Source organism: Spiroplasma poulsonii (assembly GCF_009866525.1).
Classification (GTDB): domain Bacteria; phylum Bacillota_I; class Bacilli_A; order Mycoplasmatales; family Mycoplasmataceae; genus Spiroplasma; species Spiroplasma poulsonii.
This window is the reverse complement of the sequence record NZ_CM020866.1, coordinates 68,438-156,485: the sequence shown is the minus strand read 5'-3', so window position 1 is coordinate 156,485 and position 88,048 is coordinate 68,438. Positions and strand designations below refer to the sequence as shown.

Genomic DNA, 88,048 nt, shown 5'->3' with positions numbered 1-88,048 from the left:
AGTATCATTTACTTTTATATTCTCTGTATACAAAGTTTTTGTACTTTCAAAATTAACATTATCTTTTTGTGGCAATCCTTTTTTGTGTAAAGTTGCATCAGATAGTGGTCCAAAATTATATTCACAAGTAGAATAACCTCCTAAAAATATTAACATTTCTATCACGAATAAAATGTTTTATATCAGGTTCAATACAACTAACTTGTAAATTGTCAAGATTACTTATTTCAATTGTTTTATAAGAATCTTGAAATTTACTTATACTTTGAATTGTTGGGTCAATTTGTCTTAAATCAATTTCTATTTCATAATATCCTTTATATTCTGTTGTATTATCAAATAAATTAATAAAACTTTTAGGATTATTTGAGTGTTTACATTGTGGTGGTGCTGTAATTTTAGTTTTTAATGCTTGTCCTGTTTTAGCATCTCAGATATCTTTTGTATAAGGTTTATAGTTATATGGTACTGGTGGCAAGACATATTCTGGGTAATTAAATGTTGGTATTTCATAGTCATGTGGTAATAAGAAACTAGTTTTATAATTAGTTGTCATATCGCGTAAATAATTATTTAATGTACTTTTTGTTTTTCCACGAAAACTTCATACTGATAATTTTAAGTAATCTTCTTCATTGTTAGTATATGGGTTATCAGCATAAAAGATAATTTCAAAATTACCTTTATATAATGCTTGGATTGAAAACATATCAATAATATAGCTACAATTTGTTCCATCAGGTGTTTGTAAAAATTCGCAATTATTATCTTTTTCACTATCACTAACTGGTGTTTGTAAATCTACTGCTCTTACTAATTCATTAATTAAATAAACTTGGTTAGTTTTTTGATTTAATTGTTTTAAATTATAAGTTGAATAAATTAATTCACTTGTTGGTTTACCATCTTTAGTTAAAACAGGACCTTTTAATTTATCAGTTAATAAAGTAGTAAAACTAAAACTAGTAGCATTTGCACCAAATATAGCACCAACTTTGTCGTTTCCTTGTTCTCTAAATATTTCAAAGGGTAAATAACCCTTACCTTTTGAATTTTCAGATCAAAATGCATCATTATAAAAACTATAAATATTAGCACTCATAAAGCCATTTAATCATTGAAAATTAGGTCATGATTTTTCATTTTTGTTAATTACTCATCCTCATGGAATACCAAAGGAAATAAAGTTTAAGAATTTACCAACACCGCCCGGTATCGTAAAAGGATTAAATACTAATTTTTGAGTATAGTTTAAAGGTAATACGGTAACTTGGCGATTAATAAAATTATTCATATTTAAAATATCTCAAACATTACATGAACCCATTTTGCTATATTCAATTTGAACTTGACCTACTGTATTACCAAATTCATCTTTTCTTCTAAAATATGATGATGCTTGAGTACTAATAATATTATCAACATTACCGCCATTTACTTTTATTTTGTTTGGTGGTGTTATTTTTCAATCTTTAGATCAATAAAATTTAGAGTTTTTATCTTCTTTATGAATATTTCTACCAACACTAGAATTAGTTGCTGATGTAGTAGTGGGGTCGGTTATAACAATGCCCTCACTATTTTTCTGTTTTCAAAAATCATATCTACTTTCCATATCTTTTTTTCAATCTTCATAACCAGTTATCATTGTTGGTTGAATACCTTGAATGTTATATCAGCTTACTTCTGGTGATGCATAATTATTAACTTTGTCGGGTGGACAAGGATACATGTTATACATTAATAAATCTCTTGAATTCATAACTTTTTTATTAAATTGACCTTTAATAATTGGCCGACCAATTACAGGCATATCAAAAAAGATAGGATTACCATAAAATTTAACTGCCATTGCTCTAACCCCCGGGTCTTTTAATAAAACTTCATCTAATTCAACAATACCTTTATTTAGTTTTTCATCATAAGTTATTTTAGGAAAACAATAACCTTCACCTGGGGCACTTGTTTGTATAAATTGTCTTACTGATAAACCACTATTACTAATTTTGTCATTAATACTTGAAAATGTAATTTCTTGTCATAAAAAACTACCATCATAAGGTGAATAATAATTAATAACATTAGATGGATATAATCATTGTCTATCTTGTGGTGCAGAATTAATATTACCCCCACCAATATTTAAACCACGGTCATTAAATACAGTATAAAAATTATAATAATCATTAATATTTAATTTATTGACATCTTCATCTAAAATTAATAAAGTATATTGTCTTTCAGTTGATTGTTGAGTAAATACTTGTTCAAATTTAGCTTCACCAAATTGAATTGAACTTCTATCATCAATCATATAAGCATCTCAATATTTCCCAACCTTAACTTCTTTAGTATAAAAATTATCTGCTTTATTATCATTATTCATAAAATAACTTAATTTATATTGCTTTAAGTATTCTAGCATTCTATTAATATCATAAATATTTTCACCATCAATTAATTTTCAATAAACATTATTATTTTCATCTTTTAATTTTATAGCAAATGGTGTTTCATTATTGGCTCATATAGTTGAATTAATTGGCTGTTTATTAAAATCATCAATCGTTAATATATTAATTTCTTCACCTTTATATTTTTGTACTATTTTTAAACTATTTTGTCATTGAGCAATAGTACTTTCCATATTATCAAATATGCGTGAATAACTACCATAATCACTTGGTTTTGCATTATTAGGTTTTCATCCTGTTTCAGTATCAGGGATATATGAACTATAAACATTAAAAGGAAATACCATTCAATGACGATTGTCTTTTATGTTTTCTCTGATATCTATTAAAGTATCGTGGGCTTGTCTTCTTAATTCTTCGATAACTCCGGGATTAATTCTACTCATTTGTTAATTCTCCTTAATTTCTGTTCTACCTTGTAAGGCATTTTGATTATTACCAGTTTCATCATATTCTAGTAATTTATTATTATGTTCAATTTCTTTGGTTTGCATTTTATCTTGTCATTTTTCTATTTTTTCAAAATATTTGTTTGCTTCTAATTCATCAATATTATCATATTCAGTAATTGCTCTTATTGGTTCCATTGTGCCATTATCTAATCTAGCAGTAATTAATTCATTTTGTCGCATTTGGTCAACTAAACTAGCACTAACAAAATCAAAACCATAAGGTCGTTCACCAACACCATCTCATAAACCATAATATTTTAAAACAGTATCAAACATCTTTGTATAATATTGTTTACGATATGCTTGTAAATATGCTTGTTTTTCTAAATCTTTGGTTTTAGTTAATAAAGATTGTGTTTTATTTTGGTCATTATCTGATTTATCACCAAAAGGACTAGAAAAATGACATGCTAAGTATACTTGTTCAATAATTGATTTTTGGTCTTCGGTATATGTTTCTAAGGTTGGTGTACCTTGTACCACTTGTAAAGATTGTGATAATTGACCATCTACGGCTGATTGACCTGATTGAATAAAAATATCATCAAATACATCTTGCAATACTTTTTTATTGCCTTTGTTATAAGCAGTCATTAAATCATCATCTAATATTCCATATCAATGCGTACGATTTGCTCATCTTTCTTTTGATTTAATATTAAAACTATCTTCTAAATCAAATTGTAATTTATAACAATTTGTCATAGTAGGTCAAGGGTTTAATGTTGTTGAAGTTGATAAAAATAATGGATTAGGTTCATTAATCATTTCTCAAAAAGGGACAATACCTAATTTGTTTTTAAATTCTTGTACTAAAACAGGTCTAACATCATCTTTAATTTGTGTTTTACTTTGTCCAACAACTACTTCATTATTTTTTGGTCAACCTTTAATAACTATTTTATCTTTGGTACAAATTAAATTTAATATAAATCCACTATCACTTTGATGATAATTTAATCAAATATCAGCACCTTGTTCAATTTCATTTATTTTACTTACTCGTGATGTAAAGTTAAAAGGGTTAATTCATAAATCAATATTGCCGTCATTAGTCTCTAATAAACCAAAGATTGTTTTACCCATTAAACTTGCTGTTAATTCATTTTTATCTAATTTTTCTTTTATTTTATAAGTTTCATATCATCAGTTTAATTTTTCTAAAATGTCTTTACGATGAGATTTAAATAAAATATCTTTACCATTTACTAATCGCATTTGATGACGAGCAATAATATTTGCTAAATTAATAGTTCAATCATAATTATAAAATTTTAAAACACTATTAATATCATTTAAATTTGGTAAACTAGGGAAAGTATTATTCATTATTATTTTTCTCCTTTAATTTTAAAATAAGTGCATAATTAATAATATTTACTGTTAATAAATTTGGTTCATTTGCTAAAACTTGTACACATACTTTAACTTTTTGATATTTCTTAATATATTCGTTATATAAATTTAATTTACATATTGCGATATTATCTTTTTTTAATTCTTTACAAAGTCTTTTTTTAACTTGTCCACAAACAGACATATAAGGTCTTTTTGCATTTATTACACGCTCATCATGTATTACATAAATATCTTTTTTCATTAAGTTAATCACTCCCTTTGTTGTCATAATTTATAATCTGCTGAACTATTATGTTTAACCATTGGTACTAATTCAAAGTGTAAAGCATAAAAATCACTATCAAATGTATCATCATATAAATCTAACATTCGTTCTTCTCTGGCATCTGGTTTATCTTCTCATTGAATTAATTCATATTGGGTTTTACTTACAGGACATTTTTCTCATAATCATTTTAATTGATTAGTATTAATTAACATTGTAATTGCCTCAATACGATGCTTTATTTTAAACTTCTGCTTTTGTGCTGGTTTAAAATTCATGTATTGACCAAAAGTATAATTATATTTTTCTCTATTTAAACTTTCTAATGTTGCATAGGCACTATCATCAACATTAATTGATATACCTTGCTGAATTAAATGAAAATATTGATTTAATTGATTGTTGTAAAATTCTAAAATATCTTTTACTTGTTCTAATGGTCCTTTAAATTGTTGAGTAGCATTTGAGTGTGTATATTCTGCTACTTTATATGCTTTTTTATCAAATGAATTATATATTCAAAAACTCGCTGCTGTTGTATGTCCTTTGGGACTAGTAGAGTTTGCTAAATCAACACCACCTAATAATTTCGTTGGTTGAATAATATCTGTTGCTTGCATAATATCAATATATCTTGCAAAGATTGAACCACTAGTATTACCGGGCAATCCTCAACTTCATACTCTTGCTCTTTCAATATCTAATTGTTCTAATCTTAATTGTTCATTAACTTTATCTTGTGGTAATTCGTAATTAAGTCTTCAACTAGAATAATGAATAATAATCTTCATATTTCATTTTTCAATATATTTAATTTGTTCATATTTACTACGCATTATTTGTTCATCAAAAGGCATTAATTCATTACAATAACCAACAATATATCTTTTTAAACTCTCAGGATTACATGTATTAATTGTTATTTTATTTTGATAACCACGAATAGCAAACTCTAAATCACTTAAATCTTTTTGTTGAAATTGGTCACATTCTTCTCTTCAATCAATAACTAATTTATATTTATTCAAATCAGCAAAAGCTTTTAATTTTTCTTTCCGACTTGGTGAATGTAAACCTTTACAATATATTTTGCTCCCATTTGATAAAGTAAAAGTAAAATTAGATAAATTAATAGTATAAGGAATATTATTTTCATCTAACATATTTCATATATTTTGAAATACACTATCTTTTAAATCTTTACTCCAATACATACTAGCAATGATACAAATTGGTTCTTTAATCAATAAACTAATTTTTAATAATTCACCAAACATTTTAATATTTGAAATAGTCTTACCACTATATCGTGTCCCAATTTGATTAATTTCATTAACTAACTCATATTTCTTTGCAAAGGGATATTTATTACCAACATTACTATTTTGTAATAACCAATAAGGTGTTTCTAACAAATAAGTAAAATGATTAAGCATTATTATCACTTTCTTTTTTAATATCTCTAATATCCGTTTGTAAATTAACAATTATTGGCTGTTGATTATTTAAGTTTAATTCTTGTTCTAACTGTTTTTCTTGCAGTGAATATTTATAATTAAATGCTCGTTGTCAATATAATTTAGCACCATCAGGTGATTTCATCATAAAATTAATTATTTCACTTTCAATTCTATCAACTTGTTTTTCAAGCAAAGGAACTATCTTTTCGCTCGCATAAGTATCATATCTTCACTTGCGAGAAAGATTGAATTCATTGGTTAAATCATTCAAAGTATATGGTTTATTAGGTGATTTATTTTCTCAAAATTGCTCTATTTTACGATAAAAAGTCGCCAAACTTGCTGTTTTTGGATTAAATTCTTTCATTTTTACTCCTTTTATATGGTTAAATATAAGTAGAGAAAAACATGTACAGAAGAACTTAACAGGGTTCTTTTTTTTTATTATCTATATTTTACATCAAAATAAAAAAAAGTAAATTACTTTACTTTTTTCAGTTAAATTAATTTGCTAATAATTAACACTTAAATTATAACATAATAAATAAAAAATAATATCTTTTTTTGCATTTTTATTATTTTTGTGTTAATGTGTAGAACTAAGGAAAGAGGGTAAAAAATGATGAATGTTGATAACAATTTTTTTAATAATTTTATTAATTTATTATATATACAGAGTATTGAAATTATTCAACAAAGTTCAGAAGATTATGATGAATGAATTTTTAAAAATTACAAAATTGATAAAACTTTAAAAGAATTTAAATATTATAAAGTAAAAGATAAAATTGAAAGAACATTAGTAATTTTAAATGGAAAAATAACTTTTAAAAGAAGAAGATATTATAAAATTAATCCAGAAACAGGTAAAGAAGAATATATTTTTCCTTTGGATAAACTTTTAGGAATTGAAAAATGACAAAGAATAGATAATTCTGTTAAAGAAAAAATATTATCATTTATTACTGAGAACAAAAGATATAAAGATATTTTAGATACTATGGAGCATGTAAAAATTAGTTTAATGACAGTATCTAATATTATGAAAAATGCAAAAACTGACGAAGAATATTACTTTAATAAAAGTAATAAAAAAATAGATATTCCACACACTTTATATATTCAAATGGATGGGACTTATTTGAAAATGTTAGATTCAACAAAGCAAGGAAGAAAAAAGATAAAAAAACATACGATAGCATGTACTGTACATACTGGGTATGATGAAGAAAAATATACTGTAAAAAGACCTGTAATCGCAAATAAATTAGGTGTTTTTGAAATGGATAATATTCCAGATTATCTTAAAAAAGAAGCAAATTTAAAACCAGTTCTTATAAAATTATTTACTTTAATTGAAACTCATTTCAAATTGACACCTAATATTGAAATTATGATTTTAGGTGATGGTGCATTATGGATTAAAAATACTAAAAATTTTATGCGTCAATATTTTCCTAAAAATAAAATTCACTATACAATAGATAAATTTCATCTTACAAGTAGATTTAAAAAACTATATCCACATCAAAGTAAAAACAAAGAAAATAGAGAAATATATCATAAAGCAGTTGATAATTTTTATAATGGTAAATATGAGGGATTATTACAGTGTTTAGAAGATAGTAAATCTTTTATAAGCGATGCTAAATTAATTTTTTTGAATAAAACTATTAGATTAATTAAAAATAATAAAGAAGGAATTGAAAACCAAACACTATGGAATAATATTGGTTGTGATATTGAAGGTGATATTTCTCATTATTGAAAAGGCACTATAATTAAAAAAGCTATTTATAGTGAAAAAACTATTAGAAATAAATTAAATGCTAGTATGATGGGATTAAAAAATAAAATTAATTTATTTAATACTAATGAACAATTGTTAGAAGAAAATAAATTTAATTATTCAGTTAATAATTTTGTAAATAATAATTTACAAAAAAACTTATATTTTTATTAGTTTTATCTAAGAAATTAAATAACTTTAATAAAAATGTATTTTTTTTGTGGAAAAATTTAAAAAAATAGAAAAATATATTGACAATAAAATTAAAAGTAATACAATCTAAATAAGTAAGTGGTATATTATTCCACAATTTCTAAGATATTAATTTAAGACCCCAAAATAATTTATACGACCGTAGTCAAAGAATAATATTTGATTTTAAAATTATTAATAATATGGAAAAATTAGATTGAAAACCTGATGTTATTTTAACTAGAAAATCAATTTATCGGATGATTTTAACAATTGATGAAAATAAAAATATTGTTGCAGGTAGTTTAGAATTAACACATTTTAAACAATATTGGGATGGTAATAATGCAAATAGTTATCGGTATACTGATGATTTAGGTTTTTTATTTTCTTTCATAAAAGAAAAAGAAGATACTTTTAATTTTAGTGCTGAAACTTATAATTATTATCGAGGTAATACTCCCAATACTGGTAAAATTGTTTTTGAGCATATGAAAGGTCAAATTGATATTAATAAATTTTTAAAATCCTTTTTTGCCCATGCTTTGGTACCTGTTTTTCAAAATCGTAGTAATTTTATTGAAAGTGGATATATTGATAATTTAGAATATGATACTGTTTTAATTAACTTTTTTGGTTTAAAATTAGTTAATTTTAGAGATGTTTTAATTGATGAAACTAATACTAATAAAAGTCAATTTGAAAAGTTATTAAATAGTATGTTCACGGTTTCGCAAAACTTTTATAAAGATTATTTACGTACCATTTTTGATTTAGAAAATAATACTTATGTGCAAGGTTATAATAAAAAATATGGTTTATTAGCAAATAATGGTTTTAAAATTTACCCACGATATTTTTATTTTTCAGATAAATATAATCAGTTAGATATTAAATTATATTCAGCATTTAAAAATCGATTTTATAACACCAATTATGGTAATGTGTTTAATTATGATTTTTCAGTTGCAAATAATTATAATATTAATCAAAATGAGGGTTATGTTTTTGAAGGCGCTTTAAAAGATAAATATGGTTTAAAATACAAAAAAATTGAAGAACAAAAAATTGGTTATAATGTTTTTGAATTACAAGCGCAAAAAGAAAATGATATGTATCGTTATTATGATTTTAATTTTGGGATTTACAACTGACAAGAAATAAACAACGGTGGATTATTCCCCGATGGACAATGATGACAAGCACAATATGAAAGTTGTAGTTGATATAATTTAGCGTGTCATATAAAAAATGCCGCAATTTGAGTTGTAAATAATATTCCTGGTGTAAAACAAGTAAATGAATTAGCAAGTGGAGTTGGTAAGATTTTTCAAACAATATATAGTTTTTTTAGTCAAACATTTGAGGTATGAAAATTTAGTCCAGCATTATATAACACAATAACAAATATATTCTTATTAATTATATTTATGAAATTTGTAAGATTAATATAAAAAGGACTTGTTAGTCCTTTTATTCTTTTCAATCTGTAATTTTACCGGTATTTGTATCAATTTCAGGTGTTTGAGGTTCATTTAAACCATCTCAACAATAATATGATTTAAAAAGATATCATACACCATTAATAATATGATAAGGTACTCCACTATTATCTCAAATTGATTTATTTGAAAAATTAAATTTTATAATAGAAAAATTATCATTTTGTTTCTTTTTTACAATTCCAATATATCATTTATTATCTGGATTCCTATTTAATTTATCTAATGGGATTAACTTTCAACTACTATTTTCTGGTGGTTGTTGCGGATTATATGGTGGTTCTGGTTTATTACCTTCTCCCCCGTTTTCATTGTTATTTGGTTTTTCACAACTAATTAATGATGTTGTACTTGTTGTAGTTAATCCGATTGCTCCTAAAATACTTAGTCATTTTTTCATATACTTATCTCCTTATTTAGAATGTTATAATTACTCTATGTAAATCATAACATATTTTAGGGGGTAAAATATGAAAAAATATGAAAGATTAGATATTAATGAAAGAGTAAATTTAGAAAAATTAAAAGATAATGACTTGTTTAAAAAGAAAAATGGAACAATTAATATTCGGAAAATTGCTAAACAAATGAATAGAGATTATAAAACTATTTGGCAAGAGTTAAATGTGTTTGATAATATTAATGATTATAATGCTACAAAAGCACAAAAAATACACGATAAAAATAAAAGACAATGTCGTAAATATTCAATGTTAAATTCACAAGAATTAAGTTATTTTTCTAATGAATATAATAATTTTGGTCGTTCTCCACAAAATATTATTATGTCTTATGAATTACAATATAATGTAAAATTTGGTGTGTGTTTTAAAACAATGTATAAATATATTAGATTAGGTTATTTTAATTTATCAAAAGATAATTTGTATTTTAAAAATAAAAAACGAAAAACAAAAAATGGTGAAAAAAATGATAATCGTGGTGTATTGCTTAATATTAGAGATTATAAGCAATTTTTAAATGATTATGGTGATGATTTTAGTTTTAGTGGAATTTGAGAAATGGATACTCTTGATTGTGGTAATTTTCATTTATTAGTTTTAGTAAATAGGAAATCTAAAATAGTTTTTTATGATATTTTATTTACTAAAAAAGCAAGTATTGTTTTAATGGTTTTAATGAAAATGATTAGACAAATTGGCAGTAATAAATTTAGTTGTATTTTGACAGATAGAGGAAAAGAATTTTATAAATGAAAACCAATAGAAAAATCTTTTAAAATAAGAGTTTATTTTTGTGACCCTGGTAAACCAAAACAAAAAGCATTAGTTGAACGAATAAATAGAGATATAAGGCGATGATTTGGATCAAATGAACCTTTGATTAATATTCGTAGTAGATTAAAAAATGTTTTAAATATATTAAATACTACAATAAGACCTTGTTTAGAAAATTTTACATCAAAACAATATTTTAAAAAAATATTTGTTCATTAATTAGTTAATGTATATAATAAAAATAATAAAATTTATTAATTATTTTTGTGTTTAACAAATTATTTTCATCATTTTAATAATATAATTTGGAATGGCAAGGGTTTTTTGGACAAATTTTATGTAGAGTAAAGATTTTTATATTCAATTGGTGTTAAATAATTTAATTTGCTGTGAATTCGTACATTATTGTATCAATTAACATAGTCAAATAATTCTAATTTAAATTGTTCAATATTTTTAAATTTTCTGTTTTTAATTAATTCTGTTTTTAAAATTTTATAGGTTGATTCATAAACAGCATTATCATAAGGACAGCCTGGTTTACTATAAGATTTTGCAACATTGTTTTTAGCTAAAAGATTGTAAATGATATTGTTATTAAATTCGCTGCCTTGATCAGTATGAAATATTTTAATATTATCTAAAGAAAAACTAAGCTTTTTAAAAGTATTTTCAACTAATTTGGCATCTTTATGAGAACTAACATCATAACCAATAACTTCACGATTAAATAAATCAATTAGAAAGCACACATAATATCATTTGCTATTGATAGCAACTTGTGTTAAATCACTGACAACAACTTCATGTAGTTTATAATTATTAAATTCTTGATTTAACAAATTATGATATTTGTATATAGCGTTTTTGTTACTTTGATGTTTATATTTAAGTTTTGTATAATTGGAAATTAAGTTATATCTTTGCATTATTTTACTAATTTTTATTCGTGATAATAAAATATTTTGTTGTGCTAACATAACTTTAATTTTTCTTGTGCCATAATTTTTACGACTTTTTAAGAAAATACTGATAACAGCATTATCAATAGTATGGTTTGATTTAGGATTATTTGATTTCAATTGATAATAAAACGTTGATCTAGGAACTTTTAGTGTTTTGCATAAATTAGTAATTGCATATTTTTCTTTGTTGTTTTTAATAATTACTATTTTTTGCCTATTATCAGTGTGGCTTGCTTTAAAATATCATTTTCCATTCGTAATTGTTTAATTTCTTTTCTTAGATGAATTAGTTCATTTTCTTCTGGGCTTCGATTATCTTTTGCTTTAAATGAACCAGAATTATTGAATTCATAAATTCATTTTCAAACTGTTGATTTACCGACCTGATAGTCACTGGACAATTGTTTTGCTGTTTTACCTGTTTTATAAAGACTAACAATTTGTTGTTTAAATTCATCGGTATAATGATTCTTTGCCATAATTACACCTCCATTTATTAATTTAATTATAATCCTTACTCCACATTATTGTTGTCCAATTTATCTTAACCCATCCAATTAGATTTTAGTAAAGGAGAAAAAATATATGTATGATAAAAATAACAAAATTATTGTAAAAATAACAAATATTACTCCCTATGGTGCTTTTTGTAAAGCAGAAAGAGCTGATGGTTTAATCCATATTAGTGAAGTTTCAGATTATTTTGTTAAAGATATTAAAGATTTTTTTGATATTGGTGATGAAATTGAAGTTGATGTGCTTGATTTTAATATAGTTAGAAAACATCTTAAATTAAGTTATAAAAATTGTCACCCTGAATTATTAAAAAATGATGATAAAGAAATTCAGGAAATAAAAACAGCATTCCAAAACTTAAATAAAAAACAAAATAAAACAGACAATATTGAAAATATTAATAAAATAAATGAAAATGAATAAATTAGTAAAATACAATAAAAAAGTAAAAAATAGTTTTTATACTACTTTTTACTTTTTTATTGTATTTTATTTTTAATTTGTTATAATACTTTTAACTTTTTATGGTTTAGTTTTACAGTATACACATTTTTACCAGTATTTTTAATATCATATTTATTACGAAGATTATTATTAATTAATTCTAGTGGTAAAATAATATTTTTAACATAATTACCATAAAATACCTTTTTTAAATAATATTCTTTTTTAACATAATTTAAATCATTCATAAATACATTATTACCTTTATTTATTAAATTATCTTGAATAAAAACATTATTCATTTTTATAAACTCCTTTCAAATAAAAAAACACTAAATTACATTTAAAAGTTCCGAGCAAGGAAACTATAAATAGTTTGAAACTTTCAATATAATTAAGTGTTTATATTTGAAAGTTATTTTTATTATAAATTATCTTGTTGAAAAGTCAAATTTTAATTATTTTTTTAAAATGCTAATTAGTTAACTTTCTGTTGAGTTAGTTAATTTAATAAATTATGCATCATATAACTATGATGTACCTATATAATACCATAAGTTAATATTTGCTTTTAAAAACAAGACATTTATTTAAATAATTAAAAAGCAAAAAATGCTACTTTTTATTTAAAAAATAGCATAATTTACCGTTTTTATATATTTATAAGAAAAAAGCAAAAAATATTGCATTATTCTTAGAATTTATATATAATTAATCTGTGGTTAAAAAAATGACTTTACCAGTCAAATAAACTACTCTTCTCAGTCAGGTTTCCAAAGTGACTGATTTTTTTATTAGGTTAATTTAGTTAATATTCATATTAATACAAACATTAACAACATGATTTTGTAATTCAACTGGTAAAGTCACTAATGAAGGGAAGGTCATACATAACACCTCCATTAATGTAGATATCCTGATTATCTACTACAGTAAGTATAACAGAAAAAAATAAAATTGTCAAATTTGCTATTTTTTATGGTATAATACTTTTTCAAAAAATTATAATGGCTTGAATTACTTTAATAAAAAAATACCTTAGATTTACCTAAGGTATTTTTTTATTTACTATTTTTTTTACAGAATGGACAATTACTTTCATAAGGAATGTCTTGCTTTGTATATTTTGAAATATTATGTAAATTAAGATGGTTATAATCAACCTGCGGATTATTGTTTATCATCATTTCGTCTTGTCCTGAAGAAAGATTTTTTGCCCGATAATAACTTCCCGAACCATATGGAACATCACTAGCACTAGTTGCACCATATGTATTTGAATATCCTTTTTTATTGTATAAATTATAACGTGTTGAAGCTAAGTTAAGATCATCAATTTGTGGATAAAACTGATCAATCGGTACTACCCCATAATAATTAACATATTTTTTTGTTTCAACATCTGCAATTTTTTTTGCAAAATCAGTTGATTTTGTTTCTAATGTTTCTACTTTTAAAGTTAAACTAGTTAAATGTTCTTGTACTTCACCCAATGTTTTTGTATGAACTGATTGCAAATCAATTGAATTTTTAATTAGATCTTCTAACTTTTCAAATCGGCAATCAAAATTGTTATCACCTTCTGGTTGAAGTGCAATTGACCCCTGCTCTGGTTCTAATTTTTGTTTCACTGGGGTAGTTTCTACCACTGGTGGATCTTTTTGTTCAATTTCATATCCAATTACTTCGTAATCAAGATTTGAAAAATCCCCATTCATAATTTTATTATCTAGTTCATCCAAACTATATGATATTTCATCATCTAAAGCTGGTTTAATTTCTGATTGTGTTGATTTAATTTCCGATGGTACTGATTTAATTGGTTCACTTACAATAACATCGTCTAATAGTTCCCCATCATTATTATCATGATCATCAACTAATTCATCGTTAATATTTTCTAAGTTATTTACTAATGGTCTTTCTGATGGTGAAGCTGTCATTTTGTTTTCTTCAATTGGCGCATTAAAACTTGCTATTTTTTCAGCAGTTGCTAAAACAGATTCTGAAGGTTTATCTAAAATTGAATTATTATCAATTGCTGCCAATTCTTCTGGCATTGTTTCAACATACTCATTATTTTCAAATGTTATTATTTCAGCATCAGGGCCTTTATCTTCAATTCCGGTTGGAGATCCTTCACTATGAAGATCATCCAATCCTTCTAATTCTGCAAATGTATATCCGTGACTATCATCAATATAATTAATAGTTTCTTGGGTCTGACTATCTGATGATTGAATTTCGGATAATAATTCACCATCTAATTTATCAATATTATAATTTTTTGGAATAAAAGTAAGATCTTCTTGCGGACTATCTTGCACAATTTCTGTTGCAACAGTTGTCCCAAAAATAACCGTACCATCATCAGTACCAATATTCAAATCATTGGTAATTAAATCATCTGTTTTTGTCAAACTATCAAGAATATCATTATCTTCTTTACTACTACTTGTTTCATTTGAAATGTTGTCTAAAATATCATTATTTGAAACAATAGCATTTTCATTCAGAAAATCACTTGTTGCTTGTGAAATATCTCCAAAAATTTCAGCAATATGCATCATTTTCAAATGCTGATCAGCATCTAATTTTAATTTTGTTACTAGACTGTTTGCTTCTTTAGCAATTAAATTATAAATCTTAGCTTTCTTTTTAATTGATTTAGTTGGTGCATTAGTATTTTGAACTTCCTCTTCAATCAAGTTTTTGATATTAAGAGCTTGCTGATACATCTCATTTCATTTATTGTAAAGTTTCTTTTCTTTTTTTGTTAATACTCTTGCATCAGAAGATGAAGAATTTAATATCCCATCATTTAAAAAATCAAAATCAATTTCTTTATCTCTTGTTGGTTCTTCTTGTTCTTCATCATTTAAATTATCATTTTCTTCTAAAACTGCTGTTTTATCAACAAAAAGTTCAACATCAGCATTAACTGCATGATCAGAATTAAGATTAGTTTCTGTAATAGGAACATTAACAGTTTTACCTTCTAATGCACTTGTTTCGGGCTCAACATTTACTGTTGTTGCAACTAATGGTTCTTCCACCTTTACTGGTTCTACTGGTGTATCTTTAATAAGCTCTGTTGGCAATGGTGGTTTTGTTAAATCATTCAGCTTACTTACTTCTGAATTAGAAGGATTTGACACTACATGTGTCATATCACTAATTAAATTTGCTAATTCATTTTCATCAACATCACTCTTACCAGAATTAAATAAATTATTTAATTCATTTGATGTAAACATTGCATTTGATTTTTGGGCCGATGATTTTTTATTATCATCCGCGCTTACATAATCATTGTCTCTGAAATTTTTTCCGGTATTTTCGATCCCTGCGGTAGTCAAGCCAACTCCCATAGTTGCGTTTCCATAATACTTTCCCTCTTTATTTACCTCTCTTTCAAGTTTTTTATCTTGATGGTAAATAACAATCATATTTCGTTCTTCAACAAAATTTTGTAAAGCTTCTACATCAAATAATGACGATTCAATAAATAATAAAGCAACAAAAATGAATGCAGCAAAGATTAAAACAGCTACTTTTCCATATACTAATGAAGCAATAATTAATGTGACAAAAATCATTTTGATATATGGTCTTGCAATTCGTTTTCCTTTCTTAACACGGTTAATTTGAAATGATACTAACGTAATTGCTGCTAAAGCAACAAAGATTGATAATGCGTTAATGGTATATGCCCATGCATCACCAGTTAAACCATTTAAAATTTCTTCTTGTTTAAAAATTGATGTTTGAAAAATATCATTTATTGAATTAAAAATTATTGGAAGCGCAACTTGTTGAATCACCAAGAGATTTAATATTGCCGCAAAAATTTGAACTATTGCACCAATTATGATTAGGACTCATCCTAAGGTTACTAAAAATGTAAACATATCAACTTATCCTCCTCTAATTTACTTTCCGCCACGCATAGCTCAATAATCAAACCCAATTGTTTCATCATCTTCTTCCTCTTCAACTGGGGCAAAATTTTGCATTGGTTGGAGTGCTTCTTCTTCTACTTTTGGTGCTGCTTGTTCAACAGAATTATCGTCTTGGTCATCTCTAATAATGTAGCATTTATCAAAAACACTAATTTCATGTTTTATTAATTGTTCTGTTAAATTATTACCATAAACTTGGGTAACATAAGTCTCAATTAAAACCGGATTTAATGCAACAATAAATTTAAATTTAATAATTCCTTTAAAAATTGCATGTACTAAACTAAAAACTGTTTTAAACTTTGCATATCCAACTAAATCAATGTTGTTGAAAATTATTACAATATTATCTTTAATCTCATATGCCCGTAAAATGTCTTCGAATTCTTTCTTAATATATTCTAGCGGATCATCAAATTCTAATTCATTAATAATTACCACTGAATTTGAATCGTTAGTTTGTTCTGATAATTCATTGTTTCGTAACGTTCTTGCAAACAATTTAACACGATCTCATAAAACTTTTTTATCTTCTAAACTAACTTTTGGTAACCCTTTAATAATTCTCTTAAGTAGGAATAAGAACGGTGAAGCATATAACTCAATACGTAACAGATCAATATTAACAAGTGGCATTGAAAAAAATGAACTAACAATTTCCGACATTGAATCCTGGTGTTGATTATCAACGATTGTTAAGAAAGACTGCATCTCATTATTTTTTTCTTTAAATGTTTTTATTAAATCACGAACAATTTCATAATTTGATAATACCATACCATCAATCTTACCTAATTCTTCTTTGTTTATATTTTTTTTAATTTCATGCCCACTATTTTTAAATAAACCCACTGCCATCCCTGCATCCTCATTAACAACTTGTGTTGAATTCATTTTTTGTTCATTGCTCTTTGAATTATTTGGCTTTGTCTCTTCTGTATTTAATTTTAAATTTTTCATTCGTTCGAATGGATTGATGTACATGTTTAGCCCTCCTGCATCATTTCTCCATATTTAAATTATATCATATTTACTAAAAAAATTATAAAAAAAAATTGCAATTTAAATTGCAATTTGGTATGATATTATTCTTTTTATAAAATTAATCTTCTTCCTCTTCTTTTAAATCCGCTAGTTCTTTTTCTAAACGTTTAATTTTCTCTGCTTTCGATTCTTTATTTTTATTCTTATCCTTTTTGCGATAATCATCAAATAATTTTCTTGTCCCATCTTTAATGTTTTCTCGATTCATAAATAAAAAATGGCCCATGAAATAACCCGTTACTCAAATTCCTAACAATAAAACACTCATTAAAAAGACAACGGTATATGCTTTTTGATCAATAACAAACATCACTGTAAAAGCAATCGTTAAAATAATTAAAATAATTAAAATAACAAGATTAACAATTTTATATCATGATCATTTTTTGGTTTTATTTTTTTCTACCATTGTTTACCTCTTATCTAATAAATTCTTTTGTTAAAGAATTATAAATTTTTGAAGGACGATTATCTAAATATCCATCATTAACAATAATATCAACATCAAATTTTTTTAGCTCATTAAATTCTTTTGCATAATTTTGGCCGCTAATATTAACACTTGTCCCATAAATTGGTCCCACTTTTTTAATAATTTTTTGCAATCATTTTGACTTCGTAATTCGAAGCCCAATTGTATTATCACTAGTGATATTATACCGACTATTAATATCACTTTTTATGTTACCTATTATAGTAATAGTTTCATTTTTTTTAAAAAGTTTTATATCTTCATGTGTTAAATCAATAAATTTTTTTGCCATTTGAATCGAACTAACAATTACTGATAAATACATTCTTTCTGAACGGCCTTTAACTTTAAAAATTCTTGCTTTTGCTGTTTGTGAACTAATAATACATGTCATACCATAAATTGTGTCGGTCGGAATAATAATAACATTCTCCGCCAAATAACCCGCAATAATTTCTTTGCGTTCTTTTACTGTATATACTTTCATTTTTTACCTAACCCCCTTCCTTATCTTATAAATTTTTAGAATTTACTCTTACTCTTACTTGTTCTTCATGATTATTATTACTTTTAATTTTTGAAATATGAGAAATGGCAATGATTGATAACACACCAATAAAAGAAGATAATAAAATTCCACTTGCAATAATTTCGCTTCCTTGTAATCAAAAATAATTTAGTTTTGTTGTTCCAAAAAGTGGTTTCATAACTGTTTCTTTAAAATGATCATTTTGGCTATTTCAATAGTTAACCGCTTGTGTCATTTGATACTGTGAAATTAAAAACATTACTAGCGATGTTCCCGTTACAATTAAAAAACTAAAATAAAAACTAATAAATCCTTTTTGGGTTAAATTTGGTTTTTTAATCATTACGAAACTAAATGTAAATAGCATTGAAATAATTAAAGAGGAAAAAATAATTGGTGCAATACTAATAAAGAACGGTGATCCTGGCATTTTACTTGTCATATTGAAATAATCAAGATTTGGTTGATCTAAAATACTACTTGTTCCAGTAATAATAACATTAATTGTTAACTCTGAATATAAATAAGAATACAAAATAAATCGATTTGCATCGGTAAAACTACTTCCTATAGTAATTGTATAAATTAGTTGCGGAATAAAAGCAATACTCGAAAAGAAAATGACTCATAATGAAATGTTAAATTCATTTGGAATTAAAAATAAACTAATAATTTTCTTAGCAACACTCTGATTAAAAGTGTCTTTTAAAACAACTAATTCCTCCTTTTTATTTAAGTTGACATTAGTATTTAATAACCATTCTAATTTAAAACCAACTTTTAGCATAATAAAAATAATAAAAATCATCTGTAAACCTGTAATTCATCAAATCACATTAATTCCAATTCATGCCAACGGATAAGGATTTTGAGTTCCTGATCCTGTTGCTAAATTAATTAATACTTCAATAATTGCATCACGATTAGGAGCTCCTGGTTTAATCATATTATTAATATTTTCAATATAGTCAGGACCAGTATACCCTCATTTTAAAGATCGACATCATTCGGTAAATAAATCATAATAATACTCTGCAAATGAAAATAGTAAACACGTAATAAAAATAAAAGAAGTAATAGTAATTGTTCCAATTAACAACATACGATTATTAAAATTAATTGTTCGTTTTTGATAGTAAATATAAAAAACAGTACTAATAATTGCACCAGCTAACGTTCCTAAAGCAATATATGGCAAACCAAAAATTAAAAAGCGATTTGGCAAATTAGAAGTTGTAAAAGTTTCTAACACTTCTTTCGGTGTTGTTTCAGTAAATGCAAAGAAATTCTTTAAAATATCATCATTGTGCGAAACAACAATAAAAACAAAATATGGCATCATAATAAATAAAACTACTAAAAATGCAATACTAATAATGCGAATTCTTTTGATTTTTTTAATCTTATCATCCATACTTTCACCTCACACCTGAGCTCTTATTATTTTACTACAAAATATTAACAAATAACATTCGTCATTTTTTATTTATATCTTTTCTAAAATAATATTTTTGGTTTGGGAAATATTCTTTAACTAATTTTTCTAATGCTTTTTTTTGATCATAGCCATGTTCAAAACATAAAAAACCATTTTTATTAACAATTTTTTGTCAATTCTTAAAAATATGATGATAAAAAAATAATCCATCATCATCACCAAATAGAGCGACATGCGGTTCATAATCTTTAACACGATGACTAATCTGTTGGTTGCTTGGAATATAGGGCGGGTTACATACTAAAATATCGGCTTTAATCTTATTTTTAATAAACGGTTCTAACATATCACCCTTTAATAATTGAACATTTTGACAATTTAATTGTTTAATATTTCTTTTTGCAACATTCAAGGCTAATGGTGAAATATCACTAGCATAAATTGTTAAATTTGGATTTTCTAACCCCAAGCTAATTGCAATTGCTCCACTACCGGTTCCAACATCAATTAACGTTAATGGTTTTTTACCTTCAACAAAATTATCATCAATTAAAACATTAATATTATCCACCAACTCTTCTGTTTCATAACGTGGAATAAGAACGTTGTCATCAACATAAAAATCATAACCATAAAAACTCTGTAAATTAGTAATATGTTGAATTGGTTTTCCATTTTGATATTCAACTAACTTTTGCCAATAATCATCAACCTTAAAATTAATTTTTTCATTTTGAACGGCATATAATTTAGCTAATGATATTTTCATAAAAAATGCTATCAAAGTTTTAACATCAGCAAGATAATTATCAATTTTAGACGCTTTAAGATACTCTTCTGACTTTTCAATTAATTCGTTAACTGTCATTAGTTTCCTTCCATTTTCAATCTTTGTTCTTCATTAATTAAAGCTGTAATAATTTCATCAAGATTACCTTCCATAATTTGATCTAACTTTTGTAAAGTTAAATTAATACGATGATCAGTAACTCGATTTTGTGGATAATTATATGTTCGAATCTTCTCACTACGATCACCAGTTCTGACTGCATCTTTTCGCAACGTTCCTCGTTCTTCATTAATTTTACGTTGTTGTTCTTCATACAATTTACTACGTAAATGTTGCATTGCTAATGCTTTATTATCATGTTGACTACGACCATCTTGTGATGTAACTACAACACCGGTTGGTAAATGGGTAATTCGTACCGCTGAATCGGTGGTATTAACATGCTGTCCTCCAGCCCCCGAAGCACGATATGTATCAATTTTTAAATCAACTGTTTTAATTTCAAAATCAACCTCTTCAATTTCTGGTAAAACGGCAACTGTCGCAGTTGAAGTATGAACTCGTCCTTTGCTCTCTGTCTTTGGAATTCGTTGTACCCGATGTGCACCTGATTCAAACTTCATTTTTGAATAAACACGATCACCTTTCACCATAAATGAAATTGTGGAAAACCCACCTGCTTCTGATTCATTTTCTTCAATCACTTCAATTTTTCACTTTTGTTGCTCAGCATATCTTAAATACATTCGATATAAATCACCAGCAAAAATATTTCCCTCATCACCACCAGCAGCACCGCGGATTTCAAAAATAACATTTTTTTCATCATTAGAGTCTTTTGGTAATAACATCACTTTTAACTCCGCTGTAATTTGTTCTTTTCGAATTTCTGAAGTCTTAATTTCTTCTTTAGCTAACTCAATTAATTCTTCATCTTTTTCATTTTCTAAAATTGCTTTTGCCTCATTAATATTATTTAAAACATTTTTATAAGTTAAATATAATGCAACAGTATCTTCTAATTGTGCTTGTTCTTTTGCCAAACTAGTTAATTTTTTTACATCATTAACTATTTCTGGTTTTGTTAGTTCTTCATTAATTAAATTTGACCGCTTCAACATTGCTTCTAATCGTTCAACTGTTTTTTGATTCATTCTATCCACCTCTATTTATTCAGATACCTAACAATTATTATAATATATTTTAAATTATAATGCCTAATTTAATCTATTATAATAAAAATAAATCATAATAATTAATGATTTATTTACTGATTGGCAATAATTTCTTGAAATTTTGGTAATTTTCTTAATTGATCAAGGAGGGTTAAACGATACTCACAACTCTCAAAGGTTTTTTAACGGGATGTTTAGTAATAATCTTTTGAATAATTTTAAAAACATTGCCATTAACAACAACATTATCATTTTCCTTCGCCATTAAATTTTCCATAATTGTAATTTTAGAATTAATTGGTAAATTTTCAACAAAGTGTGCTTTAAGTTTGATAACTGTTCTTGGTTTACTATTTATAATAAAATATGCTTCTGCATTTAATCCTGCTTTTGTTAACATTTTTTTCCTTTCCAACTTAATATGTTACTTCATGGCAATGTCGACAACGAGCTTCATATTTATCCTTTTCGCCAATTAAAACAATGGGATCATAATAATTAGCTGGCTTACCATTAATCAACCGTTGCGTACGATTTGCTAAATTTCCACATTTAACACAAATTGCATGCAATTTTTTGACTTCTTCTGCGCGTGTCATTAATTGCTCAACATTAAGAAATGATTCGCCACGAAAATCTTTATCTAAACCATTTACAATAACAATGATTCCTTTATCTGCTAACGAATCAGCAGCTTTAACAATATTGTTATCAAAAAACTGAACTTCATCAATTCCAACCACATTTGTTGTTAGCTCAATTCGACTTAATAATTCTGCTGAATCTTTTACTGGCATTGCTTCAACTGAATTTTGACTATGACTAACAACTTTATTCTCACTATATCGGTTGTCAATTTCTGGCTTAAAAACTTGAATTTTAAATTTAGCATAACTTAACCGTACTAAACGACGAATAAACTCTTCTGTTTTTCCAGCAAACATACAACCCGTGATTACCTCAATTCATCCCATTTGTTCTTTACTATTTAAAAAATACATTATTCACCTTCCACATATTTAACATTATTTTTAATTAAAAGACTTAAGTCAGCTAAAATTTTCTCAGTATCTTCTCACTGATAAATTCTAGCACCACTAGCTAATTCGTGGCCTCCACCATTATATTTTTGAGCAACACCATTAATAATATAAGTATTACTACGAATACTTATATTAATATAACCTTCTGCTTTGTTTTCAATTAATAACATTCAAATTTTAAATTCTTTAATATTGCTCATAATATTAACTCATGGTTTAACAGTTTCATAATCCATTTGATGTTCTTTTAACATTTTGTCTGTTATTTTAACATAACTAATTTGATCATCATAAACCATTACTTGTGATAACAAATAATTTTTAAAACACGCATTTGTTCATGATTCTTCATATAAATTGTGATAAATGTTTTGCAAATCAAAACCTTTTGCAAGTAATTGCCCTGCTAACGTCAAAGTCTCAAGAGAAGTTTTGTTATACATAAAACGATTAGAATCAGTGATAATCCCCGTAAAGATTAATCTTGCCGCTGCTGCTGAAACTTTTAATTTTGATGTTAAAACTAAATCAGCAATCATTTCACTAGCTGCAATTTTATTTGCATCAACTCATTGTAAATCTCCATATGGTGTTACATTGGGATGATGGTCAATTTTAATAATTTCTTTTGCTTCTTGTCAATATTTACTATCAATTCGTTCAACATTACCTGTATCTGTCACAATTACTAAAGCTCCACGATAATCTTCTTGTTTAACAAGATCAGGTGTTGCTAAAAAAGCCAAATACTTACTTGGTTCACCATCAACCAAAACTTTTTTAATAGGAAAATTATCCTTAATAAATTGTGCTAGTCCAAACGCTGAACCATAAGCATCACCATCTGGTGAAATATGACGCAAACAAATAATAGTATTATAATCTTTAATTTTTTGTAAAATTGTTTTTTTTAAATTTTTCATTTTAAAATTCCTCACTTTAAATGTCAATAACTAAGTTATTACTACTTTTATTATAAATTAATAACGCATGTTTATCAAAATATATTGTAGTCATTCTCTTTAAATTTAATTCTTTTTCAGGAACTAAGACTTTTAAAATCATTTTATTATCAGTTTCAAAAAAACAAACAATTGATTTCCCAATTTTTTTAATTGTTTTAACTTGGCCTTTACACATTAAATGTAAATCCTTATTAAAAAATTTTGTTTTTTCAAAGGAAATTAAATTTGGGTTAATCGCTAATCAACATTCTTTTTGGTCAACTAACTTAATTTCTTTTGGTAGCTTAATTTTAACTTTTTCATTCATGAGGATATGATCTTTTTCAAAATACTGCATTGAAAAAATATTTTCAGAACTATTGTACATTGTTTGATATAAATGCATTGTTTCGGGGAAAAACTCAGCCTGTTCTTTTGTCATTAATTTACAATTATTATTTTCATCAAAGAACAATAACTTAGTAACATAGTTTTTAATATTTTCAATGTTTCTTGTCAAAACTAAAAACGTCATTTGCGGATTATAGTTTTTTAACGTTAATAAAATATCATTTAATTCAATTGCTTCATTATGTGTTAAATTATCAAAAGTATTATGCAAAATAATCAATTCTTTATTTGTTAAAATCGCATTAATTAATCTAATCTTTGTATGATCAAAACTACTTAGATTTTTGGTAATTTTAAATCAGTTCATTTTAATATTTAAATTACTCATTAGTTCTTTTACTTGTTCAAATGCTTGATTATAAACTGTAACAATTTTTTCATTTGCCGCAGCAATCACAAGGGAATTATCTTCTTCACGTTGGATTAATTTATCATTTAATAACGCTAAATGGTACTTATGAAAATATTCAAGAACTTTTCCTTTAACAATTGTTGCTTCATCTGGCAACAAATTTGAAATTAGTTGTTCTTGTTTTTGATTATAATTAAACCACTGATCTTCTGCTAGTTTCAATCAAGTAACAACATTAATTGAATTACTTTTATGTAAAATCCCTTTAATAATATTTTTTCGTTCACTATCACGCATAACAGTATTAAGAACGTTCAGACGATATTTTTTTAAAGCTTTTCTTGCTTTAATTAGCTTATATCGTTCATAAAGAATTTCAGTTTGTAAAGTTTTTAAATACTTTTCACAAACAAGTTTAGCCCCAATAAATCCAAATTTTTTATTTTTAATCTTTCTTTTTTTGGCAATTTCATAACAATCACATAAATAATCCAATTCAGAAATATAATAAATCTTATCTCATAAGGCTTGTAAAAACGCAAGAAAACCTTCGTAAACACGAATCTCTTCTTTTTTATAAGTGTAGGTATGTAAACTTTGAATTAGAATTGAATCCTTATCATCTTCTAAAATTTTGGCAATTTCCTTTTTATGAAATTCACTAATTTGTGTTAAATATGTTTCAATTCATTCTTCCTTAATCCTAATTGAATTATGAAAATATTCATTAATGATTTTATCTGTTTTCAATATTAAATCTTTTTTATTTAAGTCATTACCTATAAAAACTAAATTTTTATAACGATATTTATTTTTAATGTATTTTAAAGAACTATCATGCAAAAATTTTGGTGTTTTTAGAATATGATAAGCTAATCGTAATTTCGTTGGCAAAAAACCTAACCGTAATGTCCCTGGTGAAACATAACCAATTTTTCGTTCCTTTGGCAGTAAAGCAGTAATGTTTTGATTATTTAAATAAATTTTCCCACTACGTGGTTTTTTCTTTCCTAATAGAAGTTTTAAAAAATATAACTGTGAAAATTTATTTTCAAAATAAGTTCCTAGAACTTCTTGACTGTTAACATCAAAGTTTAAATCAGTAAAAATATTTTTTTTATAGAGTTTATATTTTAAATTACTAATTTTTAGTCCCATTCAAACACCACTCTTCTAATCATTTTTATTATACCCAAATAAAAATAATAAAAAACACTTATTCTTAAGTTAATAATTTTATTAACCCCCATAGTGTTTTATATAAATTACATGATTTTATATCTAATTGGCATCCCCAAATTTAATCGTGGATGATAATCTAACCTCTCAATATTTAACGTAAAATTAAATGTTGTACTAATTTTTACTAAACTATTTGCAGGTTCATCTAAACTCTTAATTTGATTACCCTTTGGTGGAATAATTTTTTTAAGATTAAGTTTTTTGTTAAGACCCGGATTTTCACTAATAAAACTAGCAATAAAAGTAGCTGCTTTTTCTTGTAAATAATTTATATTTGCAACATTAGACTTCTTACATTACTTGTTAAAAAATTGCAAATATTTGTAAAAAAGATACTAATAGAAAAATATAATTTTAATTAATTATGTTTTTTATTTAAAAATTTAATATTTTTCCACAACGAAAAATTAATTTATTATTTAAATTATTTAATTTTAAATAAATATTTTATGTTAAATATAATAATTGTAAATTATAAATTGAGGCAATTAAATTAAATCTTAAACCGAATCTTTTTCTTCGATTACGATATTTTTCTGTAATAATTTTAAATTTTTTAAGAATAGCAAAAATATTTTCAATAATAATTCTCATTTTTGAAACTATTCTATTATATTGCTTTTGTTCTTTGTTTAAAGGATTTTTCTTTGTTTTCTTTGTAGGTATTAGAACATTATTGTGATTTTTTTGTATTCCTTGATAACCACTATCAACTATTAATTTGGTATTTTTTAAAATTGGGATTTTTGATTCTTTAAATAAAGCATAATCATGTTTTTTTCCGAGCGAAAAACTTGTTGCAATAATTTTTTTGGTTTCTTGTTCGATAATTACTTGTGTTTTGATCGTGTGTTTTTTCTTTTTACCAGAATAAGATTGTTTTTGTCTTTTTTTGGGCGTTGGATTAGAGTTTCGGTAGCATCAATAATAATAGTTTTATCATTAAAATAATCATTTATTAGTGCTTTTTTACCAGCAAGTTGTTGAAAATCAGAGTTTTTAATTAAAATATCTTCAATTCACTTAATATTACGATAACAATTAGCCTCACTAATATCAAAACTTTTACCAAGATGAAAATAAGTCTGATATTCTCGTCAATATAATAAAGTCATCAATAATCTATTTTCTAATGATAATTTATTAGTTTTACCACCTTTTTTAAATTTTTCTATTTCAGCAACTTTTAAAATATCTAACATTTTATTAAAAGTGGATTTTTTTATTCCTGTTAATCTTAACCATTCTCTATCATTAAGAGTATTAAATTTATTATTGTTCATATTTTTATGTCCTCATAAATTATATTTTATAATAATATTTTAATAAAAAAGGGTATCGCAAGAAGTCTATTATTTACATCATTAAAATCTAACTTACTCTTATTAATTTCAATATCATTTTGCGCAATATATGCATTATATTTTTTTAAAACAAATCGATTTAATTCATCAGTTTCATTTGGAATAATTGGAATTTTAAAAGTTATTTTTTGTTCAACATTCATATCAGTAAAACGCATTTTTCAAGCACCACTCTCTAACCATTTTTCCGCTACTTTTAAGCATTTCACAGCCAAGGTAACATTAACCATTTGATTTTCGTCAAGTGTCAATTCTTGACCACTAAGAATTGTAAAAGTTGCCGCAAATGGATATGCTAAATAAAATCGAAAATCAGGAATATTTGATACATCCTTTGCAAACCCTAATGGAGCAATTTTGCGTTGTGGCAAATTTAAAAAAAGTGTACTCAATTGATAACTTGTGGGTTTAAACAAGTATTTTTGGTTTCCCTCTTGTTTGCTAATACCGAAGGATGGATAAATATCACCTTGCATAATTGTAAAATTATTTGGTAAGGTTGGCAAATCTTCTTCACTCTTATTATTTTGACTTAAATTTTGACAACTAATTAAACTTGTTGTTGATGTTACGGTCAACGATAAAACTAGCAAATTAGCTAATATTTTTTCATAATTATAGAAACTCCTTTCTCAAAAAAGGATAAATAGGATTATTACTTAACTTAAATCTTAGTTAAGACAAAATCAAATAATTGGTCTTGTTCTCAAATGTCACGAAAAACTAAACCATCAATTCCAACTGAACAATAATTTGCTGGACTAGTACTAAACTTGTAGAATGGATGTGTGCTTGAAAAAACTGCTCAATAATTTTTATTAAAATCTGTTATTATATCATCAACTCTGATCAATAAACGGCCAAATGATGTTTCGTTAAGCCCAAAAGAATCGGAATCCGATGCTAACATATCACCTAAACTTACTAATGAATTATAAAACGTAATTGTATTGATAACTCTTCCACTTTCATTTTTTACTGTGATTTTAACACTATTAACATGATATCCATCAATACTATTTTGTGATACTTTTTCGCTGTTTGATGAAGTTAATTATTGCAATGCAACATTTGCAATAGTTGTTGTACCAACTGTTAAACTTGTTACTAACGTCAAGATATTTTTAACCATTTTTCTTCTCCTTTTGTTTTTTATATTTATATTTTTATCTTATTTACAAAATAAATTAATCCTATTTACCTAGTAGGACTCTTATTAAATTTATCAGGCCGGTCTACTGGCTTAACTTCATCCTACTAGTTAATCCTTCCCAAATATGTTATTCAGTGGTGCTCATTAACATTCGTCAGTTTTACAGTTGCTAGGACAGCTTAAGACTTGCACTTAATTCCCTTTTATCCTTTATAAACTTTTAAAGTAGTCTATTTTCATTATAACGAAAAAAACAAAATGACCTAGAATTATTATTAAAAAAACTTTTATCTTAATAAGATAAAAGTTTTCTACCATTATTCTGCTTTTTAATTATCAGATTTTGGTTTTGCTGTTTTTTTATTAAGTTCTTTTTGTACTTTTGATGCTTCTTCTGTTTGTTTTACTAATTCTTCTTTTTTATTAAATTTAGATTTAAAGCGTTCAACACGTCCTGCTGCATTAGCAAATTGCTGATTACCTGTATAGAAGGGATGGCATGAAGAACAAGTATCAACTTTTAATTCTTCCCCCTTAGTAGAACCAGTCATGCGCTCTGTTCCACAAGTTGTGCACATGATTTTAGTATCAAAATATTTTGGATGGATTCCTTCTCTTGCCATATAATTCACCTCTCTTTTAATAATATGGATGCATATTATTTACACGTAAATAATGATAACACATATTATCAATAAAAACAAAAATTATTTAATAATCTTTGCAAATTCATTAAAATCAATGCGTACCCGTGGTAAACTTGTTTTTTCATCTGTTTCATCATAATATCCTAAAGCTAAGACTAATATCGAATATAATTTATCTTGGTTAAAAAAACAATGTTCTGATAATAAATCATTACATTTTTTAACATCAAAACCCCCCATAATTGTTGACCCAATTTTTAAATCAGCAGCTTGCAGGGTAATAAAACTAGTTACAATATGTGCTTGTTCGGACACAAAGGTAAACAAATCTTTTTTTTGCGTTAAAAAAGTTTGATATTTATCAATTGTCTTTTTTAACACATCAGGTTGTGCAATATTTCGTTCTAACCGTGTTGTCAAAAATTCCGTTGAGACTAAATATTCTGGATTAATCCCAGCGATAATCATAATACAATTTGCATTCTGAACTTTTTCCTGATTCGAACCACTCATTACCTCTTCTGCAAATTTAGTTTTTAATTCTTTATTAGTAATAGTCAAAACATTAGTAACTTCTAGCCCTAATGAGCATGGTGCTAAACGCCCCGCTTCAATAATTGTTAATAAATCATTATCGTTAATAGTTTTGCTACTATCATATTTTTTAATTGTTTTTCGTCAATTAATAGCATTTTTTACTGTCATTTAATAATTTTTTCTCCTTTATTTTTAGTCTTCATTAATCTTCGTTAAAACAACATTTAACACATCAACACTTTTTGCAAATGGTGGTGAATATGGTAAATCCAAATATTCAATCTCATTAATTTTAGTTTTTGTCCAAATTAATGGGATTAAAGCATTAATTCTTAAACTAGCTTTATTATAACCAAATATTTGTGCCCCTACAATAACTTTTGTGTTTTGATCATAAATAACCTTAACGGTAACTGGTTTAGCATCGGCGACATAATGAGTATGATCAGTTCCCGTAATAACCACTTCTTTAGTATTAAAACCATTTGCAATTGCTTGCTCTTTCGTATACCCTGTTCGAGCAATTTCACTATCAAAAACTTGGATAATAGCGGTTCCAATCGCCCCTGGAAAATGATCTTTTTTCCCTGCTAAAATATTACCTAAAACCTTTCCGTTTTTTGCCGCAACAGTTGCTAATGAAATATATTGTAACCTATTATCAATCATATTTTTTGTCATAACACAATCACCAACAGCATAAACATTTTTAATATTAGTTTCAAACTGATCATTAACTAAAATCACCCCAAATTCATTCATTTTTAGCTCTGTTTCTTTTAAAAAATCAGTGCTTGGGATAACTCCAATTCCCACTAAAACTAAATCTGTTGGAATCTCTTCTTCTGATGATAATCTAATTTTTGTTACTTTATTGTTTTTAACAATAAACTCTGCTACTTTCTCATTTGTCTTAATTTTAATTCCTTTATGTTCTAAATCTGCCACTAATAATTGGACAATATCTTCATCAATTAATTTTCGTAAAACCCATTTGTCGGCTTCAATTAATGTAATATTTTTTCCTGTTAAACCAAAACTTTCACAAAATTCTAAACCAATGAAACCGCCACCAATAATGGCAACATTTTTAATTGTTGCTAAACTATCGCGAAGAACTACTGCCGATTCTAAAGTTGTTCCTGTAAAAACATTTGATGCTTCTTCTCCCGCCAAATTTAATTTGCGTGGTGTTGCTCCAACACTAATAATCAACTTATCATAAGTATCATTAAATTTTTCGTTTGTTGCAAGATTAATTCCATAAACTGTTTTTGCCTTAAAATCAACTTTTGTTACTTCACACGAAGTTTTTACAATAATTCCATTATCTTTAAATTGTTCAACAGTTCGTGCAATCATACTTTCTGGTTTATCAAAATGTTTTCCAACATAATAAGGAATTCCACAACTACCTAACGATGGATATTTTAATTTTTGATAAGCAACTATTTCAACATCATCTTTTAAAATACGTTTTAACTTACTAGCTGCTGTCATTCCAGCAGTTGACCCACCAATTACAATTACCTTCATCTTTTCCCCTTCTTTCTGTCTTCTTAGTAATATTATAACCTTTCCAATTTAAAATAAGAATAAAGGTGTTACCTTTATTCTTATTTTGACGCTTTTTCTCTCTTTCGTTTTCGCCGTAGGCGTGATCATTTGAAAAGCATAAGATCTTCGTTTTCTAAACAATTTGTTAACCGGGCAGCAATTGTTGTTGCTTGTAATCCTCCTGCAACATTTACTGCTGTTCGACCCATATCAAATAAGCCATCTAACGCTCCAATAATTGCATAAACAGGAACATATAAAGTCCCTAAACAAAGCCCCCCCAGCACTCCGGCTGTGACAACACTAGCTGTTCCTGGAACACCAGCAATTCCTAATGACGCAACAACAACAACTATTAAAGCAATAAAGAAATTAGCGGCTGTCAAATCAAATAATCCTGCTGTTACAATAAATGAAACAATAATTCCCGCTTGTACCCCAGCACAAGCAGTTAATCCCATTGTTGTTGTTAATGGTGCTGAAATACCAACTAAATTTTCTTTTACTTTTATATCATCTTTCAAGACTTCCATTGTTAAAGGTAAGGTTGCATTTGAAGATTGGGTTGTAAATCCTTGAATTACTGGCTTAATAGCAAATTTTCATCATTTAAATGGATTAATTCCTGATAATGTTAATAATAACGAATGTCAAATCAAGGCAATTACTAGACATAAGTAACCAACCCCAATTACAATTCCAATTTGTACTAAATATCCAATTGGACGCGAAACAATGGCATAAGTAACCATTGACATTACGGCATAAGGCATTAACTTAATAATAAACATTAAACATGACATAATAACTGTCCATCAACGATCAAATCCAGCACGGATTTTTTGCATATATTCGGGATGTCTTTTTGATGATTTTTTAACCGCAAGGCCAATTAATCCTGCAATAACCATCACTGGAATAATTGCTCCCAAAAAGAATGGAGCAACAAAATTTGAAGGAACATAATCTCAAATAATTTGTGGTAATGGTTTCGATGCTGCTTTATCATAACTACCACTTCCCGAAATTGTAAAACCATTGCCAATATTAAAAGCAATACCAATAAATAAGGTAATAATAAACATCACTGCAACATTTAACAATAAAATGGCAATTGTAATAATTGTTCCTTTTTTTGATGCTGCATCTTTTCCTGGTTTTGATACGGATCGTGCAATTGCTAAGAAAACAACAGGAACAGTCATTAATAAAATCGCATTTAAAAAGACCATTCTAAAGAAGTTAACTCAAATTGAAAACTCATGAACTCACAAGACATAAATATCATTTGGAATGTTCTTATTGGGGTCATTTGGATCTGGAATTATTGGATTAATCATTGAACCTGACGGATCAGCTGTGTTATATGGGAAATTATTAATTGCTTGAACAACAATTCCAATAACTAAACCAAAAGCTAGTCCTAATAAAACACGAAAAATAAAACGCATCTTTGTTTTTTTAATTCAAAATCATAATAAAAGCATAATTCCAAAGAAAATAAAAATACTAACAAATGATTGCCAAGTTGAAATTGACAAGAAGTCATGTAAAGGATTACTATTATCTGTACTATTTAATAAGTTTAAATACATTTGTCCTCCTCGCTTTCATAGAATAAATTAGTATTTAAATAATACCATAAAATAGATGGTAATTCATTTTAAAAAGAAGGCAAAAAATATTACTATTATATCTATGATTATTTAGGCTGCTTTTTTAGTTTCTTTTTTGTCTGTTTTGCTAATAATTGCCCTGATACTTCTGCTTTTATTAACGCTTGTTCTTCTACTGTTAAATAATTCAATGCACTAATACTTTTTTCATATGTTTTAATATTTTCAATGTTATTCATTGCTTGATAAATTAATTTTATTCTAATTGTTCCATATTTCATTTTTAAAAAACGATAGTAGGTTCCTGCTAGTCCAATCATAACAAAAACAATAACCCAAATAAATAAAATCCCCATATTTTTGACAATCTCAGTTTGATATTCACCAATACCGATACTTGTTGGTGAAGATAAACCATATATTATTGTTCCAATATTATGTAAGCCATAACGGAATGGTGAGATATATGATAAAACATCAAAAAATTTATTTTGCATAAATGATGGGAATGTTCCTCATCCAGCTGATAAATTAATAATCAGATAAATAACAGCAATAAAACGCCCCAGCATTTCATCGGGAATCGCTAACCAAAGAGAACAAATAATAATATTGAAAACTGATCCTAAAAAGAGCATTCATAATCATAGCAAAGCATACGATGGACCAATTTGCCCAAAACCTAAAATTAATAGTGAAAGCATCATTACTGTGACCTGAATTCAGGATGTACACAACATTAATAGTAACTTACTAAAATAATGTTGATAAGATAATGTGTTTTTGGTTCTACCTTTACGATCATAAACAAATGTTTGTGTTAAAGCCCCAACTCAAACACCAATTAACATAAATAATTCTCCCAATCCAATACCATATTTATTGTATTGATAACCTTGCACGTTATATGAAATATCAATAATGCTGCCAACATCTTTTAAATGTTTACCCAATTCATTACTATTAGTAAAATATTGATCTTTGCTAACAACATTTTCTGATCCAAAAATAAATTGTACCAAGGGTCCTTTTACTAAGCCAAATACCTTTAGTAACGAAGTAATAATCTTTCCTTGTGCTGAAGTTAATTTACCTTGACTAACTAAATTATTTGTTTCATTAATTAAATTGCTTGTATTAATACTTTTAACATAGTCATCATAAGTAGTACGATTTACGGTCCCATCAGGATTAGACAGAATGGTATAAAGCATTGGTAAAATTAATTGCGGTACTGCTTCACGAACAAAACTTTCTCGTAAATTAGCGAAAGTTGTTGCAAAATAACCAATTAAAAAATTTTGTTTATACGTTGCTCACAAGTTAACCGGATTATTGCTCATTCAAGTAACATCCGTTAAAAACTGATCATGGTCAAATGATGAATTTGCAATGTTTTTTAAAATGTTAATTAAATGAACAGAATAATTTTCAGGAATTCGTAGTTGAACTCAATATTTATCATTTGGTTCAAAATTAGTATCTTTATTTTTTAGATAATTTAATTTCAAGGTAATAGTACTAACATCGATTTTAACATTATTATGTTCTTTATCATAATAATTTTGTCCAGTAACAATATTATCACTAACACTTGTAAAACGTGCAATTTCATTTGGTTTAACTGCTGCATTACAACTTGTTGCATCGTTTGCATTAACATAATGAATATCAGTCCCATTTGCAATTGATTTGTCAGTATCACTTTTAGGTTTATAAATCACACATAAATTTGCATCATGATTAACAATCGCCATTGGAATCTGGTCTGTTTTAAGGAATGGATTTCAAAAAGCTCAAACACAAAAGAAACCATACAAAAATGGCACAATACAGATTGCGATAAATTTTATAATTCGTTTCTTATTTTTAACGGTTTGCTCTTGTCATTCTTTTTTAAAGATTTCTTTAAAAGTTGGCAAGTTATTTTTGTTATCCATAACTTTCCTCCTTAATCATAATTACACTATGCTATCACGGTCTTCCTCTTCTGTCTCAATTGAATAACCTTTTGCTTTAATTTTTTTAATTTTATATAAATATTTCGGATTTTTTGTAATATCAAATTTTGTTTCCATCCGCTTTATCTTCTGACTTTTTTGTTCTTCAAATATTTGATATTGATTAATTAGAATTTGTCTTTTTACTATTTCAACTTCCTGATTACTTAAACCATTTAAAGTACGATAAACATTTTTATTAATATTAATATTTTCTTCCGGTAATACTTTCTTTAATGCTTTTAAATTAAAAGTTCCATATTGTTCTTTTTGTCGTCATAAATAAGTTAATCCTAAACTAATTATTAATAAAATTGGAATTCAAATTAATAATATTCCCATATTTTGTAAGATTTCAGTTTGGTATTGAACTAATGAACCTTCACCCGTTCCAATCCCGTAAATGATATTTCCCATCCCGTGAATTGCGTATTTGAAAGGTGTTAAAACTGAAATAACATTGAAAAACCCTGCTTGCATAAATGATGGGAATGTTCCTCAACCTGCTGTTAAATTTAAAATTAAATAAATAACAATTAGATATTTTCCAACATCACCATCAGCAGGCGCAAACCAGATTGCATGTTCAATAATAGTAAAAATAAGACTACATAACAATAGCCACACATACAATAGTCCAAAACTAGGTCCCATCTTACTATATCCTAATATTGCTAACGAAATAGCTAAAATTGTTGTTTGAATTGCTGTTGTAATTAACATTAATAATAATTTTGAAAAATAATGTTGGTATCATTTTGCCCGTTTTGTCCGGCAAGTACGATCAAAAATAAATGTTTGCATTAAAACACCAACCCACATTGCGATGGCAATGAAAAATTCTCCTAGTCCAATCCCATATTCACCATACTGATAACCTTGGATGTGGACGGGAATTTGAAAAATTAATGAATTTAAATTTGCTCAATCGCGAATTATCTGCTGTGCTTTTTCGCTATATTCAGGCCAAGTAACATGGCGATCTAAATCAGGAAAAATTTCACAAACAAACTCATCAAGAAATTGTTTTCCTGTTGTTTGTACTAATTCTAAAACCTTTTTTGCAATATCATAATATTGTGGATAATTATCTTGGACATAATTTAAAATTGCTTTTCCAATCGGGGTATTTGGACCAATAATTAATAAAATATTTTCTAAATAATTACTAAAGTCACGACCGGTTAAATAGTGGACATTAGCTGTTTCATCTCATTTTGCAAAAGCTCAAAACATTGAAGTACCTAAAACTTCAGGTAAAGCAGAATGTACCAACGCGGTTTTAATTTGCGTAAAAGTATATAAAACTTGACCTGCTAAAAAATTTTGTTTATACGTTGACCAAAACTGTGGCATGTTACCAATTAAATATTCTAAACTTTTAACAACTTCTGTTGGGCTATGATTGCCAGCTGCTCGCATTAGTTTAAAAATATTCTCTGTAAAACCAGGACCAACTTGTAATTGTGCCCAATATTTGTCGGCTGGCTTAAAACTAGTTTGACGACCATACAAATAGTTTAGCTTAATTGTCATTCCATTTTGTTTTAGTTCTAATGCTTTTGCATTAGCATTATAAAATTCATTATTAATTACTGATAAATTAACCATACTATCAAAACGATATTAGACTTCTTGCATTACTTGTTAAAAAATTGCAAATATTTGTAAAAAAGATACTAATAGAAAAATATAATTTTAATTAATTATGTTTTTTATTTAAAAATTTAATATTTTTCCACAACGAAAAATTAATTTATTATTTAAATTATTTAATTTTAAATAAATATTTTATGTTAAATATAATAATTGTAAATTATAAATTGAGGCAATTAAATTAAATCTTAAACCAAATCTTTTTCTTCGATTACGATATTTTTCTGTAATAATTTTAAATTTTTTAAGAATAGCAAAAATATTTTCAATAATAATTCTCATTTTTGAAACTAGTCTATTATATTGCTTTTGTTCTTTGTTTAAAGGGTTTTTCTTTGTTTTCTTTGTAGGTATTAGAACATTATTGTGATTTTTTTGTATTCCTTGATAACCACTATCAACTATTAATTTGGTATTTTTTAAAATTGGGATTTTTGATTCTTTAAATAAAGCATAATCATGTTTTTTTCCGAGCGAAAAACTTGTTGCAATAATTTTTTTGGTTTCTTGTTCGATAATTACTTGTGTTTTGATCGTGTGTTTTTTCTTTTTACCAGAATAAGATTGTTTTTGTCTTTTTTTGGGCGTTGGATTGGAGTTTCGGTAGCATCAATAATAATAGTTTTATCATTAAAATAATCATTTATTAGTGCTTTTTTACCAGCAAGTTGTTGAAAATCAGAGTTTTTAATTAAAATATCTTCAATTCACTTAATATTACGATAACAATTAGCCTCACTAATATCAAAACTTTTACCAAGATGAAAATAAGTCTGATATTCTCGTCAATATAATAAAGTCATCAATAATCTATTTTCTAATGATAATTTATTAGTTTTACCACCTTTTTTAAATTTTTCTATTTCAGCAACTTTTAAAATATCTAACATTTTATTAAAAGTGGATTTTTTTATTCCTGTTAATCTTAACCATTCTCTATCATTAAGAGTATTAAATTTATTATTGTTCATATTTTTATGTCCTCATAAATTATATTTTATAATAATATTTTAATAAAAAAGGGTATCGCAAGAGGTCTACTAAAAAAGCAAGTATTGTATTAATGGTTTTAATGAAAATGATTAAACAAATTGGTATTAGTAAATTTAGTTGTATTTTAACAGATAGAGGAAAAGAATTTTATAAATGAAAAACAATAGAAAAACATTTTAAAATAAGAGTCTATTTTTGTGACCCTGGTAAACCAAAACAAAAAGCATTAGTTGAACGGATAAAATAGGGATTTAAGGCGTTGATTTGACCAAACTGAACCGTTAATTAATATTCGTAGTAAATTAAAATCTGTTTTAGATATATTAAATACTACAATTAGACCGTGTTTGCGATATTTTACATCAAAGCAATATTTTAAAAAAGTTTTTGTAAATTAAACTAATATTTTAATAGACTTCTTGCATTACTTGTTAAAAAATTGCAAATATTTGTAAAAAAGATACTAATAGAAAAATATAATTTTAATTAATTATGTTTTTTATTTAAAAATTTAATATTTTTCCACAACGAAAAATTAATTTATTATTTAAATTATTTAATTTTAAATAAATATTTTATGTTAAATATAATAATTGTAAATTATAAATTGAGGCAATTAAATTAAATCTTAAACCAAATCTTTTTCTTCGATTACGATATTTTTCTGTAATAATTTTAAATTTTTTAAGAATAGCAAAAATATTTTCAATAATAATTCTCATTTTTGAAACTAGTCTATTATATTGCTTTTGTTCTTTGTTTAAAGGGTTTTTCTTTGTTTTCTTTGTAGGTATTAGAACATTATTGTGATTTTTTTGTATTCCTTGATAACCACTATCAACTATTAATTTGGTATTTTTTAAAATTGGGATTTTTGATTCTTTAAATAAAGCATAATCATGTTTTTTTCCGAGCGAAAAACTTGTTGCAATAATTTTTTTGGTTTCTTGTTCGATAATTACTTGTGTTTTGATCGTGTGTTTTTTCTTTTTACCAGAATAAGATTGTTTTTGTCTTTTTTTGGGCGTTGGATTGGAGTTTCGGTAGCATCAATAATAATAGTTTTATCATTAAAATAATCATTTATTAGTGCTTTTTTACCAGCAAGTTGTTGAAAATCAGAGTTTTTAATTAAAATATCTTCAATTCACTTAATATTACGATAACAATTAGCCTCACTAATATCAAAACTTTTACCAAGATGAAAATAAGTCTGATATTCTCGTCAATATAATAAAGTCATCAATAATCTATTTTCTAATGATAATTTATTAGTTTTACCACCTTTTTTAAATTTTTCTATTTCAGCAACTTTTAAAATATCTAACATTTTATTAAAAGTGGATTTTTTTATTCCTGTTAATCTTAACCATTCTCTATCATTAAGAGTATTAAATTTATTATTGTTCATATTTTTATGTCCTCATAAATTATATTTTATAATAATATTTTAATAAAAAAGGGTATCGCAAGAAGTCTAATGTATAAGATTAATAAAGTTTATTTTTTGTTGTGCTTATTTTTATAATTTTGAAAATAAATATTAAAAATAATATTTTGTTTTAATATTTTTTGTAATTATTGATTTTTATTTTTAATTTGTTATAATTTTATTAACTTTTTATGACTTAGTTTTACAGTATATAATGTTATTATTTTTAGTATTACAACAGTATTTTACTTGTTAATAACATCATGACCACATACTTTAATTTTTTTAAAACTCTATGGTGTTGGAATCTTGATTTCTTTTATCTCATTACCATTATTTTGATTTATTATCATCATTGCTAGTCATTTTTTAAAAGAAAGTGTTATAACTTTAATAACATTATTTTTAACAATCATTGTTTTAATAACACCTTGACTTATGACGGCAAAAAATATCAAGCATTATTTTTCAGCAGCAGACTATAATGTTACCAACATAATTAAGGCAAACAAGCACACAGAAATTAATCTTTTTAAATCTAATGATATATATACTAAAATTTACGATGCCATTAATAAAAATGATGGCAATCAATTTCATCAAATTATAAATAATTATTTAGAAAAAAATAATTATCAAAAAATATTACAAGGTGGTTTTCTTTCAGAGGCAGTCCACTTTAATGATTTAAAAAGGGAACTACTTTTTGATGTTAATCAAGATGTTAAAATAATTCACCCGCAAAGTCATTTGGAAAATCCTCAAATTATTCTTTCAAAGGAATTTTCTATAAAAATTGAGATTTATCAAATGTTTTACCAACAAAATACATTTGGAATAAACCCCAATATTACGACAAATCCGATTCTATGAGGGTATCGCTATAGCTGGCAATTTCAAAAAAATATGTTTATGGAAATTGAAAAAAAATATGCTCTCAATACTCAAACAATAATAACTAGTATTTTACAACAACCTCAAAATGTGCCTGGGTACACACTATTCATTAATTTTTCAAAATATATTGAGGACTATAAAAAAGTTGCTGAAAGTAATGAATATAAAACAGGAATTCTTGCCCTTAACTTATTTAGTCAATATACTTTAACTGCTGCTAAATTAATTAACGACGATAATTTCTATCATAGTTGAGGTTATTCTAATTTTTTTAATAATGAATTTAATTGGCATAAACTAAACGGAATTATATATAATTTGGACTGAGATAATATCATATATACCCGTCCAACTTGGCCATTAGTTTTTCCAATGACAATTATATTTATCTTACCAACAATTGGGTTATATTATTTTTTAAAACACTTTAAATATAAATAAAGATGGTACTTATCTAAATAAAAAATAATTGAAAAATGTATTAAAAGGAGTAATATAAATTGGTCCTTTTAATACATTTTTACTTTGCCTACTAATACTTGAATAAATGTCATAATTATTATCTTATTTCTTTTTTGTTTTACTATCGATTTGTATTTTAGCTTGGTTCATAATCTTATCTGGATTTAAATATGTCTTTTTCATTTCTTTTGATAATGATACATCATACATTGATAAATCATTAACAAATGGTTGTTCATCAACATTATGGGCGTGACCTTCATAACCTTCAAATTTGTAAGTAAAACGACCATCAAGATATACTTTAAAGATTGCTTCTTCTCCTGTCACTTTTTTAGCATAGACAATAACAAGACTATCGTCATTTTCCTTTGTAATTCGAATATCATTATTATCAACAATAAAACCACGTTTTTGAATTGCTTGCAAGATTGCAGCAATTGCATGTTTTCGTGCTGATTCATCTAATTGTTGACTAATAATTTTATTTTGTAAATCCAATGCTTTTTGATTTAAAGAATTAGTATCATTAACACTAGTTTGACTGAATTCCTCTAACACCGGTCCTAATTCAGCATTAATAAATTTATCATCGCCAATTTGGGCTTTAAAACTATTAAGATATTGATTTTTCATAAAGTCTATTGAAGCACGATAGTTATTAATCTTATCTTGAACAAGCTCTGAAATTGTATTTGGATCTAGATTAACAAGCTGATTTTTATTTGATTTAAAAAAATTCATAATAAAAGCTTTTGAAGCATTATCATCAAACATTCCTAGTAGTTTTTGCTCTAATGTTTGATAATTTAAATTAACACGATTTTTTAAATTCACTAAGCGTTGTTTTGTTTCGTCTTCAACAACTTTTACTTTTAGCACTTCAATTTTTTGTTGAATTTCTGCTAAACGTAATGTTTTTTGTTCTAAGAAAAAGTTAACTCGTTTTGCTAATTCTAAATCAACATGTTTAACCTTTTGAAATTCATCAACCAATGGATTAGTTTCTAAATCAACTAAAATTTGATTTAGCTCTTGTAAATACTGTTCAATTGCTTGGCAGTTTAATCCACTAGCATCAATATTTTTTAATTGTTGTAATAATAATTGTAAGTTTTCTTTAACAAAATTAATATTTAAACTTAATCTTTCGATTTTTTTTTGGTAATTATACATTACCTGTTCAACACTCATACTCATTAATTTAACACCTCTTCTATTTCTTTTTGTAGTTTTTTTAATGCATCGCGGTTTTTATTATCATTTCGCTCATCGCGCGCTTTTTCACAATATAAGTACAATCGTAATTCATAATATATTGTCATAATTTGTTTTTGTTTACTTTTATCCAAAAGATCCTTGCAAACAAATAATTTTTCATTAATTGCTTTTAAACGATGGTCTTTTGCCTTTAGCATAGCAGTAATTTTTTCTTCTAAGATATTTATTAAATATAATGCTGCTTTATCAAAGTAGAAAAAATCAAGGTATTCTTGAAATTTTGGTTCAGAATTAAACATATCTTTAAACTTAATAGCTTTGTATCTCGTTTCTAATTGTGATAATGATCCTAATAATTCAATTGTTAAATCATCACCATGATTAATATTTTTAAAGCGTTCGCTAATGATTGCAACCTTAGTTCAAATTTCCTCTCAATGACGCTGTAGATTACTTGTCTCTCTTTTTTTCATTTCAGTAAAATATTTTATATATTCTTCCGCATAACCATACAAATTAACTAATAAAGTAATATTTTTACTTAAATTTGTTGTACTAATTTCTTCAAATAACTCATGGTGCAAATTATCATTATTAATCGCAAAAAGGAATTTAGTTAAAATAGCAAATAAATTTTGATTTCAAATTTTTTCAATAGTTGTTGAACTTGCAACATTAGTTAGTTCTAATAGTTGTTTTAACGTAACATTATCTTGATGGTAAAGTTCTTGTAGCATATTTAAAGCTTCTTTACTTGCTAACAAATCATTGTTTGTTAAAACTTGATACGCTTTAACAATATTTTGCTGGTCTTTGGCTTCTTGTTTTATCGCCGTAATTAAAAGGGTATGCATCTTTGTAAAATAATTTGGTCTTAAAGTAAAATTAGTTAAAATTTGCTCACATTTGGATAAAATTGAAATCTTATTTTGAAAATTATTTGTACTAATATTTTTTAAAATATCATCAAAAGCATTGTCATTTTGATTTAATAGATCAATTAAATAACAATAAATAAAGAGGTCATTAACTTTATTACCGTGAATTGTTTCATAAATATTTCCTTGTTCATTTTTCAACACAGTTTGTAAATTTTGTAAAATTTTTTTAAATAAGAGGTTGCTATAATTTGATAAAAATTTTTGGGCAGTGATAATTTTACGATTTAACATTATTAACTCTGTTGGTTGTAAGGCATAACATTCTGTCTCGTTTTTATCATTAATAAATAATGTCAAAAAATGATCATGTATTGGTAAAATGGTTTTATCTAAATAAAAAATTGGAATTGAAGCGGTTAAATCACTTATCTTAGTACTATGATCAGCATTAACAAAAATAACACAACGAATATCATTATCAAAATAATATTTATGATTTAAAACTGCTTTTGGATTAACATTTGCTTCATTAATAATCAAAATTCGAGGATTTATCAATGTTGAAGTAATATGACGAGGGTCTTGTTGATAATCACTTTCTAGCGTATTTGCTGCAATCTTTTGAATATTTAAATTAAAATCAGTTGTTAAATCTTCTGTCATTGTTGTTAAAAAATAATCTAAAATTTTTGTTCGTAAATTAATATTATTATCAATAATTTCTTGCAAATTTTTATCATTCATAACTTGCATTTTAATATCTTTAAAAGTTGTTAAAGTTAGCACAACTTCCTTTGTTTCATAAACATCAGATAATAATTTATTAACTTCTTTATTATCATGTTTAATTGTTTGTTGTTGCTTTCGAATTGAAGTAAATGTTGTATCATTATTAAACATATTATATTTATTAGGACTAGTTTTATATTTTTCTAAGAATTTAAATAAATCATCACCCGTAATTGTTACTTCATATTCTGAAAAAATTGTTAAAGCATTATTATTAATTTTTTCTATTAAGAGTAAATGTTCATTATTAATATATCGTTCATTTGTAAAAATATCAAAAATAAAATCAATTGTTGCTTCACGGTTATTGTTTTTACTTAACAAATAACCTTTTTCTAAGGCTTGTAGTGCTTCTTTTGAAATATAAAAAATTCCAATTGCACGATCAATTCATTCTTGTTCAGCATAAGTATTAGCCAAATAATTTAATGACCCTTGTGAATTAATTTCAATTGTGTTTTCTTTTTCAATTAAATCCTTTAAACATTCAGCGTAAATTTTATGATTAAAAATTTGTAATTCATCTCGTAAAATATTAGCTAACGACTTTTCTTTATCTGGATAATTAGCAATAGCATTTAAAATGACATACTGAAAAAAGGATGGTCTTTTTGGTGTTTGATAACTAACAATTGTTGTTAATTTTTTTCAGTTTTTATAGATTTTAACTACTCCTAATTTCATTTTCTACCTCTAACTTCTATAATAAATCTTTTGCATGTCAAATAAGACCATAATTATCAATAATTCGTAAAATTTCATAATATGCTTTAATTGTGGTTGTTACATTTGGATTAATAATCGTTGGAATCTCAACATCAATATTAGCAAAGAAATTAATTGCTCCAATAATAATTAACATATTTTTTGTCCTAGAAAAGGCAACATTTAACCGTTCATACTTTTTAACAAATTCTTTATTAGCATTAAGTTGCCGTTGTGGATGACGAACAGTATTAACAATAACTATTTCTGTTTCTCGTCCTTGATAATCATCAACAGTTGAGACTTCAACTTTAATATTTTTAAACTTTAAATTACTAATAGTTTTCCGTAATTTTTTTACATGCAATCCATAAAAACTAATCACCGCTACTTTTGGTTGTTTTTTTAACTTCGCAGTTAAATCATTATATCCTGTATCAATTAACATAAGAGTTTTAATCGTTAAATTAATTTCTAATCAATTAAAAAGACTGGTACTACCACTTTCACCTTGTTCATAAACAAAGTTTTGGTTTTCATCTTTTGTTGAATCAATTCAATAAATTGCTTTTTTACTATCAAAAATTTTTAAACCCTTCTCATTTTCAGCGGTAACATAATGTTGTTTTTCGTTATTTTGATTTTCTTGATCTCCTAATTGTAATTGGTTTTCATAAAACACATTAACAATTCGCATAATATCTTTATGACTACGATACTGATTAACTAAAATTTCTTTAACAGAATCGTCACATTTTGAAATAATCTTTTTAAACATTGAATTAGTTACTAACTCTAAGAAATCATGATAACTATAATTTTCATTATAATTATCATTAATCAAAGCAACATCTTCTTCACGATACGGCATAATTGGTGGTAACTGACGATAATCACCAACTAGAACCACCGCTTTACCATATACTAGCGGCATAAAAATTTCCATTGGTGTTAATTTACTTACTTCATCAATGACAACAACATCGAACCCAAATTTTTTAATATCAATATCAGCAATATTATAATCTTGTAAAACCTTATTTTTACTTTGGGCATATGATTGATTTGAAGTTGCGGTCATTGCAACAACATTAACACTGTCTTGCAAAAACTGATTAGCATAGTTAACAGTGTCGCGTTCCATTGCTGGAGTAAAACGATCATTTTGAATTCCTTCTTGGTTTAAAAAAGCGGCAATATTATAATTTCTATCTAAGAAAGTAATCATATTATTAACAAAATTACCTTTTGTTGCTTTTTCATTAATAATAGTATTCATATCATGATCAATGCCATTAATGACCTTATCAATTTCATTAATTGTCGCAGTAATATCTTTTACAACTAAATTTAAATTAAAAATATGATTAATACTATTAACAATATTTTCAATTTCGATTTTCAAAGCATCAATGCGATTACGTAATGCTGCAATGTCTACTTCTAAATATGATATTTCTTGAGCATTTTTACTAACATCAATTTGATTCATTAATTTTTCATTATTATTAATTTGTTCTTCATAATGTGTTTTTAATTTTAACAGATCGTTTTTAAATTTTTGTTGTAAGTTTTGATAAATAACATTCTCTTGTTTTAACTCCGTAATTTCATTTTGCGCCGCTTGAAGTTTCTCAATTCATGCATCATCGCGGAATTCTTGCCTAACGTTATTTAATTCTGTTAATTCTTGTTCTTTTTTTACCAATAATGGATCAACAGTTCCTGATTTTGTTAATAATTGTTGATAAGTACTTGTTAATGAATATGATTCGTCAAATTGAAAACCTAACTTTTCTTGAATTAAAGTTCCAAAATATTTATTAAATAATTCAACTAAGTCCGCCGTTGCGGTAATAATTCCTTCTCAACTTAAGTTGCCTAAAAACTCTATCATATTATCAATATTATTAATTTCAACTTTTAATTTTCGATTATTAGTTTGATATTCTAATTTTTGATTGCCTAATCTTTCTTGTTCAGCAACTAATTCATTTACCTTTTGTGTTCAAGTGTTATAATCTTTAATTTCTTTTTCAAGCATCTTTGCCCGAGCTTTAAGACTTTGTAATTCCTTCTTCTGATTTTCATAATCATAATCAATCCCATTTCATTTTGTTAAATATTGGCGCATTAAATGCGAATAAATAAAACGATAATTATTAAAAATTAATTTATCCGGATTAAAATCATTAAAACGATTTTTTTTACGAACTTCTTCTCCGGTTAAACGTAATGGCACTAACATTGGTGTTTTATATAATCTTGCTAAAACATTATCAATTGCAGTATGATTTTGAGAAGATATTAAAACCTTTTTCCCAAGTTTAGCATACTGATAAACTAATTCAGCAATAAACTCAGTTTTCCCTGTTCCCGGAGGTCCTTGCAATAAGAAAATGTCTTGAGAATTAAGTGCTTTTACTAATGCTTTTTTTTGATTTAAATTCAAATTAGTCGAAGCAAAATGTAATTGTTCTAACGCAATTAAATGATGCTGTGATTTTAATTTAACATCTTCAATATTAAAAATATAATTAATTAAATAAGGGTTAGCAACATCATTTTTACTAATTTTATCTAAAATGATATTACTACGGCGAATTAAAGTTAAATCTCCTTTTCCAATATAAGTTAAATAACCATACTGAGGAATAATGTTTGTTAATTCTTTTGTTGAAATATCATCATCATTTTTTATTTCATAAAAGCAATTAATAATTTGATATTTACTTAAATGCTCAGCAACTAATTTAATTGTTGCTGGATCAATTTCTTTCTCTTTTGTAATATTATTTTCAATCATATAAAGTTTCATTATTTCCTTAATTACATTAAGATCAGGTTTTTGTTGTTCTTTTGTTGTTGCAATATTAAAACCTAAATCATAAATATCGGTGCCATCTTGCGCATAACTATCACTAAAATTAAAAGTAAACAATGTTAAGGGGTTTTCTTTTTGATATGTTCGATTAATTTGCAATCCCGTCATACTTAAATTATTTAATCCTTCTAAAACACGATACTTATTAAAATCATCTAAAATTAATTCTAACTCAATAACAATTACTTCTTCATAAGAAGGATTAATCTTGATACTTTTATTAATAAAATGCTTTTTATTAACATACCAAAAATTAGGTGTTAAAAAACGAGCATCATGAAAAGTTTCCACTGCTGCAACTGTTTTTGGGATTTTCACATATTCTGTTAATTTCCGTGTTAAATATAAGCATGAATTATTACGCTTATATTCTAAATTCTGGCTTTGAAATTGAAGATATTGTAATCAGCGTTCTTTTTCTTCAGAAAAAGATGAAATTAAGAACTTCATATTAGCAAAAACATTTGAATCAAAAATAGTTCGTAATCTTGCTTCATCAATTCGAAAATTATCCGCTATTTCTAAGACAACAGTCGTTGCCGTTGTCTCAAATTCTTGTTTCTCTTTTTCCATTGCTGTTAAAAAGATGTTTTTAACATTAACAATTCCAATTTGTGGGTCAATATCACCAAGAATTGTTAACGATAAGTTTGGATCTAAAATATCATCAAAACCCGAAATTGATTTAAAGCGAATTAAAATATCATACAGTTCTTTTGTTTCGCCTTTTTTATCTTTTTTAATCTTTGCTTGATCATTAATTAAACTAACAAAAAAATCAGCGATATAGATCTCCTTTTTTAAAAAAAGATCTAATCCATTCACTGTTGTAATATTTTTTAAACGGAGGTTCTTAACATCATCATCAGTAAATTTACTCTTCGCATTTGTTAAAAAGTATAAATTTAATAATAAATTCTTACCATTAAATTTATCCCCTTGAATTGTAAATTTTGTTAATGCCATTAGTCCACCCCTCTTATCCATATATAATTATACTAAACTTATATTAGATAACAATCAAAGCGATTAAAAACAATGAAAATAAAAAAGAGAATATTTTTGAAATATTCTCTTGATAAAAATACCTATCTTTTTGAGTATTGTGGTGCTCTTCTCGCTCCGTGTAACCCATATTTTTTACGTTCTTTAATACGAGCATCACGAGTTAGCATTCCCGCATGTCTTAATAAGGTTTTATAATCTTGTGAAGCTTCAACTAGTGCTCTTGCGATTCCTAGTCTTGTTGCTCCCGCTTGTCCGGTAAAACCACCACCAGATACTTTAACACGAATATCAAATTCTGATTTTACACCAGTAATTTCTAAAGGTTGTTCCAAATCCTGCACTAATGTTGCATATGGGAAAAATTCTAACGCTGGTTTCCCATTTACAACCACATTTCCTTTACCAGGAGTCAATACAACTTGGGCAATAGAAGATTTTCTTCTTCCTGTCCCACGATAAATAACTTCTTGTTTTTTTGCCATACCCGCTCCTTTTATTTATCAGTTAATTCTAACTTAATTGGTTGTTGTGCTTCATGGAGATGTTCGTTACCAGCATAAACGAATAAATTACGAAATAATTTACTTCCTAATTTATTTTTTGGTAACATTCCTTTAATTGCGTGTTCAACTGGATAAATTGGTTTTTTAACTAGCATATCTTTTGCTGTTGTTCGTTTTAACCCACCCGGGTGTTGTGAATGATGATAATAAATTTTACCCTTTAATTTATTTCCTGAAAAATTAACTTTATCAGCATTAAGAATAATAACATTATCACCACAATCAACGTGCGGCGTATACGCTGGTTTATTTTTTCCTTTTAAGATCATTGCGACTTTGCTTGCTAAACGTCCCAAAACTAGACCTTGAGCATCAATAACATATCATTTCTTTTCAACTTTTGCTGAATTCAAGATAGTAGTTTGTCTCATGCCACTGCCTCCTAACATTATTCCGTACCAGGGTCCAATGTATAAAGCAGTAATATTATAACTAAAAAAGCAAGGATAAGCAACAATTTAAACTGATATTTCCAAATTAATTATGTTGTTAAATGTCAATTTGAATAAATTGGAAAATCATGCAAAAGTTTTTTAACTTCGTTTTGATATTTTGCAATATTTTCATCAGTGGGTTCTTTAAACACATAATAAATTATTTCCCCAATTTGTTGGAATTCTTTGCTCCCAAAACCACGTGTTGTCATTGCTGCTGTTCCTAAACGAATCCCGCTTGTAACAACAGGTGATTCTTGGTCAAAAGGAATCATATTTTTATTACAGATAATACCAATTTTTTGTAAAATCTCTTTTGCTTGTTGTCCTGATATTCCCAAACTGCTTTTTACATCAACCATTAATAAATGATTATCTGTCCCATCAGCAACTAAACGAAGATTTTTTCCTTTTAAAGTTGTTGCTAAAACCTTTGCATTATTTACAATTTCAGCTTGATATTGATTAAATGAGGGCTCTAATGCTTCTAAAAAACATTGCGCTTTTGCCGCAATTACATGTTCTAACGGTCCTCCTTGATTACCAGGAAAAACAGCACCATCAATTTTCTTTGCTCATTTTTGTTTTGATAAAATTAAACCACCACGTGGGCCACGTAATGTTTTATGTGTTGTTGAAGTAACAACATCAGCATATGGGATTGGTGACTGGTGTAATCCAGCAGCAACTAAACCAGCAATATGAGCCATATCAACCATTAATAAAGCACCAACTTTATCAGCAATAACGCGAAACTTTTTAAAATCAATTTCACGCGAATAAGCGCTTGCTCCAGCAACAATTAATTTTGGTTTAACTTCCACCGCATTTTTTTCAATTGCATCATAATCTAACATTTCTGTTTTTGGATCAACACCATAACTGCAAAAATTATATAAGCGACCAGAAAAATTAACTTTATGTCCATGCGTTAAATGTCCTCCAGCAGCTAAATCCATTGCTAAAATCGTATCGTGTGGTTGTAATAATGCATAATAGGCTGATGCATTTGCTTGACTACCAGAATGGGCTTGAACATTAGCGTGTTCTGATTGAAATAGTTCTTTTACTTTATCAATTGCTAATTGCTCAATTTGGTCAATATATTCACACCCTCCATAATAACGATGAAACGGATATCCTTCAGCATACTTGTTTGTTAAAATTGAACCTGTAACAGCTAAAACTGCTTCACTAACATAATTTTCTGAAGCAATTAATTCAATATGGTCTTGTTGCCGCTTTAATTCTAAGTTAATTAATTCTTTAATTTGCGGATTTACTTTCATTATTTTCATCTCCATTCTATTTTTTCTATTATCATTATATAGTTATAAATAAAAAAAATAACTTAAATAAAGTTATTTTTTCATCATCTTTTAATATTGTAAACTGGCATTGGTATCTTTATGAATCAATGGTGAAACAGCCCGATAAGTAATATAAATAATTGCTGAATTAAATAAAACTTTTAATGGGGCCATTGCCAATCGCGAAATCATTGTCACTCCATAACCATCCGTTCCACTTGTTTTATTTTGTGAAACTGTTAAGAACGCAATATCCCCCCAGGCGGATATTAGCGTGGTGACTCAATATTCATTAATAACAGCCAACATAATAATGGCTACTAAATCTCAGTAGCGTTTTTTGGTTTTATCAAAGTAGCGATAAACAAACATTATTATTCAAATAATAACAATTGTTCCTGCTGTTCCAAACCCAATAATATAAATTAAGACAACCTTACTAACCTCTAAACCAGCAAATAAGGTAATTGTTTCTACTGGTGAATATCAAGTCATTACCCCAGCAAAAGTTCCAAAAATTATAATAAAAATATTTGTTAACATAAATAGAACTCATTTATGTTTTCCAACAGCGCGATTAATTGATGATGCACATCCCGACAAAAACCCATATGAAACAATAACAATAATGTAAGCAACATGGACATAGGAAGGAACAAATAACATAACAATTAAATCTGTTATTACCCCCGACAATAAACCGACAATTGGGCCAAAGATAAAACCACTAATTTTTACCATTAATCCTTCAAAAGCAATCCGAACGGGTGGAAAAACAGTAATTGGTACTGTTACGGAAATAATAATTGTAACCGTTGCTGATACTGCAGCTAACATTGTAATATATGCGATATTTTTTGTTGTAAAACGAATCCCATGATAACGTTTAGGATTGATTAAATAATACAAACCATTATAAACACAATATATGACAAAAAGTGCGCCTATTACCCCACTAGCAATATATGCCATTTTATTACTATACAAGATTTTCGATATATCGCTAAATGTTGTTAATAAACTCATAATATCCCCGCAATCTACATATTGATAAAATAAAGCTTTTGTGGAGTCAATATTTTACATAATACAATTATACATTACATTTTTCATTCAATTATGTTTTTTTTATTTTTTAAAAGTAAATTATTAATTTTTATAAAAAATTGTTGATCTTTAAACAAGTTATAGCTAAAAGGTGACGGGTGTGATCCCTTAATAATATTACTTTTGTTAGTAATATACTCACTATATTGTTTTGCATAATTGCCCCATAAAACATAAATAATGTCATCGTGAATTTGATTTAAATAAATAATTAAATTTTGGCTAAAAGTTGTTCAACCAATATCTTTATGACTCAGTGGCGTTTTGGTAACAACACTACCAATTGTATTATATAAAAAAACACCTTCTTTAACTCAATGTTCTAAATTACCACTAGTATGATGGTCAACCCCTAAATCCTTTTTTAATTCATGAAAAATATTAACTAAACTTGGTGGGTTTTTAATACCACTACTAACACTGAAAGCTAATCCATTAGCTTGGCCAGGGCCATGGTATGGGTCTTGACCAATAATTACAACTTTAATATCTTTTGGTTCAATTAAAGTAAATAATCGAAAAATATCGGTTTTTTGGGGATAACAAATATTTTTTTCATATTCATTATCAATATTTTTTAACAATTGTTGAAAATATGGTTTTTTAATTTCATTATCAAAAAACTCTCTCCAACCAACTGCATACTTTATTCACATTATTTTATCTCCTATTACTTGTCTGAAATATTGTAATTATTAGTATTTATTTTTTGCAAATTAATTATATCAAAAACTTTTTTAAATCCAATGATTCTTGAACTAAAACCTTTGATGTTTTAAAAACATTAAATATTTTAATATTATTAATTCTTTAAATGCTATTGGATTTAAAAACTAACTTATAATTATAATTTTTTGAATTATATTTTAATAATAAATCTACGTCAAGATTAAATTTTTGGGTTTTACAATAAAGCACGAATTTACTTTTTCCATTCTCTTTATTATCAATTATCTGTACATTGGTAAAATTTCAAATGTTATTTTCTAATTTAATATTTAAACCATTTGATATTTTTTCATATTCTTGAATTAAATAACTAATTACACCATCTTTGTTTGAGAAATCATCGGTTTTTATTATATTTTTCATATTATCTTTATTAATTTTAACTCCTATACTAGGTTTTAAATCTACACTATATTAGCTAATCTCCGCCCCGCTACATTTTGCCATTTTAGTAGAATATACGTTAAAAAATAAACTGCTCATAAAAAATGAATTAATATAGGCTTGATAGCTTTCTGAAAATTGATTTTTACAAGCAACACTATTTGCTGTTCCAAGTCCAGTTAAAGATATTGTATCTAATATACTTAATATTTTCTTCATATTTTTTATTTTTCCTCCCACTGTTTATTTAATATTTTTATTATATTTGTTTTTCTTTTGTTGTTAAATTTTTTATTTCCAATAGCGTATAACCAAGTTATCAAATAAATTATGGTTAAAAGAAACTTTGCCTAAAATGAAAACAAACATTAAGATTATCTATCAAATAAATAGTAAGAAAAACAACAAAGAATGCTAACATTTATTTTAAATTATTATAAAATAATTTTATAAAAAATATGAAAATCTTTATCAAAAATTAAGAAAGCAAAATAAAGTGGTGAAGAAATGCAAGAACTAAAAGAAAACAAAATAATTATTGGAGAAATGACCATTAAAAAGTCACGTTTTATTTGTTTGCTACAAAAAGTTACTTCTGAACAAGCAGCCCTTGCTTTTATTAAAACAAACCAGCAATTAAATGCAAATCATAATTGTTATGCATATATTATCGGAAAAAATCAAAATATTATGCGAAAATACGATGATGGCGAACCAAGCAATACTTCTGGCAAACCAATTTTAGATATTTTATTACATCATCATCTTACCAATGTTGTCTGTTTAGTTATTCGCTATTTTGGAGGTATTAAATTAGGGGCCGGCGGGTTAATTCGTGCTTATGCAAATAGTGTTAAAATGAATTTAAAAAATAGTGAATTAATCCCTTTTTTAGAAACAAAAGAAATTATTATTCAATTTCCTATTAGTAAAATTAAACTTGTTGATGAGTATTTAACTTATCATTATTCAAACATTAAAATTAAAAAAACTTTTAACGAATCAATTAGTTATACATTTAGTCTTGCAACCACAGAAATCCCTCGTTTAACTTTATGAACAAACAATAATGCGATTAATCTAATTCTTTCTGAACATAAAGATAGTTAATATTTTTTCCAAGTTGTACAAAACGACGTTCATATTCGGTTGGAATATTATTTTCAAGATACTTACTATCATATAAATCAGTCGTGTAATCAATAACTTTTCAGTTATTTGTTTGAAAGGATTCTAACGAATAAGCAAATAACTGATCATTATCTGTTTTAAAATGAATTTCACCATTTGTTTGTAAAATTAATTGGTAGAATTCTAAAAATTTTATGTTAGTTAAACGCCGCTTTTCGTGGCGTACTTTTGGCCATGGGTCAGAAAAATTTAAATAAATTCTATTAACTTCCTGGGGCGCAAAAATGTCTAATAACATGGTGACATCAAAAGCAATAATTTTTAAATTTGGTAAATTTTCAGCAACAATTTTCTTTAACGCTAAAACCATAACTGAAGGATACCGTTCAATTGCTAAAAAATTTTGTTCTGGATATTTTTTTGCTAAAGTAACAATAAATTCACCCTTTCCTGTTCCAATTTCAATGTTTAAGGGATGGTTATTTTTGAAAACAGTTTTTGCTCATTGTCCTTGATAATTTTCTGGATTCTGTAATGCAACCGTTGGATTGCTTTCAATATATTCTTCTGCTCAAGGCTTATATCTTAGTCTCATCTTGTGACCCTTTCATTTTATTTTTTAATAATGCTAATTTTATCTCACGACTAACTTCCAATTGTGGTTCATCATAAGTACCAAACAATGAACCAAACATATAATCAATTTTTAGTTCTTTTAATTTACTATATCCTAAGTAACTATTAACTTGTGGCGCAATTAAAATAACATCAATTTTTTTTGCTAAAATAATATATTCCTTAATTAAGTTTTGATAATGTAAATGAATAAACATTTCTCGAATAATGGTTGGGGCAAAAATAGCATAATTAGGCTCATAATAATACAAACTATTTAATTCAGTATCAATTCCACCAAAGTTTTTAACTGCCACCTCAATTCCAATGTTTTTAATTGCCGTTAAATTTTGTTTAAATTGTTCTGGGTCAAAACCAGTTTCCATTAAATCAAACGTTAAAATTAAATTCGAAGGTTTAATTTTTAATTCAATTAATTTTGTTGCAAATTTTTTTAAGTTAAACTGCTCACCAGCAATAAAACTAGCTGGATAAGTAATAAATAATTTTTGTTCTAAATAATTATCTAACTTTTGAAAATTTTTAATGTTTAAAGCAGCATTAAAACGTGCTAACATTGTTTCATGAACAAGTCCTCTAAAATTACTAATATTCTTGGTAAACATTAGATCGCTATCAACACCATTAACCAAGTTATTACTATAATGGTATACTAATTTAAAATCATCAGTGACATTAACAATTGGCAAATATAAACTAACAATCTTTTCTAATTGCGTATGTTCATTTAAAGCTAAAATACTGCGTTTTTGATTTGATAACTCCTTAATATGTCCCGGATCAACAAAAATAATTTGATTTAAATATTCAATGTTTAAACGATTATCAGCAGTAGCAATATTATATTCTTTTAACTTATTTAAATCATTCGATTGCAAACCATATAATGAAGCATAACCTTGTAATTTAACAATTATTTTGTATTTTTTAAAAATAAAACTACTATTAACTTGTCCTAATAAAATTTCAAATTCTTTTAATAAATCAGTTTCTGGTCGTAATTTGCTTTTGTTATGTAGCAAAATATTACCAATATTAATTTTTTCATCCTGACTAAGGGGCACAAAAATTCCAAAGTGATTTAAGCTTGCCTTAAAAAATAAAACATTTTGGTCTTTTCATAAGGTAAAAACTTGGTTTGAAATTAAGTCAATAATTTTATTTTTAATATTGCTGCTTAAAAAACGATCTAGTTTTTCAACATTATTAATCATAAAAGTAAAATAAATTCCATGTCGAATTTTATTTTTATGAATGACATTATAAATAGCATCGTGTGCTAATGCTTCACGAACATAACTGTTTCGATCATATTCAATAATATTTTGTAATTTTAAAGCATGAATATAAATTAATTCAATAATTGCACAAATACTATAAGCAAAATAACTCATTGTAATCCACACTAAAACATATAATTCATTTACTAAGTTTGCTGAAACAGCCATAATTCTAGATTGAACTAAAATAATAATTGATGTTGTAATAAACGACGCTAATGCTAATAATGACCAACTTGTTCATTTTGTTCATTTAAAGTATCAACTAATAAAAATAATAATTAAACTTAGTCCATAAAGGGCTGTAACCATAACAATATTAAATTTTCCAGTTAAAGATAAAAAATAGCTATTAGTTAGATGTGGTAACACCCCAAATAAGAAAGTAAACATAATAATCGTATATAAAATTGTTGATAAATAAGAAATAAAAACCCCAATCATTCAGCAAACTATTATTGGCAAAAAGATATTAATAACAATCATCGTATTTGCTTCCCCTGTTTTTGGTGGGACAAAAACTAGAATCAAACCTTGCGCAATAATAACTAAAATGGCAAAAACACCACCAATAACTGCTTGGTAATAAATCATAAACCGAGTAAAATAATTTCGAACTAAACCTCAGGTAAAAACATAAATAAAAGTAAAAATAAGTATAAAGAATAAATATACAAAAATAATACTTAAAATATTACCCACTTATTTTCACCTCATTTAAAAATATATGCATTGTTTTTATTATATCATTCCTTTTAAATACTTTTTAAAATTTACACCCTTAAAAATAAGTTTTAAAAAGGACTTAAAATAAAAAATGGTGGAGATGGCGGGAATTGAACCCGCGTCCACAAACAACTTTCTAATATCTTCTACAGTTTAGTCTAATCATCTTTCTTTCATTATTTAATAGTAGGACTAGACAACTAATTAAATAACTAGATAATAAGTTGTTTTCAAAACCCTAACATTATCAATTAGAATTTCTATTAGATTAAGTATTTAGATACGATAATGGTTAATAACCTACAATTAACTATTATTACGGCTAGCTATTCTCTAACAACGAGAAATTAAACTGCTAACGCTTGAAATTGACCAGCAAATTGATTGTTCATCATGAATGCTGGAATTTCAACTTTGTCTTCGTTTTGTTTTTTGTTTGCGTTTCTTCAAACCCAGAAGCATTATAGTCTGCCAAACTACTGCCGATACTAGTAGATCATTCCTGTCGAAACCAGAACATCCCCATACTTTAATTATACTATCAAATTACCCAACAGTAAATAAAAATCTTTTTATGCATCGGATTTGATCTGACATAACTGTTTAAAATGATACTCTCGTTTAATTCCTTTCCCAGTTTTAAGAGCGAAACTATTACGAGTTAGGGCATAACAATCAAGAATAAAATCAAAACCACTAAAAACCAAAGGAAATAATAGGAAAAAGCCCATTCCTCGTAAATAATCTTTTTGTAATCAAAATAATAATCGTTCAACAATTAAGCTAGGTTTAACTGTTGGATTATCATTTTTTAAATTCAAGTATTGAACATAGGCATTTAAACTACTAAAAAAGTAACTAAACAACACAAGTGTAACAATTAAAATAACAAATTTAAATAAATTTATCGTAATTTCATAGTAATTTTTACTAATTAAATTTATTATACATAACAAACTTTGGAATAATAGACTTCTTGCATTACTTGTTAAAAAATTGCAAATATTTGTAAAAAAGATACTAATAGAAAAATATAATTTTAATTAATTATGTTTTTTATTTAAAAATTTAATATTTTTCCACAACGAAAAATTAATTTATTATTTAAATTATTTAATTTTAAATAAATATTTTATGTTAAATATAATAATTGTAAATTATAAATTGAGGCAATTAAATTAAATCTTAAACCAAATCTTTTTCTTCGATTACGATATTTTTCTGTAATAATTTTAAATTTTTTAAGAATAGCAAAAATATTTTCAATAATAATTCTCATTTTTGAAACTAGTCTATTATATTGCTTTTGTTCTTTGTTTAAAGGGTTTTTCTTTGTTTTCTTTGTAGGTATTAGAACATTATTGTGATTTTTTTGTATTCCTTGATAACCACTATCAACTATTAATTTGGTATTTTTTAAAATTGGGATTTTTGATTCTTTAAATAAAGCATAATCATGTTTTTTCCGAGCGAAAAACTTGTTGCAATAATTTTTTTGGTTTCTTGTTCGATAATTACTTGTGTTTTGATCGTGTGTTTTTTCTTTTTACCAGAATAAGATTGTTTTTGTCTTTTTTTGGGCGTTGGATTGGAGTTTCGGTAACATCAATAATAATAGTTTTATCATTAAAATAATCATTTATTAGTGCTTTTTTACCAGCAAGTTGTTGAAAATCAGAGTTTTTAATTAAAATATCTTCAATTCACTTAATATTACGATAACAATTAGCCTCACTAATATCAAAACTTTTACCAAGATGAAAATAAGTCTGATATTCTCGTCAATATAATAAAGTCATCAATAATCTATTTTCTAATGATAATTTATTAGTTTTACCACCTTTTTTAAATTTTTCTATTTCAGCAACTTTTAAAATATCTAACATTTTATTAAAAGTGGATTTTTTTATTCCTGTTAATCTTAACCATTCTCTATCATTAAGAGTATTAAATTTATTATTGTTCATATTTTTATGTCCTCATAAATTATATTTTATAATAATATTTTAATAAAAAGGGTATCGCAAGAAGTCTAATAATTCAACAACAAGAAGAAGAATTACAATAATACTTAAAACATAAATGATATTACCTTTGTTTAAAAGATATTGTGTTCCATCATAGTGATAAAATAATCACGCCCTAGCATCTCATTGTAAAACACCCAACAAAAAAATATAACAAATTAAAAGAATTCTTGTTACTTTTAAAATAATCAACACAAAATTAATAACTCTTTCAAAATATAACCATCCTCAAATTTGTTGAAAAATAGAGTTTTTTGTTAAAAGAAAGTCAATTTTTCCTGCTGAATAATGTTTTAAGCGTAAGATTTTTACTGCCGATATTTGAAACTTATCATTATTTTCCTTAAAATCACATTTAAAAAAGATGTAATTTGCTGATAAAATATCCCATTCGTTTTATAAATAAAATATTTTTCCGCAAAGTGTAATAAACTCACTTGATTAAAATTAACAACTCGAACGACACCACCTGCTAAATCATATTCATTAAAAAGACTTTTAATTTCTTGTTTATTGAAATAAATAACAGTTTTTTATTGATAAAAATATGTTATTGCAAAGAAAAAAACAAAAGGAAAAATACTATGTGCCGTTGTAATTGCATAAAAAATTTGTCGTGAAAATAAACTTCATTTTGGAAAATAATTAGTGGTAAAAGTAAAATTTGATGTCAAAAATAAACAAAATAATTGAATAACATTACAAAGTAAACCAAGATTGATTATAATTAAGAAAAGATAAAACAATTTACCAACAATATACTTATCACTAGCTTTTTTGTTTTTAAAATGTTTACCTAAATAAATTCCTTCTCAACTACTAGCAAAAAGGAAAAATAAAACATTAGACTTCTTGCGATACTCTTTTTTATTAAAATATTATTATAAAATATAATTTATGAGGACATAAAAATATGAACAATAATAAATTTAATACTCTTAATGATAGAGAATGGTTAAGATTAACAGGAATAAAAAAATCCACTTTTAATAAAATGTTAGATATTTTAAAAGTTGCTGAAATAGAAAAATTTAAAAAAGGTGGTAAAACTAATAAATTATCATTAGAAAATAGATTATTGATGACTTTATTATATTGACGAGAATATCAGACTTATTTTCATCTTGGTAAAAGTTTTGATATTAGTGAGGCTAATTGTTATCGTAATATTAAGTGAATTGAAGATATTTTAATTAAAAACTCTGATTTTCAACAACTTGCTGGTAAAAAAGCACTAATAAATGATTATTTTAATGATAAAACTATTATTATTGATGCTACCGAAACTCCAATCCAACGCCCAAAAAAAGACAAAAACAATCTTATTCTGGTAAAAAGAAAAAACACACGATCAAAACACAAGTAATTATCGAACAAGAAACCAAAAAAATTATTGCAACAAGTTTTTCGCTCAGAAAAAAACATAATTATGCTTTATTTAAAGAATCAAAAATCCCAATTTTAAAAAATACCAAATTAATAGTTGATAGTGGTTATCAAGGAATACAAAAAAATCACAATAATGTTCTAATACCTACAAAGAAAACAAAGAAAAACCCTTTAAACAAAGAACAAAAGCAATATAATAGACTAGTTTCAAAAATGAGAATTATTATTGAAAATATTTTTGCTATTCTTAAAAAATTTAAAATTATTACAGAAAAATATCGTAATCGAAGAAAAAGATTTGGTTTAAGATTTAATTTAATTGCCTCAATTTATAATTTACAATTATTATATTTAACATAAAATATTTATTTAAAATTAAATAATTTAAATAATAAATTAATTTTTCGTTGTGGAAAAATATTAAATTTTTAAATAAAAAACATAATTAATTAAAATTATATTTTTCTATTAGTATCTTTTTTACAAATATTTGCAATTTTTTAACAAGTAATGCAAGAAGTATATTGAATGCTAATAAATTAGTGTCTTTTAAGGCATTATATTCATCTTCTTCTAAATTTAAATAAATTAATAATGTTTCTTTTGTAGCTAATTCATAGTTTTTTTCTTTGCAAAAGTCATCAAATTTTATTAATTTATCTTTAATTTGCCGTTCTTTTACACTATTTCATCATTCTTTTGATACCTTTTTTACCTGTAATTTACGCTTTTTTACCTCTTTTTGCATATTTTTACCTCGTTAAAATCATCACCATCTTACCATCAACTTTACAAAAATAAAAAAAAGACTTTTTCAAGTCTCTATTTTTAGTAATTTTTAAACAAGTGATTAAGGGCTATTAAATCCTACTTGTATTAAATTACATCACCATCTTAACATCTTTTAATAAATTGTCAACAAAATTTTATTTTTTTAGTGTATAAATTAGAACACAGAAAGGGTTAGAAAAATGAAAAAGAAAAAATATAAACACACAGGTCTTGATGAAAGATATAATTTAAAAGAACATTTGGTAGCAGAAACATTTAAGAAAAAAATGGTACACCTAATTTATCAAAAATAGCAAAAGTATTGGATAAAAGTCCTAACACAATCAGATTAGAGGTTAATAGACTTAAAGAAGAATATGATCCTGAAAAAGCAAATGATGATTATAAAAATAAAAGAAAAAAATCTATAAAATATACTAAAATTAGAAAAAAGGTTGTAAATTATGTAAGAAAAATTTTAAGTAAAAAAAGTTATTCACCGATGTTAATTATCTTTGAATATGAAAAAAAGTATAATGAAAAGTTTCCATTTTCGCATGTGACACTTTATAAGTATATTGATCATGGGGTTTTTGATGAAGAAGATAATGAAATTAAGAAAAAATTACCATTTAAAGGTAAAAAGTTTAAAACAAAAAAGAGAAAAGATGATCGTGGTCAATTGACTAATATTAGATTTATTGAAGAAGCAGAACATGAAAAAGGAACTTTTGGTTGATTTCAAATGGATTGTATTGTTGGAAAAGAGCATCAATCTGTTTGCTTGACTTTTACAGAAAAAAAAGTTTATATACGATTTGTTTTAAATTAGACTATCATAATTCAGAAGAGGTTAATAAAGCAATTAAAAGTATTTTTAAAAATAAACTTTATAAAGTAAATATAAAAGGAATTATTACAGATCAAGGTAAAGAATTTAGTAAATGAAAAGAAATTGAAAAAATTACTGAATCTAATGTTTATTTTTGTGACGCTGGAACTCCTACACAAAAACCTAAAGTTGAAAGAATGAATAGAGATATTAGAGAATATCTTCTTAAGGGAACTGATTTTAATCAAATTACTCAAAAAGAAATTAATAAAGTTATGAAAATTATTAATGAAAAACCACGACCGAGTTTAGGTTGATTGTCCTCCAAAGAGGCATTTTTACAAAATATTCAGTAATTAAATTATTAATTTTAGATTTTTAACAAAAATCATTTTTTGTGATGCTGAAATAACTATATAATTTAAAAAAATATATTTTTTAAAAAAATAGTTGCAATTTTTAATAAAAAATATATTATTGACTTAATAAGGGTTAAAAATCCTACTTGCATCTTTACTTTACATTTCAAAATAAAAAAATTACCTTGCTTTAAAAAGTTTATGGTAATTTTTATTTTATTCGTTGTCATCATTAAAATTTTCGTCAAAATTAAGATGTTCATTTTTTTTTGTTACGGCATTGATCACAAATTCCATGTCCTTCAATTTTAAAGTGAACTGGCTCTCAATTAATATTTTGCATCACTTCTTTTAAGTTATCTAACTTAATTTCTTGTAAAATTTTTGAATCCTTAATATGAACAACATTTTTACAGATATCACAAACCATATGGAATGATGGATTTTCAGCTAAATCATATCAAATTTGCTTACCATCAAACGAATTGGTAAAAACAACATGCTCACTAATTAAGAGGTCGATTGTGTTGTAAACTGACATTAGATTAACATTTTTAAATTCTTGTTCTAACAACTCAACAATTTCTGATAAAGTTAAGTGTTGTTTTTCTGTTAAAATTTTAATAACTGCCAATCTAATTTCGGTAATTCGATAATTTTTGTTTTTTAATAACTGCACAATGTTTTCATATGATAATGCCATCTTTGCCAGCTCCTTTATTTTTTAATTTCTTCAATAATTTTAACTAAATCTGCTACTGTTTTAATATCCATTAATTTATCATCTGGTATTTGTATTCCAATTTTTTTTTCAGCTTCAATTACTAAATCCATCAAATCTAATGAATCTAACCCTATTGATTTAAATTCTGTGTTTAAATCAACTTGTTTTGAAACACCGTGTTCTTTTAAAACTTTTTTAACTTCATTTAACACGTCCATTTAAAATCTCTCACCTTCTCTTTTTGTCTGTATTATTATATCAAGTTTAACAATAAAATAATAGACTCTCTGTTAACCCCTTCTAAAGAGTTATTTTTCAAACTTGATATAATTGTTGCTCATTATAATAATGGTAAATTAAAATTAATTTCGAATAAGCAAGTTGTTCATTACTATAATAAAAACTAAGATAACTAGTAGGTGGTTGAAATAAAACCATTTGGGAAATTCACCGTTTTAAAAAATAATGATGAAATTGTTCATTATTGAAATAATATTCACCATAGACATAATTAATTTTTAATCGTAAGCGTTTAGAATCTAATATCTTATTAAAACTTGGTTCTAATATTGCTTCACCCTTTTTATTAAAAACTTGTAATTTAGGATTAGGTTTATTATTACTAATTAAAACATTTTTATAAATAAAAACAAAAATAACACTTAAAAAAATAACAATTGGTAATAAAAAACCAAGAATAATAATAGCTCTCCTAGTAAAAACTTTTTTCATTGTTAACGATCTTTTCGATCAATAAAAAATTAAATTCAAATTGAGCAAATAATTCTTGGTTAAATTCTTTATTATAATAGTTTGCTAATTTCTGGGTACAAATATAATATGTTATTGCTAAATTATCAAATCAATTAACTGCTGGAATAAAATTAGTGTTAACATTTGGACTAGTAATAATTGGTTTGAAAATAAGCTGTTGGGTAAAATTAATATTAAATCCTTTTAATTGCGTAATGAAAGTTACTTTTGTTTGTTGCAAAAACGGATGGACCAAAAATTTTTTAGCAGAAAAATTATCATTTACTGCAATTTCAATTTGATTTTTAGTTTGACTATAAATTGTATTATCACCAAAAAAATGTTCATATAATTTTTGCTCTGAATTATATTTTAAATAACAATTTGATGATTTAAAATTATATTTTGTTTCTTTACTAATTATTGTTGCTACTGTTGGAATCAACAAATAACGATTATTAAAGAATGTTCATAACTTTGTTATTTTTGTATAAAAATCAATTGGAAAATTTAATACATAATTAGAATAAAAAGAACTAAAACTACGTAAAGAAAATAATGAACTTATTTGTTCATCACGAGGTAAAGTTGTAATAAATTCAAAGTAATGCTCAAAAACATTTTGTAAAGTTTGAAACTGTTTCTTTTTTTCATCATAATTTTTATACTGAATAACTCCTATTGTTTTGGCTGTCTGGTTATAAGTTAATTTTTTATTGTTAAAATTTAAATAAAGTTCCTGATAAGAATTTTTTGTTATTAAAACATCACTTCTTAGATTGGGAACACTAATAACAAGACTAACTTTATTAATTTTATCTTCATCAAGACATTGTCCTGGCACAATAACTTTTCCTCAATTTGAATATTCAACTTTAGTTCCAGAAATTGCAAGACTGCTTGACTATACCCCGCTTGTAATTGGATGGTTATTTTACAATTTTTTTTATTATTAAAATTTCAATATATTTCTAACATTGAAAAACTATAATTGAATTGAAAAAAATGCTTTTGAAGAATATTAGCAATATTACTTGGTTGCTTACGATCAACTTGATAAGCTATTGTTGTTTGACCATTCTCAGTAAACCAAGGTTTAATATTACCAATATTTGGACGAATATAAAAAGCATAGGCTTGATTATTATCACCGTTATCAAAACTAAATAAAGGAATAGTTAAATCTAATGCTAAACTAATTTTATTGTTAGGAGCAAATTGAAATAAATTAAAGACTGCCAATGGTTGATTAAGAAAATTTTCACCAAACAAATTAAAAACCTCCTTAATTAGCATTTACCAAAAATTAAAGAGGTTTCCTTGAAATTAATAAGCACGCGCAAAATAAACTAAATTAGTTGCTGTTTGACCACAGTGAAAGCAAACTGTTTTTTGTGGTTTTACATCAAAAGGAATACAACGTGATGTTGTTTGTGTTTCCGCTTTAATAACATCTTCACATTCAATGCGTCCACAGAAAGGTACTAAAAATAAACCGTTTCCCTTTGCTAATGCTTTTAAATAATCATTATAAGTTGTAATTTTTTGTGTCCGTTGTTGGCGATTATCTAATGCTCTTTGATATAAGTTTGCTGCAATCTCAGATAATAACTTTGCAACAGTTTCTTTTACCGCCATTAATGGCACTGAAATTTTTTCAAAAGTATCACGACGAGCAATCATAACTTGGTTTTGTTCTAAATCACGAGGTCCTACCTCAATTCGCAATGGAATCCCTTTAATTTCAGTATTTGCAACACGAAAACCAAAACTTTTATCTGATTCGTCAATTTCACAACGATATTCTTGTAATTCAACTTGTAACTTTTGAACAGCTTGTAATTGTTGCTGTTCATTGCTAATTGGCAAAATCATAATTTGTGTTGGGGCAATGGCTGGTGGCAAAACAAGACCATTATCATCACTATGTGTCATAATGATTCCCCCTATTAAACGGGTCGAAACCCCCCATGATGTTGAATAAGCATTTTCTAATTCATTTTGTTGATTTGCAAATTTAATATCAAAAGCTTTTGAAAAATTTTGACCAAAATAATGACTAGTTCCACATTGTAGGGCTTGACCATCATACATTAATGATTCAATTGTATATGTCTCTTCTGCCCCGGCAAATTTTTCGCGCGCTGTTTTTTGTCCTTTAATAACTGGTAATAATAATTTTTTCTGTGCAAATTCAGCATAAATATCTAAAATTTTTAAAGTAAAATCCCGTGCTTCTTGGCTTGTTGCATGAATTGTATGTCCTTCTTGTCATAAAAATTCACTAGTTCGTAAAAAAGGGCGGGTTGTTTTTTCTCACCGTAGAACATTTACTCATTGGTTATATAACAAAGGCAAATCACGATAACCCTGAATTTCTTTACTAAAGAAAGTTCCAAATAAAACTTCTGATGTTGGTCGAATATAAAGTTCTTCATCTAAAACTTTATCACCAACCTTTGTAACAGTTGCAATTTCAGGTGAAAAACCTTCGATGTGGTCTTTTTCTTTATTAAAAAGAGTTTTCGGAATTAACAACGGAAAATAAACGTTTTTGACACCAACTCGCTTAAATTCTACATCTAAAAATTTTTGGATATTTTCTCAAATGGCATAACCATACGGTTTAAAAATCATTGTTCCTTTAACAGTCCCATAACTAATTAAATCAGCATTTAAAACAATATCGGTATATCACTGGGCAAAATCAACTTCTCGTGGTGTAATTTTCTCTAACTTTTTCTTCATGATTTACTTCTTTCTATTTTCTGTTAAAAGATCAGAAATATTCCCTTTTTCACCTTGGAAAATTTTAAGGTTTAAACGATTGCTTTCAACATAAGTTTGAATTCGATTTAAATACTGATTATTTTTCATTAAAATTCAACGAATAGCTTCCGGGTTAACATCTTCAAAAATTCTTATTCGCCGAGTAACATCATCATATTCCCAATCTTTCTTTGTTAAAGCAAAGAGTTTTTTAATGTCAATTGCAATAACAGCAATTTGAGATGGATCAACTTTTTGTTCTGCCACTCAACTTCAAAAATAATGACGTGTAGAGTTATCTAATTCAAATTCTAGATGATCAGGTTTTTCTAAATAAGTCCAAACAATGTACTCACTTTCTTTTGCTAAATGAATATTTTGAACTGGTTGTAAACCAAATTCTAATTGCCGCAAAACATTACTAGTATCAGTATAAAATAATAACGATTTAATGCGTTGTCGATTTAGTTCTTTAATGATTTTATGTGTTTTACGTCGTTTAAAACTAAAACCAGTTTTAATCTTACCTTCGTTCTCATCATCTTCAAATAGACTGGTTTCTAAATTATCTGGTTCTGATAATTCTTCTTGTAATAAATTTCGTTTTTTTGATTTTTTATCTTCTGGTGCGGTATCTTGCTCGTCTTTCTTTTTTAACTTATTAAATAACATCGTTAATCCTCCTCAAATAATAATTATACAAAAAAATTATACTTGATTTTTCCACAACTTATAAGATTGGTGCAACTAATTTTAAACATGTTAGTAATAACCGATAACTTAATGGCTTATATTTAATTGGTCATTCATGTCATAAAATAGCATGCTTATAATCTCATTCTCAGCGTGGTATAAAACTTGTTACAACTGCTGGGTCATAAATAACCGCTGTTGTTTGGTGATCAGAAAAGAAACTACGATAATCTAAATTACATGTTCCAATCACAGCAACTTCATCATCAAAAATGGCAATTTTATTATGATTAAACATATTATTCATTTCATAAATTTTAACACCACTTGCAATTAAATCTTTACAATAACTTTTGGTTAAGTCTAACACAAAGATTTTATCTGTTAAACCAGGAATTGTTAAACGAACATCTACTCCAGCACGAGCTGCTAAAATTAAAGCTTGAATAACTTCATTCGGGGGAATAAAATACGGTGTTGATAATCAAATTCTTTTCCGTGCTTTATTAATTAACTCAATATATAAATCTTCGGTAATTGAATGATCAACACTAGGACTATGATTAACAATTTGTAAATGTGATTTTCCACTAATATTATATTTTTTCATCGCCAAAACACTTGGTTCTAATTCAGTAATTTTTTCATGGCGTTTTGTGGCAAAATACCAATCATCTGCAAAAATAACTTCTAAACCACGAACAGCTTCGCCTTCAATGCGGACTTGTGTGTCATGAAAGATTCCAAATTTTCATGATTGATCAGCATATAAATCAGCTAAATTAATTCCTCCTGTATAGCCAATTAAACCATCAATAATAACATCTTTTCGATGATTACGATAATTTGCATTCCCACTAATAAAGGGTGTAATAATTGGTAAATACTTATGAATTCGAACCCCTGCTTTCATTAATTTTTTAATGCTTTTTTTACTAATTTTAAAATAACTACCAACATGATCATAAATCATATAAACACGGACTCCCGCCGTAATGCGTTCTTTTAAAACCGCTAAAAATGATTCAAATAGTTCACCATCAGCAACAATAAAATAAGTTAACAAAATATATTCTTGAGCTTGTTGCAAATCCGTTAGCAACGATTTGAAAACGCGGGTTCCATTTGTTAAAATTTCAATTTTATTATTTTGATATATTGCTTTATTAGCATTATGCATTAATAATTCAACAACATTACCAAATTTTTGGTTCGGACTAGTATATTCAGTTAAACACTTTTTATTTTTTTTAATATAAGTATCATATTCTAATTTATTTAAATGATTATATAATAATGATTTTTTATTTGAATAGTGATATTTTCGACCAAAAAAAACATAAGAACACAAGCCAATAAAAGGAACAAAATTAATAAAAATAATTCAAGAAAATTTAACTTCATAACGTCGCTTTGAAAAGAAGAAAAAGAATGAAAAAATTAAATCAATAATAACAATTGCTAAAAAAATATATAAAAACTTGAAATTAAAAATAACAACTACCACAATTAAACCCATAATTGCCATTCCAAATAAAAAAATCATTGATAAAATAATTTTTAATCAATTTTTCATTATGTTTCCCCTTTATTGCACAATCTTAATACGCATATTATACCAATAATTTAAAAAGAGTTATAGATATTATAACTCTTTTTTGTTTCTTTTTAGTTTAAAATCAATAATTAATGGCGGAACAGGAGAGACTCGAACTCTCGCGCCAGTTACCCGACCTAACACCTTAGCAGGGTGCCCTCTTCACCAACTTGAGTACTGTTCCAAATCGATATCTTATATATTATACAAAAGATATCATTTTAAACAAGTGAAAATAGTTATTTTTTAAAAAACTAACCAATTAAAATATTTTCTTCAACATAACTATACTCTTTTTCGCCAGTTCCACGAATTGAAACTAATAATGTTGATGAAACTCCCAATTGTCCAATAAACATTAATAAAATTAAAACTAACATACTTAAAACCCCTAAATTATATAACTCCAGAAAACTTAAGGTACTTAATCCCGTTGTCCCAAACGCACTACAAATTGTAAAAAAGGCATTTAAAACATCAATATTAGGATTTTCAGCACTAATACAAATAATAGCTCCCATAATTAGCGCTCCGGAAATTGTTGTTACAACTAATGCTCGTTTGACGGTTTCATTTGGAATTTTCCGTTTAAAAACATTGACACTATTATTATTTCGAACAATAGATCAAATTGTAATAATAATAATGGCCAAAGTTGTTGTTCGAATTCCTCCCGCCGTTGATGATGGCGCTGACCCAATAAACATCATAACTGACATCACAATTCGTGACCCCGGCAGGAATTTACTCATATCAACTGTTGAATAACCAGCATTTCTAGTTGACATTGTATTAAAGAAAATGTTCATAAACCCATTTCAATTGGACGTTGAATTTCGTAAAATGCTTTCAATATATGGTCCATTTGGACTCGCTATTGCATTAAGATTAGTAAATTCAATTAATCAAACACTAAAAACGCCCGCAATTGATAATCAAACATAAGTAATTAAATTAATTTTTGTAAATAAAGTAAATTTAGTATGTTCTTTGCGTCGCCAAGCTACAAACTTACGTTTTAAATCATAAAAAGTTGGAAAACCTAAGCCCCCAATAACAAACTGAAACATAAAGACAAATTGCATAAAATAATTGCTATTGTAAGGCATTAATGATGAATTTCCAATAATATCAAATCCCGCATTATTAATAGAAGATATTGAGTGAAAAATCCCACTTCATAAACTTCGTCAAAAATTATGGTAGGTTACATTATCAATCATATCTTTTCCTTCAATTGATGCTGATGAAAAATAAAAGTTACAAAATAATAAAATGGCTCCAAAGCATTCTAAAATAATTAAAAAAATAAAACTATTTTTAATTAAATCAACAGTGTGACCAAAATTACTACTTCCGCGTTCTCCTTGCACCAACATTTTGTCTTTAATTGAAATGCGGCGTCCTAATCACACAAAAATCATAATTTTAAAAGTTACAATCCCAAAACCACCAGTTTGGATTAGGATTAAAATTATTAACTGCCCCAAAAAACTATAATCAGCCGCCGGATTACTAATCGTAATTCCGGTATCAGAAAAAGCACTTGAAGCAGTAAATAATCCTACTAAATAATTTCATGAAAAATTATAGGTTCCTAAAACTTTTCCATATCCATCACTAACCACCCGATTAACATTATTAACAAAACCTGGAATTGATAACAACAGTCCCCCTAAAAAAACAATTAAAATATAAACTAAAAATAATTTTCCCGCTATCTTTGAGAAAGGTAACCAATGGCGATGACGTGTTAATGGTGCTCCTGGCCCATTATTACGTTGCCGCTTACTATCGTTTTTTCTTTTAAAATATAACTGAGAAAACACCCTTTACGCCCCTCTTTCATTAATATTATATACTACAAGTACTAATTATTGCTAATAATAAAAAAAATAGTATAATTAAAATTGCAATAAGGGAGAAGCATTCAATGGCACGAAGAAAAAGTTTTGCAATTATTGGACTAAATAACTTTGGTCGTTCAATTATTGAAACATTAATTGTAAGAAAACAACATATTATGGTTTTTGATGTTGATCAAGCCAAAGTTAATAATATGATTGCTAGTTATGACCAAATTGATGGTGTTGCATTAGATTCAACGGTTAAAGCAAATTTAATTGAGCAAGGATTAGACCAATACGATACAATAATAGTTACGATGGCAAGTAATATTGAAGCTAGTGTTTTAACAATCATTGGTTTACAAGATATTGGTATTACAAATATCATTGCAAAATCAAAAGATATTCGTCATACACGAATTTTAAAAGCACTAGGAATTACTAATATTGTCCAACCTGATACTATGGCTGGAAGCATTACTGCAACTAAAGCAATGTTTGATATTGAAATTGAGATCCAAACAGTTGATGAAAACTATGCATCATTAACAATACAAGTAACTGACCCAAGTATTGAAGGGCAATCACTATCTGACTTACGTTTTATTAATAATAAAGATTACAATATTGTTTATGTTAAACGCAAAGGACGAGTTATTTTACCAGGGGATGTTGATTCAATCAAGTTAGACGATGAATTATTATTTATTGCTAAAATTAGTGCAATTAATGATTTAACCATTAAACTGCAAAAAATTGATAATGAATATGAAAAAGATGGTAAATAACCATCTTTTTTTATTTTGTTTGTTTTGCTGTAATTAAGGCGAGAACTACTTGTTGCCCAATTCCTGGGGCAACTTGCCCTTTTGTTAACTTCATTAATTCTCCCATAAAGAACTTAACAACACGTTCTGGCCGTTGGTCATACTGTTCTAACATGGCTAAATTACTGTCAAAAACTGGTTCAATAATTGCTTTGATTTCAGCTGGATCACTAACTTGTTTTAATCCTAAATCAACAACAATTTTTGCTGGGGGATAATCCTCTGTTAAAATTCGTTGTAAAACTATTTTTGCTTGTTTAGTAGAAATTACGTTCTTAGTAATTAATTCAATCATTGCTACTAAATTTTGCGGTGTTAATGCTGTTTCACCTAATGTTACATTTTTTTGATTTAAATAAGCGGTAACATCACCAATCAAATAATGAACAATTGTTTCATATTGTGATGATAACTTAATTGCTGCTTCAAAAAAAGTCATTAAATCATAATCTTGTAAGATAATATCAACATCAACCGCTTTTAAATTTAATTTCGTTAAATAACGCTGACGAATTGCTGCTGGTAGTTCTGGCATCTTATCTAAGACCGTTTTAATTCAAGTTGGTGATAATTGAATTGGAAAAATATTTGGCTCTGAAAAATACTTATAATCAGTCGCGTCTGTTTTTTTCCGCATTAAAACAGTTGTTTTAGTTTTTTCATCAAAACGGCGGGTTTCTTGTTCAACTGTTTGACCCATTAATAAAATTTCAGTTTGTCGTTTAATTTCATATTCAATTGCTTTTTCAACATTAGAAATTGAATTTAAATTTTTTAACTCCACTTTATTTCCAAAGGTTGAAATACCAACCGGGCGTAATGAAATATTAACATCACAACGAAGCGAACCTTCGTTCATTTTGGCATCACTAACTTGGGTATAAACTAAAATTTCTCGTAGCGCTTCTAAATACTTTCGAACTTGAAATGCTGATCGTAACATTGGGTGGGTAACAATCTCAATTAAACCAATTCCAGCACGATTATAGTCTAATAAGGTCCCAAAATCCTCATGTAATTGCTTTGCCGTATCTTCTTCAATATGTAAACGTTCAATCGCAATTTCCAATGGTTTACCATTTTCATCAATAATTGTTAAATGCCCATTGCGTCCAATTGGATAATATTGTTGAGTAATTTGAAATCCTTTTGCTAAATCAGGATAATAATAGTTTTTTCGATCAAATTGAATAATTGGATCAATCGTTAGATTAAGTGCTTGACAAGCAAGCAATGCTAATTCAACTCCTTTTTTATTAACCACTGGCATTACCCCAGGATAACCAGCATCCATTACGTTAACCATACTATTGGGTTTAGCACCATAAGTAACAAGTCCTAGTGAAAACATTTTTGTTTTTGTTTTTAATTCCACATGATTTTCAATTCCAATTATTACTTCAAAATTAACCATTGTTTTTTCCTCCCTCTGGAGCAACTCTATTCTTAATGCCAATTATTTCTTCAATTAGTAAACTAGCATTAAAGACCTTTTGGTCTGCAAAAGGAGCTGCATTAACATTAATCCCAATTGGCATATTATCAACAAAAGCAAGCGGTAATGTTAAAGAAGGATTTCCCATCAAATTACCTAAAACCAATAAATCATCAACATAATTTTCTAATTCTGCTTCGGTTAAAATTTGATCTTTAATATCACTAATTTTTGGAGCAACAGTTGATGCTGTTGGTAATAATAAAATATCATAGTCCTTAAAAACCGTCGTTAAAGCATCAACAATTAACTGGCGAACTCGTTTTGCTTTTAAGAATAACAGCGTTTGGTTTTCTTTTGATAAAGCATACGAACCAATGACATAACGACGCTTCACAACATGACCAAATCCTGCTGTTCGTGAATTCATCATTACTGCTTCGTAACTATCTCCATCAACTCGTGTTCCAAAGTTGATTCCATCCAGCATGGAATGACTGCTTACTGCTTCAGCAAAAGAAATTACCATATAAACTGGTAACAATGCCTTTAGCAAGTCTTCGGGAAAATCAATTGCAGTAACCTTAATTCCTCCTTGCGCTGTTAATTGCGTATATAAACTATCAAAATGTGTTTTGATTTCAGCAGGTAAAGCTGAATGAGCATTTTTTAAATAAGCAAATTTTTGGTTTTTAACTACTGATGATAAATTTTTAAAATAATTTTGTTCCTTACTTTTTAATGAAGTAGCATCTTGGTGATCTTCTTGTGCTAAATAATCAAAAACAATGGCACTATCTTCCACCGTACGAGTAAAATAACCCACGGTATCTAACGATGGCGCATAAGGAAAAACACCATACCGCGAAATTAAACCATAAGTTGGTTTAAAACCAATAATTCCACAGTAACCTGCTGGTTTACGAACCGAATCACCAGTATCTGTTCCTAAAGCAAAAGGTACCACGCCAGCAGCAACTAATGCTGCTGAACCTGATGATGACCCCCCTGTAATGCGGGTTAAATCTCATGGATTTAAAACATCACCAGTTAAAGCATATAATCCATGCCCCCCCATTCCAAGTTCATCTAAAGCACTTTTCCCTAACAAAATACTATTATTTTGTTTTAAAATATTAGTTACTGTTGATTCATAAGTGGGTACAAAATTTTCTAAAATTTTTGAACTTGCTGTTGTTTTAACCCCTTTTGTTGCAAAATTATCTTTTGCAAAATATGGTAAAGCAAATAAATAATTATTTGTTGATACGGGGACTTGATCTAGTTCTAACGCTAAAGCTGTTGCTGCTGTTGTTAATTCAGTTACGGTTGCATTTAAAACTTGATGCTTCGCTAAATTAGCAAAAGCTTCCTTAACAATTTGTGATGGCGTAATTTTTTTAGTTATCAAAAGTTGATGTAATTCTTTAATTGAATAATATGTCATACTATTTAACCACCTTATTAATTACGATATAATCATCCATTGTTTTTGGAGCTGCTGCTAAAATTTCTGCCTGAGAAGAAACAACGGCTGCATCGTCTTCACGTAAATAATCAACCGTTAATTCAAACGGAAAATGCATTGAATGAACATTCGTTGTATTAATTTTTTGCACTAAATCCATTTGTTGTAAAATAACATCAAACTCTTTACTCAAATTTGTTAACTCTTCATCTTTTAAATCCAACATAATATTATTTGCTAATAAATGTAAGTCCTCTTTTGTAATTCTTGCCATATTATTCCTCCTTTATTAATAAATTATTAAATTCTTCCTCATTAATAATTTTAACATTTAATTTTTGTGCTTTTACTAATTTACTACCTGCATCACTACCAGCTAACAAATAAGTTGTTTTAGCACTAACACTATCTGAAGTTTGACCACCATAACTTTCAATTAACTCTTTAAAATATTCTCGTGGTTTTGATAAAACACCAGTAATAACAAAACGATAATTTTCAAATTTTTGTGACAATGTTTGATTAGTAACAAGATATGTCATATTAATCCCTTGTTGCTGTAACAAAGCAATTTCTTGTTGATTTGCTACAATAGCAAAATAATCAACAACACTAGCTGCAACAATTGGGCCAACATCATTAATAACTGATAATTGTTCAATATTCATTGCAACTAATTCTGCTATTGTTTTAAATTGTCGCGCTAATAATTTTGCTGTTTTTTGGCCAACATGACGAATTCCTAATCCAAATAATAATCGTTCTAATGAATTTTGTTTTGAATTATTAATTGAAGTAATCATATTTTCAAAAGATTTTTCCCCAAAGTTTTCTAATTGAATAATTTCCGCACGATATTGTGATAATTGATATAAATCACTAAAACTCTTTAAATATCCTATTTTATATAATCGTTCAATATTTTTTTCACTAACCCCTTCAATATTCATTGCGTTACGAGAACAATAATGTTCTAATCCCCGCGTGATTTTCTTTGGGCAAACTGAGTTAATACAATATTGATCGACTTCCCCCGTTACTCGTTCTAATAAAGACTGACACTCGGGGCAATGCGTTGCTTCTTGTCATTTTTTCGCTTTTTGCTGACGACGCTCAACAACATAATTAATAACCTCGGGAATGATATCACCCGCTTTTTTAACTTGGACATCATCGCCAATTCGAATATCACGTTCAGTAATAAAATCAGCATTATGTAAGGTTGCTGCACGAACAATTGTCCCCGCAATACGAACTGGTTCTAACACAGCATTATAAGTAATCCGCCCTGTTCGCCCAACAGATGGAAAAATATTAAGTAATTTTGTAACCACTACTTCTGCTGGAAATTTATAAGCAATCGCTCATTTTGGGTTTTTTGCAGTATAACCAATTCGATTATATAGACTTAAATTATTTACTTTAATGACAATTCCATCAATTTCATATCCTAACTGATGACGTTTTGGTTCATATTCTTGGATATATGCTCAAACAGCAGCAATATTTGAACAATAACGATATTCTGGATTTGTTTTAAATTTTAATTGTTCTAAACGTTGCAATGAATCATATTGATTTTGAATTTCATCGCCTAGGGCATTAACATAATAATATAAAAAAGCATTTAAATTTCGTTTTGCCACAATTGTTGAATCCAATTGACGTAATGTTCCAGCAGCAGCATTACGAGGATTAGCAAATTCTGGTTCACCAAGTTTAATTCGTTCATCGTTAATTTTGTTAAATTCTTCCAATGACAAATAAACTTCCCCCCGAACAGTTAAATTTGGGTGATCAATTCGTAGTGGTACTGATTTTATTTTTTTAATATTAACAGTAACATCTTCACCAATCACACCATCACCTCGTGTAGCGCCCATTATTAATAAATGATTTTCATAAACCAGTGAAATTGATAATCCATCAATTTTTAACTCACACGTATATTCAACTTCTGATAACCCCGTCAACTCTTTAATTTGTTCATCAAAATGAATTAAATCATCATAATTAAAAGCATTTGCCAAACTTAACATTGGTGTATTATGGACATATTTATTAAATTTTTCACTAATTTGACCCGAAACCCGTTGGGTTGGTGAATCAATTGTAATCAATTCACTATATTGTTGTTCAATTGCGATTAATTCTTGCATTGCCCGATCATATTCTTGGTCACTAACACTCGGGGCATCATTAACATAGTACTCATAATTTCATTTATCCAACTGTTCTCTTAGCACTAAACTTCGTTTTTTTGCTGCTTCAAAATTCATAATTTCCTCCTTATTTCATTGCTCTTAATTTCTGCTTATTGTGGGGTGGCATAGTTGGCTTTTTCAAATGTCACTTTTTAAAGGGCTTAATACGTAGGGCATAAACACTAATATTTAAGGCAACTAATAATGCAACAATGAAGACCGTAGCATTGTTTAATAACGCTTGTTCATTAAAAATTAAAATTAGAAAACGTCCCACTAATGGATTGAAAAACGTTACTGTTAAAAGAGATAACATATTAATTGGTGTTTTTGCCGCAAAATTTGGGATTTGTTCAAAAAACAATAATCAAATTAGCGCTAACCCCAAGAAAACAAAGGAAATGATTAAGAAAACAATATTCGTTCATGGTTGAAAGCGCATAAGTTCTAACTGAACATATAATGCCGAAGCAATATTTTCTAACGTTCAAAAGTTCAAATTATTTTCCCCCGTTGCTAAAACAACAACTGAAATTAAAGTGAAAATAAACGGCACCACAAACAATAATTTCTTGCGACCAACATACATCATCAACTCAATATCATGGACACGAGAATAATTTCGATATAATAAGATTGATAAAATTAACATTAATAAAAATAACCCTAAGAAAATAAAAATTAATAAGAAGTTTTTGATTTGAGCATTATAAAAAATAAAACATAATGTTGGAAATAAAATGAACTTAACCATATCTTTTAAGAAATTAGTTTGATATTTTAGCATCGTAATCCATGTTGAAACATAAATAATAAATAACATAATATAGGACGCATCTCATTCAAAAGTAATATAACTTGAAAAAATAATTCCAATAATTCATGGCATATTACGACTACGATATTCTTCATTAGTATAAATTGTCATTAAGATAAATGTTACAAAGAACAGACTTGTTAACATATTTTGCGGATGTCATGAATCATAACCAAAATAATAAATTAATAATTTTGATGCTGATAAAACTAGCAAAGATAATAATCCAATTAAGAAACGATTACTTTTTTTATTAGCAAAGTTACTTAATAATGTTACAAAAATCGAAGCAAATAACATTGCATCTAAAATATTTAATAAATTTCAAATAATTTCACTTGGATCAATTCCTGTCATTACAAATCACACTGAAACATTAGTAAATCACGAAAGTGAAGCTAAAGCACGAGCATTTCCAACAATAACATCCGGATTTAATTTAAAAATAATATTATTATCAACAGAATCATACTGATAAAAACTTAAAATATACGTATTAGTAATGTTTAATTCCGACGGTGAAATAAAATAATTTTTTAAATAATATAAAACCATAAAGACTCCAAATGCCACAAAGAAAATGGCATGATTTCAATCTCATAAATTAATGTTAAACCAATAACGAATAAATAATAATAAAAATAATGAATATAAAATATTAATGTATAATAACGAATAAACTAAAATGATATAGCGTAAATCAGTAATTAATTCTAACGGAATCAATAAAAAAGAAATTACAGCAAAATAAAAGAAAAAACCCATAATCATCCCAAAATAAATGTTCTTAGTTCGAATCTTTAAAACTTCTGCTAAAATTGCTCCTGTGGAAGAAAAAACTCAATAATAATATAGAAAAAAGGCAATCGCAATTAAAACTATTTTTGTCATTTCATCTTCTCCTCTTCTTAACAATTATAGCAAAAACGCGGCAAAATATTAGGGATCTTCCAAAAATAAAAGTGATTTTTAATTATAAAATCACTTATTATTTAGCTTATTTCCTATTTGATAATAGCAATAACTTCCCCTTGTTTTACTTTTCCTTCTTTAACAATGGTAATTGTTCTACTACTCATTGTTTCTGGTGTAAACACAATTGGTGTATATAAACTTGGTACTTTCTCTGCTTTTAAAACAGCTAAATCAACTTCACATAACAAGTCGCCTTGTTTTACATTATCATCTTGTTTCACTTTAATATCAAATCCTTTACCATCTAATGAAACAGTATCCATTCCGATGTGTAATAACATTTCAACACCAATATTACTTTTAATTCCATAAGCATGCCCTGTTGGAAAAACAGTAATTAATTTTCCCGCCACTGGGGCAACAAAGTTTCCTGCACTTGGTTTAATTGCTAAACCATCACCTAACATTTTTTGTGAAAATACTTCATCCTCAACTTTATCTAAGGCAATAATCTCACTATCCACTGGGGCAATAATTTCAAGTTCTTTTGATTTTTTACTAAACAATCCCATCATTTCTTCTCCTTATTCTTTTAATCAGACACTGCTGTTATATATAATTAGTATACTATAAATTAATTAAATTTACTTGCTATTTTTAAAACAAGGGAAAATCAGCTAGTTGATTAACTAAAACTAAGATTAAACTAATTAAACAAAAAACACAACATAAAAAAAGAATTAAATATTTATTTTTTCGAAAAGCAGCCCGAATTGTTAATTTTTGTTTGGTTGTAAAGTCATCATTATGTGAATTTTGACGAGCTTTCCGTGACTGTCATCACCATCAACCACCACTTGCAATTGATAACAATGTAAACAATACAACCAAAACAATTAAGACTGATACTGGAATATTACTTGCTTGCGCATTTAAATAAAACATTAAAATCACCTATTTAATAAAAAATAACACTAATAGTGTTATTTTATCAAAAATTTAAACATTTAAAGCACTTTTTGTTGTTTTTTGTACTAAAGCTAATACTTCTTCAGCAGTTTGACAAGTTAGAGCTTTTGCCACTAATTGTTCCATCGCCGGAACTTCTAATTTGCTAATAACTCGACGGGCATTTAAAATACTTGTTGCTGACATTGAAAAGTAATCTAACTTCATTCCCATTAAAAGGGGAATTGCTTGTTCTTCTCCCGCCATCTCACCACACATTCCAACTCATTTGCCTTCTTTATGAGCTCCATCAATAATTGTTTTAATTAAACGTAAAATTGATGGATTATATGGTTGATATAAATAAGCAACAAATTGACTCATCCGATCAGCTGCCATTGTGTATTAAATTAAATCGTTTGTTCCGATTGAAAAGAAATCAGCATGTTTTGCAAACTGGTCCGCCAACATAGCTGCTGATGGAATTTCCATCATCATTCCAATTTCAATATTATCCACAACTTGATGTCCGGCTTTAATTAGATTTGCTTTTTCTTCTAATGTAATTTCTTTTGCTGCTTTAAATTCATCAATTGTAGCAATCATTGGGAACATAATACCAAGTTTCCCGTGGACACTCGCGCGTAATAAAGCTCGTAATTGTGTTCGAAACACATCCGTTTTATCTAAATATAATCGAATCGCACGATAACCTAAAAATGGATTCATTTCTTCTGGGAATTTAAAATATGATAGTTTTTTATCTCCCCCAATATCCAACGCACGAATAATTACTAGTCGGTTTTGCATTCCTTCTAACACGCCTTTATATGCTTTATATTGTTCATCTTCCGTTGGAAAATGATCATTATCCATATATAAGAACTCACTTCTAAAGAGTCCAATTCCTTGGCCACCATTATCTAACACCCCTTGAACATCTTTTGGGGCCCCAATGTTACCTTCTAAAACAAATTTTTGGTATCCATCTTTTGATACGGTGGGGTTATCTTTAAATGCTAATAATTCTTGTTGCAATTGGAAAAACTTTGTTCGTTCTGCGGTTCAAGTTTTAATCTCGTCAGCTGATGGGGCTAAAATAACCTCCCCAGTTGTTCCATTAATCATCATCGCTTCATTATGTTTTGCCTGTTTTGTAACATCTTTTAGGCCTAACACTGCCGGAATTTCTAAACTACGAGCCATAATAGCAGCATGGCTAGTTCTTCCCCCCATATCACAACTAAATCCTTTTGCAAATTTAGGGTCCAATTGCGCTGTTTGTGATGGTGTTAAATCTTCTGCGATAATGGTCGTATAAAAAATATTGGGGTTTTGGAAAAAAACTCGGAAATTGAATAAGAATAATAAATTAAACCATTTACTAAAATGGTTTTTTTATTTGTAAAACCAAAATTATTAATTGATTCAGAGAAAGGACAGCATCTTAAATTCTTAAAATAGAAACTTTTTACACAACTTTCTGATACCCTCTTTAAGTTGTTTACACATTTATAAATATCTTAGAAATTTTTACAAAGTGTACCTGTTTTTTCTCCTAATTTAAGGTGTTGTCTTTTCTTTGTTTCAGTTAATTAGTTTGTTAATAAATAAAAAAACTTAATAAAAGAAGGAGTAAGTAATGGAAATTAATAAACAACAAAAAATATGTGATGTTATTGATTGCTATAAATCAATATCATTCATTACCAAAGAATTTTTATCAAATAAAGTTTTATGAACTTGTGAAAAACATAAAAATTTATTAAATCATACAAAAGATAAAAACCAAGAGTGGTTTTATAAACGTTTAGAAAATTCAAAAATTATCTTTGATTATAAAACTGGTTTTTTAAAACTTTGATTTTATAAAACAACTTAATGCAGAGTGGAACGGTTATTTTAAATAACTAAGTGTTTTTATTCCACAGGAGGCGGTCTAGCACAGCGGTAATCAGTCCGGAAATAATAGACGCTTTAACAAGCGATAGTGGTGATAAGTGCGCGGTCAACATCGAACCACAATAAACAAAAGAGATGGTCACTTTATAAATAAATTTGCGATAGATATTACTTCTTAGAAGTGACAGCGGTTTAAAAACCACAAAGTCAGCATTAGGCTCTTCAAGGTGCAAGTAGATTTATTTTAAAAACTGAACGCTTTGACCTGAAATGGTGCGGGTGAAGAGAGAGAAAACTCTCTGGCTACAAAAACAAAAAACAACTGTCGATTATTTAACTAACAACATACCGCCACCGCTCACCCACAGCGAAGCGGATGGCGTAGTAAATAAAATAGATAAATACAATACTTATATAACTAATTCTCGCTTTGGCACTTTCACTTGGTAGTGAGTGCCAGCGAGTTAAAAAATAGGAAAAATAATTTAGGAGGTAAATATGAAAAAGTTAAATAAAATTTGTCTTAAACAAAAATATTGAGGATATTGCTCAAAATGCAATCAAGAAAACAAATTACAAGAATTAATGTTTAAAAGTTATTCAGTATCATTTTAAGATATGACTGATGAACATTGAGCATTAGGGAAACAAAATTAGGAGGAATTAAATTATGAATAAAAGATACGTATTAATAATGAAATATAATAATTTGTTTGATAAAACAACTATTTTTAAAACAGATTTTTTTTATACATTAGAAGAAGCGAGGATTACTGCTAATGTTGAAAATGAAAATCATTGATTAACAACTATTATTGATTTAGAAGATAGCAATATTAAATGACAAGGAGATAAATAATTATGTGAAAAGATGAAAATGGTTATGTTTATACAGAAGAAGATTTATTTAATTTAGCATTAGATGAATGTTATTCAGAAGAAAGTGCTTATGAATATATTGATAATTTAATTAATGAAATGGAATTAGAGGAAATTTAATTATTGAAGATTTAAAATTAAATAATGAAGTTAAAAATATTACTTATCCGTTTTATTTAAAAGGAAATAATTTTAAAGAATTAAGCTTAAAAGCATTAACAATTAAAAAGTGAATTGATGAAAATGGACAAGAATTAGCAGAATTTATATATCGACAACAAGCTTGATTAATAAATGGAGAATATAAATCACAATCACTAAAAGATTTAAAATTAGTAGTTTCAAAAATTGATTATATTTTTAGAGAACCATTAGAAATAATAAAATCTTTTAAAGATGAATTAAATTTTATTAGAAAAGATATTTTAAATTTAGAAAATAATATTAAGAATAATCATGATTCTTTAAAAAATAGTGTCATTAATATTCAATTTCAAAAACAAAATAAAATTATTGAAACTCATAAAAAAGAGCAATTTTTAGAAATTAAAAGTATAGCAAAACAAGAACAAGAATTAAAAATTATTACTAGTAATTTTCGGAAAGAAAAATTATTAATTAAAGATATTGAGGTTATTGGTATTAATGATGATTTTTTACAAAATGCTGATAAATTAGAACTCATTAATCTTATTAAAAATTATTTAACTGTTGATGAACAAATTGTTAAAAATGAAATTAAAGATCAATGAGATAGTAATAAAGATATTAATTTAATTGGGGTTAAAGGTATTAATTTTAAAATAAATAAAGGAGAAAAATAACATGACAAATATTGTAGAATTTTTAAGAACAGATAAGGTAACTGATTGAATAAAAAGTAAATTTTCTAATGAAAATGAAATTGCAAGATTTAAAAGTAATATAATTGCAATATCAAATAGTAATGAATTATTACAAAAAGCAGATCCAAAAACAATTATGACTGCTTGTTATCAAGGTGTTTTATTAAATTTACCAATGGAAAAACAATTCGGTTATGCTTATGTAGTACCATATAATACAAAAATAACAAGAATTATTAATGGTCGTGAAATCCAAGAATGAATTAATCAAGCCCAATTTCAAATGGGTTATAAAGGTTATATTCAATTAGCCCAAAGAAGTGGCCAATATTTAGATATGTCAGTATCAGATGTTAGAGCAAATGAATTAATAAATTATGATCGTTTAAAAGGTACTGCTTTTAATTGAAATCAAAATGAAGATGAACGAGAAAAATTATCAATTATAGGTTATGTAGCATATTTTAAAATGGTTAATGGTTTTGAAAAAACTTTATATATGACAAAAGAGCAAATGGAAAATCATTTTATGAAATATTCTAAAACTTATGCTAAAAATAAATCATTTTATATTGCTAGTTTTGATGAAATGGCCCTTAAAACAGTATTAACATCATTATTAAGAAAATGAGGTATTATGTCAGTTGAATTACAACAAGCATATAAATCAGATCAAGCAGTTATTACAACTAATGATGAAAAGATTTATATTGATAATGATGCTACTTTCATCCAAAATAATGGGCATATTAACGATGAAACTTTATCAAATAATATAAATTTAAATTATAATACCCCACCTAATGATGAAATAGTGGACATAAACGATAATGTAGTTAAAGAAGAAGATATATCAAATGTAGTACCAGTAGTTAATAATAACAATGATGAAGAATGAGCCAATTGATAAAAATAGGTATTGACCCATCAGGAACTGGTACTACGGCTATTGTTGTTTATAAAAATAATAAATTAATAGATAAACAAGAATTTACAAATAAAGGCTGAAAAGAACATTATGAATTTATTATAAATTATTTGAAAAATGAAAAACTATTTGGGAAAATATTATCAAATAATCATAAACTAGAATATTTAATTTTTATAGAAAATTGTTTATATACAAATGCCAATGGCTCAAAAGATAGAGATGATTTATTGAAATTATTAGGTTCATTAGAAACGCAAGGATATATTGCTACTATTTCACCAAAACATACAAAATCAGTTGTTAAAAATATGGAAAATTTAAGTAAATATAATGATGGTTATATATGAAAATATGAAAAAGATGTTAATTTAACTTATCAATATGGTAAAAGTTGAAAATATAATAATGAAAAAATAAGTAATCATTTACGAGATGCAATTATTATTGCTAATTATGAAAGTTAATTTATGAAACATTCATATAATCAAAAAACAGGAAAATATTATTCTTGTAAAATTCGGAATATAAATGTTTACTTAAATGAAAATGAAGAACAAGTTTGAAATGAATTAAATTTTAATACTTATTCGCAACGAATTGAATATCTTATAAACTTTTATATAACACACAATAAAGAAAAATAAAAAATAACCAATTAAGGTTATTTTTTTAAATATTATTTGTTAATTGTCTAATGGCATCTTTTTGTGCTTGTTTTTTATCATTAACTTTAACTTGTTTTTTATCATTAACTTTAACTTGTTTTTTATCATTAACTTTAACTTGTTTTTTAACATTTTTAATTTGACCTGTTTTTAATGCTAATTCTGTTGCATAATCAGGTCCTCGTAAATGTTTTTCGTGGGCAATAACAGCAGTTCTTAATTCTCTGATTTCTGCTTTATATTTTTTAATTTTTTTAGCAGATAATCCTAGAATACCAAGACTACCCATTCCACCCGCACCCGCTAACACAAGTAAAGCAATCATTAATGTTTCATTCATTTTATTTAATTCCTTTCTTATTCTTACTCAAACAGTGGCCATCTATCCTTTCAGAACAAAATAATTTATAAATTAAACTATATAACCACCCAAAAATATCAACCGCCCCTATATATAGTCTATTTTAAATTTAATTCTTTGTTATTTTCTTCTTGTTTTTGTTTTTTAATATTTTCATTTTGTATATTTTTAAATATTTCTTCTGTTATGCCATCTAAATTATTTCATTGTTTTGCTAATCTTGGTTGAATAACACGCGGATTAATCCGACAATCTAAACAATGTCTTAAATGGTCTTTTTTTCATTTTGATTTATCAATTCAAATGATAATTAAAGAAATTATTAAAGTAATTAAAGATAATATTGTAAATACTAATCCCATTTTAGATATTTTTAATCTTGGTATATCAATTTTCATATCTACTTTTGGTTTACTACTAGCAACAAATATGCCCTGAATTCCATGCGTAAATAAAGGTGTTAATAAAATAGCAATGCCATTACCTCAATATTGACCATAATTATATCAATTAATATCATCTTTAATTGCATTAATAATTCCATATTCTAACCAACAATTTAATGCTAAAAATATCAATGTATAAAAACTAACTACTCAACTACGAATTTTATATTTTCTTTCTCATTCTCTAATATCTTTATGAGTTCAATTATAAGTTGGAATAGGGTCTTTTTTAAATCAATTTCAAGGTAACGCCCCCTTTAATCAAGTTGTTTTATCTTGCTTCATAATTAACTCACCAATTTTCTTTCAATTTTTAAATTACCTATATTTACATTATCATAAGAACTAATAAGACCATTTGTGTCAATATACCAACCTGAAACACCTTTACTATATGATACAACAATTCCACAACCAATATCAAAATCTTTAAAAGTTTCTACAAACATATATGGTAAAATTGAAAATTGACATCATATTTTATATTTAAATTTAGAACTATCAAAATCTTTAATTTGATATTCAGTTGCTGGTTTAAAATCACTAGTATCTACAAATTCTCAATCATTACCAACACTAATAGAAATATCACCATTACCTAATAATGAATTACCATTAATAGTTTTAATATTTTCCCCACTTACTAATTTATCTTGTTTAAGAATAATATCTTGTGATGTTTTTACAATATATTTATCATCTTGCTTATCAATATAATCTTTATTTAAATCACTATCTTTAATACCATATGATGGAATATCACCACTTTGTTTTGCTTTTCAGACATTATCTTCATAATAAATCGTGTTATTATCAAATGGAACTATTAATTTAATATATTCATTATAATCAATTTTAGAAAAATCATTAATAATTGGATAAGTAATATTTATTGAACCATCTGTTTGCAATCGCTCTTTTAATCAAAATAATAATGTTGGATAAAATGTTTTTTTAGTAATATATTTATATTCTTCTTCTCATGGATGAGAATAGTTTCCTAAATGATAATTATACGGTCTAGATACCGTTTTACTAGATATAATATCAATTATTTCACCTGCTAATTTTAAAGCATTTTTAACATCACGAGTAATATTTTCATTTGCTTCTGGGTCATTAGTTTGTGAATATGCTACACCACCTTGTGAAAATGAAGCACTACCAGTTAAATCATTAACTCCTTTTGGTAAATATCAATTTATAACTGCTAATAAACAAGCCGATTGAATATAACTTAATCATTTATCATATTCAATTAAACCAGTATTATCTTTTTTTACTCAGGGAAACAAATCTTTTTTATTAATTTTATCTGAAATTGTCCCACCTGATAATCTATCCATTCATAAACTAGTTTTTAAAATAGCATTATAAATTAAGTTATCATTACAAGCAGATTGCTTTCTATCATTAATAGGTTGTCAAAGTTTACTTTCTTTCACATCTTCAACTGTTATAAATAACAAATTACTTAAATTATTTTCCATATAAAACACCTCTTAATTGATTACGATATTTATTTTTTAAATTACTTGACTTATAACTATTAACTCTTGTTTTTGTTTTCTTAATTGTTTTGATAGTTTGATTAGTTTTGTAAAACATATTTTTAACTGGTGATTTATATAAATTCTTAATATTTTTAACATCACTTTTTCGTTCTCGATACCATTTTTTATTATTAATTTCACCAGCAAAATTAAAATTAAAATGGCCAATCTTTAAATTATTAATAAACTTTTTAATTTGTTGTAATTTTTGAACTGTTGGTAATGTTAATTTATTAGTTCCTTTGGGATATTTTTCTTTTAATCCTCTTGGCAGTCTTTTTTTAATATAATTTCTTAAATGACTAGGTAATCATTTTCTTAATCAATAACGTCAAAATAAAGTACCCGCATTAGAAACGGCATTACTTAATAATTTTCATATTTCAACTGGAACACTAGGATAAACATAAGGTCCATAAAACTTAGGATGTTTTGCTGTTTTTGTATATATTAAAATAGTTAAATTACCTGTTAAAGTTAATTTATTTGTAATATTAAACATACCACTATCAAGTCAACTACTATTTAAAGGTTGTCAATTAGTATTTAGATAATTTTCTTTTTTAAATTGTTCTCTATTTTTAATATTATTATCTTTTTCTAATTGACTTAATATTTGTTGAATTTCTCTTTTATGACCCTTTTTAATTAAATCTAAATAAGTAAATGGATTTAACCACCGATAAATATCTTCAATCTTATTTGTAATTTTTTGTAGCGGATTAGAATAATATGAAGCAAATTTGTTAACCTTATTAATTAAATTAACAAATTTATTTATTATTGATTTATTACCTAAATTCTCTGCTAATAAAGTTAAAATTCGTAATATTAGTAAATTCATTGTTTATTAAGAATTTTTAATTACAACATCAATTGGGTTTGTTTGACCCGTAGCGTTGTTTTTACCTTCAATTTGAACTGCAACAGTTTTATTGTTTGTAATATCAATTGGTCAATCTTCACCTTTACTTTCAATAAAGTAATCATAATCATTTTCTGTTAAAGAATTATTTACCGTTTTTACTGCTTTTAAAACAACATCTTTAAATTGTGGTTTTAATTGTTCTGCTGTTGTTTGTGTTGGGTCTGTAACGTGAATAGTTGGTTTATCTAATTTATTAATTTTACTAATATCAATTTTACTTGATGATGGAATTACATAATCAACAGGTACTCTAAATGTTTTATTTAAATTATTTTTAGCAGTGTTAATTTCCTCTTGTGTTGGTTGTTTTTCTAAAATAATCTTACATGTTTTAGGATATAAAATAGTTGGTGTTGCATATTGTACTTTACCAATTCATTAGGGTTAGCAGTATCATTATCTAAAACTTGTGAATAGTATCCATATTAATTGGATAAGCTCATACTTGTTTATTAATAATTAAACCATTTACATTAGTAAAAATTATAACCTTTATCACGATTAACTTGTCCCTTTTGTATATGTTTTTTCTAAATGAAAGCTTTTTGATACAGGAATACCCATTGCTGTATTTTTCATATAATTCACCATTAACCATTGCTTTTAATTGTGCTTGTGAACCAATTACTTTTAAATAAGCAGGTGTTAATCCTAAATAGGCTCTACGACCTAAAACCATAAACATTTTATCGGTTGGCAAACCAAAATATAAATTACTAATTTGATTAGTTAATTCAATCAAAGTTTCATTTAATGTAAAGAATCCTTTATTTGCATCATCAGCATTTTCTGCTGTATAACTACGAAATGGAATTACTTCATATTGACCATCTGCCAAGCAATAATCATAAATAGCCTGAATTAATTCACATTCTAAATTAACAAATTTATTCTGTACAACACTAGAAATAGCATCAGCAATAACACCATTTTTAATTTTTTTCTATTAATGCCAAGTCAAAAAGCCTCATTCATTAATTTTAAATTAAATCTCTTATCAATA

At 26.4% G+C, this 88,048-nt stretch carries 86 protein-coding genes, 1 tRNA gene, 1 other RNA gene, 4 pseudogenes and 1 riboswitch; of the genes and pseudogenes, 16 read left to right on the top strand and 76 right to left on the bottom strand.

What is annotated here, in order from left to right:
* Positions 1–115: 115 nt before the first annotated feature.
* The 5 genes from MSROBK_RS00790 to MSROBK_RS00770 are packed head-to-tail and all read right to left on the bottom strand — an operon-like array spanning position 116 to position 6,377.
* Positions 116–2,860 carry a hypothetical protein gene (locus MSROBK_RS00790; RefSeq protein WP_159373198.1) on the bottom strand — a complete coding sequence of 915 codons (2,745 nt, stop codon included), beginning with the start codon at positions 2,858–2,860 and terminating at the stop codon, positions 116–118.
* A gap of 3 nt (positions 2,861–2,863) precedes the next feature.
* On the bottom strand, positions 2,864–4,255 hold the full coding sequence (locus tag MSROBK_RS00785) for a hypothetical protein (protein ID WP_040094142.1): 1,392 nt from the start codon (positions 4,253–4,255) through the stop codon (positions 2,864–2,866).
* On the bottom strand, positions 4,248–4,526 hold the full coding sequence (locus MSROBK_RS00780; protein ID WP_040092467.1) for a hypothetical protein: 279 nt from the start codon (positions 4,524–4,526) through the stop codon (positions 4,248–4,250). Before MSROBK_RS00780 ends, MSROBK_RS00785 begins: the two co-directional genes overlap by 8 nt.
* A complete protein-coding gene (locus MSROBK_RS00775; RefSeq protein WP_040092574.1) occupies positions 4,526–5,986 on the bottom strand; it encodes a PBSX family phage terminase large subunit in 1,461 nt (486 codons plus the stop codon). Before MSROBK_RS00775 ends, MSROBK_RS00780 begins: the two co-directional genes overlap by 1 nt.
* The gene (locus MSROBK_RS00770; protein ID WP_040092461.1) at positions 5,979–6,377 is read right to left on the bottom strand and encodes a hypothetical protein; all 399 of its coding nucleotides are present in this window, start codon (positions 6,375–6,377) and stop codon (positions 5,979–5,981) included. Before MSROBK_RS00770 ends, MSROBK_RS00775 begins: the two co-directional genes overlap by 8 nt.
* Positions 6,378–6,629: 252 nt before the next feature.
* Here MSROBK_RS00770 and MSROBK_RS00765 point away from each other — a divergent pair, with 252 nt between their 5' ends.
* Together MSROBK_RS00765 and MSROBK_RS00760 are read left to right on the top strand one after the other, a co-directional pair.
* Positions 6,630–7,973, top strand: coding sequence for an Mbov_0401 family ICE element transposase-like protein (locus tag MSROBK_RS00765; RefSeq protein ID WP_084217922.1), 1,344 nt, complete (start codon positions 6,630–6,632; stop codon positions 7,971–7,973).
* 182 nt (positions 7,974–8,155) lie between these two features.
* Positions 8,156–9,445: pseudogene (locus MSROBK_RS00760) on the top strand (spiroplasma phage ORF1-like family protein); the annotation flags it as partial.
* 19 nt (positions 9,446–9,464) lie between these two features.
* On the opposite strand, the gene MSROBK_RS11285 reads toward MSROBK_RS00760, so the two are convergent.
* Positions 9,465–9,893: a spiroplasma phage ORF1-like family protein gene (locus MSROBK_RS11285; RefSeq protein ID WP_040092571.1), complete on the bottom strand. Its 429-nt coding sequence runs from the start codon at positions 9,891–9,893 to the stop codon at positions 9,465–9,467.
* A 70-nt stretch (positions 9,894–9,963) separates the two neighbouring features.
* Between MSROBK_RS11285 and MSROBK_RS00750 the strand changes: the two genes are divergently transcribed.
* Positions 9,964–10,950 (top strand): IS30 family transposase, encoded by a 987-nt coding sequence (locus MSROBK_RS00750; RefSeq protein WP_040092568.1) that lies wholly within the window; start codon positions 9,964–9,966, stop codon positions 10,948–10,950.
* A gap of 116 nt (positions 10,951–11,066) precedes the next feature.
* On the opposite strand, the gene MSROBK_RS00745 is transcribed toward MSROBK_RS00750, so the two are convergent.
* Positions 11,067–11,867: an IS3 family transposase gene (locus MSROBK_RS00745; protein WP_242441466.1), complete on the bottom strand. Its 801-nt coding sequence runs from the start codon at positions 11,865–11,867 to the stop codon at positions 11,067–11,069.
* Positions 11,868–11,899: 32 nt separating this feature from the next.
* Complete coding sequence (locus MSROBK_RS00740) at positions 11,900–12,175, bottom strand: IS3 family transposase (RefSeq protein WP_040092565.1); 276 nt, start codon at positions 12,173–12,175, stop codon at positions 11,900–11,902.
* A gap of 106 nt (positions 12,176–12,281) precedes the next feature.
* On the opposite strand from MSROBK_RS00740, the gene MSROBK_RS00735 reads away from it, so the two are divergent.
* Entirely contained in the window at positions 12,282–12,635 is a 354-nt protein-coding gene (locus MSROBK_RS00735) for a S1 RNA-binding domain-containing protein (protein ID WP_052443409.1), read from the top strand.
* Positions 12,636–12,715: 80 nt separating this feature from the next.
* On the opposite strand, the gene MSROBK_RS00730 is transcribed toward MSROBK_RS00735, so the two are convergent.
* The 24 genes from MSROBK_RS00730 to MSROBK_RS12530 all read right to left on the bottom strand — a co-directional run bounded on the left by MSROBK_RS00730 (position 12,716) and on the right by MSROBK_RS12530 (position 37,559).
* Positions 12,716–12,958 carry a hypothetical protein gene (locus MSROBK_RS00730; RefSeq protein WP_040092564.1) on the bottom strand — a complete coding sequence of 81 codons (243 nt, stop codon included), beginning with the start codon at positions 12,956–12,958 and terminating at the stop codon, positions 12,716–12,718.
* Positions 12,959–13,717: 759 nt separating this feature from the next.
* On the bottom strand, positions 13,718–16,567 hold the full coding sequence (locus MSROBK_RS00725) for a hypothetical protein (RefSeq protein ID WP_040092563.1): 2,850 nt from the start codon (positions 16,565–16,567) through the stop codon (positions 13,718–13,720).
* Positions 16,568–16,588: 21 nt separating this feature from the next.
* Entirely contained in the window at positions 16,589–17,578 is a 990-nt protein-coding gene (locus MSROBK_RS00720) for a hypothetical protein (protein WP_227991318.1), read from the bottom strand.
* A gap of 142 nt (positions 17,579–17,720) precedes the next feature.
* A complete protein-coding gene (locus MSROBK_RS00715; RefSeq protein WP_040092561.1) occupies positions 17,721–18,071 on the bottom strand; it encodes a hypothetical protein in 351 nt (116 codons plus the stop codon).
* Positions 18,072–18,081: 10 nt separating this feature from the next.
* The gene (locus tag MSROBK_RS00710) at positions 18,082–18,621 is read right to left on the bottom strand and encodes an L-threonylcarbamoyladenylate synthase (protein WP_040092560.1); all 540 of its coding nucleotides are present in this window, start codon (positions 18,619–18,621) and stop codon (positions 18,082–18,084) included.
* A 25-nt stretch (positions 18,622–18,646) separates the two neighbouring features.
* A complete protein-coding gene (locus tag MSROBK_RS00705) occupies positions 18,647–20,077 on the bottom strand; it encodes a hypothetical protein (protein WP_040092558.1) in 1,431 nt (476 codons plus the stop codon).
* A gap of 34 nt (positions 20,078–20,111) precedes the next feature.
* The gene (prmC, locus tag MSROBK_RS00700; RefSeq protein ID WP_040092556.1) at positions 20,112–20,969 is read right to left on the bottom strand and encodes a peptide chain release factor N(5)-glutamine methyltransferase; all 858 of its coding nucleotides are present in this window, start codon (positions 20,967–20,969) and stop codon (positions 20,112–20,114) included.
* Positions 20,969–22,045: a peptide chain release factor 1 gene (gene prfA / locus MSROBK_RS00695; protein ID WP_040092554.1), complete on the bottom strand. Its 1,077-nt coding sequence runs from the start codon at positions 22,043–22,045 to the stop codon at positions 20,969–20,971. The genes prmC and prfA overlap by 1 nt, the downstream gene beginning before the upstream one ends.
* Before the next feature lie 172 nt (positions 22,046–22,217).
* Positions 22,218–22,466, bottom strand: a complete 249-nt coding sequence (locus tag MSROBK_RS00690) for a hypothetical protein (RefSeq protein WP_227991316.1) — start codon at positions 22,464–22,466, stop codon at positions 22,218–22,220.
* Between the two features lie 16 nt (positions 22,467–22,482).
* Positions 22,483–23,067 (bottom strand): thymidine kinase, encoded by a 585-nt coding sequence (locus tag MSROBK_RS00685; protein WP_040092552.1) that lies wholly within the window; start codon positions 23,065–23,067, stop codon positions 22,483–22,485.
* Positions 23,067–24,032, bottom strand: a complete 966-nt coding sequence (locus MSROBK_RS00680; protein WP_040092550.1) for a DHH family phosphoesterase — start codon at positions 24,030–24,032, stop codon at positions 23,067–23,069. Before MSROBK_RS00680 ends, MSROBK_RS00685 begins: the two co-directional genes overlap by 1 nt.
* A 16-nt stretch (positions 24,033–24,048) precedes the next feature.
* Positions 24,049–25,974 (bottom strand): hypothetical protein, encoded by a 1,926-nt coding sequence (locus MSROBK_RS00675; protein ID WP_040092549.1) that lies wholly within the window; start codon positions 25,972–25,974, stop codon positions 24,049–24,051.
* A gap of 531 nt (positions 25,975–26,505) precedes the next feature.
* Complete coding sequence (locus MSROBK_RS12545; RefSeq protein ID WP_416375024.1) at positions 26,506–26,904, bottom strand: transposase; 399 nt, start codon at positions 26,902–26,904, stop codon at positions 26,506–26,508.
* Positions 26,889–27,341, bottom strand: a complete 453-nt coding sequence (locus tag MSROBK_RS12540; protein ID WP_040092547.1) for an IS5 family transposase — start codon at positions 27,339–27,341, stop codon at positions 26,889–26,891. The genes MSROBK_RS12545 and MSROBK_RS12540 overlap by 16 nt, the downstream gene beginning before the upstream one ends.
* Positions 27,342–27,367: 26 nt before the next feature.
* Positions 27,368–28,000 (bottom strand): hypothetical protein, encoded by a 633-nt coding sequence (locus MSROBK_RS00665; RefSeq protein WP_133165039.1) that lies wholly within the window; start codon positions 27,998–28,000, stop codon positions 27,368–27,370.
* 86 nt (positions 28,001–28,086) lie between these two features.
* Complete coding sequence (locus tag MSROBK_RS00660; RefSeq protein WP_040092544.1) at positions 28,087–28,332, bottom strand: hypothetical protein; 246 nt, start codon at positions 28,330–28,332, stop codon at positions 28,087–28,089.
* A gap of 301 nt (positions 28,333–28,633) precedes the next feature.
* A riboswitch (cobalamin riboswitch) is annotated at positions 28,634–28,824 on the bottom strand.
* Between the two features lie 80 nt (positions 28,825–28,904).
* On the bottom strand, positions 28,905–29,198 hold the full coding sequence (gene rpmE / locus MSROBK_RS00655; RefSeq protein WP_040092542.1) for a 50S ribosomal protein L31: 294 nt from the start codon (positions 29,196–29,198) through the stop codon (positions 28,905–28,907).
* A gap of 84 nt (positions 29,199–29,282) precedes the next feature.
* On the bottom strand, positions 29,283–29,927 hold the full coding sequence (locus tag MSROBK_RS00650) for a nitroreductase family protein (RefSeq protein ID WP_040092540.1): 645 nt from the start codon (positions 29,925–29,927) through the stop codon (positions 29,283–29,285).
* A 24-nt stretch (positions 29,928–29,951) separates the two neighbouring features.
* Complete coding sequence (locus tag MSROBK_RS00645) at positions 29,952–31,295, bottom strand: FAD-dependent oxidoreductase (RefSeq protein ID WP_040092538.1); 1,344 nt, start codon at positions 31,293–31,295, stop codon at positions 29,952–29,954.
* Between the two features lie 80 nt (positions 31,296–31,375).
* The gene (locus MSROBK_RS00640; protein ID WP_040092537.1) at positions 31,376–32,911 is read right to left on the bottom strand and encodes a dicarboxylate/amino acid:cation symporter; all 1,536 of its coding nucleotides are present in this window, start codon (positions 32,909–32,911) and stop codon (positions 31,376–31,378) included.
* Positions 32,912–33,018: 107 nt separating this feature from the next.
* On the bottom strand, positions 33,019–34,872 hold the full coding sequence (locus MSROBK_RS00635) for an ABC transporter (protein ID WP_040092536.1): 1,854 nt from the start codon (positions 34,870–34,872) through the stop codon (positions 33,019–33,021).
* Positions 34,873–34,893: 21 nt separating this feature from the next.
* Positions 34,894–36,543, bottom strand: a complete 1,650-nt coding sequence (locus tag MSROBK_RS00630; RefSeq protein ID WP_227991314.1) for an ABC transporter permease — start codon at positions 36,541–36,543, stop codon at positions 34,894–34,896.
* A gap of 180 nt (positions 36,544–36,723) precedes the next feature.
* Positions 36,724–37,122 (bottom strand): transposase family protein, encoded by a 399-nt coding sequence (locus MSROBK_RS12535; protein WP_242441474.1) that lies wholly within the window; start codon positions 37,120–37,122, stop codon positions 36,724–36,726.
* Positions 37,107–37,559, bottom strand: coding sequence for an IS5 family transposase (locus MSROBK_RS12530; RefSeq protein WP_040092446.1), 453 nt, complete (start codon positions 37,557–37,559; stop codon positions 37,107–37,109). Before MSROBK_RS12530 ends, MSROBK_RS12535 begins: the two co-directional genes overlap by 16 nt.
* 101 nt (positions 37,560–37,660) lie before the next feature.
* On the opposite strand from MSROBK_RS12530, the gene MSROBK_RS00620 reads away from it, so the two are divergent.
* A complete protein-coding gene (locus MSROBK_RS00620; RefSeq protein WP_133165033.1) occupies positions 37,661–37,828 on the top strand; it encodes a DDE-type integrase/transposase/recombinase in 168 nt (55 codons plus the stop codon).
* Between the two features lie 328 nt (positions 37,829–38,156).
* Here the strand turns inward: MSROBK_RS00620 and MSROBK_RS12525 are convergent, their stop codons facing one another.
* The 3 genes from MSROBK_RS12525 to MSROBK_RS12005 all read right to left on the bottom strand — a co-directional run bounded on the left by MSROBK_RS12525 (position 38,157) and on the right by MSROBK_RS12005 (position 39,429).
* A complete protein-coding gene (locus MSROBK_RS12525; RefSeq protein ID WP_242441474.1) occupies positions 38,157–38,555 on the bottom strand; it encodes a transposase family protein in 399 nt (132 codons plus the stop codon).
* Entirely contained in the window at positions 38,540–38,992 is a 453-nt protein-coding gene (locus tag MSROBK_RS12520) for an IS5 family transposase (RefSeq protein WP_040092446.1), read from the bottom strand. The genes MSROBK_RS12525 and MSROBK_RS12520 overlap by 16 nt, the downstream gene beginning before the upstream one ends.
* 314 nt (positions 38,993–39,306) lie before the next feature.
* Positions 39,307–39,429 (bottom strand): hypothetical protein, encoded by a 123-nt coding sequence (locus MSROBK_RS12005; protein WP_258267030.1) that lies wholly within the window; start codon positions 39,427–39,429, stop codon positions 39,307–39,309.
* Positions 39,430–39,451: 22 nt separating this feature from the next.
* Here MSROBK_RS12005 and MSROBK_RS00610 point away from each other — a divergent pair, with 22 nt between their 5' ends.
* Positions 39,452–40,351 (top strand): hypothetical protein, encoded by a 900-nt coding sequence (locus MSROBK_RS00610; RefSeq protein ID WP_040092533.1) that lies wholly within the window; start codon positions 39,452–39,454, stop codon positions 40,349–40,351.
* Between the two features lie 123 nt (positions 40,352–40,474).
* On the opposite strand, the gene MSROBK_RS00605 is transcribed toward MSROBK_RS00610, so the two are convergent.
* From MSROBK_RS00605 to MSROBK_RS00560, 10 genes are all read right to left on the bottom strand, one after another.
* On the bottom strand, positions 40,475–41,572 hold the full coding sequence (locus MSROBK_RS00605; RefSeq protein ID WP_040092531.1) for a hypothetical protein: 1,098 nt from the start codon (positions 41,570–41,572) through the stop codon (positions 40,475–40,477).
* Positions 41,572–43,947 (bottom strand): hypothetical protein, encoded by a 2,376-nt coding sequence (locus MSROBK_RS00600; protein WP_040092530.1) that lies wholly within the window; start codon positions 43,945–43,947, stop codon positions 41,572–41,574. The genes MSROBK_RS00605 and MSROBK_RS00600 overlap by 1 nt, the downstream gene beginning before the upstream one ends.
* A gap of 16 nt (positions 43,948–43,963) precedes the next feature.
* A complete protein-coding gene (locus MSROBK_RS00595) occupies positions 43,964–47,818 on the bottom strand; it encodes an AAA domain-containing protein (RefSeq protein WP_040092529.1) in 3,855 nt (1,284 codons plus the stop codon).
* A gap of 122 nt (positions 47,819–47,940) precedes the next feature.
* Positions 47,941–48,342: a 30S ribosomal protein S9 gene (gene rpsI / locus MSROBK_RS00590; protein WP_040092528.1), complete on the bottom strand. Its 402-nt coding sequence runs from the start codon at positions 48,340–48,342 to the stop codon at positions 47,941–47,943.
* 11 nt (positions 48,343–48,353) lie between these two features.
* Positions 48,354–48,794: a 50S ribosomal protein L13 gene (rplM, locus tag MSROBK_RS00585; RefSeq protein ID WP_040092527.1), complete on the bottom strand. Its 441-nt coding sequence runs from the start codon at positions 48,792–48,794 to the stop codon at positions 48,354–48,356.
* A gap of 110 nt (positions 48,795–48,904) precedes the next feature.
* Entirely contained in the window at positions 48,905–50,146 is a 1,242-nt protein-coding gene (gene glyA, locus MSROBK_RS00580) for a serine hydroxymethyltransferase (RefSeq protein WP_040092526.1), read from the bottom strand.
* Positions 50,147–50,236: 90 nt separating this feature from the next.
* Positions 50,237–51,193, bottom strand: coding sequence for a hypothetical protein (locus tag MSROBK_RS00575; protein WP_040092525.1), 957 nt, complete (start codon positions 51,191–51,193; stop codon positions 50,237–50,239).
* 74 nt (positions 51,194–51,267) lie between these two features.
* On the bottom strand, positions 51,268–51,930 hold the full coding sequence (locus MSROBK_RS00570; protein WP_040092524.1) for a uracil-DNA glycosylase: 663 nt from the start codon (positions 51,928–51,930) through the stop codon (positions 51,268–51,270).
* Positions 51,931–52,084: 154 nt separating this feature from the next.
* On the bottom strand, positions 52,085–52,366 hold the full coding sequence (locus MSROBK_RS00565) for a hypothetical protein (RefSeq protein ID WP_040092523.1): 282 nt from the start codon (positions 52,364–52,366) through the stop codon (positions 52,085–52,087).
* 51 nt (positions 52,367–52,417) lie between these two features.
* The gene (locus MSROBK_RS00560) at positions 52,418–52,606 is read right to left on the bottom strand and encodes a hypothetical protein (protein WP_040092522.1); all 189 of its coding nucleotides are present in this window, start codon (positions 52,604–52,606) and stop codon (positions 52,418–52,420) included.
* Positions 52,607–52,894: 288 nt separating this feature from the next.
* Between MSROBK_RS00560 and MSROBK_RS00555 the strand changes: the two genes are divergently transcribed.
* Positions 52,895–53,497 carry an IMPACT family protein gene (locus tag MSROBK_RS00555; protein WP_040092520.1) on the top strand — a complete coding sequence of 201 codons (603 nt, stop codon included), beginning with the start codon at positions 52,895–52,897 and terminating at the stop codon, positions 53,495–53,497.
* On the opposite strand, the gene trmB is transcribed toward MSROBK_RS00555, so the two are convergent.
* The 7 genes and pseudogenes from trmB to MSROBK_RS00525 all read right to left on the bottom strand — a co-directional run bounded on the left by trmB (position 53,463) and on the right by MSROBK_RS00525 (position 58,382).
* Positions 53,463–54,113 (bottom strand): tRNA (guanosine(46)-N7)-methyltransferase TrmB, encoded by a 651-nt coding sequence (gene trmB / locus MSROBK_RS00550; RefSeq protein ID WP_040092518.1) that lies wholly within the window; start codon positions 54,111–54,113, stop codon positions 53,463–53,465. The genes MSROBK_RS00555 and trmB overlap by 35 nt on opposite strands.
* Positions 54,097–56,028: an EAL domain-containing protein gene (locus MSROBK_RS00545; RefSeq protein ID WP_227991312.1), complete on the bottom strand. Its 1,932-nt coding sequence runs from the start codon at positions 56,026–56,028 to the stop codon at positions 54,097–54,099. Before MSROBK_RS00545 ends, trmB begins: the two co-directional genes overlap by 17 nt.
* A gap of 224 nt (positions 56,029–56,252) precedes the next feature.
* Positions 56,253–56,684, bottom strand: a transfer-messenger RNA (tmRNA) gene (gene ssrA / locus MSROBK_RS00540).
* 48 nt (positions 56,685–56,732) lie between these two features.
* Positions 56,733–56,981 carry a hypothetical protein gene (locus MSROBK_RS00535; protein WP_146182474.1) on the bottom strand — a complete coding sequence of 83 codons (249 nt, stop codon included), beginning with the start codon at positions 56,979–56,981 and terminating at the stop codon, positions 56,733–56,735.
* Positions 56,982–57,292: 311 nt separating this feature from the next.
* Positions 57,293–57,658, bottom strand: a pseudogene (locus MSROBK_RS12515) (transposase family protein); the annotation flags it as partial.
* Positions 57,659–57,674: 16 nt separating this feature from the next.
* Positions 57,675–58,127 (bottom strand): IS5 family transposase, encoded by a 453-nt coding sequence (locus tag MSROBK_RS12510; protein ID WP_040092512.1) that lies wholly within the window; start codon positions 58,125–58,127, stop codon positions 57,675–57,677.
* Between the two features lie 39 nt (positions 58,128–58,166).
* The gene (locus MSROBK_RS00525; protein ID WP_133165037.1) at positions 58,167–58,382 is read right to left on the bottom strand and encodes a hypothetical protein; all 216 of its coding nucleotides are present in this window, start codon (positions 58,380–58,382) and stop codon (positions 58,167–58,169) included.
* Positions 58,383–59,100: 718 nt separating this feature from the next.
* Between MSROBK_RS00525 and MSROBK_RS12505 the strand changes: the two genes are divergently transcribed.
* Together MSROBK_RS12505 and MSROBK_RS12500 are read left to right on the top strand one after the other, a co-directional pair.
* On the top strand, positions 59,101–59,553 hold the full coding sequence (locus tag MSROBK_RS12505; protein WP_040092446.1) for an IS5 family transposase: 453 nt from the start codon (positions 59,101–59,103) through the stop codon (positions 59,551–59,553).
* Positions 59,538–59,936, top strand: coding sequence for a transposase (locus MSROBK_RS12500; protein WP_416375023.1), 399 nt, complete (start codon positions 59,538–59,540; stop codon positions 59,934–59,936). Before MSROBK_RS12505 ends, MSROBK_RS12500 begins: the two co-directional genes overlap by 16 nt.
* Positions 59,937–60,021: 85 nt before the next feature.
* Here the strand turns inward: MSROBK_RS12500 and MSROBK_RS00515 are convergent, their stop codons facing one another.
* Complete coding sequence (locus MSROBK_RS00515) at positions 60,022–60,324, bottom strand: hypothetical protein (RefSeq protein ID WP_040092511.1); 303 nt, start codon at positions 60,322–60,324, stop codon at positions 60,022–60,024.
* Between the two features lie 223 nt (positions 60,325–60,547).
* On the opposite strand from MSROBK_RS00515, the pseudogene MSROBK_RS12495 reads away from it, so the two are divergent.
* Positions 60,548–61,535 (top strand): annotated as a pseudogene (locus tag MSROBK_RS12495) (IS30 family transposase).
* Positions 61,536–61,788: 253 nt separating this feature from the next.
* Here the strand turns inward: MSROBK_RS12495 and MSROBK_RS00500 are convergent.
* The 10 genes from MSROBK_RS00500 to MSROBK_RS00460 all read right to left on the bottom strand — a co-directional run bounded on the left by MSROBK_RS00500 (position 61,789) and on the right by MSROBK_RS00460 (position 69,903).
* Positions 61,789–62,241 (bottom strand): Fur family transcriptional regulator, encoded by a 453-nt coding sequence (locus tag MSROBK_RS00500; protein WP_040092504.1) that lies wholly within the window; start codon positions 62,239–62,241, stop codon positions 61,789–61,791.
* Between the two features lie 14 nt (positions 62,242–62,255).
* Entirely contained in the window at positions 62,256–62,480 is a 225-nt protein-coding gene (locus MSROBK_RS00495; protein WP_040092502.1) for an acyl carrier protein, read from the bottom strand.
* 82 nt (positions 62,481–62,562) lie between these two features.
* Positions 62,563–62,994, bottom strand: a complete 432-nt coding sequence (locus tag MSROBK_RS00490) for a hypothetical protein (protein WP_040092501.1) — start codon at positions 62,992–62,994, stop codon at positions 62,563–62,565.
* Positions 62,975–63,859, bottom strand: coding sequence for a hypothetical protein (locus MSROBK_RS00485; RefSeq protein ID WP_227991308.1), 885 nt, complete (start codon positions 63,857–63,859; stop codon positions 62,975–62,977). The genes MSROBK_RS00490 and MSROBK_RS00485 overlap by 20 nt, the downstream gene beginning before the upstream one ends.
* Entirely contained in the window at positions 63,790–64,287 is a 498-nt protein-coding gene (locus MSROBK_RS11270; protein WP_227991307.1) for a hypothetical protein, read from the bottom strand. The genes MSROBK_RS00485 and MSROBK_RS11270 overlap by 70 nt, the downstream gene beginning before the upstream one ends.
* Before the next feature lie 54 nt (positions 64,288–64,341).
* Complete coding sequence (proS, locus tag MSROBK_RS00480; RefSeq protein WP_040092500.1) at positions 64,342–65,763, bottom strand: proline--tRNA ligase; 1,422 nt, start codon at positions 65,761–65,763, stop codon at positions 64,342–64,344.
* Between the two features lie 3 nt (positions 65,764–65,766).
* Positions 65,767–66,456 carry a hypothetical protein gene (locus MSROBK_RS00475; RefSeq protein ID WP_040092499.1) on the bottom strand — a complete coding sequence of 230 codons (690 nt, stop codon included), beginning with the start codon at positions 66,454–66,456 and terminating at the stop codon, positions 65,767–65,769.
* Positions 66,457–66,514: 58 nt separating this feature from the next.
* Positions 66,515–68,053, bottom strand: a complete 1,539-nt coding sequence (cls, locus tag MSROBK_RS00470; protein ID WP_040092498.1) for a cardiolipin synthase — start codon at positions 68,051–68,053, stop codon at positions 66,515–66,517.
* A gap of 114 nt (positions 68,054–68,167) precedes the next feature.
* Positions 68,168–68,258, bottom strand: a tRNA-Ser gene (locus MSROBK_RS00465).
* Positions 68,259–68,328: 70 nt separating this feature from the next.
* Positions 68,329–69,903, bottom strand: coding sequence for a potassium transporter TrkG (locus tag MSROBK_RS00460; RefSeq protein WP_040092497.1), 1,575 nt, complete (start codon positions 69,901–69,903; stop codon positions 68,329–68,331).
* A 104-nt stretch (positions 69,904–70,007) separates the two neighbouring features.
* Between MSROBK_RS00460 and MSROBK_RS00455 the strand changes: the two genes are divergently transcribed.
* Complete coding sequence (locus tag MSROBK_RS00455) at positions 70,008–70,709, top strand: potassium channel family protein (RefSeq protein WP_040092496.1); 702 nt, start codon at positions 70,008–70,010, stop codon at positions 70,707–70,709.
* A 10-nt stretch (positions 70,710–70,719) separates the two neighbouring features.
* On the opposite strand, the gene gatB is transcribed toward MSROBK_RS00455, so the two are convergent.
* From gatB to ptsP, 8 genes and pseudogenes are all read right to left on the bottom strand, one after another.
* Positions 70,720–72,162: an Asp-tRNA(Asn)/Glu-tRNA(Gln) amidotransferase subunit GatB gene (gene gatB / locus MSROBK_RS00450; RefSeq protein ID WP_040092495.1), complete on the bottom strand. Its 1,443-nt coding sequence runs from the start codon at positions 72,160–72,162 to the stop codon at positions 70,720–70,722.
* Positions 72,155–73,630, bottom strand: coding sequence for an amidase family protein (locus tag MSROBK_RS00445; protein WP_040092494.1), 1,476 nt, complete (start codon positions 73,628–73,630; stop codon positions 72,155–72,157). The genes gatB and MSROBK_RS00445 overlap by 8 nt, the downstream gene beginning before the upstream one ends.
* A gap of 1 nt (position 73,631) precedes the next feature.
* Complete coding sequence (gene gatC, locus MSROBK_RS00440) at positions 73,632–73,925, bottom strand: Asp-tRNA(Asn)/Glu-tRNA(Gln) amidotransferase subunit GatC (protein ID WP_040092493.1); 294 nt, start codon at positions 73,923–73,925, stop codon at positions 73,632–73,634.
* Between the two features lies 1 nt (position 73,926).
* Complete coding sequence (gene ligA / locus MSROBK_RS00435; protein ID WP_040092492.1) at positions 73,927–75,930, bottom strand: NAD-dependent DNA ligase LigA; 2,004 nt, start codon at positions 75,928–75,930, stop codon at positions 73,927–73,929.
* A 10-nt stretch (positions 75,931–75,940) separates the two neighbouring features.
* Complete coding sequence (locus MSROBK_RS00430; protein ID WP_040092491.1) at positions 75,941–77,563, bottom strand: hypothetical protein; 1,623 nt, start codon at positions 77,561–77,563, stop codon at positions 75,941–75,943.
* Between the two features lie 113 nt (positions 77,564–77,676).
* A complete protein-coding gene (locus MSROBK_RS00425; RefSeq protein ID WP_040092490.1) occupies positions 77,677–78,159 on the bottom strand; it encodes a PTS sugar transporter subunit IIA in 483 nt (160 codons plus the stop codon).
* 85 nt (positions 78,160–78,244) lie between these two features.
* Positions 78,245–78,532, bottom strand: a complete 288-nt coding sequence (locus MSROBK_RS00420) for a hypothetical protein (protein WP_040092489.1) — start codon at positions 78,530–78,532, stop codon at positions 78,245–78,247.
* A 54-nt stretch (positions 78,533–78,586) separates the two neighbouring features.
* Positions 78,587–79,876 (bottom strand): annotated as a pseudogene (gene ptsP / locus MSROBK_RS00415) (phosphoenolpyruvate--protein phosphotransferase); the annotation flags it as partial.
* A 301-nt stretch (positions 79,877–80,177) separates the two neighbouring features.
* On the opposite strand from ptsP, the gene MSROBK_RS00410 reads away from it, so the two are divergent.
* The 5 genes from MSROBK_RS00410 to MSROBK_RS00390 all read left to right on the top strand — a co-directional run bounded on the left by MSROBK_RS00410 (position 80,178) and on the right by MSROBK_RS00390 (position 83,556).
* A complete protein-coding gene (locus tag MSROBK_RS00410) occupies positions 80,178–80,417 on the top strand; it encodes a hypothetical protein (protein WP_040092486.1) in 240 nt (79 codons plus the stop codon).
* A 690-nt stretch (positions 80,418–81,107) separates the two neighbouring features.
* Positions 81,108–81,296, top strand: coding sequence for a hypothetical protein (locus MSROBK_RS00405; protein ID WP_133165036.1), 189 nt, complete (start codon positions 81,108–81,110; stop codon positions 81,294–81,296).
* A gap of 2 nt (positions 81,297–81,298) precedes the next feature.
* Positions 81,299–81,436: a hypothetical protein gene (locus MSROBK_RS00400; protein ID WP_157944213.1), complete on the top strand. Its 138-nt coding sequence runs from the start codon at positions 81,299–81,301 to the stop codon at positions 81,434–81,436.
* Positions 81,437–82,141: 705 nt separating this feature from the next.
* Positions 82,142–83,071, top strand: coding sequence for a recombinase RecT (locus MSROBK_RS00395; RefSeq protein WP_052443407.1), 930 nt, complete (start codon positions 82,142–82,144; stop codon positions 83,069–83,071).
* Complete coding sequence (locus tag MSROBK_RS00390; RefSeq protein WP_133165035.1) at positions 83,056–83,556, top strand: hypothetical protein; 501 nt, start codon at positions 83,056–83,058, stop codon at positions 83,554–83,556. Before MSROBK_RS00395 ends, MSROBK_RS00390 begins: the two co-directional genes overlap by 16 nt.
* Before the next feature lie 205 nt (positions 83,557–83,761).
* On the opposite strand, the gene MSROBK_RS00385 is transcribed toward MSROBK_RS00390, so the two are convergent.
* From MSROBK_RS00385 to MSROBK_RS00365, 5 genes are all read right to left on the bottom strand, one after another.
* On the bottom strand, positions 83,762–84,139 hold the full coding sequence (locus tag MSROBK_RS00385; protein WP_133165034.1) for a hypothetical protein: 378 nt from the start codon (positions 84,137–84,139) through the stop codon (positions 83,762–83,764).
* Positions 84,140–84,216: 77 nt separating this feature from the next.
* The gene (locus MSROBK_RS00380; protein WP_040092481.1) at positions 84,217–84,849 is read right to left on the bottom strand and encodes a hypothetical protein; all 633 of its coding nucleotides are present in this window, start codon (positions 84,847–84,849) and stop codon (positions 84,217–84,219) included.
* 2 nt (positions 84,850–84,851) lie between these two features.
* Positions 84,852–86,054 (bottom strand): hypothetical protein, encoded by a 1,203-nt coding sequence (locus MSROBK_RS00375; RefSeq protein WP_040092479.1) that lies wholly within the window; start codon positions 86,052–86,054, stop codon positions 84,852–84,854.
* On the bottom strand, positions 86,044–86,961 hold the full coding sequence (locus MSROBK_RS00370; RefSeq protein ID WP_040092478.1) for a hypothetical protein: 918 nt from the start codon (positions 86,959–86,961) through the stop codon (positions 86,044–86,046). The genes MSROBK_RS00375 and MSROBK_RS00370 overlap by 11 nt, the downstream gene beginning before the upstream one ends.
* A gap of 484 nt (positions 86,962–87,445) precedes the next feature.
* Positions 87,446–87,883, bottom strand: coding sequence for a hypothetical protein (locus tag MSROBK_RS00365; protein ID WP_159373196.1), 438 nt, complete (start codon positions 87,881–87,883; stop codon positions 87,446–87,448).
* Between the last annotated feature and the right edge of the window lie 165 nt (positions 87,884–88,048).